124 protein-coding genes (1 of these 124 only partly in view) are annotated in these 114,497 nt (G+C 40.9%); 82 read left to right on the top strand and 42 right to left on the bottom strand.

The window, feature by feature from the left end:
* The 38 genes from D3P12_RS00925 to dnaK all read left to right on the top strand — a co-directional run.
* Positions 1-92, top strand: the 3' end of a protein-coding gene (locus tag D3P12_RS00925; RefSeq protein WP_118193228.1) for a Na+/H+ antiporter subunit C. Its footprint begins 262 nt before the window's first position; the window shows 92 of its 354 coding nt (coding positions 263-354); the start codon falls outside the window, past its left edge; the stop codon is at positions 90-92.
* Positions 93-127: 35 nt separating this feature from the next.
* Positions 128-1,621 carry a proton-conducting transporter transmembrane domain-containing protein gene (locus tag D3P12_RS00920; RefSeq protein WP_245977360.1) on the top strand — a complete coding sequence of 498 codons (1,494 nt, stop codon included), beginning with the start codon at positions 128-130 and terminating at the stop codon, positions 1,619-1,621.
* 5 nt (positions 1,622-1,626) lie between these two features.
* Entirely contained in the window at positions 1,627-2,103 is a 477-nt protein-coding gene (locus D3P12_RS00915; RefSeq protein WP_118193226.1) for a Na+/H+ antiporter subunit E, read from the top strand.
* Between the two features lie 29 nt (positions 2,104-2,132).
* A complete protein-coding gene (locus D3P12_RS00910) occupies positions 2,133-2,375 on the top strand; it encodes a monovalent cation/H+ antiporter complex subunit F (protein WP_245977359.1) in 243 nt (80 codons plus the stop codon).
* The gene (gene mnhG, locus D3P12_RS00905) at positions 2,368-2,742 is read left to right on the top strand and encodes a monovalent cation/H(+) antiporter subunit G (protein WP_118193224.1); all 375 of its coding nucleotides are present in this window, start codon (positions 2,368-2,370) and stop codon (positions 2,740-2,742) included. Before D3P12_RS00910 ends, mnhG begins: the two co-directional genes overlap by 8 nt.
* A 130-nt stretch (positions 2,743-2,872) precedes the next feature.
* Positions 2,873-3,670, top strand: a complete 798-nt coding sequence (locus D3P12_RS00900; RefSeq protein ID WP_245977358.1) for a glycerophosphodiester phosphodiesterase family protein — start codon at positions 2,873-2,875, stop codon at positions 3,668-3,670.
* An 84-nt stretch (positions 3,671-3,754) separates the two neighbouring features.
* Positions 3,755-4,879, top strand: a complete 1,125-nt coding sequence (gene dnaN, locus D3P12_RS00895) for a DNA polymerase III subunit beta (protein ID WP_118193222.1) — start codon at positions 3,755-3,757, stop codon at positions 4,877-4,879.
* Between the two features lie 25 nt (positions 4,880-4,904).
* Positions 4,905-5,552: a DedA family protein gene (locus tag D3P12_RS00890; RefSeq protein WP_118193221.1), complete on the top strand. Its 648-nt coding sequence runs from the start codon at positions 4,905-4,907 to the stop codon at positions 5,550-5,552.
* Between the two features lie 126 nt (positions 5,553-5,678).
* The gene (rplC, locus tag D3P12_RS00885) at positions 5,679-6,293 is read left to right on the top strand and encodes a 50S ribosomal protein L3 (protein ID WP_118193220.1); all 615 of its coding nucleotides are present in this window, start codon (positions 5,679-5,681) and stop codon (positions 6,291-6,293) included.
* 4 nt (positions 6,294-6,297) lie between these two features.
* Positions 6,298-6,927 carry a 50S ribosomal protein L4 gene (rplD, locus tag D3P12_RS00880; RefSeq protein WP_118193219.1) on the top strand — a complete coding sequence of 210 codons (630 nt, stop codon included), beginning with the start codon at positions 6,298-6,300 and terminating at the stop codon, positions 6,925-6,927.
* A gap of 1 nt (position 6,928) precedes the next feature.
* Positions 6,929-7,222, top strand: coding sequence for a 50S ribosomal protein L23 (gene rplW, locus D3P12_RS00875; protein ID WP_118193218.1), 294 nt, complete (start codon positions 6,929-6,931; stop codon positions 7,220-7,222).
* 3 nt (positions 7,223-7,225) lie between these two features.
* On the top strand, positions 7,226-8,050 hold the full coding sequence (gene rplB / locus D3P12_RS00870; RefSeq protein ID WP_118193217.1) for a 50S ribosomal protein L2: 825 nt from the start codon (positions 7,226-7,228) through the stop codon (positions 8,048-8,050).
* Entirely contained in the window at positions 8,050-8,316 is a 267-nt protein-coding gene (gene rpsS / locus D3P12_RS00865; protein ID WP_118193216.1) for a 30S ribosomal protein S19, read from the top strand. Before rplB ends, rpsS begins: the two co-directional genes overlap by 1 nt.
* Positions 8,317-8,319: 3 nt before the next feature.
* Positions 8,320-8,688 carry a 50S ribosomal protein L22 gene (gene rplV, locus D3P12_RS00860; RefSeq protein ID WP_118193215.1) on the top strand — a complete coding sequence of 123 codons (369 nt, stop codon included), beginning with the start codon at positions 8,320-8,322 and terminating at the stop codon, positions 8,686-8,688.
* A gap of 6 nt (positions 8,689-8,694) precedes the next feature.
* Positions 8,695-9,447 (top strand): 30S ribosomal protein S3, encoded by a 753-nt coding sequence (gene rpsC, locus D3P12_RS00855; protein WP_118193214.1) that lies wholly within the window; start codon positions 8,695-8,697, stop codon positions 9,445-9,447.
* 47 nt (positions 9,448-9,494) lie between these two features.
* Positions 9,495-9,917 (top strand): 50S ribosomal protein L16, encoded by a 423-nt coding sequence (gene rplP, locus D3P12_RS00850; RefSeq protein ID WP_118193213.1) that lies wholly within the window; start codon positions 9,495-9,497, stop codon positions 9,915-9,917.
* A gap of 90 nt (positions 9,918-10,007) precedes the next feature.
* Complete coding sequence (rpmC, locus tag D3P12_RS00845) at positions 10,008-10,238, top strand: 50S ribosomal protein L29 (RefSeq protein ID WP_118193212.1); 231 nt, start codon at positions 10,008-10,010, stop codon at positions 10,236-10,238.
* Between the two features lie 16 nt (positions 10,239-10,254).
* Positions 10,255-10,509 carry a 30S ribosomal protein S17 gene (gene rpsQ, locus D3P12_RS00840; RefSeq protein WP_118193211.1) on the top strand — a complete coding sequence of 85 codons (255 nt, stop codon included), beginning with the start codon at positions 10,255-10,257 and terminating at the stop codon, positions 10,507-10,509.
* A gap of 1 nt (position 10,510) precedes the next feature.
* Positions 10,511-10,879 (top strand): 50S ribosomal protein L14, encoded by a 369-nt coding sequence (rplN, locus tag D3P12_RS00835; RefSeq protein ID WP_118193210.1) that lies wholly within the window; start codon positions 10,511-10,513, stop codon positions 10,877-10,879.
* A 1-nt stretch (position 10,880) separates the two neighbouring features.
* A complete protein-coding gene (rplX, locus tag D3P12_RS00830) occupies positions 10,881-11,222 on the top strand; it encodes a 50S ribosomal protein L24 (protein ID WP_118193209.1) in 342 nt (113 codons plus the stop codon).
* Positions 11,222-11,791, top strand: a complete 570-nt coding sequence (gene rplE, locus D3P12_RS00825) for a 50S ribosomal protein L5 (protein WP_118193208.1) — start codon at positions 11,222-11,224, stop codon at positions 11,789-11,791. The genes rplX and rplE overlap by 1 nt, the downstream gene beginning before the upstream one ends.
* The gene (gene rpsN, locus D3P12_RS00820; protein ID WP_118193207.1) at positions 11,784-12,053 is read left to right on the top strand and encodes a 30S ribosomal protein S14; all 270 of its coding nucleotides are present in this window, start codon (positions 11,784-11,786) and stop codon (positions 12,051-12,053) included. Before rplE ends, rpsN begins: the two co-directional genes overlap by 8 nt.
* A 78-nt stretch (positions 12,054-12,131) precedes the next feature.
* Positions 12,132-12,530 carry a 30S ribosomal protein S8 gene (rpsH, locus tag D3P12_RS00815; RefSeq protein ID WP_118193206.1) on the top strand — a complete coding sequence of 133 codons (399 nt, stop codon included), beginning with the start codon at positions 12,132-12,134 and terminating at the stop codon, positions 12,528-12,530.
* A 15-nt stretch (positions 12,531-12,545) separates the two neighbouring features.
* On the top strand, positions 12,546-13,103 hold the full coding sequence (gene rplF, locus D3P12_RS00810; RefSeq protein WP_118193205.1) for a 50S ribosomal protein L6: 558 nt from the start codon (positions 12,546-12,548) through the stop codon (positions 13,101-13,103).
* 5 nt (positions 13,104-13,108) lie between these two features.
* Positions 13,109-13,462, top strand: a complete 354-nt coding sequence (gene rplR / locus D3P12_RS00805; RefSeq protein WP_118193204.1) for a 50S ribosomal protein L18 — start codon at positions 13,109-13,111, stop codon at positions 13,460-13,462.
* Between the two features lie 10 nt (positions 13,463-13,472).
* Positions 13,473-13,991: a 30S ribosomal protein S5 gene (gene rpsE / locus D3P12_RS00800; RefSeq protein ID WP_118193203.1), complete on the top strand. Its 519-nt coding sequence runs from the start codon at positions 13,473-13,475 to the stop codon at positions 13,989-13,991.
* A gap of 4 nt (positions 13,992-13,995) precedes the next feature.
* Entirely contained in the window at positions 13,996-14,175 is a 180-nt protein-coding gene (gene rpmD, locus D3P12_RS00795; RefSeq protein ID WP_118193202.1) for a 50S ribosomal protein L30, read from the top strand.
* Positions 14,176-14,256: 81 nt separating this feature from the next.
* Positions 14,257-14,703, top strand: coding sequence for a 50S ribosomal protein L15 (rplO, locus tag D3P12_RS00790; protein ID WP_118193201.1), 447 nt, complete (start codon positions 14,257-14,259; stop codon positions 14,701-14,703).
* A 3-nt stretch (positions 14,704-14,706) separates the two neighbouring features.
* Positions 14,707-16,041: a preprotein translocase subunit SecY gene (gene secY, locus D3P12_RS00785; RefSeq protein WP_118193200.1), complete on the top strand. Its 1,335-nt coding sequence runs from the start codon at positions 14,707-14,709 to the stop codon at positions 16,039-16,041.
* A 2-nt stretch (positions 16,042-16,043) separates the two neighbouring features.
* The gene (gene map / locus D3P12_RS00780; RefSeq protein ID WP_118193199.1) at positions 16,044-16,829 is read left to right on the top strand and encodes a type I methionyl aminopeptidase; all 786 of its coding nucleotides are present in this window, start codon (positions 16,044-16,046) and stop codon (positions 16,827-16,829) included.
* Between the two features lie 78 nt (positions 16,830-16,907).
* The gene (gene infA, locus D3P12_RS00775; protein ID WP_118193198.1) at positions 16,908-17,126 is read left to right on the top strand and encodes a translation initiation factor IF-1; all 219 of its coding nucleotides are present in this window, start codon (positions 16,908-16,910) and stop codon (positions 17,124-17,126) included.
* Between the two features lie 51 nt (positions 17,127-17,177).
* On the top strand, positions 17,178-17,294 hold the full coding sequence (gene rpmJ, locus D3P12_RS00770) for a 50S ribosomal protein L36 (RefSeq protein WP_082855993.1): 117 nt from the start codon (positions 17,178-17,180) through the stop codon (positions 17,292-17,294).
* Positions 17,295-17,311: 17 nt separating this feature from the next.
* Positions 17,312-17,689 (top strand): 30S ribosomal protein S13, encoded by a 378-nt coding sequence (rpsM, locus tag D3P12_RS00765; protein WP_118193197.1) that lies wholly within the window; start codon positions 17,312-17,314, stop codon positions 17,687-17,689.
* 19 nt (positions 17,690-17,708) lie between these two features.
* Positions 17,709-18,098, top strand: coding sequence for a 30S ribosomal protein S11 (gene rpsK, locus D3P12_RS00760; RefSeq protein ID WP_118193196.1), 390 nt, complete (start codon positions 17,709-17,711; stop codon positions 18,096-18,098).
* A 66-nt stretch (positions 18,099-18,164) separates the two neighbouring features.
* Positions 18,165-18,773 carry a 30S ribosomal protein S4 gene (rpsD, locus tag D3P12_RS00755; protein ID WP_118193195.1) on the top strand — a complete coding sequence of 203 codons (609 nt, stop codon included), beginning with the start codon at positions 18,165-18,167 and terminating at the stop codon, positions 18,771-18,773.
* Between the two features lie 75 nt (positions 18,774-18,848).
* Complete coding sequence (locus D3P12_RS00750) at positions 18,849-19,841, top strand: DNA-directed RNA polymerase subunit alpha (protein WP_118193194.1); 993 nt, start codon at positions 18,849-18,851, stop codon at positions 19,839-19,841.
* 82 nt (positions 19,842-19,923) lie between these two features.
* Positions 19,924-20,682 (top strand): 50S ribosomal protein L17, encoded by a 759-nt coding sequence (gene rplQ / locus D3P12_RS15705; protein WP_118193193.1) that lies wholly within the window; start codon positions 19,924-19,926, stop codon positions 20,680-20,682.
* Positions 20,683-20,898: 216 nt separating this feature from the next.
* Positions 20,899-22,815: a molecular chaperone DnaK gene (gene dnaK / locus D3P12_RS00740; protein ID WP_118193192.1), complete on the top strand. Its 1,917-nt coding sequence runs from the start codon at positions 20,899-20,901 to the stop codon at positions 22,813-22,815.
* A 118-nt stretch (positions 22,816-22,933) separates the two neighbouring features.
* On the opposite strand, the gene D3P12_RS00735 is transcribed toward dnaK, so the two are convergent.
* The 4 genes from D3P12_RS00735 to D3P12_RS00720 are packed head-to-tail and all read right to left on the bottom strand — an operon-like array spanning position 22,934 to position 28,117.
* Positions 22,934-23,848: a nucleotidyltransferase family protein gene (locus D3P12_RS00735; protein ID WP_118193191.1), complete on the bottom strand. Its 915-nt coding sequence runs from the start codon at positions 23,846-23,848 to the stop codon at positions 22,934-22,936.
* 32 nt (positions 23,849-23,880) lie between these two features.
* Positions 23,881-25,410, bottom strand: coding sequence for a helicase HerA-like domain-containing protein (locus D3P12_RS00730; protein WP_118193190.1), 1,530 nt, complete (start codon positions 25,408-25,410; stop codon positions 23,881-23,883).
* A gap of 40 nt (positions 25,411-25,450) precedes the next feature.
* Positions 25,451-26,560, bottom strand: coding sequence for a M42 family metallopeptidase (locus D3P12_RS00725; RefSeq protein ID WP_118193189.1), 1,110 nt, complete (start codon positions 26,558-26,560; stop codon positions 25,451-25,453).
* 15 nt (positions 26,561-26,575) lie between these two features.
* Entirely contained in the window at positions 26,576-28,117 is a 1,542-nt protein-coding gene (locus tag D3P12_RS00720; protein WP_118193188.1) for an acyl-CoA carboxylase subunit beta, read from the bottom strand.
* Between the two features lie 196 nt (positions 28,118-28,313).
* Here D3P12_RS00720 and D3P12_RS00715 point away from each other — a divergent pair, with 196 nt between their 5' ends.
* On the top strand, positions 28,314-28,982 hold the full coding sequence (locus D3P12_RS00715) for a carbonic anhydrase (protein ID WP_118193187.1): 669 nt from the start codon (positions 28,314-28,316) through the stop codon (positions 28,980-28,982).
* Positions 28,983-29,276: 294 nt separating this feature from the next.
* Here D3P12_RS00715 and pruA read toward each other — a convergent pair whose 3' ends face one another.
* Positions 29,277-30,911: an L-glutamate gamma-semialdehyde dehydrogenase gene (gene pruA, locus D3P12_RS00710; RefSeq protein WP_118193186.1), complete on the bottom strand. Its 1,635-nt coding sequence runs from the start codon at positions 30,909-30,911 to the stop codon at positions 29,277-29,279.
* A 73-nt stretch (positions 30,912-30,984) separates the two neighbouring features.
* On the opposite strand from pruA, the gene lpxK reads away from it, so the two are divergent.
* The 5 genes from lpxK to D3P12_RS00685 all read left to right on the top strand — a co-directional run bounded on the left by lpxK (position 30,985) and on the right by D3P12_RS00685 (position 35,942).
* Positions 30,985-32,043 (top strand): tetraacyldisaccharide 4'-kinase, encoded by a 1,059-nt coding sequence (gene lpxK, locus D3P12_RS00705; protein ID WP_157970233.1) that lies wholly within the window; start codon positions 30,985-30,987, stop codon positions 32,041-32,043.
* Positions 32,044-32,120: 77 nt separating this feature from the next.
* On the top strand, positions 32,121-32,933 hold the full coding sequence (locus D3P12_RS00700; RefSeq protein WP_118193184.1) for a purine-nucleoside phosphorylase: 813 nt from the start codon (positions 32,121-32,123) through the stop codon (positions 32,931-32,933).
* A 6-nt stretch (positions 32,934-32,939) separates the two neighbouring features.
* On the top strand, positions 32,940-34,949 hold the full coding sequence (locus tag D3P12_RS00695) for a putative porin (protein ID WP_394341511.1): 2,010 nt from the start codon (positions 32,940-32,942) through the stop codon (positions 34,947-34,949).
* A gap of 81 nt (positions 34,950-35,030) precedes the next feature.
* Positions 35,031-35,468: a peptidylprolyl isomerase gene (locus tag D3P12_RS00690; RefSeq protein WP_118193182.1), complete on the top strand. Its 438-nt coding sequence runs from the start codon at positions 35,031-35,033 to the stop codon at positions 35,466-35,468.
* Between the two features lie 48 nt (positions 35,469-35,516).
* A complete protein-coding gene (locus D3P12_RS00685) occupies positions 35,517-35,942 on the top strand; it encodes a DUF5606 family protein (protein WP_118193181.1) in 426 nt (141 codons plus the stop codon).
* A 246-nt stretch (positions 35,943-36,188) separates the two neighbouring features.
* Here D3P12_RS00685 and rlmH read toward each other — a convergent pair whose 3' ends face one another.
* On the bottom strand, positions 36,189-36,662 hold the full coding sequence (gene rlmH, locus D3P12_RS00680) for a 23S rRNA (pseudouridine(1915)-N(3))-methyltransferase RlmH (protein ID WP_118193180.1): 474 nt from the start codon (positions 36,660-36,662) through the stop codon (positions 36,189-36,191).
* 61 nt (positions 36,663-36,723) lie between these two features.
* Between rlmH and D3P12_RS00675 the strand changes: the two genes are divergently transcribed.
* Both D3P12_RS00675 and fabG read left to right on the top strand, forming a co-directional pair.
* Positions 36,724-38,532, top strand: a complete 1,809-nt coding sequence (locus tag D3P12_RS00675) for a MutS-related protein (protein WP_118193179.1) — start codon at positions 36,724-36,726, stop codon at positions 38,530-38,532.
* Between the two features lie 65 nt (positions 38,533-38,597).
* Positions 38,598-39,341: a 3-oxoacyl-[acyl-carrier-protein] reductase gene (fabG, locus tag D3P12_RS00670; RefSeq protein WP_118193178.1), complete on the top strand. Its 744-nt coding sequence runs from the start codon at positions 38,598-38,600 to the stop codon at positions 39,339-39,341.
* A 49-nt stretch (positions 39,342-39,390) separates the two neighbouring features.
* Here fabG and D3P12_RS00665 read toward each other — a convergent pair whose 3' ends face one another.
* From D3P12_RS00665 to rpoN, 4 genes are all read right to left on the bottom strand, one after another.
* On the bottom strand, positions 39,391-39,681 hold the full coding sequence (locus tag D3P12_RS00665; RefSeq protein WP_118193177.1) for an FtsB family cell division protein: 291 nt from the start codon (positions 39,679-39,681) through the stop codon (positions 39,391-39,393).
* Between the two features lie 108 nt (positions 39,682-39,789).
* Positions 39,790-41,079, bottom strand: coding sequence for a phosphopyruvate hydratase (gene eno / locus D3P12_RS00660; protein ID WP_118193176.1), 1,290 nt, complete (start codon positions 41,077-41,079; stop codon positions 39,790-39,792).
* Positions 41,080-41,166: 87 nt separating this feature from the next.
* Positions 41,167-42,276, bottom strand: coding sequence for a glutamine-hydrolyzing carbamoyl-phosphate synthase small subunit (gene carA / locus D3P12_RS00655; protein ID WP_118193175.1), 1,110 nt, complete (start codon positions 42,274-42,276; stop codon positions 41,167-41,169).
* Between the two features lie 165 nt (positions 42,277-42,441).
* Positions 42,442-43,911, bottom strand: a complete 1,470-nt coding sequence (gene rpoN / locus D3P12_RS00650) for an RNA polymerase factor sigma-54 (protein ID WP_118193174.1) — start codon at positions 43,909-43,911, stop codon at positions 42,442-42,444.
* Positions 43,912-44,112: 201 nt separating this feature from the next.
* On the opposite strand from rpoN, the gene mscL reads away from it, so the two are divergent.
* The 5 genes from mscL (at position 44,113) to tsaB (ending at position 46,217) form a co-directional block, all read left to right on the top strand.
* Positions 44,113-44,520 (top strand): large-conductance mechanosensitive channel protein MscL, encoded by a 408-nt coding sequence (mscL, locus tag D3P12_RS00645; RefSeq protein ID WP_118193173.1) that lies wholly within the window; start codon positions 44,113-44,115, stop codon positions 44,518-44,520.
* A gap of 81 nt (positions 44,521-44,601) precedes the next feature.
* Positions 44,602-44,760 carry a 50S ribosomal protein L34 gene (rpmH, locus tag D3P12_RS00640; protein WP_118193172.1) on the top strand — a complete coding sequence of 53 codons (159 nt, stop codon included), beginning with the start codon at positions 44,602-44,604 and terminating at the stop codon, positions 44,758-44,760.
* 70 nt (positions 44,761-44,830) lie between these two features.
* Positions 44,831-45,223 (top strand): ribonuclease P protein component, encoded by a 393-nt coding sequence (locus D3P12_RS00635; protein WP_118193171.1) that lies wholly within the window; start codon positions 44,831-44,833, stop codon positions 45,221-45,223.
* Entirely contained in the window at positions 45,195-45,449 is a 255-nt protein-coding gene (gene yidD, locus D3P12_RS00630; protein ID WP_118193170.1) for a membrane protein insertion efficiency factor YidD, read from the top strand. The genes D3P12_RS00635 and yidD overlap by 29 nt, the downstream gene beginning before the upstream one ends.
* A gap of 78 nt (positions 45,450-45,527) precedes the next feature.
* On the top strand, positions 45,528-46,217 hold the full coding sequence (gene tsaB / locus D3P12_RS00625; protein ID WP_118193169.1) for a tRNA (adenosine(37)-N6)-threonylcarbamoyltransferase complex dimerization subunit type 1 TsaB: 690 nt from the start codon (positions 45,528-45,530) through the stop codon (positions 46,215-46,217).
* 31 nt (positions 46,218-46,248) lie between these two features.
* Here tsaB and D3P12_RS00620 read toward each other — a convergent pair whose 3' ends face one another.
* Positions 46,249-47,025 carry an NYN domain-containing protein gene (locus D3P12_RS00620; RefSeq protein ID WP_118193168.1) on the bottom strand — a complete coding sequence of 259 codons (777 nt, stop codon included), beginning with the start codon at positions 47,023-47,025 and terminating at the stop codon, positions 46,249-46,251.
* 106 nt (positions 47,026-47,131) lie between these two features.
* On the opposite strand from D3P12_RS00620, the gene cls reads away from it, so the two are divergent.
* From cls to D3P12_RS00565, 11 genes are all read left to right on the top strand, one after another.
* Positions 47,132-48,598, top strand: coding sequence for a cardiolipin synthase (gene cls / locus D3P12_RS00615; RefSeq protein ID WP_118193167.1), 1,467 nt, complete (start codon positions 47,132-47,134; stop codon positions 48,596-48,598).
* 79 nt (positions 48,599-48,677) lie between these two features.
* Positions 48,678-49,388 (top strand): GDSL-type esterase/lipase family protein, encoded by a 711-nt coding sequence (locus D3P12_RS00610; protein WP_157970232.1) that lies wholly within the window; start codon positions 48,678-48,680, stop codon positions 49,386-49,388.
* Positions 49,389-49,421: 33 nt separating this feature from the next.
* A complete protein-coding gene (locus D3P12_RS00605; RefSeq protein ID WP_245977356.1) occupies positions 49,422-49,901 on the top strand; it encodes a DUF4920 domain-containing protein in 480 nt (159 codons plus the stop codon).
* A 144-nt stretch (positions 49,902-50,045) separates the two neighbouring features.
* Entirely contained in the window at positions 50,046-51,635 is a 1,590-nt protein-coding gene (locus D3P12_RS00600) for a calcineurin-like phosphoesterase C-terminal domain-containing protein (protein ID WP_118193164.1), read from the top strand.
* Positions 51,636-52,130: 495 nt separating this feature from the next.
* Entirely contained in the window at positions 52,131-53,423 is a 1,293-nt protein-coding gene (locus tag D3P12_RS00595) for a hemolysin family protein (RefSeq protein ID WP_118193163.1), read from the top strand.
* Positions 53,424-53,434: 11 nt separating this feature from the next.
* Positions 53,435-54,250 (top strand): serine O-acetyltransferase EpsC, encoded by an 816-nt coding sequence (epsC, locus tag D3P12_RS00590; protein WP_205941044.1) that lies wholly within the window; start codon positions 53,435-53,437, stop codon positions 54,248-54,250.
* A 2-nt stretch (positions 54,251-54,252) separates the two neighbouring features.
* Positions 54,253-55,125: a cysteine synthase CysM gene (gene cysM, locus D3P12_RS00585; RefSeq protein WP_118193161.1), complete on the top strand. Its 873-nt coding sequence runs from the start codon at positions 54,253-54,255 to the stop codon at positions 55,123-55,125.
* A gap of 76 nt (positions 55,126-55,201) precedes the next feature.
* Positions 55,202-55,639: a DoxX family protein gene (locus tag D3P12_RS00580; protein ID WP_118193160.1), complete on the top strand. Its 438-nt coding sequence runs from the start codon at positions 55,202-55,204 to the stop codon at positions 55,637-55,639.
* 238 nt (positions 55,640-55,877) lie between these two features.
* Positions 55,878-57,083 carry a serine palmitoyltransferase gene (gene spt, locus D3P12_RS00575; RefSeq protein ID WP_118193159.1) on the top strand — a complete coding sequence of 402 codons (1,206 nt, stop codon included), beginning with the start codon at positions 55,878-55,880 and terminating at the stop codon, positions 57,081-57,083.
* Entirely contained in the window at positions 57,080-58,201 is a 1,122-nt protein-coding gene (locus D3P12_RS00570; protein WP_118193158.1) for a hypothetical protein, read from the top strand. Before spt ends, D3P12_RS00570 begins: the two co-directional genes overlap by 4 nt.
* Positions 58,198-59,187, top strand: a complete 990-nt coding sequence (locus D3P12_RS00565) for an NAD-dependent epimerase/dehydratase family protein (RefSeq protein ID WP_118193157.1) — start codon at positions 58,198-58,200, stop codon at positions 59,185-59,187. The genes D3P12_RS00570 and D3P12_RS00565 overlap by 4 nt, the downstream gene beginning before the upstream one ends.
* 17 nt (positions 59,188-59,204) lie before the next feature.
* Here the strand turns inward: D3P12_RS00565 and D3P12_RS00560 are convergent, their stop codons facing one another.
* Positions 59,205-60,428: an MFS transporter gene (locus tag D3P12_RS00560; RefSeq protein WP_118193156.1), complete on the bottom strand. Its 1,224-nt coding sequence runs from the start codon at positions 60,426-60,428 to the stop codon at positions 59,205-59,207.
* 82 nt (positions 60,429-60,510) lie between these two features.
* Between D3P12_RS00560 and D3P12_RS00555 the strand changes: the two genes are divergently transcribed.
* Entirely contained in the window at positions 60,511-61,677 is a 1,167-nt protein-coding gene (locus D3P12_RS00555; RefSeq protein ID WP_118193155.1) for a BaiN/RdsA family NAD(P)/FAD-dependent oxidoreductase, read from the top strand.
* Here D3P12_RS00555 and D3P12_RS00550 read toward each other — a convergent pair.
* Entirely contained in the window at positions 61,661-62,152 is a 492-nt protein-coding gene (locus D3P12_RS00550; protein WP_118193154.1) for a YajQ family cyclic di-GMP-binding protein, read from the bottom strand. The two genes, D3P12_RS00555 and D3P12_RS00550, sit on opposite strands and share 17 nt — an antisense overlap.
* A 72-nt stretch (positions 62,153-62,224) precedes the next feature.
* Positions 62,225-63,010 (bottom strand): SDR family NAD(P)-dependent oxidoreductase, encoded by a 786-nt coding sequence (locus tag D3P12_RS00545; RefSeq protein WP_118193153.1) that lies wholly within the window; start codon positions 63,008-63,010, stop codon positions 62,225-62,227.
* A 98-nt stretch (positions 63,011-63,108) separates the two neighbouring features.
* On the opposite strand from D3P12_RS00545, the gene D3P12_RS00540 reads away from it, so the two are divergent.
* Positions 63,109-63,924, top strand: a complete 816-nt coding sequence (locus D3P12_RS00540; protein WP_118193152.1) for a patatin-like phospholipase family protein — start codon at positions 63,109-63,111, stop codon at positions 63,922-63,924.
* Here D3P12_RS00540 and D3P12_RS00535 read toward each other — a convergent pair.
* From D3P12_RS00535 to D3P12_RS00515, 5 genes are all read right to left on the bottom strand, one after another.
* Complete coding sequence (locus D3P12_RS00535) at positions 63,921-64,787, bottom strand: ROK family protein (RefSeq protein ID WP_118193151.1); 867 nt, start codon at positions 64,785-64,787, stop codon at positions 63,921-63,923. The genes D3P12_RS00540 and D3P12_RS00535 overlap by 4 nt on opposite strands.
* 62 nt (positions 64,788-64,849) lie before the next feature.
* A complete protein-coding gene (locus D3P12_RS00530) occupies positions 64,850-65,860 on the bottom strand; it encodes a LacI family DNA-binding transcriptional regulator (protein WP_118193150.1) in 1,011 nt (336 codons plus the stop codon).
* Between the two features lie 36 nt (positions 65,861-65,896).
* A complete protein-coding gene (locus tag D3P12_RS00525; protein ID WP_118196918.1) occupies positions 65,897-67,123 on the bottom strand; it encodes a sugar MFS transporter in 1,227 nt (408 codons plus the stop codon).
* A gap of 81 nt (positions 67,124-67,204) precedes the next feature.
* A complete protein-coding gene (locus D3P12_RS00520) occupies positions 67,205-68,545 on the bottom strand; it encodes a GH1 family beta-glucosidase (RefSeq protein ID WP_118193149.1) in 1,341 nt (446 codons plus the stop codon).
* Positions 68,546-68,563: 18 nt separating this feature from the next.
* Positions 68,564-69,568 (bottom strand): glycosyltransferase family protein, encoded by a 1,005-nt coding sequence (locus D3P12_RS00515; RefSeq protein ID WP_118193148.1) that lies wholly within the window; start codon positions 69,566-69,568, stop codon positions 68,564-68,566.
* A 394-nt stretch (positions 69,569-69,962) separates the two neighbouring features.
* Between D3P12_RS00515 and D3P12_RS00510 the strand changes: the two genes are divergently transcribed.
* The 5 genes from D3P12_RS00510 to D3P12_RS00490 all read left to right on the top strand — a co-directional run bounded on the left by D3P12_RS00510 (position 69,963) and on the right by D3P12_RS00490 (position 75,228).
* Positions 69,963-71,324: an ammonium transporter gene (locus D3P12_RS00510; RefSeq protein WP_118193147.1), complete on the top strand. Its 1,362-nt coding sequence runs from the start codon at positions 69,963-69,965 to the stop codon at positions 71,322-71,324.
* A 53-nt stretch (positions 71,325-71,377) separates the two neighbouring features.
* On the top strand, positions 71,378-71,941 hold the full coding sequence (locus D3P12_RS00505; RefSeq protein WP_118193146.1) for a helix-turn-helix domain-containing protein: 564 nt from the start codon (positions 71,378-71,380) through the stop codon (positions 71,939-71,941).
* A 122-nt stretch (positions 71,942-72,063) separates the two neighbouring features.
* Positions 72,064-74,307 carry a heavy metal translocating P-type ATPase gene (locus tag D3P12_RS00500; protein WP_245977473.1) on the top strand — a complete coding sequence of 748 codons (2,244 nt, stop codon included), beginning with the start codon at positions 72,064-72,066 and terminating at the stop codon, positions 74,305-74,307.
* Between the two features lie 83 nt (positions 74,308-74,390).
* Positions 74,391-74,615, top strand: coding sequence for a heavy-metal-associated domain-containing protein (locus D3P12_RS00495; protein ID WP_118193144.1), 225 nt, complete (start codon positions 74,391-74,393; stop codon positions 74,613-74,615).
* A 151-nt stretch (positions 74,616-74,766) separates the two neighbouring features.
* Entirely contained in the window at positions 74,767-75,228 is a 462-nt protein-coding gene (locus D3P12_RS00490) for an ABC transporter ATPase (RefSeq protein ID WP_118193143.1), read from the top strand.
* A gap of 14 nt (positions 75,229-75,242) precedes the next feature.
* Here D3P12_RS00490 and mtgA read toward each other — a convergent pair whose 3' ends face one another.
* From mtgA to D3P12_RS00465, 5 genes are all read right to left on the bottom strand, one after another.
* Complete coding sequence (gene mtgA, locus D3P12_RS00485) at positions 75,243-75,953, bottom strand: monofunctional biosynthetic peptidoglycan transglycosylase (protein ID WP_118193142.1); 711 nt, start codon at positions 75,951-75,953, stop codon at positions 75,243-75,245.
* Positions 75,954-76,024: 71 nt separating this feature from the next.
* Positions 76,025-76,468 carry a 50S ribosomal protein L9 gene (gene rplI, locus D3P12_RS00480; protein WP_118193141.1) on the bottom strand — a complete coding sequence of 148 codons (444 nt, stop codon included), beginning with the start codon at positions 76,466-76,468 and terminating at the stop codon, positions 76,025-76,027.
* A 16-nt stretch (positions 76,469-76,484) separates the two neighbouring features.
* Positions 76,485-76,751: a 30S ribosomal protein S18 gene (rpsR, locus tag D3P12_RS00475; RefSeq protein WP_118193140.1), complete on the bottom strand. Its 267-nt coding sequence runs from the start codon at positions 76,749-76,751 to the stop codon at positions 76,485-76,487.
* Positions 76,751-77,113, bottom strand: a complete 363-nt coding sequence (gene rpsF / locus D3P12_RS00470; RefSeq protein ID WP_118193139.1) for a 30S ribosomal protein S6 — start codon at positions 77,111-77,113, stop codon at positions 76,751-76,753. Before rpsF ends, rpsR begins: the two co-directional genes overlap by 1 nt.
* A gap of 87 nt (positions 77,114-77,200) precedes the next feature.
* A complete protein-coding gene (locus D3P12_RS00465) occupies positions 77,201-77,809 on the bottom strand; it encodes an OmpA family protein (protein WP_118193138.1) in 609 nt (202 codons plus the stop codon).
* Positions 77,810-77,920: 111 nt separating this feature from the next.
* Here D3P12_RS00465 and D3P12_RS00460 point away from each other — a divergent pair, with 111 nt between their 5' ends.
* Together D3P12_RS00460 and D3P12_RS00455 are read left to right on the top strand one after the other, a co-directional pair.
* On the top strand, positions 77,921-79,738 hold the full coding sequence (locus D3P12_RS00460) for a DNA polymerase III subunit gamma/tau (protein ID WP_118193137.1): 1,818 nt from the start codon (positions 77,921-77,923) through the stop codon (positions 79,736-79,738).
* Positions 79,739-79,816: 78 nt separating this feature from the next.
* Positions 79,817-80,713 (top strand): MBL fold metallo-hydrolase, encoded by an 897-nt coding sequence (locus tag D3P12_RS00455; protein WP_118193136.1) that lies wholly within the window; start codon positions 79,817-79,819, stop codon positions 80,711-80,713.
* Positions 80,714-80,753: 40 nt separating this feature from the next.
* Here the strand turns inward: D3P12_RS00455 and hutG are convergent, their stop codons facing one another.
* Genes hutG through D3P12_RS00435 form a run of 4 tightly spaced genes read right to left on the bottom strand, consistent with a single transcriptional unit; the run spans position 80,754 to position 85,106 of the window.
* Positions 80,754-81,746 carry a formimidoylglutamase gene (hutG, locus tag D3P12_RS00450; RefSeq protein ID WP_245977355.1) on the bottom strand — a complete coding sequence of 331 codons (993 nt, stop codon included), beginning with the start codon at positions 81,744-81,746 and terminating at the stop codon, positions 80,754-80,756.
* Positions 81,722-82,957, bottom strand: a complete 1,236-nt coding sequence (gene hutI / locus D3P12_RS00445; protein ID WP_245977354.1) for an imidazolonepropionase — start codon at positions 82,955-82,957, stop codon at positions 81,722-81,724. The genes hutG and hutI overlap by 25 nt, the downstream gene beginning before the upstream one ends.
* Before the next feature lie 2 nt (positions 82,958-82,959).
* Complete coding sequence (hutU, locus tag D3P12_RS00440; RefSeq protein ID WP_118193134.1) at positions 82,960-84,633, bottom strand: urocanate hydratase; 1,674 nt, start codon at positions 84,631-84,633, stop codon at positions 82,960-82,962.
* 59 nt (positions 84,634-84,692) lie between these two features.
* Positions 84,693-85,106: a hypothetical protein gene (locus D3P12_RS00435; RefSeq protein WP_118193133.1), complete on the bottom strand. Its 414-nt coding sequence runs from the start codon at positions 85,104-85,106 to the stop codon at positions 84,693-84,695.
* Between the two features lie 386 nt (positions 85,107-85,492).
* On the opposite strand from D3P12_RS00435, the gene D3P12_RS00430 reads away from it, so the two are divergent.
* Positions 85,493-86,725 carry an NADP-dependent isocitrate dehydrogenase gene (locus D3P12_RS00430; protein WP_205941043.1) on the top strand — a complete coding sequence of 411 codons (1,233 nt, stop codon included), beginning with the start codon at positions 85,493-85,495 and terminating at the stop codon, positions 86,723-86,725.
* A gap of 119 nt (positions 86,726-86,844) precedes the next feature.
* A complete protein-coding gene (locus D3P12_RS00425) occupies positions 86,845-87,348 on the top strand; it encodes an OmpA family protein (protein WP_118193132.1) in 504 nt (167 codons plus the stop codon).
* Between the two features lie 40 nt (positions 87,349-87,388).
* Here D3P12_RS00425 and D3P12_RS00420 read toward each other — a convergent pair whose 3' ends face one another.
* Together D3P12_RS00420 and D3P12_RS00415 are read right to left on the bottom strand one after the other, a co-directional pair.
* Positions 87,389-88,180, bottom strand: a complete 792-nt coding sequence (locus D3P12_RS00420) for a (Fe-S)-binding protein (protein WP_118193131.1) — start codon at positions 88,178-88,180, stop codon at positions 87,389-87,391.
* 32 nt (positions 88,181-88,212) lie between these two features.
* Positions 88,213-89,511, bottom strand: a complete 1,299-nt coding sequence (locus tag D3P12_RS00415; RefSeq protein WP_118193130.1) for a (Fe-S)-binding protein — start codon at positions 89,509-89,511, stop codon at positions 88,213-88,215.
* Positions 89,512-89,601: 90 nt separating this feature from the next.
* On the opposite strand from D3P12_RS00415, the gene D3P12_RS00410 reads away from it, so the two are divergent.
* Both D3P12_RS00410 and D3P12_RS00405 read left to right on the top strand, forming a co-directional pair.
* Positions 89,602-90,543, top strand: a complete 942-nt coding sequence (locus D3P12_RS00410; protein ID WP_118193129.1) for a hypothetical protein — start codon at positions 89,602-89,604, stop codon at positions 90,541-90,543.
* Positions 90,544-90,590: 47 nt separating this feature from the next.
* Entirely contained in the window at positions 90,591-91,415 is an 825-nt protein-coding gene (locus tag D3P12_RS00405) for an alpha/beta hydrolase (RefSeq protein ID WP_118193128.1), read from the top strand.
* Between the two features lie 54 nt (positions 91,416-91,469).
* Here the strand turns inward: D3P12_RS00405 and D3P12_RS00400 are convergent, their stop codons facing one another.
* The 5 genes from D3P12_RS00400 to tgt all read right to left on the bottom strand — a co-directional run bounded on the left by D3P12_RS00400 (position 91,470) and on the right by tgt (position 99,170).
* Positions 91,470-91,760, bottom strand: a complete 291-nt coding sequence (locus D3P12_RS00400; protein ID WP_157970231.1) for a LapA family protein — start codon at positions 91,758-91,760, stop codon at positions 91,470-91,472.
* Between the two features lie 65 nt (positions 91,761-91,825).
* A complete protein-coding gene (locus tag D3P12_RS00395; protein WP_118193126.1) occupies positions 91,826-94,678 on the bottom strand; it encodes a TolB family protein in 2,853 nt (950 codons plus the stop codon).
* Positions 94,679-96,016: 1,338 nt separating this feature from the next.
* Entirely contained in the window at positions 96,017-96,928 is a 912-nt protein-coding gene (locus D3P12_RS00390; RefSeq protein WP_118193125.1) for a DMT family transporter, read from the bottom strand.
* 8 nt (positions 96,929-96,936) lie between these two features.
* On the bottom strand, positions 96,937-98,019 hold the full coding sequence (locus D3P12_RS00385; protein WP_118193124.1) for an LptF/LptG family permease: 1,083 nt from the start codon (positions 98,017-98,019) through the stop codon (positions 96,937-96,939).
* A 20-nt stretch (positions 98,020-98,039) separates the two neighbouring features.
* On the bottom strand, positions 98,040-99,170 hold the full coding sequence (tgt, locus tag D3P12_RS00380) for a tRNA guanosine(34) transglycosylase Tgt (protein WP_118193123.1): 1,131 nt from the start codon (positions 99,168-99,170) through the stop codon (positions 98,040-98,042).
* Positions 99,171-99,252: 82 nt separating this feature from the next.
* On the opposite strand from tgt, the gene D3P12_RS00375 reads away from it, so the two are divergent.
* Genes D3P12_RS00375 through dprA form a run of 3 tightly spaced genes read left to right on the top strand, consistent with a single transcriptional unit; the run spans position 99,253 to position 102,190 of the window.
* Positions 99,253-100,389, top strand: a complete 1,137-nt coding sequence (locus tag D3P12_RS00375) for a glycosyltransferase (RefSeq protein ID WP_317124648.1) — start codon at positions 99,253-99,255, stop codon at positions 100,387-100,389.
* Between the two features lie 19 nt (positions 100,390-100,408).
* Positions 100,409-101,044 (top strand): 16S rRNA (guanine(527)-N(7))-methyltransferase RsmG, encoded by a 636-nt coding sequence (gene rsmG / locus D3P12_RS00370; RefSeq protein ID WP_118193122.1) that lies wholly within the window; start codon positions 100,409-100,411, stop codon positions 101,042-101,044.
* 18 nt (positions 101,045-101,062) lie between these two features.
* Positions 101,063-102,190 carry a DNA-processing protein DprA gene (gene dprA / locus D3P12_RS00365; RefSeq protein ID WP_118193121.1) on the top strand — a complete coding sequence of 376 codons (1,128 nt, stop codon included), beginning with the start codon at positions 101,063-101,065 and terminating at the stop codon, positions 102,188-102,190.
* A 19-nt stretch (positions 102,191-102,209) separates the two neighbouring features.
* Here the strand turns inward: dprA and D3P12_RS00360 are convergent, their stop codons facing one another.
* The 5 genes from D3P12_RS00360 to sppA are packed head-to-tail and all read right to left on the bottom strand — an operon-like array spanning position 102,210 to position 107,805.
* Positions 102,210-102,701, bottom strand: a complete 492-nt coding sequence (locus D3P12_RS00360; protein ID WP_118193120.1) for a SixA phosphatase family protein — start codon at positions 102,699-102,701, stop codon at positions 102,210-102,212.
* Positions 102,667-103,728, bottom strand: coding sequence for a glycosyltransferase family 9 protein (locus D3P12_RS00355; RefSeq protein WP_118193119.1), 1,062 nt, complete (start codon positions 103,726-103,728; stop codon positions 102,667-102,669). Before D3P12_RS00355 ends, D3P12_RS00360 begins: the two co-directional genes overlap by 35 nt.
* 6 nt (positions 103,729-103,734) lie before the next feature.
* Positions 103,735-104,337 carry a DUF4254 domain-containing protein gene (locus D3P12_RS00350; protein WP_118193118.1) on the bottom strand — a complete coding sequence of 201 codons (603 nt, stop codon included), beginning with the start codon at positions 104,335-104,337 and terminating at the stop codon, positions 103,735-103,737.
* Between the two features lie 8 nt (positions 104,338-104,345).
* The gene (locus tag D3P12_RS00345; protein WP_118193117.1) at positions 104,346-106,034 is read right to left on the bottom strand and encodes a helix-hairpin-helix domain-containing protein; all 1,689 of its coding nucleotides are present in this window, start codon (positions 106,032-106,034) and stop codon (positions 104,346-104,348) included.
* A 7-nt stretch (positions 106,035-106,041) separates the two neighbouring features.
* Positions 106,042-107,805, bottom strand: coding sequence for a signal peptide peptidase SppA (gene sppA, locus D3P12_RS00340; RefSeq protein ID WP_118196914.1), 1,764 nt, complete (start codon positions 107,803-107,805; stop codon positions 106,042-106,044).
* Between the two features lie 294 nt (positions 107,806-108,099).
* Between sppA and folK the strand changes: the two genes are divergently transcribed.
* Entirely contained in the window at positions 108,100-108,597 is a 498-nt protein-coding gene (gene folK, locus D3P12_RS00335; protein ID WP_118193116.1) for a 2-amino-4-hydroxy-6-hydroxymethyldihydropteridine diphosphokinase, read from the top strand.
* Here folK and pssA read toward each other — a convergent pair.
* Positions 108,594-109,289, bottom strand: coding sequence for a CDP-diacylglycerol--serine O-phosphatidyltransferase (gene pssA / locus D3P12_RS00330; protein ID WP_118193115.1), 696 nt, complete (start codon positions 109,287-109,289; stop codon positions 108,594-108,596). The two genes, folK and pssA, sit on opposite strands and share 4 nt — an antisense overlap.
* Before the next feature lie 13 nt (positions 109,290-109,302).
* A complete protein-coding gene (rho, locus tag D3P12_RS00325) occupies positions 109,303-110,925 on the bottom strand; it encodes a transcription termination factor Rho (protein ID WP_118193114.1) in 1,623 nt (540 codons plus the stop codon).
* Between the two features lie 243 nt (positions 110,926-111,168).
* On the opposite strand from rho, the gene pyrF reads away from it, so the two are divergent.
* The 3 genes from pyrF to sufC all read left to right on the top strand — a co-directional run bounded on the left by pyrF (position 111,169) and on the right by sufC (position 114,485).
* The gene (gene pyrF, locus D3P12_RS00320; protein WP_118193113.1) at positions 111,169-112,002 is read left to right on the top strand and encodes an orotidine-5'-phosphate decarboxylase; all 834 of its coding nucleotides are present in this window, start codon (positions 111,169-111,171) and stop codon (positions 112,000-112,002) included.
* Positions 112,003-112,210: 208 nt separating this feature from the next.
* Entirely contained in the window at positions 112,211-113,659 is a 1,449-nt protein-coding gene (gene sufB / locus D3P12_RS00315) for a Fe-S cluster assembly protein SufB (protein ID WP_118196913.1), read from the top strand.
* Between the two features lie 73 nt (positions 113,660-113,732).
* Positions 113,733-114,485, top strand: a complete 753-nt coding sequence (gene sufC / locus D3P12_RS00310; protein ID WP_118196912.1) for a Fe-S cluster assembly ATPase SufC — start codon at positions 113,733-113,735, stop codon at positions 114,483-114,485.
* Positions 114,486-114,497: the final 12 nt, after the last annotated feature.

Genomic DNA, 114,497 nt, shown 5'->3' with positions numbered 1-114,497 from the left:
AGTCTTTCGCGATTATCTTATTAAAGAAAGTTTACTTGGCTACCGGTTCAGAAAATTTAGATGACTTAAATACTCACGAAGAAGATATATGACAGACAATTTTATTGTTCTACCATTAATAATGCATATGGCAACAGCAATTTTGCTTTTGCTACTATGGAACAGGAGTATTGTACACCGGGTAGTAAGTGTCACTGCAAACTTGGCCATTTTGATAGTGAGTATCGCTTTGATGGTTCGAACCTGGAATGAGGGAATATTGATTATGCAGGCCGGAAATTGGCCGGCTCCTTTTGGAATTACCTTTGTATCGGATATGTTCAGCAGTACAATGGTATTGCTTACATCCATTTCAGCCTTATGTATCAGTATATATTCTACGGTTGGAGTGAACCAGGCGAGGATGAAATATGGTTATTTTCCGATTTCTCATTTCTTATTCATGGGGTTAAATGGCGCCTTCTTGACAGGAGATGTTTTTAATCTGTATGTATGGTTCGAAGTTGTCATTATTTCATCCTTTGTGTTGATGACCCTGGGCGGTAAAAAGCCTCAAATGGAAAGTGCTATTAAGTATGTGGCAATTAATATGTTAGCGTCTGTTGTGTTTTTAACGGCGATAGCTATTTTATATGGATTAACCGGAAGTTTAAATATGGCGGATCTATCTTTAAAAATAGCCGAGATAGACAACCGACCTCTGATAAACGTCACGGGACTTCTGTTTTTTATAGGTTTCGGTATTAAATCGGCCGTATTTCCGTTATATTTTTGGTTACCATCCTCTTATCATACTCCTCCATCTTCGATCGCTGCAATTTTCGGTGGTTTACTAACAAAAATGGGAATTTACGCCCTGCTGCGTTTTTTTACCCTAATTATTGTGCCGACGGAGTTCACAACTAATTTATTGACCTACATTGCAGTTGCTACGCTTATTACGGGTGCGTTGGGGATGCTCGTGAAAACAGATTTTAGAAGAATGTTTTCCTATCTGATAATTTGTCATATTGGATATATGATTGCAGGCTTGGGAATGTTTTCTGAGTTGGCGTTAGCGGGGGCTTTGTTCTATCTTTTTCACGATATTATTGCAAAAACAAATCTGTTTTTAATGGGAGGATTGATTTATCGAATTAAAGGAACAACAAGTATGCCCAAGCTAGGAGGCATGTATTCAAACTATCCTAAGTTGTCATTTGTCATGGCTCTTATCCTTTTCTCTATTGTAGGAGTTCCGCCTTTATCGGGGTTTTGGCCTAAAATTAACTTGTTCCAGGAAGCATTTCAGGAATACAATTATTTGCTTGTAATATCGCTTATATTGGCGAGTTTTATAACGCTCTTTGTGATAGCAAAGATGTGGTCCGAAGTTTTCTGGAAACCGCAACCTGTACTTTTACCCGGAGAGCGGACAGCGATCAATCGATTTGATTCGATGAGGACATTTGATAAAACATTGTTGGTGCTACCGGTGATTTTATTGGCTGTCGTCAGTCTTTATATTGGTTTTGGTGCCGAATATGTAATGGTTGTGTCCAAGCGGATTGCGGGTGAGATGATGGATACGTCGGCTTATATTCAGGCTGTTTTGGGAAATGGGTATTTGAACGTTAATTAAGTATTATGTTAAAACAATTTTTAATTAACCTGCTGTTAACCTTTGTTTGGGTTGCCTTAACAGGTAATTACCTCTTAGGAAATTATCTGTTCGGCTTTTTTTTAGGCTATTTTATCTTAAGAACCACAACCTTAAGGGAAGGAGGGGTTAGTTATTTTAATCGAATTCCTAAAATTATAGGCTTTGCTCTTTTCTTCATCTACGAAATGTTGAAAGCAAACCTCCAGGTGGCTTTTGATGTTATTACGCCGCGCTTTTTCATGAAGCCGGGGATTGTGATGTTTCCGATGCGAGCGAAAACAGACTTTGAGATAACGATGTTGGCTAACTGTGTGTCGCTAACCCCAGGTACCTTGATAATAGCTGTTAGCGATGATAAAAGTGCTATTTTTATACATGTGATGTATTTGAAAGATAGAAATAAGTTTGTAGAGGATTTGAGAAACGGTCTGGAACGAAGACTATTGGAGGTGCTGAGATGACGTTATATAGTTATTTAATCTATATCATCATGCCTATTTTAAGCATATCATTGCTGCTGGTATGTTATCGATTTATTAAAGGGCCTCATACGTTTGATCGGGTCGTGGCGTTGGAGTTATTTATTTCGATAGGTATTGCTGTGATTACGGTCTTTAGTGTACTGAGTGATAATTCGACATTTTTGGATGTCGCGATGATTTTGGCTCTGATCGCATTCTTAGGTACGGTAGCGTATTCATATTATATAGAAAGGAGACGTAGGAATGACTGATTATTTGGTAATGTTCTTTAGCGGACTAGGGTCGATCTTTATTTTAATCGCTTCAATCGGCATCGTCAGAATGCCGGATTTTTTTCTGCGTCTATCTGTTACCGTGAAGGCAACCACACTCGGCGTAGGTTTTATATTGGTGAGTATCGTTGTTTTTTTTGGAGAATTGCCCGTTGCGACGAAAGCGTTGGCTATTATCCTCTTCTTGTTCTTGACGTCACCGGTGGGGGCACAATTGATCGGGAGGGTATCTTATTTTTCTGGTACGAAGCTGTGGAAGAGTTCAGTCTTGGATGAATTGAAAGAAAGATTTGACAAAGAAAAAAATATAATAGGAAGTGAAAATAGCCCCGATGACGACAAGTAACAACATTCGAATTTACATCAGTTTTGTCTGTTTGTTTCTAAGTTTTTGCACATTAGCCGATTCATATAAAAGATTATCTCATGATAAAAAAGATATAAATCTGACTACAGTTGAAGATTTATATCGGTTCATGAATTATCAACAATCACGGATTCCATTAGTCAGTGCCCATAGAGGAGGGCCGCAACCAGGTTTCCCTGAAAATGCTATTGAAACCTTTGAAAAGACCGCTAAACAACAGCCTGTGATTATTGAGTGTGACATAGCTATAACGAAAGATTCTGTTTTAGTTCTGATGCATGATGATCGGCTAGAAAGAACAAGTACTGGAGTAGGCTTTGTAAGAGATTATACTTATGATGAACTTGCAAAGTTGCGGTTGAAAGACCCAGATGGAGTAATCACAGAATTCAGGGTACCCACCTTGGCGGATGCATTGGCATGGGGCAAAAACAAAGTGATTTTTACCTTAGATGTTAAACGTGGTGTCCCTTATGAGTATGTGATTGAAGAGGTTAGAGGGCAGCGGGCGGAAACTTATTCGATATTAATCACTTATTCTGCAGATCAGGCGAGCAAAGTTCATAAGCTGGCACCGGATCTAATGATCTCAGCATCTATTCGTACGAAGGAAGACTTGCTAAGACTTAATGACCGAGGTGTGCCTGATAACCGTTTAGTAGCATTTGTCGGTACTAGTGAAGCAGATTCAGAAGTCTATAACACACTACACGAGCATGGGATTATGTGTATTTTGGGAACGATGGGTAACTTGGATAAACAAGCTGCCGTACGTGGGGATGTTTTATATTACGATTTGATAGATCAGGGAGCGGATATTTTATCGACAGATAGGCCAATTGAGGCGGGATTGCAGCTCAAAAAATACCGTGAAGACTATGGATTGGTCTCTGATTTTATTCAATAAAGTAATTTTTTGTTCATTTTCAATTTTAAATTCATTCCGCGATTATCGCAACTTTTGTGTATAATTGCGGTATATATTTTCATTATGAGATTCATCGTATCGACATCAGTTTTACTAAAGCAATTGTTATCTGTTAATGGCGCATCTAGTAGCAGTACGGTGTTGCCGATTCTTGAAAACTTTCTTTTTGAAATCAATGACAATGTTTTGACTATCTCGGCCACGGATTTACAAACGAGTATGGTGACGTTTATGCAGGTTGAATCAAAAGAGGAAGGAAAGATCGCTGTGCCTGCAAAGATTTTATTGGACACACTGAAGACACTACCCGATCAGCCAATTGCTTTTACAGTTGATCCGGCGACGTTTGCTATTGAAATAAGTGCAGGTGATGGTAAATACAAATTAAGTGGGGAGAATGCTGAGGATTTTCCGAAAATCCCCGTGGTGGATAACGGTTCTTCGGTGACAATTCCTGCATCCGTTCTAGCCGAGTCAATAAATAAGACAATCTTCGCTGTAAGTAATGATGAACTGCGTCCGGCGATGACAGGGGTGTACTGCCATCTAACACCACAAAATACAACTTTCGTGGGGACGGACGCTCATAAATTAGTGAGATATAGAAGAAAGGATATAAAATCAGAGACCGAAACCTCGATGATTCTGCCAAAAAAAGCGCTGAGTTTACTTAAGTCTTCTCTGCCTTCCGAAGATGTTGATGTTTCAGTTGAGTATAATTCGACAAGTGCGTTTTTTAAGTTTGGGAACATCCATTTGGTGTGTCGGTTAATCGATGAGCGCTATCCCGATTATGAGGCTGTAATTCCCACAGTTAATCCAAATAAACTATCCATCGATCGTCTGTTGTTATTAAACTCGTTACGAAGAGTAGTCATTTATGCTAACAAAACAACCCATCAGGTTCGGTTACGGATTGTTGGTAGCGAACTCCACATCTCTTCTGAGGATCTTGATTTTTCAAATGAGGCACATGAACGTTTAAGTTGTCAGTTTGAAGGTGAAGATATGGAAATAGGTTTCAATGCTAAGTTTCTTATTGAGATGTTGAATAATTTAGATAGCGAGGAAGTACAGCTGGAGATGAGCACGTCGAATCGTGCTGGACTTTTAACGCCCGTCATCTCGGATGAAGATGAGGATGTGTTGATGTTGGTTATGCCAGTAATGTTGAACGTTCAGTCTTAAAGTTGTTTTTTTAAAGAAGAGAAAGGTGGAATTAATTCAAGCATTACTAGATTTTATACTAAACATTGATGAGCATTTAGTAGAAATCGTAAATTCATATCAAACTTGGACTTATCTGATTCTCTTCCTCATTATTTTCGCTGAAACTGGGTTAGTGGTTACCCCGTTCTTGCCCGGCGATTCGCTTCTTTTCGCTGCTGGTGCGATTATAGCTAAGCCGGAAACTGATTTGAACATTTTTTTTATGTGCTTTCTTCTTATAGCAGCCGGTTTTCTGGGAGATTTGGTGAATTACCATGTCGGCCAGTATGTTGGACCTAAAGCTTTTAGCGGAAGAATAAAATTTCTAAAAAAAGAATATCTCGATAAAACACAAGCTTTCTACGATAAACACGGGGGAAAAACTATTATTTATGCTCGATTTATTCCGATCGTTCGTACCTTCGCGCCCTTTATTGCGGGGATAGGTACCATGAGCTATAAGAGGTTTGGGTCATACAATATTATCGGAGCTGTTTTGTGGGTAAGTAGTTTCCTTTTTCTGGGGTATTTTTTTGGTGGATTACCTATTATAAAAGACAATTTTACAATTGTGATTTTTGCTATAATTATTTTGTCGATTGTCCCTCCATTGCTTGAAGTTCTACGAAGCAAAAAAAAAGTTAAAAATTAAAAGAAAAAACAACATAAGTATTTGATACTTATTGTAATTTTTCTATCTTTGCCGTCCCTTAGGGAATTACTATGTCTTGAACGAAGCCCTACTGCTTCGATGGACGTTAACAGAAATTAAATAGAAATGTCAGGAATTATTGGAAAAAAAGTAGGAATGACCAGCATTTTCGATGAACAGGGTAAGAATATCCCTTGTACAGTAATCGAGGCTGGACCGTGCGTGGTGACGCAGATACGTACGGAAGAAAAAGATGGCTATGCTGCTGTTCAACTTGGCTTTGATGACAAGAAAGAAAAGAACACGCCTGCATCTTTAAAGGGGCACTTTGCAAAAGCAAACACAACGCCCAAGCGTAAATTAGTTGAATTTGAAATGTTTTCGGAAGAAAAGAATTTGGGGGACATTGTTACAGTGTCTGTATTCCAAGAAGGGGATTATGTTGATGTAGCAGGAACCTCTAAAGGGAAAGGTTTTCAGGGCGTTGTAAAACGTCATGGATTTGCCGGTTCTGCACAGACGCATGGACAGAAAAGCCGCTTGCGTGCGCCGGGTTCAGTAGGAGCTGCATCTTGGCCGTCTCGTGTATTTAAAGGTATACGTATGGCTGGTCGTATGGGTGGTGACCGGGTAAAGGTTCAGAATCTACGGGTATTAAAGGTTTATGAAGATAAGAACCTTTTGGTGGTTAGTGGTTCGATACCCGGAGCGAAAGGTTCTTATGTAATTGTAGATAAATAAGAAGATGGAAGTTAAAGTTTTAAACATATCAGGTAAAGAAACAGGTGCCAAGGTGCAACTTCCTGAAGCTGTGTTCGGCGTTGAACCTAACGATCACGCTATTTATTTAGATGTTAAGCAATACCTTGCAAATCAACGACAAGGAACACACAAGTCAAAACAACGTAATGAAATTGCAGGGTCTACCCGCAAGTTACATAAACAAAAAGGTACAGGGGGGGCTCGTGCTGGTAGCATTAAGTCACCATTATTTAATGGTGGTGGACGTATATTTGGTCCTCAACCGCGTGATTACAGTTTTAAGCTCAATAAGAAGCTGAAAATGGTAGCGCGTAAATCAGCCTTGAGTTATAAAGCAAAAGACAGTAATATTTTGGTGTTAGACGAAGTGAACTTCGATTCTATCAAAACCAAGAATTACGCGAAGCTCTTAGTTGATCTAAATGTAGCAAGCGAAAAGACATTAATGGTATTGCCTGCTATTAATAATAATGTTTATTTATCTAGTAGAAATCTGAAAAAGGTAAAAGTTGTTACTGCTGATCAATTGAATACTTATGATGTATTGAACGCAGGAAAATTACTACTCACCGCAGATTCTGTTAAAATTTTGGAGGAGGCATTAGCTAAGTAAGATGGAAATACTAAAGAAACCTATATTAACTGAGAAGGCTTCTATTTTGACTGAAAAGTTAAATCGTTACGCGTTCCAAGTAGATCATAGAGCGAATAAATTGCAAATTAAGCAAGCAGTTGAGAAAATGTTTGACGTTCATGTAAAGTCAGTGAACACGTCTGTTGTTACTGGGAAAGTTAAAATGCGTCAGACAAAAACTGGAATTTCTTCTGGTCGAGCTCCAAAATACAAGAAGGCCATCATAACGTTACATGATGGTGAAGTAATTGACTTTTACAGTACTATACAATAAGACATGGCAGTTAAAAGATTCAAACCGGTAACACCTGGTACGCGTTTTAGAATTGGCGCGGATTATTCTGAAATCACAACAAATGTACCTGAAAAATCATTGGTTGTGAAGATTAAGAAATCGGGAGGAAGAAATAATTCCGGTAAAATGACTATGCGTTACATCGGTGGGGGACATAAGAAATCATACCGATTGATAGATTTTAAGCGCGATAAAAAAGATATCCCCGCAAAAGTAGCTACACTTGAATATGACCCGAATCGTTCGGCTCGTATAGCTTTACTCCATTATGCTGATGGCGAGAAACGTTACATTATTGCTCCAGACGGTTTAACCGTGGGTGACACGATCGTTTCTGGTGATAATGTTGCTCCTGAGGTAGGGAATACATTGCCTCTGAAAAATATACCATTGGGTTCTATTATTCACAATATAGAATTGAACCCTGGTCAAGGTGGAACGATTGCAAGGAGTGCGGGTACTTATGCTCAGTTATCTGCTCGTGACGGTAAATATGCTATTATCAAATTGCCTTCCGGAGAAACAAGAATGATTTTAGCTACTTGTTTAGCTACTCTAGGTTCTGTATCTAACTCTGAGAAAGCCAACCAGGTATTGGGGAAAGCAGGTAGAAAACGTTGGCTAGGCCGTCGTCCGAGAGTACGTGGTGTTGCAATGAACCCCGTTGATCACCCAATGGGTGGTGGTGAAGGAAGAACCTCTGGAGGTCATCCTCGTTCAAGAAACGGTGTGTTAGCTAAAGGCTTTAAAACCCGTTATAAGAAGAAAGTATCGAATCGTTATATCATCGAGAGAAGGAAAAAATAATGGCACGTTCAATTAAAAAAGGTCCTTATATAGACCATAACTTAGAGAGAAAAGTTCTTTCTATGAATGAAGCTAACAAAAAGTCAGTTGTGAAAACATGGTCAAGAAGATCAATGATCTCTCCTGATTTTGTTGGCCATACCTTCGCGGTACATAATGGTAATAAATTTATTCCGGTTTACGTAACAGAAAATATGGTTGGTCATAAACTTGGAGAATTTGCGCCAACCAGAACATTTAGAGGACACTCTGAAAAGAAAAGATAAACTATGGAAGCAGTAGCAAAGTTAAATAATTGCCCGACTTCACCACGAAAAATGCGCTTAGTGGTTGATTTGATTCGTGGTGAGCGTGTCGAAAAGGCACTACATATTTTAAAATATACTAATAAAGAAGCTGCTCAACGTGTTGAGAAGCTTTTGTTGTCAGCAATTAAAAACTGGGAGCAGAAAAATGAGGGTCAACTCCCCGAAGAGAGTGAGTTGTATATCAAAACAATTTCTGTTGACGGTGGACGCCAATTGAAAAGACTCAGACCCGCACCTCAAGGTCGTGGATACAGAATTCGTAAGCGTTCGAATCATGTGACAGTCGTTGTAGACAGTAGTAAAAATTTAGTAGAAGAACAAACTAATTAAGGAGAAATGGGACAAAAAGCACATCCAATAGGTAATAGATTAGGTATCATCAAAGGTTGGGATTCTAACTGGTTCGGTGGCAACGACTACTCCGATAAATTAGTTGAAGATGAAAAGATTAGAAAATACCTTTCTGTTCGTATCGCTAAGGGAGGAGTTTCAAAGATTGTTATCGAGCGTACATTAAAAAGAATCACTGTTACAGTTCATACAGCACGACCTGGGATTGTGATCGGGAAAGGTGGTCAAGAGGTTGATAAAATCAAAGAAGAGCTGAAGAAGTTGACGAAGAAAGACGTCCAAATCAATATTTTCGAGATTAAGCGTCCAGAGTTAGATGCACAATTGGTCGCGGAAGGTGTTGCGAAGCAATTAGAAGCTCGTATTTCTTTCCGAAGAGCAATGAAGACGTCTATCGCTTCGACGATGAGGATGGGCGCCGAAGGTATCAAGATTATGTGTTCAGGACGTCTTGGGGGAGCTGAGATGGCTCGTACGGAGCAATATAAAGAAGGACGAATCCCATTACATACTTTTCGTGCTGACATTGATTATGCTTTAGCAGAAGCTCATACAACATACGGAAAGATTGGTGTTAAAGTATGGATTTGTAAAGGTGAAGTTTACGGGAAACGTGATTTGTCGCCAAATATTGGGCAGTCAGGTGGACCTAAAGGACGACATGAAGGTACAGGTGATAGAAGAAGAGGTGGAGGTGATAGAAGATCACATGGAAGAGGTGCAAAGGGAAGAAATTAAATTAAATAATATAGTTTCCGTTTAATTCGGAATAAAAAAATACGAACATGTTACAGCCAAAAAGAACGAAGTTCAGAAAAATGCAAAAAGGACGCATGAAAGGTAACGCCGGCCGAGGTGCTGAGTTAGCTTTTGGTTCTTTCGGCATTAAGTCTTTAGAGCCGGCTTGGATTACGAGTCGCCAGATAGAGGCAGCACGTATTGCAGTTACGCGTTTCATGAAACGTGAAGGTCAGGTTTGGATTCGGATATTTCCAGATAAACCAGTAACCAAAAAACCTGCTGAGGTACGGATGGGTAAAGGTAAGGGTGCGCCAGAGTATTGGGTGGCTGTGGTTAGACCAGGTCGGGTTCTGTTTGAAGCCGAAGGGGTTCCACTAGAAGTCGCCAAAGAAGCTTTACGCCTCGCCGCACAAAAACTACCGGTTCAAACAAAATTTGTTATTCGTAGAGATTACGTAGAGGCATAAAATATTAGTGGGAATCTTTGATGGTTCAGTTGCCGTTACCAATTGAACCGTATCTAATTAGAGACTTTTACTAAGGAAAATGAAAATAAAATGAAAAATTCAGAAATTTTAAATCTGACAACTGAGGAGATCATTGCTCAAATTGCAGAAGAACGATCTACTCTCAGTAAATTAAAATTCGCTCATGCTGTTTCGGCGATCGAAAATCCAAATCGAATTAAGTTCGCTAGAAAAACTATAGCACGGTTGGAAACTGAGCTAAGTAGCAGAAAAGTAGCTGAAGCTACTACTGAGGCAAATGAAATAGCCACTGAGAAATAATAATTTAGAAATCCAAATGGAAAGAAAATTAAGAAAAACACGAATTGGATTAGTAGTAAGCGATAAAATGGATAAATCTATCGTTGTAGCTGTTGTACGTAAAGTAAAACACCCAATGTATGGTAAATTCGTTAAAACTACTACGAAATTCAAGGCTCATGATGAGTCTAATACCTGCGGTATCGGCGACAAGGTATTAATTATGGAAACACGTCCTTTGAGTAAGACAAAGAACTGGAGATTAGTAGAAATTTTAGAAAAGGCTAAGTAACATGGTACAACAAGAATCAAGATTAAATGTTGCTGACAATAGCGGTGCTAAAGAAGTTTTGGTAATCCGCGTATTGGGAGGCACCGGTAAGCGCTACGCGTCCATTGGTGATAAAATTGTTGTGAGCGTGAAGAGTGCTATCCCTTCCGGTAATGTTAAAAAGGGAACGGTTTCCAAAGCTGTAGTTGTGAGAACGAAAAAGGAAATTCGACGGAAAGACGGTTCTTATATTCGTTTTGATGATAACGCGGCAGTATTGTTAAACAATCAAAATGAGCCCCGCGGAACTCGTATCTTTGGCCCAGTAGCTAGGGAGTTAAGAGAGAAGCAGTTCATGAAAATTATTTCACTAGCACCGGAGGTTTTATAAAATGGCAAATATTCAAACAAAACAACCAAAGTTGAAAATACGCAAAGGTGATTTAGTTCAAGTTATTGCTGGCAATTCAAAGGGAGTTCAGGGTAAGGTACTTGAAGTTGATGTTAAATCGAGCCGCGTTGTGGTGGAAGGCGCTAATATAGTTTCTAAGCATACTAAGCCAAACGCTACCAACCCTAATGGAGGAATTATTAAAAAGGAAGCATCAATACACATTTCTAATGTGGCTTATGTAGATCCTAAATCCGGAAAACCTACGCGAATCGGTCGTAAATTAAATAGTGATAATAAGCTAACCCGTATAGCAAAAAAATCAGGGGAGGAAATTAAATAATGAGCTACGTACCACGGTTAAAAAATAAATATAACGAAGAGATTCGTACTACACTTAAAGAAAAATTTCAATACAAAAGTGTAATGCAGGTGCCCAAATTGGAAAAGATTTCAATTAATCAGGGAGTGGGCGGAGCTACAACAGACAAAAAATTGATCGAGAACGCCATCAATGAGATAACAACAATTACAGGGCAGCAAGCAGTTGCTGCAAAATCAAAAAAGGACGTTTCTAACTTTAAGTTAAGAAAAGGTATGCCTGTAGGGGTGCGCGTTACATTGCGTGATACAAAGATGTATGAGTTTTTAGATCGACTAGTATCTGTTGCATTGCCACGTATTCGTGATTTTAGAGGTATTAGTGATAAAGGTTTTGATGGTCATGGAAATTATACTCTAGGTATTAGTGAGCAAATCATCTTTCCTGAAATCAATATAGATAAAATTAACAAAATTACTGGTATGGATATTACTTTTGTAACTTCGGCTGAAAACGATGTTGAGGCATTGGAGCTATTGAAGCAATTCGGACTACCATTTAAAAATCAAAATACAGATACAAATGGCTAAAGAAGGAATTAAAGCTAGAGGTGTTAAGCGAGCTAAATTGGTTGCTAAATATGCTGAAAAGCGTGCAACATTGAAAGCTGCCGGTGATTATGAGGCTTTAGATAAGCTTCCGAAAAACGCTTCTCCTGTTCGCTTACATAATCGTTGTAAATTGACTGGACGCCCTAAAGGGTATATGCGTCAATTTGGTATTTCACGTGTAGCTTTTCGTGAGATGGCTTTAGCAGGTAAGATCCCTGGAGTAAAGAAAGCCAGCTGGTAGTATTATAAAGAATAAATTATATTTTAACCGATAACAGGTCTAATATTAAATAGAAACCGTTATCATAGACTAAGAAGAATGAATACAGATCCAATTGCGGATTACCTTACTAGAGTAAGGAATGCCATGAAGGCCAACCACAGGGTTGTTGAAATTCCTGCATCAAATCTTAAGAAGGAGATTACTAAGGTGCTATTTGATAAAGGATATATTACGAACTATAAGTTCGAAGATCAAACAGCACAGGGAACGATCAAGATAGCTTTGAAGTATCACCCAATTACTAAAGTCCCTGCGATCCGTACCCTAACACGTGTAAGTAAACCTGGTTTAAGAAAATATGCAGGGGTAGATGATATTCCACGCGTTCTGAATGGTTTGGGTATAGCTATTTTGTCGACATCAAAAGGTGTAATGACAGATAAAGAAGCTCGAGTGCAGAATATTGGTGGTGAGGTTTTATGTTACGTATATTAATCAGGAGGAAACAAGATGTCAAGAATAGGTAAGTCACCAATAGCCATCCCAAGTGGAGTAACAATCACTGTATCGGATAAAAATCTTGTTACAGTTAAAGGGCCAAAAGGAGAATTGAGTCAACAAGTCGATTCCGCTATAACTGTTTCACAAGAAGAAGGAGAGTTATTGGTAAAAAGATCGACTGAGCAGAAGCAACATAAGTCACTCCATGGATTATATCGTTCTCTAATTGCTAATATGGTGATTGGAGTTACAGAAGGGTTTAAAACAACACAGGAATTAGTAGGGGTAGGTTATCGTGCTACAAATCAAGGTAATACGCTTGATTTGGTATTAGGTTATTCCCATCACATTGTGTTTGTATTGCCGAAGGAGGTGAAAGTTACGACTGTTACTGAGAAAGGTAAAAATCCAATAATCACCTTGGAGTCAATTGATAAACAGCTTATAGGGCAAGTAGCAGCTAAAATAAGAGAGCTCCGAGCTCCAGAACCTTATAAGGGTAAAGGTATTAAGTTTGTTGGTGAAGAATTAAGAAGAAAAGCAGGAAAATCTGCAGCTAAAAAATAATCATCATGGCAGGAAAAAAACTATCTCGCAGAGAGCGAATCAAAAGAGGGATTAGAAAGCGCTTATCTGGCTCGACAGAGCGTCCTCGTCTGTCCGTGTTTAGAAGTAATAAAGGAATCTACGCACAAGTTATCGATGATAGCAGTGGTAGAACTATTGTTTCAGCATCCTCTTTATCTAAAGATTTCGACGGAACAGGCAATAAAGTAGAACAATCAAAAGTTGTCGGTAAAGTTATCGCAGAGAAGGCATTAGCGGCGGGAATTAACAACGTCGTTTTTGACCGGAACGGATACTTGTATCACGGTAGAGTTAAGTCTTTAGCAGACGGTGCTCGTGAGGGTGGCTTGAAATTTTAAAATTAAAGAGATGTCAACAAATAATATTAAAAGAGTTAAATCAAGCGATATTGAGTTAAAAGATCGTTTAGTAAGTATTCAACGTGTCGCCAAAGTAACTAAAGGTGGACGAACATTCAGTTTCTCTGCTATTGTTATTGTCGGTGACGAGAACGGTGTTGTTGGTTACGGTTTGGGAAAAGCTAAAGAAGTCACTGAAGCAATTGCAAAAGGTATCGATGATGCAAAGAAGAATTTGATTAGAGTTCCCATTATTCGGGGTACAGTACCACATAGTCAAAAAGGTAAATATTCAGGTGGGCGAGTTTTGATTAAGCCAGCTGTTAATGGTACAGGTGTACTCGCTGGAGGTGCAATGCGTGCCGTTTTGGAAAGTGCGGGAATTACAGATGTATTAGCTAAGTCGACTGGGTCTTCAAACCCTCATAACGTTGTTAAAGCTACGATTGATGCATTGGTTAAGATGCGGGATGCATATACCGTGGCTCAGCAACGCGGCGTCGAATTGAGTAAGGTATTTAACGGATAACACCATGGCGAAAATTAAAATTACACAGATTAAAAGCGTGATCGATAGAAGCGAGCGTCAGAAAAGAACCATGCAGGCGTTAGGTTTGAAAAGAATTAATCAGTCTGTTGAAGTTGAGGCGACACCATCGATTGTTGGGATGATAAGGAAGGTAAATCATCTTGTTGCGCTAGAGAGTTTATAGTATTATAGAGTAGTTCTATAATTTATGTTAATCTTATGCCTGTAAAGTGAAAGCGAAGGCATAATAATTGAAGTTATTACAATGAATTTAAGTAACTTGAAACCTGCAGCAGGTTCAACAAAGACAAAGAAACGAGTAGGACGAGGTACAGGATCCGGTCGTGGAGGGACGTCTACCCGTGGACACAAAGGTGCCCAATCTCGTTCTGGCTATAGTGTGAAAATCGGGTTTGAAGGTGGACAAATGCCATTACAACGCCGAGTGCCGAAATTTGGCTTTAAGAATATCAACCGAGTTGAGTATACTGCAGTCAATCTAGATATAATTCAGGCATTAGCTGAGAAATTCAATTTAGTTACGATTGATTTCGACGTTTTGAGAGAACATGGTCTGGTTTCTAAAAATGATTTAGTGAAGGTATTAGGTCGAGGAAGTGTTTCGTCAAAATTAGAAGTTAAAGCACACGCCTTTTCTGCTTCTGCTCAAAAAGCAATCGAATCAGCGGGAGGGTCAGCCGTTAAATTATAATAAATGAAGAAGCTGATTTCAACGTTAACAAATATTTGGAAAATTGAAGACTTAAGAACGCGTATTTTAAATACGCTTCTTTTTCTTTTGATTTATCGTATTGGGTCGCATATCGTATTGCCGGGCGTCAATCCGGCTGCGCTTGATCAAGAAGCGAAAGAGGGGCTGTTGGGTCTGTTGAATATGTTCGCAGGAGGATCTTTTTCTCGATCTGCTATTTTCGCGTTAGGTGTAATGCCGTACATTTCGGCTTCAATTGTTGTGCAGTTGTTGGGTATAGCTGTTCCTTACTTTCAGAAATTACAAAAGGAAGGCGAGAGCGGTACGAAGAAGATGACCCAAATTACGCGGTATCTGACACTTGTAATTACGCTTCTACAGTCAGTTGCTTATATAAGGTCGCAAATCAGTCCAGATGCAATTATGATGTCTGAGCCTCTATTCACGATTCTGTCTACGATTATCTTGACGTCGGGGACGATGTTTGTGATGTGGTTAGGAGAGAAGATTACGGATAAAGGTATTGGTAATGGTATTTCGCTGATTATTATGGTCGGTATTATTGCACAATTGCCGGGCGGATTAATTCAAGAGTGGGCGTCTAGAATGGGTGGAAACGGAGGGCCGATTCCTTTTATAGTTGAGATGGTCGCTTTATTTGCAGTTGTAGTATTCACGATTTTGATCGTTCAAGGTGTACGCAAAATTCCTGTCCAATATGCTAAGAGGATTGTTGGAAATAAGCAATATGGTGGTGTGAGGCAGTACATTCCATTAAAAGTTAATACTTCAGGGGTTATGCCGATTATCTTTGCACAAGCAATTATGTTCGTACCCATGACTCTACCACAGTTTTTTCCTGATATGCAGTCCTCACTTATTACCTCTTTAAGTGATTACACTTCTGTTGCCTATAATATTACCTTTGCGATTTTAATAATTGCGTTTACATTTTTCTATACAGCAATTATGGTTAACCCCCAACAGATGGCAGAAGATATGAAGAAAAACGGAGGCTTTATTCCTGGTGTAAAACCTGGTTTAGCGACGACTGGCTTTATTGATGGCGTTTTGTCGAAAATTACATTACCTGGGTCAATATTCTTAGCAATAATTGCGATCTTTCCTGCAATAGCATCGAAGTTAGGAGTTAACAGTCAGTTTGCACATTTTTATGGTGGGACCTCATTGTTGATCTTGGTCGGAGTTGTACTTGATACATTGCAGCAGATAGAAAGTCATTTATTGATGCGCCACTATGATGGTTTAATGAAAACGGGTAGAGTTAAAGGTCGTACCTCAATGTCAACAACTAGTACCGCAAACTCTCCGATTTAATTATGTCGAAGGTTATCTTAAAATCTAAGGAGCAGATAGAATTAATTCGTAAGAGTTGTGATTTGTTATCGAAGACATTAGGAGAGCTTGCGAAAAATATACAGCCAGGGATACGTACAATTAAACTTGATGATATAGCGAGGGAATTTATTTATGATCATGGAGCTAAGCCCGCTTTTCTGAATTATAACGGGTTTCCTTATTCCTTATGTATTTCGGTTAACGATCAAGTGGTTCACGGGTTTCCCGGTGAGTATGTTTTAAAGGAAGGTGATATTATTTCCGTAGACGGGGGGGTCGTATTAGAGGGGTATGTTAGTGATTCTGCTTATACCTTTGGCGTTGGTGAGATAAGTGAAGAAGTTGAATCTTTATTGAGAATTACAAAAGAGTCACTTTATATCGGGATAGATCAGGCAGTAGTAGGTAAACGTGTAGGAGATATATCATACAGTATCCAGAATCATATAGAAAAGTATGGTTATGGTATTGTAAAAGAGCTAGTAGGTCATGGAGTTGGAGTAAATCTCCATGAGAAACCAGAGATTCCCAATTATGGAAGAAGGGGAAATGGTATTAAATTAGTGGAGGGCATGGTTGTAGCGATAGAACCAATGGTTAATTTGAGGAAAGCTGGTGTTAAGTTTTGGGATGATGGCTGGACAGTAAGTACAATCGACGGCATGCCCTCCGCCCATTTCGAGCATACGGTAGCGATCTCCAAAGGAAGACCTGAAATTCTGACTACTTTTTCATATATCGAAGATATTTTGAGTAAAAAACATTGATAATATATTAATTTATTTGTATTTTTGCAACCCTGTTAGTATCGGGTGTTATATAGATAATAATTTAGATAATGATGTATGGCCAAACAAGCCTCAATTGAACAAGATGGAATAATTAGGGAAGCACTGTCTAATGCTATGTTCCGAGTTGAATTAGAGAATGGGCATGAGATAATTGCTCATATTTCTGGCAAAATGAGAATGCATTATATTAAAATTCTGCCGGGGGATCGTGTAAAATTAGAAATGTCTCCATATGATTTAACCAAAGGTAGAATTACGTATAGATACAAATAATAGAAATAAATACAGGCAATCTAGTAAATAGATTTAATAAAACACTTTAAGATGAAAGTTAGAGCGTCCATAAAAAAACGTAGTGTCGATTGTAAGATTATTCGTCGCAATGGCAAATTGTATGTAATCAATAAAAAGAATCCCAAGTTTAAACAAAGACAGGGATAGTAATATTAATTTAGTATATGGCAAGGATAGCAGGTATAGATTTACCCAAAAACAAAAGAGGAGAAATCGGTCTTACTTACATTTACGGTATCGGCCGTTCAACAGCGCAGCGCATCTTGAGCGAAGCAGGTATTAGTTATGATGTAAAGGTTCAAGAATGGACTGACGATCAGTTAGCGACGATACGTACGCTTATTAATGACGAAATAAAGGTTGAAGGTGCTTTGCGCTCTGAGGTTCAGCTGAATATTAAAAGATTGATGGATATAGGGTGTTATCGTGGTCTTCGTCACCGAAAGGGGCTGCCTGTTCGTGGTCAACGTACTAAAAACAACTCTCGTACGCGTAAAGGAAGACGTAAGACTGTTGCTAATAAGAAAAAAGCTACTAAATAATAATTGACAAGATATAATAATGGCTAAAAACAAAAAGGTAACAAAGAAACGTCTTGTTGTGGTTGAACCCGTGGGTCAAGCTCATATAAGTGCGACGTTTAATAACATTATTGTCACTTTAACAAATAATCAAGGACAGCCGATCTCTTGGTCATCATCAGGCAAGATGGGTTTTAGAGGTTCCAAAAAGAATACACCGTATGCAGCTGGTCAGGCTGCTGCTGACTGTGCAAAGGTTGCATATGATTTGGGTTTGAGAAAGGTTGATGTATTTGTTAAAGGACCTGGTTCAGGACGCGAATCTGCTATTCGAACTTTACAGACAGCTGGCATTGAGGTAACATCAATTCGTGATATTACTCCTCTACCGCATAACGGATGTCGTCCTCCAAAAAGAAGAAGAGTTTAATTAATTTTTATTTTAAAGCTAAGATTCCTCTGCTATAGGTGGAGAGATACTTTAAAGAACAAGAACATGGCTAGATATACCGGACCTAAGTCCAAAATTGCCCGTAGATTCAGAGAACCAATATTTGGTCCTGATAAAGTATTAGATAGAAAGAATTACCCGCCAGGTCAACATGGAAATGGACGACGTCGTGGTAAACAGTCTGAGTACGCTATTCAGTTGATGGAAAAGCAAAAGGCTAAATATACTTATGGTATATTAGAGCGGCAGTTTGCGAATCTTTTTTCAAAAGCCTCAGCTAAAGAAGGTATTACTGGTGAAGAGCTTTTTAAATTATTAGAAGCACGGTTAGATAATACAGTTTATCGTCTTGGTATTGCACCTACAAGGGCAGCCGCAAGGCAATTGGTAGGGCATAAACACATTGCCGTTAACGGAGAAATTGTTAATATACCTTCTTTTAGCCTTAGACCTGGTGATATTGTATCGGTACGAGAACGTTCAAAATCTCTTGAGGCTATTACAAACTCGGTCGCAGGTAAGCAGATTAATAAATTTTCTTGGTTAGAGTGGGATGGACAAGAATTACAAGGTAAATTCTTAAACTACCCAAATCGTGATGAGATTCCCGAAAATATTAAGGAAAACTTAATCGTTGAGTTATACTCTAAGTAATGTAACTAAAGATCATAATGAAAACTTGTGATCTTTGGGTTAATATATAAATTCAATAATATTAAATTGAGATAAATGGCAATTTTAGCATTTCAGAAACCGGACAAAGTTATTATGCAAAAAGCGACTGATTTTGATGGTCAGTTTGAATTTCGTCCGTTAGAACCGGGTTTTGGTGTCACCATTGGTAATGCTTTGCGTCGTATTTTACTCTCTTCTCTAGAGGGTTATGCAATTACTTCTACTCGATTTTCAGGCGTTTCTCATGAATTCTCGACTATAAAAGGTGTCGTAGAAGATGTTACTGAGATTATTCTTAATTTGAAGCAAGTACGTTTTAAGAAAACAGGAGAAATTGGTGATACTGAGAAAATATTCATTGTTATAAATGGCCAAGATCAGTTTAAAGCAGGAGAGATCACTAAATTTTCTTCTAACTTCACAGTTCTTAACCCAGATTTGGTTATTTGTAATTTAGATAGCAATATTCCGTTAGAGATTGAAATCACCGTAAGCAAAGGTAGAGGATATGTCAGTGCGGAGGAAAACAAAGTAGCAGACTCGGCTTTGGGGGTCATTGCTATCGATTCAATTTTCACGCCAATTATAAATGTAAAGTATACTATAGAGAACTTTCGGGTTGAGCAAAAAACGGATTATGAGAAACTTCTGTTAGATATTTCGACGGACGGGTCTATTCATCCGGAAGATGCTTTGAAAGAGGCAGCTAAAATATTAATTCATCATTTCATGCTGTTCTCGGATGAAAATATTCTTTTGGAATCTCAAACTAAAGAAGAAACTAAAGAAGTTGATGAAGAAATCTTGCATATGCGCAAGGTCCTTAAAACCGAGCTTGTTGATCTTGACTTGTCTGTGCGTGCTTTAAATTGTCTAAAAGCTGCAGACATTCGTACATTAGCGGAGTTGATTTCCTATGATGTTGCCGATATGTTAAAATTCCGAAACTTTGGTAAGAAATCATTGACTGAGATACAAGAGCTTGTGAAATCAAAAGGTTTATCATTCGGGATGAATCTTAGTAAGTATAAATTAGATGAAGAATAATAAGGTCGACGATTAAATAAATTGAAGACCTGTTGCATAATTCCCTCCACAATGGAGACGGTATGCACAAAAACTTAAACAAATGAGACACGGAAAAAAAATTAATCACTTAGGTCGTACTGACAGCCATCGTAAAGCAATGCTATCTAATATGGCTACATCGCTTGTTAGGCATAAGCGAATTACTACTACATTAGCGAAAGCAAAAGCTCTACGTACTTTTGTCGAACCGTTGATTACGAAATCAAAAACAGACTCAACTCATTCTCGCCGAACAGTTTTTTCTTATTTGAAAGATAAGGAAGCTGTAACCATTCTCTTTCGTGAAATTTCTGAAAAGGTTGCGAATCGTCCCGGTGGATATACTCGGATCATTAAGCTAGCGAATCGTATCGGCGATAATGCGGAAATGGCAATTATCGAGTTGGTTGATTATAACGAAGTTTACAATACGACAGATTCTGGTAAGACTGAGAGGAAGTCGACGAGACGTCGTGGCAGTGGTAGAAAAAAGAGTACGACTGCTAATGAGAAGTCGGGAGATGACAAAGAAGTAGTAGTTAAGTCAGAGACTGAAAGTGTATCTGATGATTTGACTAAGATCGAGGGAGTTGGTCCGAAGATCGCCGAGGTTTTTGTAAAAGCTGGGGTCTCTACATTCAAAGACCTGTCAGGTAAAACTTCTGAACAATTGAAAGAGATCTTAACTGAAGCCGGAGATCAGTTTAATACTGCTACTCCTGATACTTGGCCAGAGCAGGCGAAACTTGCTAGCGAAGGAAAGTTTGAAGAGCTTGAGAAGCTTCAAGACGATTTAAAAGGCGGTCGGGAAGAGGCTTAAATTACTTCATATGATATTATAAAGAGGCTGGACTACTTAACGTAGGCAGCCTCTTTTTTTGTTCCGTGTTATTGTAAGACCGAATGTATAATTTAAATATTTTCAGGGTGTCATTTTGTCACTTCCGATACCTAAAATTAATTGGATAGTTTCCTTGGTATAAGGTTTGATGAGTCATAACAAGTAATATCTAATTAAACTCAAAAAATTAAAAATATGTCAAAAATTATTGGAATCGACTTAGGAACGACTAATTCCTGTGTCGCTGTAATGGAGGGTAATGAACCAGTTGTAATCTCTAACAACGAGGGAAAACGTACTACGCCTTCTATTGTGGCATTTGTTGAAAATGGAGAAAGAAAGGTTGGGGATCCAGCTAAACGTCAAGCTATAACAAATCCGACAAAGACTATATCTTCAATAAAAAGGTTCATAGGTGAAACATTTGAGGAGGTTTCCCAAGAGGCCTCACGTGTACCATATGAAGTAGTAAAAGGAGATAACAACACACCACGAGTAGTAATAGACGATAGAAAATATACTCCGCAAGAAATTTCTGCGATGATTTTGCAGAAAATGAAAAAAACCGCAGAAGATTTCTTAGGTCAAGAGGTGTCAGAGGCCGTAATTACTGTGCCTGCTTATTTTAATGATTCGCAACGACAGGCCACTAAAGAGGCAGGCGAGATAGCTGGGTTGACAGTTAAAAGAATTATTAATGAGCCGACCGCTGCAGCATTAGCCTATGGGTTAGATAAGGCGGATCGCGATATGAAAATTGCTGTTTTTGATTGTGGGGGTGGTACACACGACGTTTCAATTCTTGAGCTAGGTGATGGAGTCTTCGAGGTGAAATCAACGGATGGAGATGTGCATTTAGGTGGTGACGATTTTGACCAGGTGATAATCGATTGGTTAGTTCAGGAATTCAAAAGTGAAAATAGTGGATTTGACTTGTCAAAGGATGCAATGGCTCTTCAACGTCTAAAAGAAGCCGCTGAGAAAGCTAAAGTGGAGCTTTCTAGTACGTCTACTACAGAAATCAATTTGCCGTATATTACCGCTGACCAGACCGGGCCAAAACATTTAGTCAGAAGCTTGACCCGTGCGAAGTTTGAACAATTAGCGGACAGTTTAATCAAGCGTACAATTGATCCGTGCCGTTCGGCTTTAAAGAATGCAGGTTTGGATAAATCAGAAATCGATGAGATTATTTTAGTTGGAGGATCGACCCGTATCCCTGCGATTCAAGAAGCGGTTAAAGACTTTTTTGGGAAAGAGCCTTCTAAGGGAGTAAATCCGGATGAGGTTGTTGCTCTCGGTGCCGCGATTCAAGGAGGAGTTTTGACGGGGGAAGTGAAGGATGTGTTATTACTCGATGTGACGCCACTTTCATTAGGTATTGAAACAATGGGTGGGGTAATGACCAAGTTAATTGAAGCTAATACCACTATTCCAAGTAAGAAGTCGGAGACCTTCTCAACTGCATCAGATAATCAACCATCGGTAGAGATTCATATTTTGCAGGGAGAGCGACCAATGGCCAGCCAAAACCGCACCATCGGACGTTTCCATTTAGACGGGATACCGCCTGCTCCGCGTGGCGTACCACAAATTGAAGTAACGTTTGATATCGATGCGAATGGTATATTGAATGTTTCTGCTAAAGATAAAGCCACTGGCAAAGAGCAGAAGATCCGAATCGAAGCATCTTCAGGATTAAGTGATGAAGAAATTAAGAAGATGAAGGAAGAAGCGGAGGCCAATGCAGATCAAGACCGTAAAGCAAAGGAAGAAGCCGATAAGGTGAATGCAGCTGATGCGCTTATTTTCTCTACTGAGAAGCAGTTGAAAGAGTATGGCGAAAAAATTCCAGATGATAAAAAAGCTACGATCGAAGAGGGTCTTACCAAACTGAAAGAGGCACATTCAGCGCGTGATTTTGCAGCTATGGAGTCAGCTCAAGAGACTTTGCAAAACGCATGGAACGCAGCTGCTGGTGATATGTACAACCAAGGACAGGGACCAGATGCTGCAGAAGGACAAGCTTCGGCAGCCGGTGATCAACAGTCAGCAGATGATGTCACTGACGTGGATTTTGAAGAAGTAAAAGATGAAGACGATAAAAAATAGTCCTACTGATTAAAGTAGAGATTAGTCAAACAATAAAAAAAGCTCCGAAAGTTATCAACTTTCGGAGCTTTTTTTATTGCGGATACTATTTTTTCCACAGACCGCTTTTTGAAATAATTTATGACCACAATCGATCAGGATATGTACCATTTTTGATCAACTCCGATATGTTTTTCTGAACTATCGGTTTATCCTCTTTATAAGTCACACCGAACCATTTCTCTGCAGTTGGTATAATTTTGAATGTTGCCCTACCGTTTTGTATTAAGTGATCAGCAACCAATGGAATAAAGAATTCTGATTTCGGATTGGTGTGGTTATTCTCAACAAAATCTTTGAATAGCTCAATAGATATGTCAAATACGGCAGGAGTGAATCCCCAAAAATTCATGGACACCCGAGCGTCAGACGGTAGAATCGTTTCTTCCCCATCTTCTTCGAATACGATCTTTCTCTCACCATCTATTTCCTTAAAATATACCTTTGTACGTTCGATAATCTCAGTCATGTTACCGTTTTCGTCCACTTTGCAGACCCCTCTCGACACCGACCCATGCTCAGATAATGTTTTGTCAATTTGGAATCCCATTAAAGCAAATTTGCTATCTGTCGCTTCATTGATTAAGAAGTCTGCCATTTTTTTGAACGAGTCATAGCCGTAAAAATCGTCTGCATTGATAACGCAAAACGGTTCGTTGATCGTGTCTTTAGCAGATAAAACAGCATGTGCAGTTCCCCATGGTTTTGCACGTTCTACCTCGCGGTCTATGCCATATTTTGTAAGATCAAAATCCTGAAAAACATATTCAGTCTCGATTTTTCCTTTCAGCTTTGGGTCGTAAATAGATTTGAAGTTATCTTCAAATTCTTTTTTTATAATAAATGTTACTTTGCCGAATCCTGCACGTATGGCATCGTAAATAGAGTAGTCAATGATTGTTTCCCCATTGGGCCCAAACGCGTCTATTTGTTTCATACTACCATAACGACTTGCCATTCCGGCGGCCAAGATTAAAAGAGTTGGTTTTTTCATTTTAAAATAATTATTGATTTCGTGTGTTTAGTTTATCGTTTCTTCCTGCCTTTCAAAAAGCTCATCAGACCCGTTAATATGATTTTTCCTGCTCCAGCAGCCAAGGTCCGTATCAATGTTTTTTTTGCAGCTTCTGCTGGTGTTTGTCGGTTGCTGCTGCGCTTTTTACTTGAATTCTTAACCTCAGCACTGGCTGCTTCATTTTCCAGTTCTTTTCTTCTTTCTTCGATTACCTCCGCGGCACTGTAACTGTCAATTGCAGTGCGATATTTTGGATATAGATCAGAAGATGAAATGATTTTCTCACAGGCGGTAGTGCCTAGCGGACCCATAACCGCCCTTGGTGGAATAAGGTGTGTAGCAACAACTTCGGTTGGTATTCCTTTGTCATTCAGTACGGTAATTAGAGCCTGACCCGTTCCCAACTTCGTTAACACCTGATCGATCTCATAAAAGTCAGATTTAGGATAAGTTTTGACCGTTTTCCTTAAGTTTTCCGCGTCGTTTGGAGTAAATGCCCGTAGCGCATGCTGAACCCTGTTTCCTAGCTGACCCAAAACACTTTCAGGAACATCTGTAGGCGCTTGTGTGCAGAAGAAGACCCCCACTCCCTTTGATCTGATAAGTCTGATAATTTGGTCTACCCGAGACAAGAACACTTTTGATGCATCTTTAAAAAGGAGATGTGCTTCGTCAAAAAAGAAAATCAGCTTTGGCTTATCAGGGTCGCCTACCTCCGGTAAATTTTTAAAGAGCTGATTAAGCAAACTCAACAAGAACGTAGAAAAAAGAATAGGTTGGTTCTGCACATCAGAAATGTTCAGTAGACTGATGACACCCTTTCCGTCAATCTTCTGGAAAAGATCATTGATTTCAAAAGCTGGTTCGCCAAAGATTTCGGAAAGCCCCTGTTGTTCAATAGAAACGATCTTTCTCAATATCGTTCCCGATGTGCTGCTACTGATTTTGCCGTAGTCATTTTCGATCTCCTTTGCTCCAGGACCTTGTGACAGAAAGTTTAATAAAGCCTTTAAATCATCAAAATTAATCAGGCCGATTTGGTGATCGTCTGCATATTTAAAAATAGCAGTCAATACACCAGTTTGCGTCTCACTCAGGGCCAGGACCCGTGCTAGCATGACCGGGCCAAAATCGCTTATTTTTATTCGAAGCGGAATCCCCTTTTTACCAGTCAATGAAAATAATTCGACCGGAAAACCTTGGGGAACAAAAGGTCGTTCAAGGATTTCCCCACGCTCAACTAAAGCCGGGTTGCTTTCTCCGGCTTCAGCCAGACCCGACAGATCCCCTTTTACATCAAGCATAAAAACAGGTACACCTGCATCTGACAGCTGCTCTGCGATCAGCTGCAACGTGCGCGTTTTCCCAGTACCTGTTGCTCCCGCAATCAAGCCATGCCTGTTCATCATTTTCAGTGCCAGATTGACCTGCGCCGGTGCAATGATCTGCTCATCCAGAATACCCGAACCCAAATAGATGAACTCACCTTTTGGGTTATAAGATTCTTTGATCTTTTCTATAAATTGAGTTTTGTTTTCCATGAGCTACATCATTTCATGAGTTACAACATCTGCGGTGATACTATTTTGCAAAAGACCGATAATCTTTATCTGCTTCCAGTGCAAGAACAGTTTCATAGAGCAATCGGATGGCGTTATCCACATCTTCGATATGTGCCATTTCCACCGTCGTATGCATATAACGCAAAGGCAAGGAAATTAATGCAGAAGCAACACCCTGATTTGAGTAAGCAAAAGCATCGGTGTCCGTTCCAGTTGTTCTGGACGAAGCTTGGCGCTGAAACGGAATATTTTTCTTCTGAGCTGTTTCCACGATCAACCGGTTCAGGTTAATCTGTACCGCGGGCGCGTATGAGACAACAGGCCCCTTCCCACAAGACAGGTCTCCCTGCACATTTTTCTCGATCATCGGTGTTTGTGTATCATGCGTCACATCTGTCACAATAGCTACATCCGGCTGAATCCGTTCAGCAATCATTTCCGCACCTTTCAACCCAATTTCCTCTTGCACTGAGTTAACAATATATAAGCCAAACGGTAGTGTTTTCTTATTTTCCTTCAATAATCTAGCTACTTCAGCGATCATAACACCACCAATTCGGTTATCCAGCGCACGACCAACATAATACCGGTCATTCAGCACCATAAACTCATCCTCATAAGTAATCACAGATCCTACGTGGATACCCAGCGCCTCCACTTCCTCTTTCGATGTACAACCACAATCCAGAAAAATATTCTTTTGCGTCGGATTATCCTCTTTCTCTTTTCCACTCCGTGTGTGAATTGCCGGCCAGCCAAATACCGCCTTTCGGATTCCCTGATCCGTATGGATATTTACCCGTTTTGAAGGTGCTATTTGATGATCCGAACCCCCATTCCGAATTACATAAATTAACCCATCTTTATTAATATAGTTCACAAACCAAGAAATTTCATCAGCATGTGCTTCCAATACCACCTTATAAGGCGCTTCCGGATTAATCACCCCCACTGCTGAACCATACGTGTCAGTAAAGCTGTCATCAACATATTCATTTAGATAATCCAGCCATAGTCGCTGCCCATCCCACTCGAAACCCGTTGGAGACGGATTATTTAAATAATTTTCTAAAAAGCTTAATGATTTTTCATTCACTATTTTCTTCGTCTGTTCTTTCTTTTTACTCATTTTATACAATTAAAATTATAAGGGAATATTCCCGTGTTTCTTCTTTGGTAATTTCACCGCTTTATTTTCAAGCATTCTGAAAGCAAATATAAGCTTTTCACGAGTCTCAGCCGGTTCGATTACCTCATCAATAAAACCTCTTTCAGCCGCCCGGTAAGGATTCGCAAACTTATCAGAATATTCTTTCTCCTTCTCTAACCATCTTTTCTCCGGATCCTCTGCCGATGATATTTGCCTTTTAAAGATAATTTCTGCAGCACCCTTTGCGCCCATCACAGCAATTTCCGCCGAAGGCCAGGCATAGTTTACATCGGCGCCAATATGTTTGCTATTCATGACGCAATAAGCCCCTCCGTAGGCTTTCCTCGTAATCACAGTAATTCTAGGCACAGTCGCCTCACTAAACGCGAATAAAAGCTTCGCACCATGCGTGATGATACCATTCCACTCTTGATCCGTTCCAGGCAAAAAACCGGGCACATCTTCCAATACCAGTAAGGGGATATTGAAGGCATCGCAAAACCGGACAAAGCGTGCTCCTTTTACTGAGGCATCAATATCAAGAACACCAGCCAAAGACGCTGGTTGGTTGGCGACAATTCCGATGCTTCTACCTGCCAGTCGTGCAAAACCAACAACAATATTTTCGGCGAAATCTTCATGTACTTCCAAAAATGATTCCGCATCCGTTAATTCCGCGATCACCAATCGCATATCATAAGGTTGGGATGCATTTTCAGGGATTAAAGAGTTCAGCCTCTCTCGGTACTCGTTCTTTATCTGATAATCTAAATGAGGTGCCGTATCTTCACAATTCTGCGGCATATAGCTTAACAGTTGTTTGATTCGTTCGATAGCTTCCACCTCACTATTGCAAGCAAAATGCGTTACTCCCGACTTAGAAGCATGCGTTTCTGCTCCTCCCAACTCTTCTGCGGTTACCGATTCATGAGTTACAGTCTTTACAACGTTCGGCCCCGTAACGAACATGTAAGAAGTATTTTTGACCATCAGGGTAAAATCAGTAATCGCGGGCGAATAGACTGCCCCGCCTGCGCTCGGCCCCATAATAGCAGAAATCTGCGGAACAACACCTGAAGCCAATGTATTTCTATAGAAAATATCCGCGTAGCCACCTAAAGAGACAACCCCTTCCTGAATGCGTGCGCCCCCCGAGTCGTTTAGTCCGATGATCGGTGCTCCATTTTGGAGTGCCAGATCCATTATCTTACAGATCTTTTCCGCATAGGTCTCCGAAAGGGAACCACCAAAAACGGTAAAATCTTGAGAAAAGACATACACCATCCTTCCATCGATCGTTCCATAGCCTGTCACCACACCATCTCCAGAATATTTTTCGTTCTCCAGCCCGAAATCCGTACTTCGGTGCGTAACGAACATGCCAATTTCCTGAAAAGAACCCTCATCAAGCAATAGCTGCAAACGTTCACGCGCGGTAAGCTTCCCTTTTTTATGTTGACTCTCAATACGGGCGCTTCCACCACCCATCAGTGCTTGTGCTTTTTTATCTTTCAGGAGTTGAATTTTATCTTTCAATTTTAAGTGGTTTGGTTAGGAGTAATTTAGCTATAATCCCTCAATAAAGGTAATAAAAATGTTCCTTTCTCCTTTTCGTAATTCGCTCAGTGATAATAAAAATGAAGTTAAATTAACTTTTTCTAAATATTGAGCTCGATAATTTCGTAATATTGCACGCTGCGGCTATTTTATTTTTAATCTAACAAACATTATCATGTGCGATAAGAAATTTGACAACGAAAGGTTATCGGAAAGTTTTAAGAAAATTATAGCTGGAAATGAAGCCTGGGCCAGAGAAGTACAAGAAGATGAAACAGGTCTTTTCCAAGAACTCTCGAAGGGGCAACATCCTGATTTATTATGGATAGGTTGTTCCGATAGCCGCGTCCCAGCCAATCAGATCACTGGTACCCGACCGGGCGATGTCTTTGTTCACCGGAACGTCGCCAATTTATGCGTTCATTCAGATATGAATATGCTGAGCGTGCTTGATTTTGCCGTTAATATCCTCAAAGTAAAACACATCATTGTTGCCGGCCATTATGCCTGTGGAGGCATCACTGCTGCTATGGGGCAGCAACAGTACGGTCTTCTGGATAACTGGCTCCGCCATCTAAAAGATGTATATCGTATCTACGCCGATGAGCTTAACGCTATCACTGATTTACAAAAGCGCGAGGATCGTTTTGTAGAATTGAACGTCATTGAACAGGTTTCTAACCTCTGCAAAACAACCATCGTCCAAAACGCCTGGAAAGAAAGGGACGATTTAGCTATTCACGGAATGATCATTCAGTTGGAAACCGGTAAGCTAATTGACTTAAACGTTACTGCTACCAATGTAGATCAGAACCTCGGAGAATACTACCAGCTTAATAAATGATGCCCGATAGCGGGAGCATCCAGTTTTTATTTTGATGGTTTTTTAAAAAAACGGGAATGAACTTGTTTAGGGTAATTATCAATTTATTGCCTATTGATTCCCTATTGTACCCGTACAAATCGTCAAAAATAGGGAGTTGTTTGGCAATCTGTAGGTAAAAAGTCGCTAATGAAGTAATACAAGTCTATCGGTGTTTAAAAAGCAAAATAGCGGCTAGTCGATCAGGTTTTAACAAAAAAAGAGGTCGTAACTGAATGCTACGACCTCTTTTTTATTTCACTACTCTTGTAACAGTTAGTCTTCTTGCATAAACGGATATCTGTAGTCTTTTGGTGAATCAAAAGCTTCCTTGATCGTACGCGGAGACACCCATCTTAGCAGGTTGATCATGGATCCTGCTTTATCGTTCGTTCCCGACCCTCGTGCACCTCCAAAAGGCTGTTGACCTACAACCGCGCCGGTACATTTATCGTTCACATAGAAATTTCCAGCTGAATTTTTCAAAGCCTTGCTTGCTTTGTCGATCGCATAGCGATCTTGAGCAATCACAGCACCTGTTAGCGCATAGATCGATGTTTCATCAATCGTTGTGAGAATCTCATCGAACTTCTCGTCATCATAAACGAATACAGTAAGAACCGGTCCAAACAACTCTTCACACATGGTCACATAGTCAGGCTTCGAAGCAAGAATAACCGTTGGTTCAATAAAGTAACCTTTGCTCTTATCATAGTTGCCGCCGGCGATAATCTCAACAGATTTGTCTCCCTTTGCATCGTCAATATATTTCGCAAGCTTATCAAATGATTTCTCATCGATAACAGCATTGATGAAATTAGTAAAATCTTCAACACCTCCCATTTTGAACGATTTGATATCACGGATCATCAGCTCTTTGAGCTGCGGCCACAGACTTTTTGGTATGTATACCCTAGATGCTGCTGAGCATTTTTGTCCTTGATATTCAAATGCGCCTCTTACAATAGCTGTGTTTGAAATTTCAACATCGGCAGACGGGTGTACCAGAATGAAGTCTTTCCCACCAGTTTCACCGACAATTCTTGGGTAGCTTTTATAACGGTGGATATTATTACCGATAGTTTTCCAGATATCTTGGAATACGGCCGTTGACCCCGTAAAGTGAATACCCGCGAAGTCGGGATGCTTAAAGATCACCTCTCCAGCATCCGGACCTGATACATAAACCAAATTAATAACACCATCTGGTAATCCGGCCTCTTTAAATATTTGCATGATAACATTAGCAGCATAAATCTGCGTATTGGCAGGCTTCCATACGACCACATTTCCCATCATAGCAGCCGAGCTAGGTAGATTTCCGGCTATCGCTGTAAAGTTAAAGGGCGTCAGCGCGAAAACAAAACCCTCTAGCGGTCTTTGTTCCAATTTGTTCCATACACCTTTCGGCGATACGGGTGGCTGCTGAGCATAGATCTCGGTCATGTATTGAACATTGAACCGTAAAAAGTCGGCAAATTCACAAGCTGAGTCGATTTCGGCCTGATAAGCATTTTTAGACTGTCCCAGCATGGTTGCTGCATTGATTTTGGCGCGATAAGGACCTGATACCAGATCCGCTGCCCTTAAGAATATAGAAGCTCTTTCGTACCAAGGTAAGTTTTCCCAGTCTGCTTTTGCTGCCAAAGCCGCATTGATCGCATCTTCGACATGGCTTTTCTCTCCTTCATGAAAATACCCCAATACGTGTTGGTGATCATGAGGTGGTTTTAACGCGACCTTTTTATCGGTTTTAACCGTTTTTCCACCAATATACATTGGGATCTCGATCTCAGTTTCCAGTGCATCTTTAAGTGCTTTCTTTAGTAATTTGCGTTCTGAAGTTCCGGGAGCGTATGATAAGACAGGTTCATTCACCGGAGTCGGTACTTTGAAAAATCCTTTAGACATAGTTAAAATTTTAAAAACAAAGATACGGTTTTCTGTCGGCACGCATAATTTTATGCGTAAATTTGACTTCTATATGCTTAGATTTCTGCGATTCATTTTGTGGCCATTTTCGATTATTTACGGGTTTATAATCTGTTTCCGTAATTTTTTATATGATCGAGGTATTTTTAAATCGACCAAATTTTCTTTCCCGGTAATCGTTATCGGAAACCTGGCTATCGGCGGCACCGGCAAGAGTCCGATGACCGAATTGTTGATCCGTATGCTCAAAGACAGCTATAAGCTTGCGATACTCAGTAGGGGCTATGGTCGAAAGACTTCAGGCTTTTTGTATGTCTCTCCGTCTGACAGTTCGCGGAAAGTAGGTGATGAACCCTTACAGTTTAAAAATAAATTTCCCGAAGTTACGGTAGCGGTCTGTGAAGATCGGGTTTTGGGAGTTGAAAAATTACAAAAAGAACATCAGTTAGTCATTCTGGACGACGCATATCAACACCGCGCACTTAAACCGGGCTTCAGTATCTTATTGGTAGAATACAAAAGTTTGTTTCAACCTAAATTTTTGCTGCCCACCGGTAATTTTCGTGATGGTTTCTCGCAAAAAAAGCGAGCGGACACGATTGTGATCAGTAAGTGCCCGATGAGCTTGAGCGAAGACGAGAAGACGAGGGCTTTAAGCAGGCTTGATGCTATATCGGATCAACCCGTGTTCTTTTCTTTTGTGACGTATGATCATCCCCAGCCTGTATTTATGGCTGATGCTGCTGAAATGCCTATTACGACAGAAGACGATATACTGTTAGTAACTGGCATCGCGAACCCAGAACCCCTATTGCAGCATTTGCAAGGGAAGTGCAGGTCGCTAAAGCTATTGCAGTATCCGGATCATCATCCTTTCTCCGAGAAAGATATTCGAACTATCTTGAAAGAGTACGAGTCTATCGCCTCACAACAAAAGTATATTCTCACTACAGAAAAGGACTATCAGCGTTTTAAGGAGTTTTCAAAACATTTTATGGACATACCAGCTAGGGAAATCCGCGTGATACGAATTGAAACCGACTTTTATGATAATGGAAAAGAAGCACTTTCTTCCTTGCTGCATCAGTACTGTGAAGAAAATCTCAGCTAAAGGCTGAGATCTGTCTTCGAATTAAAAGATTAGCGTATTTTAGTAAATCGAGTATTTAATAATTTAAACACCTGGCTATGCATTCAAAAATCGATCAGACTCTAAATTATATTTATAATCAAATTGGTGATTTCCGTCCGGATGTTGGTGTTATCCTTGGAACTGGTCTTGCCGGATTGGCTAATGAAATTGAGGTTGAAAAGCAGTTGTTATATGCGAATATCCCTAATTTTCCTGTTTCCACCGTTGAGTTCCATTCTGGGAAGTTGATCTTCGGAATCTTAAATGGGAAGAAGATCGTTGCTATGCAGGGTAGGCTACACTATTATGAAGGCTATTCCATGCAGCAGATTACCTTTCCTGTACGGGTTATGCAGCGTCTGGGAATTAAGAAGATGTTTGTCTCGAACGCGAGCGGATCCTTAAACCCCGATATTAAAAAAGGCTCTTTGGTTTTTATTAAGGATCATATCAATCTGCTTCCTGATAACCCCCTCCGAGGTCAGAATCTCAATGGGTTCGGACCGCGTTTCCCAGATATGTCACAGCCTTATTGTACTGATCTGTTTTCGAAAGCAGTCGCTATAGCAAAGAAGAAAGGTCATGATGTGCATGAAGGGGTGTACGTCGCGACGATGGGTCCTAATTTGGAGACCAAAGCTGAATATCGTTATATGCGATTGATCGGTGGCGACGTTGTTGGGATGAGTACGGTGCCTGAAGTGATCGTCGCCAATCATATGTCACTAAAAGTATTTGCGGTTTCCGTAGTCACAGACGAAGGGTTTCACGAAGATCTCCAACCGGTCTCCTTTGAAGAGATTGTTAGCGTTGCTGCACAAATAGAACCGACCATGACTGAGATTTTAAAAGAATTAATAGCTTTGTAAAAAATAATGAATGTGCGCTTTTTATTAATAGGAATCTTTCTTTGCCTGATGGGGCAGACGCTCCAAGCGCAGGTTCCCATTGGTTCAGGTGAAGAATGGGGAGCTGACCTCGATTCGTTGAGAGACGCAGAAGAGCTTAAAGAAGATTCTATTATTTATAATGCAAGCTACATTCGGTATACGACGCTCGATCGTATGCGGTCGGGTACCTCGACTGTGCAAATTGATACAAGTCATTTTGGATACCAGTATTATAATCCACAACACAACCCTTACAACCCAAGTATCCATCTGGGGAGTTATGGCCTTTCTACCCGTGACCTCTTGTTTAATCCTCCAAAAACCATTGGTTTTCAAACCGGCTTTCATAGCATGGACCGCTATGTTCGCTCGCCTGATTCCATAAAATATTACCGGGCGCGCTCCCCTTATTCAGAACTGGAGTTTGTGACTGGTGACCAAGTATTCAAAGCGACTGTTGCGCAGAATATCAACCCACAATGGAGTATCGGGACGGACCTCGATTTTGCGTTGTCAAAAGGTTTCTATCAAAATCAGCGTTATAATGATGTTAAGGCCGCGGTTTATTCCTGGTATGAATCAAAAAACCATCGTTATAACTTATTGACAAATGCTCTTTTCAATACCTTGGTTTCAACAGAAAACGGCTCGGTATTAAATGATACGCTGTTTCGCACACCGGACAGGCAAGCGAGCGATGCGGAGCTGGTGCGACTGAATGGGCAACGGGAAGAGAGACCGCAGCAGACCTGGCGTGACTTTAGCTTTTTCCTTAGGCAAAGCTACTTCATCGGTCGGATTGATTCACTAAATGGAGGAATGCCTGATATGGAGATTCTTCCTACCCAGCGCGTCTATCATTCATTACGTTTGAGTTCCAAGAAGTATAAATTCTATAAAAATGAGGATGATTCGGACGGCGCATTCCCGTTTATCGATGAGCAAGCTATTCTTACAAACGACTCCACGAGGTTAAAATCGATTATCAACGAATTTGGCTATAGCTTTGCACTCCGCGGAAAGGCCGATACCACCTCTAGGAATGAAGTAAAATTAGATGTAGGACTTCGGAATGAGATTTCATGGTTCGACGCAAAAGACAATAGTTTCAGTTTCCAAAATACCACGGCTCTCGCGGGCGTGGGTTATCGCTTTAGTGATCGGGTAAATATTACCGGTGATTTTAATCAGATTGTAGCAGGTCGTAATTTTGGGGATTTCCTATACGAAGCCAAAGCTGATATTTTGTTAAGTAACACGGTAGGTCGAGTTGTTCTAGGGGCTTACACACAAAATAAGTCGCCCGAATATCTATATGAATTCGTCAATTATCAGTATCATAAATGGCCGGAAGCTGACCAGACATTAGATTTTGAAAAGACGAAGATCAATAATCTTTCATTTCAATACGAAAACTCAAAGCTCGGTTTTTATGGAAAGGTAGAATACTTCCTAATGAATAATTACCTCTACTTCAAAGAAGTAGATAATCCGGAGTTTGACCAAACATTGTTCAGGAAAATAGAACCAGCACAATTTACCGGGAGCATTAATATGTTGAAAGTTACCGTAGGGGAAAAACTGAAGTTTGGCAACTTTCATTTTGACAATTTTGCGGTTTATCAGAAGTCTGATTATATGAATCTTCTTCAGACTCCTGAGCTTTATACTTGGCATAGTTTCTATTACAATAATACCTTGGTTAAAGTAGTTGATTTTAATATCGGGTTCGATGTCAGGTTTAATACACCTTTTTCAACACCTTCTTATGCAATTAATATAGGTCAGTTCTATAACGATAATGCTGATATCGAATTTTCTACCTACCCAATTGTCGACGTGTGGCTAACGGCAACTTTAAAGCGTACCAACTTTTTTTTACGGTATGACTATTTAAACCAAGGTCTTTTTTCAGACGGTTATTACACAGTCAGACGTTATCCGATGCCAGACTCACATCTACGTTTCGGTGTGGCCTGGAAGTTCTATGATTAGAGTTGGTTAACAACTATGCTACTTGGTTGTTTTGCATATAAAAAGCAATTTATCTAAGTTTGTGAAAATAAATTTATCGACATGAGTAAAGCAATAATAAAGACCGAAAAGGGAGATATGACCGTAGAGTTTTATGACAAAGATGCTCCTAATACTGTTGAAAACTTTCAAAAATTGGCTAAATCAGGATTCTATGATGGGGTGACCTTTCACCGTGTGATCCCTGATTTTGTGATTCAGGGTGGTGACCCGACGGGCACAGGTGCTGGCGGACCGGGTTATTCCATCAAATGTGAGCTTGACGGAGAAAATCAGTACCATGACCGCGGAGTTCTTTCCATGGCTCATGCTGGTCGTGATACCGGAGGTTCGCAGTTTTTTATCTGCCACAGTCGGAATAATACGGCACATTTGGACAGAAACCATACCTGCTTTGGAAAGGTGGTAGAAAACCTGGATGTAATCGATAGCATCCGTCAGGGAGATAAGATCACAGGTATTGAAGTTATCGAAGATTAAAATTATGTAACCATGTCTTGGTCTCAGCCGGGGCAGCAAAGAAATTAGATGAATTTACAAGGAATTGTATCCGTGTCAGGTAAGCCGGGTTTGTTCAAACTTATTGGACAAAATAAAGCGGGCTTTGTATTAGAGAGTTTAGACGATCAGAAGGTAAAATCGGTAGTCAACTTGTCAACGACTAAAATGGCTTCATTAGAAGACATCACAATCTTTGGAGAAAGTGAAGATATCCGTCTTCCCGATGTTTTGGAAAAAATTAAAGAAGGAAGTGATACACCGGAAGTAAAGAAAGCAAGTGCAGACGATTTACGTGAATTTTTTAGGAGCGTAGCACCTGACCATGATGAAGATAGGGTTTACACTTCAGATATTAAAAAGATTATCAGTTGGTACAATATCCTTAAAGAGCTACCCCTGTTTGAGGAAGAAGCACCGAAGCAGGATGAAGTAAACTCTTCAGATCCGGAATAAATACTGATTAGAAAATAGAATAAAAAGGGGAGCAGACGCTCCCCTTTTTATGTAAAATAAATAAGTAATGCAATGATTACAACACCAATGATAATCGATATTGTCATTACTTTTTGTTCGCTGGCTTGGTTTCCACTTTTATACCGATAGTTTCTTTTGTGTTTATTGAACATAGTACCTGTCCTTTCCTGTCTATTTTATTTATAATGAAGATGCACTGCTAAAGCGATTTCCATAAATTCATTATTATTCATGATGATAGGGCTCATTCCTTAAGATGCTAAGCGCCCGATATACTTGCTCTACAAAGAACAGACGAATCATCTGGTGAGAAAAGGTCATTTTCGATAAAGATAGCTTCCCGTTTGACCGCCCTTCGACGCTAGCATCAAACCCATAAGGTCCGCCAATCACAAATACTAAGTGTTGCGTGCTTGCCAGCATCTTTTTTTCCAAAAATGAGGAGAACTCAACCGATCTGTATTCCTTTCCCCGCTCATCCAACAAAATAACAACATCTCCAGCGCCAATCTGTTTTAATATCAACTCTCCTTCCTTTTCCTTTTGCTGCTGTGTGCTTAAGCTTTTACTGTTTTTTATGTCGGGAAGAATGATCATTCTGAAATTAATGTAGAATTTAAGGCGTTTCAGATAGTTTTCAATACCTTCTGTCAAATACTTTTCATCGGTTTTGCCAACGCAAATCAGTGTAACCTTCATATCCGTAAAGTTAATTTTTCAAAGCCATATAGAAAGGTTAAATTCGGAAATTATTAGTTCTATGGAATCTCAGAAAGAAGAATTTTATCAAGCCAACAGTCAAGATGCAGAGACGAAGATCAAGGAGTTAACGTCGAGAATCAACCGGCTGGCACTCTTACGCCTTGCTGTTATACTCATCGGAGCTTTTGCTCTGTTTCAGGTTATGCAAACACAGCAGATCGTATTGACGCTAGGTGTGTTCATTTTAATCATTATACTTTTCTCCTGGCTTGTATATCTTCAGAGCAAGGTCAGTAAAGTGAAAGGTCATTTTGAAAATTACCTCAAAGTCAATGAGAATGAACTGCAAGTATATCATCATCGTTCAGAGAATATTTACTCCAGTGGAAGTGAATACATCAATGATAAGCATCTCTACAGTTCTGATCTGGATATATTTGGTGAGTTGTCTCTTTACCAGATGGTCAATCGTACAGCTACGCAAGGGGGTAATAAAAAGCTTGCCGAATGGCTGGATGCGCCGGCAAGTAAAGTGGAGATCGAAGACCGGCAAGCATTTGTCAAGGAATTGGTAGATGATTTTGACCTTTGGCAACAGATACAGTCCAGATTAATCTTCAATCTAGAGAAGGCTATTGATTATAAAAAGCAACTTGAGCAGTTTTTTTCGCGACCCATTTCCGTAGTTCAAAATCGCGTGCTACAATCTTACGTCAAAATTGCATACTATCTTTTTATAGTTTTATTCATAGGGAGTTTTTTTTCCTCCAAAATACTTGCTGCATTGATTGTCGTCGGGTTATTTAATTTTTCCCTCTGTCTATTTTATGCACGTAAAGTTAACTTGGTTATTTCCAAGGTGGAACGTATTGGCCGCGCCATGTCCTCTTTTTCCGAGGTCTTTGAGATGGTCGAAAAGCGGCAATGGAGAAGTAGAATGGCAACGGATGCTTTGGAAAAAATAGAGAGTCTAAGCAATAAGCCGATTTCATCCTCCATCAAAAATTTGTCGGGTATACTCAATCGGCTGGATGCCCGACTGAATATGTTTGTGGGAGCGTTCCTTAACATTACCCAGTTGTGGGATTTAAAACATATGACAGCACTAGAAAAATGGCGGCAGACCGAGTCTGCTGGTATTCCCGAGGCTTTTGATTTTCTTTCAGAACTTGAGTCGATCGGAAGTTTCGCAACCTTAAGTTTTAATAATCCTCACTGGGCGTTTCCGACAATTAAAGATGACAGTTTGCATGTCATTGATGTTCGGGGAGTTGCCCACCCTTTTATTAATGATAAGGACGTTGTAGCAAATGATTATTCGCTTGAGGGTCATTCCTTAGCATTGATCACTGGGTCTAATATGGCAGGCAAAAGTACCTTTTTAAGAACGTTGGGGATCAATGCTGTTTTAGCTTTTGCCGGTGCTCCTGCCAAAGCGACATCGATGGACATATCTGTGATGCAGATCGTTACTTACATGCGCATTCGAGATTCGGTGAATGAAAGTACTTCCACGTTTAAAGCAGAGTTGAATCGCATTAAGCAAGTATTAGATGAAGTAGGGCAACAGAATAACGTGCTTTTTCTGCTAGATGAGTTGCTTCGTGGCACAAACTCGGTGGACAAGTACCTGGGATCAAAAGCAATCATAGAAAAACTGATCTCTTATGAGGGCGTAGGAATGGTAGCCACACACGATTTAAAACTCGCCGAATTAGCGGAAACCTATCCGGGCTACGTGCGTAACTTTCATTTCGATATTCAGGTAGTCGGAGAGGAGATGCTGTTTGATTACCTCTTGAAAGAAGGTGCTTGCACAATCTTCAATGCATCTATGCTCTTAAAGAAAATTGGTATAGCCATTTAGTGCCAATTAATTCTTATTTTTAGCGGCTGAATGCTTAATTGTTATAGACTATAACCATAAAATATATGAAATTACTCGAAGGAAAAACGGCTCTTATTACAGGTGCATCAAAAGGGATTGGACGTAAAATTGCTGAAAAATTTGCTGAACAAGGTGCGAACGTTGCTTTTACTTATTTGTCCTCAGTCGAAAAAGGGCAGCAACTAGAGCAGGAACTCCAGTCATTTGGGACGCAGGTAAAAGGCTATCGTTCAGATGCATCAAATTTTGCTGAAGCCGATAAGTTAATTCAGGATATTGTTGCTGATTTTGGTTCGCTCGATGTCGTTGTAAATAACGCGGGAATTACGAAAGATGGTCTTTTATTACGTATGACGGAAGAGAATTGGGACGATGTGTTAAACATTAACCTGAAATCTATTTTCAATGTGACCAAAGCGGCCTCCAAAGTTATGATGAAAAGCCGTAAGGGTTCTTTTATTAATATGAGCTCAGTGGTAGGTGTACAAGGGAACGCTGGTCAGGCGAATTATGCAGCTTCCAAAGCGGGTATTATTGGTTTTTCCAAATCGATCGCAAAAGAACTAGGTTCTCGGAATATTCGGGCTAACGTAGTAGCTCCTGGTTTTATCCGTACAGAGATGACAGATGTTTTGGATCCGAAGGTCGTTGCTGGTTGGGAAGAGAATATACCGTTGAAAAGAGCGGGCGAACCTGAAGATGTAGCCAATCTTTGTGTATTCTTAGCATCTGACCTGAGTACGTATATTACTGGGCAAGTTATTCCTGTTGACGGCGGAATGTTATAGCAGCAGCTGACGGGAATGTTAGATTGATTGGATAAGCGGGGTGTTTGCGTTATTGTTCGTGAATGATTACGTAAACATCTTCATTGTCTTTCTTCATAAAGTACTTTTCTCTGGCAAACTTTTGAAGTTGTTTGGGGTTGTTGTCAAAACCTTCTAAATCCTTTTGTACTTTTTGAATCTCCTCGGTGTAGAAGACCTTCTCCATTTCTAATTCTTTTAGTTGACTATGGTACTTGTATTGTGAGGAAAGGTCATTACGGTCAAAGAAGAGCATCCATGCAGCGAATGCAAGAGAAGCGATAATGTATTTATTTCTGATGACCCTTAATAGCCTGTGCATAAAACAAAGATAGAGTTTGCTAAGCACAAATTATAAAAAAAATTGATTAAAGCAAAAGGCCGGTATTTACCGGCCTTTTGCTTTAATTTTTAACAAACAACATGGGTTTTACTTTGCAAATTTAAAATCTTTGCCTAAAAACCTTGCGTTGCTTCCTAGCTCCTCTTCGATGCGAAGAAGCTGATTGTATTTAGCGATTCTGTCTGAACGCGAAGCAGAACCTGTTTTAATCTGTCCACAGTTCAATGCAACCGCCAGGTCAGCAATTGTATAATCTTCTGTTTCTCCGGAACGGTGACTCATCACAGAAGTAAATCCGTTGTTTTGAGCAAGTGAAACTGCGTTGATGGTTTCAGTTAAGCTACCGATTTGATTTACTTTAATTAAAATTGAGTTAGCAATTCCTTTGCTAATGCCGTCTTGTAGGCGGGTTACATTGGTTACGAACAAGTCATCACCAACCAATTGGGTCGTGTTGCCAATGGCTCTGGTTAGAGCTTCCCAGCCAGCCCAGTCGTCTTCATCTAATCCGTCTTCAATTGAAATAATCGGGTATTTTTTAGTCCACTCAACCCAGTAGTTCACCAATTCTTCTGATGACATTTCTCTGTTATCAGATTTGCTGAACGTATAGAGACCGGTTTCCTTATTGTAAAATTCAGATGAAGCTGCATCCATTGCGATGTAAACATCCTCACCAGGTTTGAACCCTGCAACTTCTATAGCTTGTAATACTGTCTCAATCGCTTCTTCGTTTGAGCCGATATTCGGTGCAAATCCTCCTTCATCACCCACGTTTGTAGAGTATCCTTTTTTCTTCAATACTGTTTTTAAGTGGTGGAAGATCTCCACACCCCAACGTAGCGATTCAGAGAACGTGCTGGCTCCAACTGGCATGACCATGAATTCCTGAAAGTCAATTTTATTATCGGCATGCGAACCTCCGTTTAGGATGTTCATCATCGGTATTGGCAATGTATTTGCGTTAACACCACCTACGTATCGATATAAAGGTTGTCTGCTTTCTTGTGCCGCAGCTTTAGCAACTGCTAAAGAAACTCCTAGAATAGCATTTGCTCCTAATTTTGCTTTGTTCGAGGTTCCATCGAGTTCGAGCATCAGGTTATCAATGGCGTTTTGTTCAAAAACGTCTGCTCCGTTTAGTTCAAGTGCGATCGTTTCATTTACATTTTTTACTGCTTGCAAAACGCCCTTTCCTAAATAGGTAGCCTTGTCGTTATCGCGTAACTCTACGGCCTCATAGCTTCCTGTTGATGCGCCCGAAGGCACTGCTGCGCGTCCTACAAATCCGTTTTGTGTTGTTACGTCAACTTCAATGGTTGGGTTTCCACGCGAATCTAGAATCTGTCGCGCATGTACGTCAATAATCAAACTCATTTGTTATTTTTTTTATGAATAAATTCTTAGTGTAAAAATTACCCTTTGCTGGATATGCTCAAATATAAGATAATTTGTTTATTTGTATTAGTTGCTGACCAGATTTAACGATTTGATAAAATCATCGAACAGGTAAACAGAGTCGTGAGGGCCGGGTGATGCCTCCGGGTGATATTGTACCGAGAATGCATTTTTTCCTTTCACTCGTATCCCTTCTACCGTTTGGTCATTTAAGTTACGATGCGTAACCTCAACTTTATCTGATTTTTCAACTTCTTCCGCAATCACTCCAAAGCCGTGGTTCTGGCTAGTTATTTCGCACTGGCCAGTAATGACATTTTTAACCGGGTGGTTTGTTCCTCGGTGACCATTGAACATTTTTTCAGTTCCGATACCGTTTGCCAGTGCAAGTAGCTGATGCCCTAAGCAGATACCGAACATCGGTTTATCTGAGGCTACGATAGCTTTCACTGTATCCAGCGCATAAGGCATAGCAGCAGGATCGCCAGGGCCATTTGATACGAAATAGCCGGCTGGTTCCCATTTTTCCATTTCCTCGAAAGTAGTTTTGGCTGGGAAAACTTTGATGAATACATCTCGGTTATCGAAGTTGCGCAGGATATTCTTTTTAATGCCCAAGTCTAGAACAGCAACACGGTGACTCGCATTTTCGTCCCCGTAGAAATACGGTTCTTTGGTAGAAACTTGCGATGATAGTTCCAGTCCATCCATTGATGGCACTTCTTTCAGGCGGTTTTTTAACTCTTCTACATCTAATATTTCAGAAGAAATAATTGCATTCATTGCACCTTTATCACGAATATGGCGCACTAGGGAACGTGTGTCAATGTCTGAAATTCCAACAAGGTTTTCTTCCTCAAAATAGTTTTGAATCGATTTGTCTGCCATCTTACGACTGTAGTGGATATTGTAATTCTTGCAAACAAGCCCTGAAATTTGAATATCAGTTGATTCATTTTCATTGTCACTGATTCCGTAATTCCCGATGTGAGCATTGGTGGTTACCATGATTTGTCCGAAGTAGGAGGGATCTGTGAAGATTTCTTGGTAACCGGTCATGCCTGTGTTGAAGCAGATTTCTCCGGTGGTAGTACCAATTTTACCTGCGGCTTTTCCGTAATAGGTTGTGCCGTCTTCTAATAGTAAAATTGCCGGAAGATTCGCGTAATTAGTCATGTATGTAAATATGTGATTTTATGATTGTTAGAGTGGAACTGTGAAAAAATAAAACTTTGTCCGGTTCGAGTAACTCGGTGCTGATTTGTACATTAGGGAAATCCTGTACTTCTTTTTTCACAAAGGACAAAGGTATGTATTTAAAAAACTCTTAACAAATAAAACTTAAAGCTCTTTCCTTAATCTTGCTACAGGGATGTTCATCGCTTCTCGGTATTTTGCCACTGTTCTTCTAGCAATGGGGTAGCCTTTTTCTTTGAGGACTTCCGTCAGCTTTTCATCAGCAAGAGGTTTGCGCTTATCTTCGTTTGCAATACATTCTGCGAGTATCTTTTTAACCTCTTTATTAGAAACCTCTTCACCACTTTCTGTTTGGATCGCTTCAGAGAAGAATGATTTTAGCAGGAAAGTTCCGAATTCGGTTTGTACGTATTTAGAATTTGCCACCCGCGAAACGGTCGAGATGTCCATGTCTACTCGATCTGCGATGTCTTTTAAAATCATCGGCTTGAGGTTACGTTCGTCGCCAGTCAAAAAATATTCATACTGATAATTCATGATGGCGTTCATGGTTTTTAGTAACGTGTGCTGTCTTTGTTTGATCGCGTCGATGAACCATTTGGCAGAGTCCAGCTTTTGTTTTACGAACTGCACTGCCTCCTTCATTTTTTTATCCTTCTGGTCCGATTTTTCGTAATGTTGAAACATTTCCTGATAAGAACGGCTTACTCGTAATTCCGGAGCATTTCGTGCGTTCAGCGTAAGAACTAATACTCCATCATTGTTTTCGATATGGAAATCAGGAATTACATGCATTTGTTTGCTTGTGGCAGCACCAGAGTCGCCCGGTTTCGGGTTTAGTTTTAATATTTCGTCGATAATTGCCTTAAGCTCTTCTGAATTGATGTTGAGTGTGCGTTCCAGTTTATCATAATGTTTTCGCGTAAACTCTTCCAGGTGGTTTTCAATCATCTGGATGGCATTTTTTATTGTGGGGGTTTCTCCGTCTTTTTTTCGTAATTGGATGAGTAGGCATTCCTGTAAATCGCGTGCAGCTACGCCTGCCGGGTCAAATTGCTGTATTTTTTCTAGAACAGAAAGTACTTCCTCTTCCTCGGCAATAATATTTTGCGAAAAAGCCAAGTCGTCGATCAATGATTCAACAGGTCTTCGGAGATACCCGTCGTCGTCGAGGCTGCCGATAATTTGCAGACCAATTAATCGATCTTTATCAGAAAGATCCAGCAAATCGAGCTGTTGAGTCAAGTTTTCAAAAAAAGAACTTTGAACGGCTATCGGTATCTCCTTGCGTTCATCATCGTCATCACCTCCTCGGCCTCTAGAGCTTCCATAATCACTGACGTTGTCATCTTGCAAATATTCTTCTACGTTGAAGTCTTCTACTTCTGTGTTTTGATCTTCTGATCCTGCTTCACTTGGATCTTGATCCGGATATTCTTCTTTTGGTTCGTTCATATTGGCAAGGCTCATATCCTCAAGCGCTGGATTGATTTCCAATTCTTCTTTGATACGCGCATCCAATGATACCGTTGGAACCTGCAACAGTTTTATGAATTGTATCTGTTGAGGGGATAACTTTTGAAGTAGCTTTTGTTGTAAACTTTGTTTAAGCATAGTAATTTATACAGACGCAAACTTACGGAAAAAGTGTAAATATCTATTGAAAGATAAAATACTTAAGAAAGATACGAATAAAAGCTCTTAATTTTTTGCTCACTTTTCTGCTAAATAAAATTGATTTTCTACGTAGATTTTATTTTATTATTTCTAATATTGTATTAAGAGTTTTTTATTGATCATTTTAAACTATCAATTATGAGTTTTATTAAAGAATTTAAGGAGTTCGCGATGCGCGGCAGTGTAGTTGATCTGGCTGTCGGTGTAGTTATCGGAGCTGCTTTCGGTAAGATCGTTACTTCACTGGTCGATGATATTATTATGCCGGTAGTTGGATATATTACTGGCGGAATCGACTTTAGTGACATGAAATATGTTATTGATGCGGGTGATCCAGCTAATGAAGTTCCAGAAACAGCAATCTTATATGGAAATTTTGTAAACGTGATTATCCAATTTTTGATTGTTGCCTTTGTTATATTCTTGGTTATAAAAGGAATTAACTCATTGAAACGTAAAGAAGAGGTGGTTGAAGAAGCGCCGGCCGGTCCCACTCAAGAGGAGTTATTGACTGATATTAGAGATTTGCTTAAAAAACAAGCATAAAATAAATGGTATTATTTGATAATATAATCATTTAGCCTTACATTTGCATTCTCATTTTTTTAGAGTTTATAATATAAAGTCATGAAAAGAACATTTCAGCCTTCACAGCGTAAAAGAAGAAATAAACACGGGTTTAGAGAGCGTATGAGCACGGCTAACGGAAGAAGAGTATTAGCTGCAAGAAGAGCTAAAGGAAGAAAAAGACTATCTGTATCTGACGAGCGTCGTCATAAAGCTTAATTCATTTTCTTCGTGCTTCTTCATGCTTCTATCCTTTAAAGGTTAGTGTTTTTGTGGACGCACTTGAATAATGAAACAATACAATTTTAAGAAAGAAGAACGACTTTGTAATAAAAGACTAATCAATGTCCTTTATGAAAGTGGTTCTTCTTTTATTTTATATCCATATAAAGTTACTTTTCTCCCTTGTGACGAGCTCAACGTCCCAGTTCAGGTTTTATTTTCAGTCCCCAAGCGTAGGTTTAAAAAAGCAGTAGACCGCAATCTCTTAAAGCGTCGTATGCGAGAGTCCTATCGTTTGCATAAAGGTGCCCAACTCTATCCCTTTTTTAAGGGGGAGTCTATTTTGCTATCCATTCAATACATTGGAAAGAACATAGAAAGCTATCATTTTATCACCGAGAAGATGAGTAAGCTTTTTCGTAAATTGCAAGATGAATTTTCTAATATTCATATGGAATAAAGTGATAAAGGCGTTTTTCGGATTTCTCTTTTTAATGATTATTCGAATATACCAGCTTTTTATCTCCCCGTTATTCGGTGCTTCCTGTCGTTTTACGCCTACTTGTTCTCAATATGGATATTTGGCAATCAAGAAATATGGACCCTTTAAAGGAGGTTGGCTCACAATAAAACGAATCGGCCGCTGTCACCCATGGGGCGGTCATGGTCATGATCCGGTACCTTAGTTTTATTTAATACCTTTTGTTTATTTGGAAAAAGATTTTTGCGTCGAAAAATAAGCTCGATTTAATATACCTTTGTCTATGCTTATTCTTCAAATAGAAACAGCCACAGCAGTTTGTTCCGTTGCCTTGTCAGACGCTGGGAAAACAATACACCATATTGATATTGACGAACCTAATGTCCATGCGTCTAAGTTGACCCGGTTAGTTGAAAAAGTTATGGCAGAAACGGAGTCTTCCTTAAGTAGTTTGGATGCAATTGCGGTAAGCAAGGGACCTGGGTCATATACTGGTTTACGCATTGGCGTATCCTCAGCTAAAGGTCTTTGCTACGGTCTGGAAATACCACTGATTGCGATAGACTCTCTTTATTCTTTAGCCCACGGCTACCAGAAATTTCACAGATCACTTTCTCCGGAAACTCTTCTGTATCCGATGATTGACGCAAGACGAAGGGAAGTGTACACTGCGGTATATGATAGCTCCTTGACATTAAAGGTTCCGACAAGGGCTGAAGTTATCGGTGATGATTTTTTTAACGATATTTCTGAAACCAACTCTGTTGTGCTTTTTGGCGATGGTGCTGATAAATTTTCCGATATCTTTTCATCTAAAGATCAAATCTCTGTAGTGAATGGTTTCAGGCAGTCTGCTGACTACCTAAGCGAGCCCGCTTTCCAAGCATTCGAGCAATCGGATTTTGAGGACGTAGCCTATTTCGAACCTTTTTACCTGAAAGACTTTGTTCCATTAAAGTCAAAAAAGAAATGACGCGGAAACCTGAATGGGAAGATAGATGCTATTAGTTCCCTTTTACCCGAACAAAAACATGTTTTATGTTCCTTTTTCCCGTTTCTCGTTCATCCACCTCAAACCGATTAATATCTTTAATCAGAGCCAACATCTTAGGGTAGCCATAGTTTCGCGGATCGAAATCAGGGTGTTTCTTCAAAACAAAATTTCCTAGATCACCCAGAAAAGTCCAACCATCCTCGTCACCCAGGTCAGAAATACTAGTGCTCAGCAGACGAATTAACGATTTGTCAATCTTTCTGAGCGTTTTTTTCTGGTTACTTTTCGTTGTTTTCGTTTTGTTTACGTTGTTTGTTTCATCTTCCGGCTGACTATCATTTTCATCTTGACCCAATATTTCGATGTAAATAAATTTGTCGCATGCTGTGATAAATGGAGTCAATGTCTTTTTTTCACCAATACCAATTACTTTCTTGCCAGCCTCGCGAAGGCGTGTAGCAAGTCGCGTGAAGTCGCTGTCACTAGAAACGATGCAAAAGCCATCCACCTTACCGGAATAAAGAATATCCATCGCATCAATAATCATGGCACTGTCGCTTGAGTTTTTCCCAACGGAATAGCTATACTGCTGAATCGGTGTTATCGCGTTTTCAAGCAACACGCTCTTCCAGCCGGATACCGTTGGTTTAGTCCAGTCTGCATAGATACGTTTAAAAGTAGGGGTGCCGTACTTGGCAATTTCTTCAAACATTAATGTTACCTTTCGGTAGGGAACATTGTCTGCGTCAATTAATACTGCTAGCCTAAGATCTTGAATGGATTCCATATATAAACATTTTCACTTTAATACAAAGGTATATTAATTATGGCTCGGGAAGTATTTTAATTCTATCTTTATAGAACCTGTCATTAATAGAAATAAATTTTATCTTATGAATGGGTCATTACTGCCTGTTTTGGAATTTTTAAGAGAATGGTATTGGTTGCCATTAGCTTTGATTTATTCGGGTATTATCATTACCATATTAGCTGAAAATCGTAACCCGACTAAAACCTTGGCTTGGATATTAGTTATTGTGTTTTTGCCAGGTGTCGGTTTGCTCTTTTATTTTTTCTTTGGGCGTCGCTTCAAAAAGAAACGAATCTTTAGAGAGAAGAATAAAGATGAACATCGCTTTTTCTACGATCGCTGGCAAAAGCATAGACCTATGCTGGAGAAAAACCTCGAGATATTAGACAAGGAATTGGGTGACCTTAGTGCTGTATATCGTTTTTTGTATAATGAGAACATCTCAGCTCCACTCATGAACAATTACGTAAAATTACTGATTAACGGCGAAACGAAATTTCCAGAGCTTTTTAGCGAAATCGAGAACGCCAAGCACCATATTCATCTTGAATATTACATCTACGAAGAAGGCGAAGTTGGGAGCAAACTAATTCAATTACTCCTCAAAAAAGTAGCAGAAGGCGTAAAGGTTCGTTTGATTGTCGATGATTTTGGTTCCTCTAAATTAAAAAGGGAACGGGTGCTCATGCAGGACGCAGGGGTCGAGTTTATTAGGTTTCTTCCGGTACGTTTTGCCTCAATTTCAGATAGTAACTATCGCAACCACCGCAAAATCGCTATTATTGATGGTGATATGGCTTTTGTTGGCGGCATCAATGTATCTGATCGATACATTAATAACAGGAAAAACAAGATTCATTGGCGAGATACAGCAGTGAAGATTGAAGGGCAATCCGTATTTCTATTGCAATTTCAATTTTGGCTTACCTGGCATTTCTCCAACGGCCATGTCTATGAACTTAGCGAGGATTATCTCGTAGAAAATCCTCAAAATACGGGGAATTCCACAGTGAGTTTCGCTTTAAGTGACCCTGGTTCGCCGGCGCCATACACAATGGAAACAATTTTGATTGCAATTTCCCATGCAAAAGAATCAATTCAAATATGTACGCCTTATTTCGTGCCGACCGACCAGATCAGTACTGCGTTGCAGGTAGCTGCTGCTAGTGGCATAAAAGTGGAGCTTCTGATGCCGCGGCGGTCGGATTCATTTATCGTCCATCATGCGTCGTTTTCTTTCTTAAAACCTCTGCTGAAAAGAGGGGTCAAGGTTTACCTATACGAAAAAGGTTTTATGCATGCGAAGACGATCTGCGTCGATGGTAAACTTGCGTTTATTGGGACGGTTAATATCGATATTCGGAGCTTTTATATAAATTTCGAGATTGCTTCTATTATTTATGACCTAAATATCTGCAAGGAGTTGAGCCATCAGTTTGAAGATGATAAAAAAGAAAGCCTGTTGGTCGATATTAAATACTGGACTAAGCGTTCGGTATGGGAGCGGGGCTTGGATTCAATATGCAGGTTATTGGCGCCTCTCCTTTAAAAAATATTATTTTGGGCTCAAATAGATTAAAGTTTTTAAATTAGGGTTTTGTTCTATTATGTATACTAACTTATATATTATGAGATTAATATCTACTTTTAAGTTTCTGGTACTTGCGTTGGTTGTTTTTGCAGCAGCTTGTAGTCCCAAAGTCCAACGTGCGCAATCCAAGTTTAACATTGTACAGAATATCCCTGAGAATATCGAAAAATGGGAAAAGGATATCGTTGTATTTGAAGAAGCCGATAAGATCCAGAGACCCGCGAACGGATCAATCGTCTTCGTGGGGAGTTCATCTATTGTCGGATGGAAAAGTCTGAGCGAAGATTTCCCAGACAAAGAGACAGTTAATCGTGGCTTCGGAGGGTCACAAACAGATGAAGTTCACTATTATGCCTATCGCATTTTATATCCTTATAAACCGAAGCAAGTTGTAATATATGTTGGGGATAATGACCTTTCGGCAGGGAAATCAACTGGTAAAGTATTTAATGATTTAACAGATTTTTTTGAAGACATACGCCATCAATTACCAAAGACGAAGATTACTTTTTTGGCTATAAAGCCAAGCCCAAGTCGTTGGAGCCTAATTGACAGTATTAAGAAAACAAATACTTTAGTCGAAGATTACCTTAATACAATGGAGAATGCCAGCTACGTTGATATTCTCGAACCAATGTTAATGGAGAATGGACGGCCAAACCCAGCATATTATTTAGCAGATAGCCTTCATATGACACCCGCCGGCTATGATGTATGGGTTGAAAAACTAAGGCCTCATTTGGAATAAAATCAATTCCTAATTGAAAATACTATATTTGTTATGATGAAAAAAATAACATTACTAGGAGCTGCTTTGCTGATTACAACATGCATCTTCGCACAAAAAGATATCCCCTCTGCGCAGCCAGGTGTAGAATATGGAGAAGGGGTTAATGCTAGTAAGCATCTAACTGTCACTAAATTGGAGAAAAAACTTAACAAAGACTCTGTTTACACCGGCTCAGTGACTGGCGACATAGTTGAAGTATGTACAAAGAAGGGGTGCTTTATGAAATTGACTGACGATAAAACGGGTGAGCTCATTACTGTCCGCTTTAAAGACTATGGTTTCTTTATGCCTCAAGACATCGTAGGCAAAACTGTTGCCGTTGAGGGAGATGCAAAGGTGACCGAGCACTCCGTTAAGCAATTACAACATTGGGCCGAAGATGCAGGCAAGAGCAGTGAAGAAATTGCTGCTATTCAGGAACCGAAGAGAACTATTGAGATCATCGCTACCGGTGTCAAAGTATTAAAGTAGTAAAGCTGTAGTTATCAAAAGATATAAAGCTTACACACTACGTGTAGGCTTTTTTTATGAGTTGTCCTGATTGTTTGGTAATTATTTCTTAACGTTCTGCTAATAGGATAAAAGTAGTTTTGTGCATTTAAAAATATAAAAATTATGAAAGCAATTTTATCAATTTTAGTCACACTTTTAATCTATTCCCATGCCGTCGGACAGACAGTCGCTAAGGGTTATGTCTATGAAGATAGCAATGGAAATAATAAAAAGGAGCGCAGGGAAAAAGGCATCGCGGGCGTGTCCGTTAGCAACGGAGTAGAAGTCGTCCAGACAGACAGTAAAGGTTATTACGAACTGCCCGTGGGTAACGACAATATCCTATTCGTTATTAAACCAAGCGGTTATAAAGTGCCGTTAAATGAAGCCAATCAACCACTGTATTATTATATCCATAAGCCCCTTGGCTCACCTGCCGATTTTAAATATAAAGGAACTGAGCCGACAGGGAAATTGCCTAAATCTGTTGACTTTGCTTTGGTAGCTTACGATGAGCCAACATCCTTTACCTCGTTGATTTTTGGTGACCCTCAAGCATATAATCTAGATGAAGTAGAATACTTTGCTAAAGGAATAGTCGCTGAATTGGAGGGTGTCGAGAATATAAGCTTTGGCTTAAGCCTTGGTGATCTTGTAGGAGATGATTTGGTTCTTCATAACCCTTATATCCAAGCGGTAAGTAGAGTAGGAATCCCTTGGTATAATCTAATGGGAAACCATGATATGAATTACGATGCTACCACAGATTCATTATCAGATGAAACCTATGAAGCTAATTTCGGCCCGGCGAACTATTCGTTTAACTACGGGAATGCACACTTCATTGTTTTAGATGATATCCTTTATCCTGATCCACGTGATAATCAGGGTTATTGGGGGGGATTCAGGAAGGATCAGCTTGATTTTGTTGAAAATAATTTAAAGTTTGTTGATAAGAACAAGTTGATTGTATTAGCCTTCCATATCCCTTTATTAAGCGAAGGGAACTTGCCAGACGGCCCATTCAGATTAGCAGATCGCCAGCGTTTATTCGATATCCTAAAAGATTACCCGAATACATTGTCCATGTCAGCACATACACACCTCCAACGTCATAACTTTTACGGCAAGGAAGATGGGTGGCAGCAAGAAGTACCCCATCATGAATACAATGCAGGGACGACTTCTGGCGATTGGTATTCAGGTGAATTTAACGAGCAAGGCGTTCCTTCTTCTACCATGCGAGATGGCACTCCAAAAGGATACGCTTTCTTAACGATCGATGGCAACCAATATAAGATTGACTATAAAGTTGCAGGTAAAGCGAAAGACTATCAAATGGAGATCTTTAGTCCGAAGGTGGTAGCGCAGGGAAGAAACACTTCTGCTGGTATCTACGTTAACTTCTTTATGGGAAGAAAAGGAGATAAAGTTGAATATCGTATTGGAGATGGTGCTTGGGCAGCCATGTCATACGTAGAAGATACGGATCCAAATTATGTGTCTCATCTATATAAGTGGGATTTGACTGACAAGTTGATGAAAGGTCGCCGTCCATCAAATGCTGTTGTAAGTACACATCTATGGCGTGGAAACATTCCTGCCAGAACATTGCCTGTAGGCTCGCATAAAATAGAGATAAGGGCAACGGATATGTTCGGAAACGTCTTCACAGAAGAAAAAACATTCAAAGTGGAGGAACCAGTTCAATAGCTGATAAAATAAACAACAAAATATCTAAAAAAGGTCTTTTAGGAAAAAAAGAGGGTGCCCTTTTTGGACACCCTCTTTTTTTTTAAAGATAACTGACCCTGGATTCGAAATACCTTGTTTTACTATAACACGTATTGATCGCGATCTTATATCGTAGTGAACTCGATCAAACAGGCTGTTATACGGGTTGGCAACGGGAGCACTACGGGTTCAGAACGGGAGCATCTAATACAAATTCTAACCGAGTATGAAATTATTTATCTTTGAAGGGTCTGTATTTTAGGTGAAATTGGTATTATAAAAACCATTAATGAGTAAGCCGACCTTTTACGCGAAAAAAATAGAGTATCGCTAAACTGGAGGTTTGGAAAAATCAACGAAGAACAAAAGCCGGTGGGAAAAGAAACTCTTAAATATGCAAAACAATCATTAACTTTACTTCTCTTGAACAGCATGGAGATAATACCTCGAAACGCAAAATTTGGCTTACCGTAGATGGAAATACTGATTATTTTAATCTTAATATTATTGAATGGTTTTTTTGCGTTGTCAGAAATTGCTTTAGTTTCAGTAAAAAAAGGAAAATTTGAACACCTTGCCGCGCAAGGTAACCGACGAGCCGCAATGGTATTGAAACTTCTAAAAAATCCAGAAAACTTCCTGTCGTCGGTTCAGGTGGGTATTACGCTTATCGGGATTATATCGGGTGCATATGGAGGGGCAGCTCTAACAGGCGATATGGCCGCATATCTTTCTCGTTTCTCCTTTTTAGGAGATTCGGTGAACACGGTTGCTATGGTGATTGTCATTGGTGGAATCACCTATGTCTCTATTGTAATCGGTGAGCTGGTCCCGAAAACAATCGCAATGAACAACGCGGAGCCAATCGCTTTATTTGCTGTACCGATCATACGGTACTTCACCTTTATTGCGTATCCTTTTGTCAAGCTTCTTTCTTTTTCTACTGCTTTAATTATCAAGTTGTTTGGTATAAAAGAAAAAAATGGAGAGAAAATCAGTGAGGATGAACTTAGATTTATGCTCAAAACTGCCCATAGTCAGGGGGTGTTAGAAAACGAAGAGACCCAGGTGCACCAAAACCTCTTTATGTTTACTGATCAGACTGCCAAGTCTATGCTGACGCACCGGTCTGAATTAGAATGGATCAATTCAGAGGATAGCGCTGATGATATTTTTGATCAGGTTAAAGAAAGTGTGCATTCAAAATTTATCGTTTCAGAGGGCTCGATAGACAACATAAAGGGGGTTGTCTATATCAAAGATTTTCTTGAAAATTTTAGAACAGAAAACTTCGATATACAATCTATTCTCCGTAAGCCAATCATTATTTCTCAGAATACAGCGTCGTTTAATATCTTAAATACATTTAAAGCGGAGAAGCAGTATATAGCTATTGTGGTCGACGAATATGGTGGTGTGGTTGGAATTGTAACGATACATGATTTATTTGAGGCTATTGTTGGAGATCTTCCGGATGAAGATGAGGAAACCAGTATCTTGGAAAGAAGTGACGGGACGTTCTTAGTTGATGGGAAGACATCGGTGTTGGCCATAAATCAGTTCTTCGGAAGAGAGCTGATCGAAGAGGATCATTCTAAATACACTACAATATCGGGTTTCATCCTCCATAAGCTTCGCGCTATTCCTACTACTGGCGAGAAAGTTGATATAGAAGGGTTGAAGATTGAGATTGTTGATATGGATGGCTTGCGAATAGACAAACTCCTCATTCTGGGGGCCATGATCGAACCGGAGTCAGATGAATAAATACAATGAACATGAGTACAGAAGAGTTTTATCTTCATATTTTTAAAAAGCAAAAGCTGCACGAAACAGTTTCGTCTAATGCTGTGATCGAGAAATGGATCAATGATGTGCTTAACTTTGCTTTTCCGGAGCGCTCAGAAGGGGCGTTCTCCACTCTGGAAGAAGTGAAGGATCACTTTACGAGACTAGAAAAGGAACTTGTCAGGATACTGGATGTTACGAAGGCGTGTGACGACTGTAACAATGAAGTGGTGGCCAAGGTGTTTTTTGATGATTTTCCGGAGATCTATCGGAAAATGAATACGGATATTACCGCTATACAGCAGGGGGATCCGGCAGCAAAGAATACCTTTGAGATCATTCGCGCTTATCCGGGTTTTATTGCGATAGCGTTTTATAGAATTGCAAATGCACTGTTTAAACTTGATGTACCTTTAATTCCGCGACTTTTAACGGAGCTGGCTCACTCCAAAACCGGAATAGACATTCATCCTGGCGCTACAATCGGTGATTATCTTTGTATAGATCATGGAACTGGAGTCGTTATCGGTGAGACAACTATTATCGGGAACCATGTTAAGATTTACCAAGGTGTGACCTTGGGTGCTCTTAGCGTTGATAAGTTAATGGTTGATGTAAAGCGCCATCCAACGATTGAGGACCACGTGGTGTTATACGCCGGTGCGACTATCTTAGGCGGAGAAACAATCATTGGTAAGCATTGTACAATTGGAGGTAACGTATGGCTTACGCGAAGTGTCCCTCCGTATGCTACGGTATATCATCAGCCAACAATCAAAGTAATAGAAGCAAAAAGCAAGACATAGTGATGAAAACTATAATTGATACCATAGGGAATACGCCGCTCGTAGAATTAAAACGACTGAATAGTAACTCTAATGTGCGTGTTTTGGTAAAATTAGAAGGATCAAATCCGGGTGGCAGTGTCAAAGACCGTGCTGCCCTAAATATGATTCGAAGTGCCATAGAGCGGGGTGATATTAAAAAAGGAACTCGCTTGATTGAAGCGACCAGCGGGAATACGGGAATCGCATTAGCGATGATGGCTGGCATCTACGGGTTGGAAATCGAATTGGTTATGCCAGAAAGTTCTACTAGAGAACGAACCTTGACCATGCAAGCTTTTGGGGCAAAGGTAACCTTGCTGGACTCGATTGAGGATTGTCGTGATTATGCTGAAGAGAAAGGTCAAACAGAGGATTATTTTTTGCTGAATCAATTTGCTAATAATGATAACTATTTAGCTCATTACCAAACAACCGGACCCGAAATTTGGCGGGATACGGATGGGGAGATCACCCACTTTGTAAGCTCAATGGGTACGACGGGAACTATTATGGGTTGTTCGAGGTTTTTTAAAGAACAAAAAAATGAAATTCAAATTATCGGTTGTCAACCAACTGAAGAGTCGTCCATACCCGGTATAAGACGATGGCCGGAAGAGTATTTGCCAAAAATATTTGATCCGTCCCGTGTTGATAGAACAATGGATGTTTCTGAGGTAGAAGCAGCTGAGACAGCAAGGAAATTAGCAAAACATGAGGGTATTTTCGTTGGAATGAGCAGTGGAGGGGCTTGTGCAGTTGCATTAAAAATAGCCTCTGAATTAAAAGAAGGTGTTGTTGTTTTTATAGCATGCGATCGGGGAGACCGTTATTTGAGTAGTGATCTCTTTACTTAGTTATTAAGAAAAATATTTTTCTTTTTTGGATTTTATATCGGTAACTTTAATATAACATCCTGAAAGGAGGTATATTATGAACTTAATTCAAAAGGTGGAATACTGGGGTGATACCCATCATCCACAATGGTTGGACGTTCTACGAATCGCTCTCGGAATATTTATTTTTGTAAAAGGTGTCCAGTTTATTGCTGATACCAATTCAGTTTTACGGGTTTTAGAGAATACCAGTTTTCAGCCGAACGCTTGGGCTATTGTTCACTATGTAGCTTTTGCTCATTTGGTCGGTGGTATTTTCATTGCATTTGGTCTGTTGACGCGAATCTTTATCATTTTTCAACTCCCGATACTAATTGGTGCCGTTTTCTTCGTTAACATTACCCAAGGTCTTTCATACCTTAATTCAGAATTGTGGATATCTGTTCTGGTATTGTTCCTGCTGATTCTTTTCTTGGTTATGGGCTCTGGATCGTACTCGACAGACGGATTAATAAAACGTCGCAGAAGTTTTTAGTACAGTTTTTGTTATACTGAACTGTTACAAGGTGGGATTATTGTATTAATTCTTTTTAATGTAATGGTAATGAGTGTTTTGTGTTTTTATGGGTTGGGGATTTCAAGAGAGATATACCCCTGTAAAACACCTAAATATTAAATTACTGTTAATAAAAATTTACACTTAGTCTAGTAATAATAAGGTATTCTCATCATAAAGGTAACAATATACATTAACAAGTATTAAGAAATTTAACATGGGTAAAAAGTTATACGAACGGATAGCAGCCTTTAAAGATGCAGACGTTATTAAGAAAAAAGGAATTTATCCTTATTTCCGGTCGATAGAATCTGCTCAAGATACAGAAGTTATAATCAACGGCAAAAAGGTGCTCATGTTTGGATCAAATTCCTATTTGGGCTTAACAAATCATCCGAAGATTAAGGAAGCATCGAAAGCAGCGATTGACAAATACGGCACAGGATGTGCGGGTTCAAGGTTTCTGAACGGAACTCTTGATATTCATTTGGAACTCGAAAACCGATTGGCAAAATATGTTAATAAGGAGGCAGCGGTACTCTTCAGCACGGGCTTTCAGGTCAACTTGGGGGTAATATCGTGTCTTCTAGATCGGAATGATTATTTAATTCTTGATGAGTCTAATCATGCTTCTATTATTGATGGCAGTAGGCTTTCTTTTTCAAAAACATTAAAATACGACCATAACAACATGGAGGACTTGCGGAGCAAACTTAGTCGCCTTCCGGTGGATGCTGCAAAGCTTATTGTCGTAGATGGTATTTTTAGTATGGAAGGTGACCTGGTGAAACTTCCTGAGATTGTCGAATTAAGTGATGAATTTGGTGTTAATATTATGATTGATGATGCTCATAGCTTGGGTGTTATTGGTCACCAAGGTGCCGGTACCGCATCTCATTATGGATTGGACGACGAGGTGGACCTTATTATGGGCACATTCAGTAAATCCCTCGCTTCCTTAGGCGGATTCGTGGCCGGAACCGAATCAGCTATTGAGTTCATAAAACATCGTGCCAGATCATTGATGTTTAGTGCCAGTATGCCGCCGGCATCGGTTGCTAGTGTTTTGGCGGCATTGGAGATAATTGAATCCGAACCAGAGCGTATAAAAAAATTATGGGATAACACGTATTATGCTACTCGCTTACTGAAAGAAGCTGGTCTGGATATTGGAAACTCAGAAAGCCCAATTCTCCCAATTTATATCCGAGATAACGATAAGACATTCCGGATGACGAATATTTTACACAATAACGGGGTTTTTGTTAACCCAGTTGTATCGCCGGCTGTCGCGTCAGAAGATTCGCTTATCCGCTTCTCGCTGATGGCGACTCATACCTTTAAGCAGATAGATGAAGCTGTAGAGAAAATCGCAGATGCCTATAAACTCGTTCAGGGAGACCCTGTTACTATCGCAATATGATCAGGACAGTGCCAGTCGACGGTAAAGGGGCGTTAAAGTCTTTTATCGATTTTCCGCATGAACTATATAAAGATGATCCCTATTATGTCCCCGAGCTGTTCATAGCTCAACGGGATATGTTGACACCGGGCAAACATCCATTTCATGAACATTCAGACGTAAAGCTCTTCCTGGCATATGATGGAGAAGTTATTGTTGGTCGGATTGCCGCAATTAACAACAATAACTATAATCGAGTTTATCAACTAAAGGAAGGTTTTTTTGGCTTTTTTGATTGTATCAATGATCAAGAAGTGGCTAATGCACTGCTGGATACAGCCATGATGTGGCTGCGCGAGGCAGGCATGGAATCAATGACGGGACCAACAAATTTCTCTACCAATGAAACTTGTGGACTTCTGGTTAAGGGCTTTGATGGTATGCCGAGGGTAATGATGCCCTATAACTTCCCTTATTACTTAGATTTACTTGAACAATATGGCTTTCAAAAAAAGGTTGATTTGAGAGCCTATTATTATGATGGTAATGATTATGATGACAGGTCAGTCAGCCTCCTTACAGGACTTAAAAATCGCTTAGCTCGAAATGGCGTTCATGTACGTAAAATCGATATGAAAAACTTCAAAGAAGAAGCACGTGCTTTGAAGGATGTATACAATCAGGCATGGGATCATAACTTGGGTTTCGTACCCATGACAGATAGCGAGTTTGATCATATGGCCAAAGACCTAAAATTAATTTTAGATCCAGACTTTTGCTTAGTTGCCGAAAAGAATGGCAAATTAGTCGCTTTTGCCCTAGCAGTACCGGATATTAATCCAATCTTAAAAACTATAAAGCGCGGACGGCTCTTTCCTTTTGGATTTTTAAAGCTTCTATCGATAAAGAAAAAAGTTAAAGGGATTCGAATTATGGTATTAGGGGTAATCGATGGTTATCGAAAAATGGGAATTGAAGTGAGCCTATATGGAATGATCATTAAGGCCTTTCAAGAGAAGGGGCTAGAGTATGCGGAGGCTTCATGGACCTTAGAGGACAATGACCTGATCAACAAAGCGATCGAGCGTATTAAAGGTGTTCCTTACCGCACTTATCGAATTTTGACCAAGCCGATATGAAAGAAAAGATACTCATAACTGGTGCGAGTGGGTTTGTCGGTTATCACCTTGTCACTGAAGCAATATCACAAGGTTATGAGGTTTATGCGGGGGTCAGGAAAAGCAGTGCAGTTGATCATTTAAAAGACTTGGCTCTTCGTTACGTGTATTTAGATTATACTTCGGAGTATTCCTTGACGAAAGAGCTAGAAAGAATCGCCCCCGACTACATCATCCACGCGGCAGGCGTTACAAAAGCAAAGAGTCAGACCGTTTATAATCTCATTAATGCGGAAGCCAGTAGGAATTTAGCCTTAGCTACATTGAAGATCCAGAGGACATTAAAAAAGTTTGTATTGGTGAGCAGCCTCGCTGCTCTAGGTCCTTTGAAGAATCTTGACGGTTTAATTTATAACGATTCAGAGCCCAGGCCTGTTACTGCTTATGGCGCCAGCAAGTTGTTAGCGGAACAGTATCTTTCAGATATTCCTGATCTGCCTCTGATTGGTTTTCGACCAACTGCCGTCTATGGTCCTCGCGAACGAGACTTGTTTGTTCTGATTAAAAGTATCAATCGTGGTTTAGACCCCTATATTGGGAAGCTTGATCAGCAATTGAGTTTTATCTATGTTAAAGACCTGGTAAGCGTAATTTTCAGTTCATTAAAGAAACGGGGACTTCAGCCTTTTTATAATATCTCTGACGGGGAGGTTTACGATCGTTATGCGTTGGCTGATACCGTTAAGCAATTACTGAAGAAAAAAGCCATCCGCCTCCATCTACCATTTAAAGGTGTCAGTCTATTTGCCTCTTTATTGGAGCGGATATATATTAACCGAGATGCGACACCCGTGCTAAATAAGGAAAAGATCAATGAATTGACTGCGGTCAATTGGGCATGTGATATCAGCGCTTTGCAAAGAGATTTTGGCTTCACACCCCGGTACAATCTCGGTTTGGGTTTAGAGGAAACAATCGACTGGTATCAACGCAATCATTGGTTATAATATTCTATGCATTCTCTTTAGCCCAACTGCTCTTTTATATTTTTAAATCTATTTCTGCGGTACAAAATAAAGCTCGTCATGATGAGGATACCTGCAAGCCCCTCCATAGCAACGACTGTAATCGTCCCGATCTGATGGGCCAGGTAACCCATTATAAGTGTTCCAATAGGCAGAACACCTTGAAACGCCATGATATAATAGCTCATGGTTCTTCCTCGCATATTATCAGGTGTGTGGGTTTGTAGGTATGTGTTAATTGAAGAGTTTTGAGACATCAGGCCCAATGCAGCTGTTCCTGTAAAGATAAGTGCCATAATCAGCGTAGGGGCGAGCGCCAAACCGAGAACTGATAGTGACAGCATAAAACTTGAGCGGATAATAATTTTGATAAAGTTTCTTGCTGACTTAAGGGTTGCCATATAAATAGCTCCAATCAGCGCACCTAATCCACCGGCACTCTCAAACCAACTAAAGGTGGTCGCGTCGCCATGAAAAATATCTTTAGCGAAAACCGGTAGAAAAGTTGTGAATGGTATGATGATTAAACTTGATGCAGCCATTAGTAGGATGAGTGAAAATATATTGGGAGATCGTTTGAGGTAGTTAAAACCCTCTTTTAAGTCAAACCAAATATTTTCTTTCGATTTCTTAGTTGGATTTAGCTTGATCTTCATAAGTGATAAGCAAACCAATACGGCTATATATGTCAAGAAATTAAGAAAAAAGCAAATATTCTCTCCAAATGCACTTAGGATCATGCCCGCTAAAGCCGGGCCGATCAATCGGGCACCGTTGAACATGGATGAGTTTAATGCGATGGCATTGGGCAGGTCTTCTTTCTTTTCAACAAAGTTGACAACGAGCGACTGCCGAGCGGTAACATCCAATGAGTTGACGAGACCCTGAACGAGACTTAACACACCGATCCATACAATATTGTAATAGTCTAACCAAACCATGAGAGCCAAGGTTCCGGCTTGCAGCATCAAGACAATTTGGGTAGAAATAAAAATATGAAACTTATTATAGCGATCTACTAAGCTACCGGCGAAAGGAGCAAGGACTAGTGAGGGTATTAAGCTGGCAAAAGTAATTAGACCTAAAATAAAAGGTGATCCGGTCAAACGGTAAACCAACCAACTGATAGCAACTCGTTGCATCCAGGTCCCGATCAATGAGATCGATTGTCCGGTAAAGAAAAGTCTGTAATTGTGATATTTAAGGGATCGGAAGATTTGCATCTATAGGTGCAAAAATACGAAAATTAAAAGCATTGGGTTCAATTATAACGGGAAAGATATAAAATGATCGTATTTTCGTTTCATGGGAGTTATCCATATTATTGGTGCCGGTCCGGCTGGTCTAATGGCTGCACAGCAATATGCTTTGCAAGGTAAGAGTGTTGTTGTTTATGATCATAAGCCAGCCGCTGCACGAAAGTTTCTCGTAGCCGGTCACGGCGGTTTTAATCTGAGTCATTCAGAGCCAACTACTGATTTTATAAGTCGGTACGATGCAAAAAGAATTAAAGAAATTGTAAAAATTTTTACCAATCAAGACACGGTGGATTGGCTGCAGTCAATTGGTGTGCCGACTTACATAGGCTCTTCAGGGAAGATATTTCCCAGGAAAGGAATCAAGCCAATTGAAGTTTTACAACGATGGTTGCATATGTTGAGTGGTTTAGGAGTTGAATTCAGGTTCGGTTATCGCTTAATTGACTTTGATTCTCAAAAATTAATTTTCACAACCGATGTGAGAACAGAAGAAATTACTTACAATCATGCGGTACTAGCGCTTGGAGGTAAAAGTTGGCCGAAAACTGGCTCAGATGGCGAGTGGCTTAGTCTATTCCAGAGAAAAGATATATCTGTGACCGCGATTGGCCCCTCGAATTCAGGATTTGAATTGTCTGTAAAATACCCGCAGCTGGCTGGACAACCTCTCAAAAATATACGAGTTTTTAATGTACAGGCAGAAAAGTCTGGTGAACTCGTTTTTACTGATTATGGTATTGAGGGGGCTGCGATATATTATATGAATCGTTTCGTTCGTACAGAGGCGTTCCCACAAACACTATATGTCGATTTGAAACCTTCTTTTACCGAAGCGCACATAAGATCAAAGTTTGAAGGCGATAAGATAGCAGATGTTTTAAAGCGAAAGCTTCGGTTGGAGCCAACAAAAAGGGAGTTGTTAAGGACACTTGACAAAAGTGTCTACACCAACCCTGGGAAGCTTGCCCTAGCCATCAAAAATTTTCCTCTTGAGCTAAAAGGTTTTCGGCCAATCGAAGAAGTGATTTCAACCTACGGTGGTGTTTCTTGGAATGAACTAAACGACGATCTCTCGCTGAAAAAATTCCCTAGTATACAATGTTGTGGGGAAATGCTCGACTGGGACGCGCCTACAGGCGGATATTTGCTGCAGGCATGTTTCGCCACTGGTCATTTTGCCGCAAGGAAGGGGACGTCTAATTCCTCATATTGATATATTGCAGAGGCTGTCCGAAGTCTTCTGCCCGACATAAGGCAATTACTTTTTGCAAGTCATCAATGTTCTTGCTCTGCACCCTTACTTGATCTTCCATAATTGAAGCTTGAGCTTTGATCTTACTCTCTTTAATCTTCGCGACGATTTTTTTAGCGGTTTCCTTATCTATCCCTTCTTGAACTTTAACTTCTTTTCTGATCATATTGCCCGAAGCGATGGTCTCTTTTCCGAAGTCTAAACTTTTAGGATCAAGCTTTTGTTTAAGCATTCTTGATATGATCGAGTCTGTGATGGCCTTCAAACGCATATCATCTTCAGTCACAATTGTGATTATATTGCTTTTCTTATCAAGATCGATGGTACTTTTTGAAGTTTGAAAGTCATATCTGTTTAAAATCTCTTTTTTGGCATTATTAACAGCGTTGTCAAGTGTTTGTCCGTCAATTTTACTGACAATATCGAAAGATGGCATATTTCTTTTGTTAAATATTAGAATTGATATCAAGATAGTGATTTTCGATGAATTCTGAATCAAGTCGAGTCATTATTCGATGACATTTCCTATGATGCGACCTGCTATGTGTTCTACGATAGTTTTCGGGAATAGCCAAGTCATAAAAGATGCTACTTTGTTGGTTAAGCCGGGAATTACTTCAGCTTTTCTCGCAAGCATAGCCCGCACAGCGCTCTTAGCCACCGCCGCAGGTTGCATATGTACTTTTTTCATCCGCTCTAACCCTTTTTCAGTTAACTGTGCTCGTTCAACAAAAGCAGTATTTGTTGGGCCTGGTGAGACACAGGTAACCGAAATGCCGGTACCCCGGTATTCATGATTCAATGCTCTACTGAAGGATAATACAAAGGCCTTGCTAGCAGCATAAGCCGCTAAGTTCGGTGTAGGCTGATACGCTGAAGTGCTGGCCACATTGAGAATGTAGCTTGCTGGGTTTTGTTTTAATTCAGGTAGAATAAGATACGTTAAAGTAACCAAGTTAATCATGTTAAGCTGCATCATATTCTGTATAGCAGCGACCTCCTGCGTCTCAAAGCGGCCACTCAATCCATAACCGGCATTGTTCACCAAGACGGAAACTTTGACTTGCAGGGAATGTAGCCAGGAATAGACTTCGTTTGGAGCATCGGGCAATGACAAATCAATTGACAGGTACACTACTTCAACGTCAGCTTTGCTTTTAATATCCTTGCTGGCTTTTAACAAGTCTTTCTCGCTCCTGGCGACTAATAATATGTCATAGCCTCTTGACGCTAGCTCAATTGCGATCGCTTTTCCGATTCCTTTGCTTGCGCCTGTAATAAGTGCGTGTGCCATATAATCCGGTTTTATTTCTTGAATTTAATAGATAAATTTAAAATCTGTTAGCAAGACTTGAAAAATAAAATCTGTTGACTATAAATACACGATACTAGATGAAAAAAGCATTTGTTTTATCAGGAGGTGGAGCTCGTGGTTTTGCGCACTTAGGTGCTGCAAAGGCATTGTATGAGCGGGGTGTTTATCCTTCTGCAATATCGGGGACAAGTGCCGGGGCCATTGCTGGAACATTTCTGGCGAGTGGATTTACTCCGGAAGAGATTATCGAAATGCTCGATGGTAAATTGACCCGAAAAATGCTCACTTGGCATTCCATCAGGCATGGACTTGTCTCTTTTAAAAAAGTTAGGACTTATCTCGAAGAGAATATGCGCTATAAAACTTTCGAAGAGTTACCTATGCCGCTCTATATTACAGCCACTTCTTATACCGACGGGCGTCAAAAAATTTTCAACACAGGTAATATTATGGATGCTGTTGAGGCTTCTTGTGCTATACCAACTATTTTTCCGTCAGTAGAAATTGACTCAATGATGTACGTCGATGGTGGTCTATCAAATAACCTTCCGGTAGAACCCTTTATTGATCAAAAGGATAATGTCATTGCAATACATGTGAACCCGATCCGGGACCCGAGTCCAAAAAGAGGACTTTGGGAAACGATTGACAGGTCTTTCCATTTGAGTTTCGCTAACACTGTATATTCTTCAGCGCAGAATTGTTTTATGTACATCGAGCCAAAAGAGTTAGTGAACTATCTTCTGTTCGACCTTCATAAATCACATGAGATTATAGAGGTAGGGTATGATTACACCACGCAATACCTAGCCGAAAGAACCAATCTGATCAAAGACAATAATAAGTTTATCGACCGGGTAAAAGAAGGGTTCAAAAGCTTTCTAAAAGGTTAGCATTTCCATAAGCCGGCTGCTCCGTAAATAGCTGAAAGCTCGCCTAGTTCTGCAATTTTTATCGGGATATTGATGTTGCACTTGTTTAAGTGGGCGTGTGTAGCATCTAAAAATAGGTGATTGCTCTTGGCGATGTTTCCACCTAATATGATCACTTGCGGCTCGCGGTCAATCTTTTTGATGGCAACCTCAATAAATTGTCCCAAGCTGTCTCCAAATTCAATAAAAAGCCCTTTTGCCAGATGATCTGTTTGAGACCGCTGCGCCAGTTCCTTGACTCCTGGAAGTTTTTGACCGGATTGTTCGAAATAACTATTTAGAAACCACCGATTCGAAATGTATTCTTCCGCAATACTATCCTTGAAAGGGGTATTCCATAAATTAGCATCTTCTATAAGCGAGCCAGTAGCAAATGCAGAACCCAGACCGGTACCCAGGGTAACACCTAATGCCTGATGAAAGCCTTTCCCTGCGCCCACGATCATTTCTCCGAGCATAAAACAGCTTGCATCGTTCTGCATGGCAATCTCGTTACGGTCAATTTTTAACTGTTCAGCCAATAGGTCTTTAATATTTTTATTGTAAAGCAAATCAAACTTATCCTGATCTTTGATAAGACAGATCCCTTTCTCGTAATCAAATGGAGCAGGTATCGCGATGCCTAGTCGGGAGTGCGAAATATTACCTTTTTTCTGGCTTGTTTGTATACATTGACTCCACTGTTCAATGACTTCCTCGGCAGGAGCTTTCGAATCAACGAGCTTCCGACATAAGGTATCTGGTACGATTTTGTTCTTTGTTAAGTTGACCAACGCACTACTTATATGCGAACCACCAATGTCCACACCCGTAACAATATCCATATATTATCTACACTTTAGATTAATAATTGCCAAATATAATAAATCGTTTTAGCTTGGTCGTCTTATTGGTATTTTTTTGATGATGTCCGAATTTTCATATTCGTCGACAATACGGTCTCTTGTGGTGGGTTTTTTGTCGCACCGCCCAGTCGCTTTAATAAAAGTTGAATTGCTTTATTGGCGATCTCATCAATCGGTTGATCAATCGAGGTGATAGTTGGTGAATGTAGTTCGAATAAATCATGATGATCGAAAGCAACAACTCCGATATCTTGAGGGATCTTTAGATCTAGTATTTGTAAAGCTTTTAGTCCGTTTACTACCAGGTAATTCGTCGAAAATAAAATTGCATCAAGCGTTTTGGTCGTCTCGACAAATTTTGCAATCTCCGTTGTTATTTCTTCTTCATTCTGAGAATAGGCCACTTTCTTTATATACTCCGGACGGCCTGCCTCTTGGACTGCCCTTTGATAGCCTGCGAGCCGACTTGTCATTTGTGTTTGATTGGAGTCTAAGGTTACAAATCCAATATTTTGAAAGTTTTCCAATAGGTGTTTCGTGCCTAAATAAGTACTTTCTTCATTGTTTATAATAACCTGGTCTGTTTTTACACCGACCTCCCTGTCGAAGATTACAACCGGTATATTTGAGTTGATGAGGCTTTCTATTTCTTTTTCAACGCCTGCCGGAGGGCTAATGATATATCCGTCTACTTTTCGTTCTTTGAAAACATGGAGAAGGTCTTTTGTTTTTTCTAAGTTGTTATCTGTACTGCAATATAGAATTCGATACCCATGCGTATAGGCCGCTTCCTCTATTTTCCTAGCAACGGTTCCGAAGAACGGATTAGCGATATTTTCTACCATAAGACCAATCGTGTTCGTTTTACCTGTACGAAGGCTTCTGGCTATTGAGCTAGGCTTATATCCGACTTTTTCTACGTAGTCTTTTACCGTCTTGGTGAGTTTTTTACTAATTCTTTTTTCTTCAGCTTTGTCATTTAGAATAAAAGAAACTGTTGTCGGAGAGATATTTAGCTCCTTCGCTATGTCTATAATTGATTTTTTTTTCATTATATATTCATTACGAACATTTCGTTCGGATATTGTTTATCCTTTTACTTTGTAAAATCTACTACCAAAAAGAAAGATAATAAAATAGCAGATAATTGGTAAGTAATAGGCTTTTGAAATTCCATATTGGTCGGCCAACGTGCCCATAAAATACGGAAAAAAGGCCGCACCAACAACACCCATCACGATGAAAGAGGATGCCTGTTGCGTGTGTGTACCAAGATCTTTTAAGCCGAGGCTGAAAATAGTCGGAAACATAATGCTGAAAAAGAAATTGAGCATTAATAATGCAACAAAAGATGGCCAGCCCCATGCCCCTCCGATAATGATGCACATAACAATGTTGGCAAAAGCAAATATTGCTAAAAGCTTGTTGGCGGCAATATACTTCATTAAGAATGTTCCGGCAAAGCGTCCGATAGTCATAAAGACCATGCTAAGTGCAAAGTAGTAACCAGCCAGCTCATCTGAGAACCCCATGATTTCATGACCGTAGTTGATAAAGAATGCCCAAGTTCCCCCTTGTGCAGCAGCATTGAAAAATTGAGCAGCAATAGCCCATTTAAAATGGCGATGCTGAAATAGTTTCTTTTTGACGTTAGTTGGTTTAACCGTGTCGTCTGAATGGGTTAACTGAGTAGAATCTGTCTCTAGTGCTGGGATTTTCAGTGTTGAAAATACGATTGCAAAAACAGCAATTACACAGCCTATTACAATGTAAAGTGTTTTAACAGAATCAAGAGAACCATCCACACCACTTCCTCGCAGGATAAAATAGCTTCCGATAACCGGGCCTATAATCGTACCCAATCCATTGAATGATTGCGCGAAATTAATTCGCTGATCGCTAGTTTGCTGCTTGCCTAATGCAGCAACAAAGGGGTGGGCTACCGTTTCCAGCGTTGCTAATCCACACGCCAAGATAAAAAGCGCGATCCTAAAATAGTTGAAAGACTCAGCATTGGCGGCGGGTACAAAAAGAAATGCTCCTATCGCATAGAGCGATAAACCAAGCAGAACACCGTTTTTATAACCAAATCTTTTCATGAAGAGGCCAGCAGGTATTCCCATGATCGCATACGCTCCAAAAATGGAAAACTGGACAAGACCAGATTCTGATTTGCTTACGCCAAGAACATTCTGGAAATGTTTATTCAGGACATCACCCATTGTAATTGCAACTCCCCATAGCATAAATAGTGTTGTAACACAAAGAAGCGTGACGAGGTATTTTTTTTCCGTGAATTTAGGTTTAGTAGTCATGTCGACTTTCATTTTGTCTTCAAATAAAGTAAAAACAAAACGATTTAGCAATAAATAAATAACTCTATTGCTTATTATTTTCTAGTAGGGGGAGTTTTTTAAGAAATTTTTAAACCATTTTCCGGAGTACTTGATTGTGCGCTTTTGTGTAAGATAGTCGATGTGCACCAAACCGAATCTTGGCCGATATCCTTCGGCCCATTCAAAATTATCGATAAAGCTCCATACAAAATATCCCCCAACATTTACGCCTTCTTTTTTTGCCCTGAGGACCTGATTCATGTGTTTCTCCAAGTAGGCTTTCCTGGTCTCGTCACGGATTTCACCATTAACTTCCAAATCCGAATAGGATGCGCCATTTTCAGTAATAATCAAGCGCGCTATATTTGGATACTGCGACATTCGTTTTAGACAATGGTAAATAGACTCCGGATATACCTCCCAATTCATATTTGTGTGTTCAACATTGCGTTGACTGGCAGTAACGAGCTTGGCTTTTAATATGGGTGTAATGTAGGAGTGTTTGATAATTTCCCTTGTATAGCTCTGTAGCCCAATAAAGTCCATGTCAAATTGGAGTTTTTTATCATCTCCTTCTTTCATGTATTTTTCGATCGGGCTTAGACTTTTAAAGTCTTTAGTAGGATACCCAAGTCCAAGTAAAGGTTCAATAAATGTCCGGTTGACCAAGGTGTCTATTCTGGCTGCTGAACTAATGTCTTTCAGGCGCTTGCTATAGGGTTCGATATGCGTGTAAGAAAACGTCGTTCCTACATTCATGCCATTCCGCTCAGAGCGAATAACTCGGCCGCCTTCCGCTTGACAAAGTGCGGCATGGTGTGCGGCCGGAAAGAAGTTAGACAACCTTTTTCTACCCGGTGCATGTACTCCTAAAAAATACCCAGCTCCAGTAAACACCATAGGTTCGTTTAACACCATCCAATTCCGAACACGGTCACCAAAATTCCGAATACAAAAGCTTACATATTCCTCAAACCATAAAATAATAGCGCGATTCGTCCAACCTCCTTGTTTTTCCAAAGCCAAGGGTAGGTCCCAATGATAAAGTGTTATCCAAGGTTGGATATTATATTCAAGGCAGGTATCAATAAGGCGATTATAAAAATCTACGCCTCTCGAGTTTATTTTTCCCGTCCCTTCAGGGAATATTCGGCTCCAAGATATAGAAAACCGGAAGTTAGGGATTCCCATGGCTTTCATTAAAGCCAAATCTCCTTCAAAGCGATTGTAAAAGTCAGCGCTGATATTGGCGTTCTCGTTGTTAAGGATTTTGCCCTTTTTACGAACAAATTGATCCCAAATCGACAAACCTTTGCCGTCATCCATGTAGGCTCCTTCTATTTGATAAGCGGCTGTAGAAACGCCCCAATTGAAATTCTCACCGAAATCACGTTTTGTCATAGGTCTTACAACGATGTTCTAATTAATATGTTTGGAAAGAAGTAAATCGATGATCTTGGACGTGTCATCGGGGTAATCGACGGGGATTGATATAGCATGGTCAATCCAGTCTTTTAATTTAGGGATATGTTTCTTTTTTAGGGTTTTTAAAATCGGCACACCCATGGTTTTGAGAGCGGCAGCATTGCAATGCTGTTCGAATTGATTTTTCATGGGTATGACAATTAATTTTTTCCCCATATACAATGCTTCTGCCGGGGTTTCGAAGCCCGCGCCACAAAGAACACCAGTTGCGCTCGCCATGCTTTTTATAAATTGCTCGTTATTGATCTTGTAAATAGAAATATTCTCATGCTCATAGGTTTTGGTGCTATGTTTTGAGAAAACATGCCATTTGGTGTCTGGTAGTTCAGAAAGAATGCTGATGATTTTCTTGTCTTCATATGAGGGTAGATATACCGTATAATGACCATTGTTCGTTAATTTTTGCGCTCGTATTTCTTTTCTGATAACCGGCGTAAAGGTGTGTTCGTCGTATCGGTCAAAATGAAAGCCATACTGAACGCTTGTTGGTGCATAATTCCTTAGTGTAATTTTGCCAATTAAGTCTTGTTTTTTTGGTTGAGGTGCTTTTTTGCTAAGGACCGCCGCCTGATGACTTAGCGATATACAAGGTTTATTTTTTAAATAACATGCCCAGGCAGAAACGGGTTCAAAGTCGTTAATTACAATGTCATATTCGTCTAGTTTCAATTGCCTGATTTCAGTCAACAGCCGCCGTATATTACCTCGTTTATAGGTTTCAACAATATCCACACCGCCCTTTTTTCCAAAAATAAAACTCAACCCGTTAAAATTATATTTGACATCATAGGGTAAATCAACGTCTGCCTGCGTTCCGCTGACGAGAAGGTCTAAGTTTCCTTTCGACTGTAATATGGGGATAATGTCCCGTGCTCGACTTAAATGGCCATTTCCCGTGCCTTGAATAGCATATAAGATATTTAGTTTCTTCTTGTCCATGTGTACCACAATCAAACAGAGAGGAGATAAGGGTTTACTTTTCAGCCATAAAGTTAGAGACTGCGTATTACGTCTGTGAAAGCCTTATGTTATCGTTGTGTTAAAAAATGCATCGGTTTTATTTTCTTAACATTATTTTGTTCTTTTTGTGTTTTTCTGATTTTTACTATAAAAAATAATTAAAATGCTCTATTTTTTATGTGATTTTAATATAATGATTGATAATATATCAAATTATTTAAAAAAATGGTATTAATATTTTGAAATAAATAAAAAACAACTACTTTTGCTGTTGTATAATAAGGTATTTTTCTTTTTGTATTGAATATTTGTCCTTATTGTTGTTTTTTTTAGCGTGTTTTTTCCTTTTTATATAAAAAAATAAAGTATTTCAATGAAAAATGTATCAATTAGACGGTCGGTTCCATTTTTTCTTTTATTGGCGATTGCTAGTGCCTCTATTTTTATGAGTCCTGAAAATAGTTTTTCGGATCAGCGTAGATATAATAGCGCTGACATAACATGGGTATTAATTTCAGCTGCATTGGTTTTTCTGATGACTCCCGGACTAGCTTTCTTTTATGGAGGAATGGTGAATAATAAAAATGTTATCTCTACGATGATCAAGAGCTTCGTTTCAGCTGGAATAGTTAGTGTGCTCTGGCTTATCGTCGGGTTTAGTCTCTGTTTTGGTGAATCGCTCGGTGGGCTGATTGGAAACCCGGCTTCCTTTTTGTTTTTCCAGAACGTAGTTTCTGGGGAACCTTGGGCAGGGGCACCTACAATCCCTTTTATTCTGTTCGCTTTCTTTCACTTAATGTTTGCGATCATTACTCCGGGAATTGTTGTCGGAGCAGTCGCTGAGCGAATCAAGTTTACTTCTTACATTCTTTTTATTGTACTTTTTTCATTGTTCGTTTACGCTCCATTAGCTCATTGGAGTTGGCACCCTGATGGTTTCCTCGCACGTCTTGGCGTGTTGGATTTCGCAGGGGGTACCGTAGTTCATATTTCAGCAGGTTGTGCCGCGCTTGCAGGCGCACTGGTTCTTAAACAGCGTAAATCACATGCGGATCATATTAAAACCCAGCCAGCTAATATAGCGTATGTGTTGATTGGTACCGGCCTTCTTTGGTTTGGGTGGTTTGGGTTCAATGGAGGTTCTGCCTTAGCGGCTAATTCATTGGCTGTTTCCGCTTTTGCTACAACAAATATTGCCGCTGCCGCTGCCGGATTGGCTTGGATGTTTTTTGATGTGTTTCGTGGCAAGAAGCCGTCGGTTGTTGGTTTCTGTATTGGCGCTGTTGTGGGCTTGGTTGCGATCACGCCCTCTGCAGGCTTTGTGGCGATTCCTCAAAGCGTGTTCATCGGAGTTGTAGCGGCACTTATATCTAACATAGCCGTAGAGTGGCGTTCCAAGTCTTCATTGGACGATACGCTGGATGTTGTGCCCTGTCACGGTGTCGGAGGCGTGGTTGGTATGTTCTTTACCGGTGTTTTTGCAAACACGGTTACTAACCCCGATGCAGCAAATGGGATCTTATTTGGTGAAAATAGCTTCTTTCTGGCTCAGGTAACTGGAATTTTAATTGTCACTACCTATAGCTTTGTGGTATCATACGGTATTTTCAAACTCGTTAATCTTATTGACCCAATTCGTGTTACTGAAGCGGAGGAGGAACAAGGGCTCGATATTACGCAGCATGACGAAGAGCTATATACTTATCATGCCGGAGATAAAGTAATCCAACTTTAATTGTAACTTTGGTATCATGCCCAATGGGTATTGTTGATTTAACTTATCAATAAATGAGTAAATTGTTTGTAAAAAATATGGTTTGCGATCGCTGTATTTTGGTTGTTCGAGCAGAACTGGATAAGCTGGGAATCGAAGCCAAGCAGGTTGGATTAGGTGAAATAACCTTAGATAGCGAACTTGCACCTGAGAAAAAGAGACAACTGGACTCATCTCTCGAAGCGCTCGGTTTTCAGGTCATTGATGATAAGAAGAGCAGGGTTATTGAAAAAATAAAAAATGTTATTATTGGCTGGGTGCATTATCAGAATAATGATGCTAGAACAAACCTCTCAGATGTGCTGAGTCGGGAACTTCATCTTGATTATAACTACCTGTCGAATCTCTTCTCGGAAGTAGAAGGTACAACGATAGAAAAATATTTTATAGCGCAGAAAATCGAAAAGGTCAAAGAACTATTAGTTTATGATGAGTTGTCATTAAGTGAGATCGCCTTTCGGCTGAACTACTCCAGTGTAGCTTATCTGAGCAACCAGTTTAAAAAAGTAACGGGCTTAACCCCAAGCCATTTTAAACAAATCGGAAAGGATAAGCGAAAGCCGTTGGACAAGGTCTGAGATAATAGCGTGAAACAGGCTAATTTCATAGATAATTACAAATCAATTCCATAATTCTGTAACGATTCCCTGGAGTTTTCTCGCCAACTTTGTATTGTAATTTAAGCAGTATCAAAATGGCGATGATAAATAATCAACAAAAAAATAACGAAACAACTATTAACGAGACAATTAAGGACTCGTTCCCGGTATTGGGAATGACCTGTGCTTCCTGTGCAAGTAGTGCAGAAAGTATCGTTAAGCACGCTCCGGGGGTTGTTGAGGCTTCGGTCAACTTTGCCACAGGAAACCTAGCCGTGGAATATCAACCCGGTATCACAGATCCTGAAGCACTTCGGCAGGCTGTTCAGTCTGTTGGTTACGATTTGCTGTTGAAAGACGAATCAAAACAGCAAGAAACGTTAGAAAATATTCACGAGAAAACATATAAGGATCTAAGGAAACGGACGGTTTGGGCTGTTGTACTCTCTCTCCCGGTGGCAGTGATCGGAATGTTCTTTATGAATATCCCATATGCCAATGAAATCATGTGGATATTGTCAACTCCGGTGGTACTCTGGTTGGGTCGGAGCTTTTTCGTAAATGCTTGGAAACAAGCAAAGCACAGATCGGCAAATATGGATACACTGGTAGCTTTAAGTACCGGTATTGCCTATGTCTTTAGTGTTTTCAACCTGTTCTTTCCCGAGTTTTGGCTGGAAAGAGGATTGGAAGCTCATGTTTACTTCGAAGCAGCAGCTGTTATTGTTGCGTTTATTCTCCTCGGTAGATTATTGGAAGAAAAAGCGAAGGGGAATACCTCGACTGCTATCAAGAAATTAATGGGTTTGCAGCCAAAAACTGTGATCGTTATGCAGAAAGATGGTTCAGAACAGAGCGTAGCGATTGAAGATGTAAAACCCGGCGATGTTATTTTAGTAAAACCTGGAGAGAAGATCGCGGTAGACGGAATGCTTGTGTCTGGTAGTTCTTATGTCGACGAGAGTATGCTGAGTGGTGAGCCTGTACCAGTTCTGAAAACTCAAAATGAAAAGGTATTCGCTGGTACGATTAACCAAAAAGGAAGCTTTAGTTTTGAGGCGACCAAGGTTGGTAAAGAAACAATGCTTGCTCAGATTATCAAAATGGTACAGGATGCGCAAGGCAGCAAGGCTCCCGTCCAAAAGTTGGTTGATAAGATCGCCGGTGTGTTCGTTCCCGTAGTGATTGGTATTGCTTTATTGACTTTTATACTTTGGTTAATCCTTGGAGGTGAAAGTGGCGTAGTGCACGGATTGTTAGCTGCGGTTACCGTTTTGGTTATTGCGTGCCCTTGTGCGCTTGGGCTGGCTACTCCAACGGCAATTATGGTCGGTGTAGGTAAAGGAGCCGAAAACGGAATCCTTATTAAAGACGCTGAAAGCCTCGAATCAGCAAAAAAAGTAGATGCTATTGTACTGGATAAGACGGGGACAATCACGGAAGGTAAACCTGAAGTAACTGATGTATACTGGTTGAACGAGGATAGTACCACAAAGGATATCCTTTTTACTCTTGAAAAGCAATCGGAACACCCTTTAGCAGATGCTGTGGTTAATTATTTGACCGATGCATCAGCCAAGTCACTGAGAGGTTTTGAGAGTATTACCGGTAAGGGCGCAAAAGCTATTTTTGCTGATACCCCCTATTACGTAGGTAATAGAAAGCTAATGTCCGAAAATAGCATTGATATCGATGCTGGCTTGAAGAAAAAAGCAGATGAATGGAGTAAAAGCTCGAAAACAGTTATTTGGTTCTCAAATGATAAAACGGCATTGGCTGTGCTGGCTATATCTGACCAAATCAAAAAGACTTCCGTAGCAGCGATTGAGCAAATGCAAAATATGGGAATTGACTTGTACATGCTTACGGGCGACAATGAAGCAACAGCCAATGCAATTGCCAAAGAGACTGGTATAGATCATTACAAGGCAGAGGTGTTGCCACAACATAAAGCCGATTTTATTAAAGATTTGCAAAATAAAGGGAAGGTCGTAGCAATGGTTGGTGACGGTATAAATGATAGTACCGCGTTAGCAACAGCGGATGTGAGCATTGCCATGGGAAAAGGGAGTGACATCGCTATGGACGTAGCGAAGATGACGATTATTTCTTCCGATCTGAATAAAATACCACAAGCCATTTTGCTGTCCAGGCAAACCGTTGCTACCATCAAACAGAACTTATTCTGGGCTTTTATATACAATTTGATTGGTATTCCAATTGCTGCCGGTATCCTTTATCCGATTAACGGCTTCTTATTAAACCCGATGATTGCCGGGGCGGCAATGGCTTTGAGTAGCGTTAGTGTGGTAAGCAATAGCTTGCGACTAAAGTGGAAAAAGTAACAATTGACTAGAGTGATCAGGAGATCAGAAAGTAAAAGATCAAAGAATAATAAATAAATTAAATAACGTAATAATATAATAACATGGAAAATCAAACTCTTCAATTTAAAACAAACCTCAATTGTGGCGGATGTGTCTCAAAGGTACAGTCTGATTTGGATCAGACCGTAGGCGAGGGGAAATGGGATGTTGATATCGATAATAGTGATAAGGTGCTTACAGTGAAGTCAGATGGTGTAACTGAAAGCGAAGTAATTGCTATTGTGGAAAGCAAAGGCTTCAAAGCCGAGCCGCTTGCCGCAGAGTAGATTTAAACAGATACTCAACTAGATTGTTAGCCTTGTGTTGGAGATATCCAGACGAGCCGAAATTTTGACACAAAGATAACAGGTTCTCTCAACGCTTTTTTTAGCTTTGAGAGAACTACTAGGCTCATAAATATTTAATAAAATTGCTGAAATGGAGCGTATTTGGATCTATCAGTCAGACAGAGAACTTTCAGAAACAGAAGTAGGTCTGGCAAATAATAAACTACAAGAATTTGCGGCACAGTGGAAAGCCCACGGTAAGGAACTCGCCGCGCGCGCTGAAATTCGTTATAACCGCTTTATCATTTTGTTTTTGAATGAATCCGTGGAAGCCGCTTCAGGTTGTTCTATAGACTCGTCCGTTCGTTTTCTAAAAGCCATCGAGAATGAGTTGGGGGTCAATTTATTTGATCGGATGCAGACCGCTTATTTCGATGGAGATCAGGTGAAAGCGGCCTCACGCACCGAACTAGAAGCATTGTTGTCGGCTGGTGAAATAAACCAAGATACACTGGTTTTTGATAATACCGTACAGAGTAGTGAGGAGCTAGCCAAACGCTGGATCGTTCCTATCAAAGATAGTTGGCAAGGCCGGATGTTCAATATCAGCTGAATAAGATAGGCGCGCTATTCAGGGATGGCACTATGAGGCATATAGCGTACAATGCGATATGCACGATTGCTAATGTACTTTGTGGGCTTTGCTGGTGACCACCTTAGCGGGTTAGGAAGCACTGCTGCGATCAGCGCTGCTTGTCGCTTTGTTAGACTTTTGGCTGATTTATTAAAATAATATTGAGTTGCCGACTCAGCACCGTACAGGTTCGGCCCCATTTCAATAACATTCAAATAGACCTCGAGAATACGTTTTTTACCCCACAGGGCTTCAATTAGAATAGTAAACCAAGCTTCCAGACCTTTTCTTACCCAGGAGCGTTGTGGCCAAAGGAAAACATTTTTAGCAGTTTGCTGACTGATTGTACTGCCGCCGCGGAGCGATCCACCTGCCTGATTTTTTTTGAAAGCTTCCCGAATGGCTTTTTTGTCAAAACCTGCATGTTGTATAAAGCGGGCGTCTTCGCTAGCTATCACAGCTCGTTTTAAGTTTTCAGAAAGATCTTCGTATTTTATCCATTTTCGTGCAACCGGAGGCTTTGTGTTTTCTATCGACTGAAGATTTCTTTGAACCATCAGCCATGTTATAGGCGGATTAACAAAACGATAGAGCATTACCCATACTACGCTGATTACAACGAAATAAATAATGCTTTTTAGCAAGATTTTAAGAATTCGCTTCTTCGTGCTCTTTTTCTTTTTTCTTGATTTTCGTTTTGCCATGGTCACTAAATATAATGACAAAAAAAGGCTATCCGATGATGGATAGCCTTTTTTTGTTTTGGTATTGTAATTTATTCAGCAACTACTTCAAAAGGAACCTGAACCTTTACTTCTTTGTGTAAGTTTAAGTTAGCGATGTACTCACCGATAACTTTAGGCTCTTCTTCGAAAGTAATGCGACGACGGTCAACTTCATAGCCTTCTTTCTTAAGGGCATCAGCAATTTGAATTGTATTAACCGACCCGAATATCTTGCCGCTTTCGCCGGCTTTTGCCCCGATAGTTAATTTTACAGATTCAAGTTTGCCAGCTAAAGCTTCTGCGTCTTGTTTAATTTTATCTTGTTTGAATTGTGCTTGTCTGATGTTCTCAGCTAAAACTTTCTTTGCAGACGGAGTAGCTAATTCAGCAAAACCTTGAGGAATCAGATAGTTGCGTCCGTATCCGGGCTTAACTACAACGATATCATCCTTTTCGCCAAGTTTTTTAATATCTTGTTTTAAAATAATTTCCATGTTTCTCTACCTCCGTTTATTTTAATGAATCTGCAACATAAGGTAATAGACCGATGTGGCGAGCACGTTTAACAGCCTGTGCTACTTTACGTTGAAATTTCAACGAAGTTCCAGTCAAGCGTCTTGGTAAAAGTTTACCCTGATCGTTAACGAACTTCAATAAAAAGTTTGCGTCTTTATAATCGATATATTTAATGCCATTCTTTTTGAAACGACAATATTTTTTACGGTTATCATCCACCTTGGGAGCAGTAACATACTGAATTTTTTGTTCTCTTGCCATTATTTTGCAGCCTCCTCAGTTTTTGGTTTCTTGTTAAAAGCACCGCTACGTTTTTTCTCGTTGTAAGCGATCGCATGTTTATCTAAAGCAATGGTTAGGAAACGCATAATGCGCTCATCACGCTTATACTGAAGTTCCAGTTTGCTAATTAAATCACCTGGAGCCTTAAATTCAGTTAGGTGGAAGAATCCGGTTGATTTTTTCTCAATCGGATACGCTAATTTTTTCAAACCCCAATTATCTTCTTGGATAATTTCGGCTCCGTTCTCAGTTAAGAAAGTGCTAAACTTTGTAATAGTTTCTTTAGCCACTTCTTCTGACAACAACGGGGTAAGAATGATTACGGTTTCGTACTGTTGCATTTTAAGAATAAAATTAATAATTTATGTTTCCGCTAAAGCGGGATGCAAAAGTACAATGAAATATTTAAAATTACAATAGCTAACTGATTATTGTGATGCAAGTTGTGACTTCCGGAAGGTTATTTCTGTCCGGTTGTTCAAACCATCGGCTTGTGGGTTAGGTGAGCCGTCTTTCAATTCATAAGCAATCATCGGATATTGTGACCCAACACCCTGTGAGGTAACACTAACCTCTTTTTTAAGACCTTTGTCCTTCAGCCATTTGGTCACTTTGATAGCCCGTTCAGAGGATAGCGATTTGTTGGCTGCCTCATCGCCACCACGTCCTGTGTTCCCTGATACCAGAACCTTTCCGAATCCTCGGTCATTGATGACATTTAAAGTCTCCTGGAGCGTGGCTTCATAGCCTTCCTTAAATTCGGCACTACCTTCTTCAAATACATCAGCATTGGGAAGAACCAGCTTCATCTGTGTATTGGTTTCCGTATAGGTAAGCGCACTTTGTGACAAGTCTACTTCTGGCTGAGCCGATAAGTCCCTTGATGCAGGAGGATTGTCCGTATTTACAATGGAATCATTCATTGAAGGCCCTATATCAGTAGAGTCTGCGCTATTATTTGTTTGACTGCTGTTTTGGTTACATGCTACCATGCAAAAACTGGCCAAAGCAAGAAGTGAAATCGTTAAGGTTTTCATATTCGTTTTTTTAATATCGTTTGTTTTGTTATAAACCCGAAAAGGGTGTTTTTGTTTACAAAATCAATAATAGCTATTTAATTTAAATTTTTATGCTGTATCTTCGTGCTAATGGATAGTTTTATTGTTTCAGCGCGGAAATACCGTCCGGCAACCTTTGAAACCGTTGTTGGGCAACAACACATAACCGGAACCTTAAAGAACGCGATCAAGAATAATCAGTTGGCACAAGCCTTCCTGTTTTGTGGTCCGAGAGGTGTAGGAAAGACCACTTGTGCTCGTATCCTGGCTAAAACAATAAATTGTGAAAATCTAACCTCCGAGGTCGAAGCTTGTGGTACCTGTGATAGTTGCAAAGCTTTTCAAAATGGTTCCTCTTTTAATGTTCATGAGTTAGATGCCGCATCGAACAATTCTGTGGAAGATATCAGGAGCTTGATTGAACAGGTGCGGATTCCTCCTCAGACCGGAAGATATAAGATTTATATCATTGATGAGGTTCATATGCTATCTGCTCAGGCTTTCAATGCATTTTTAAAGACATTGGAAGAACCTCCTGCGTATGCGAAGTTTATTTTAGCTACCACCGAAAAACATAAAATTCTCCCTACTATTCTTTCTCGTTGTCAGATATTCGATTTTAATCGAATCCGCGTTGAGGATATTGCTGGTCATCTCGAAAGTATTGCGCAAAAAGAGGCTGTGAGTTATGATCAGGATGGCCTTCATCTAATTGCACAAAAAGCCGATGGCGGTTTACGTGACGCATTGTCCATGTTTGATCAACTGGTAAGCTTTTCTAATAAGAATTTAAGCTATCAGGCTGTTATTGACAATCTGAACGTATTAGATTATGATTACTATTTTAAATTGACACAGGCGATTGTTGATGAGGATAGCTCAAGGTGCCTGTTATTGTTCAATGAAGTTCTTTCAAAAGGGTTTGACGGTAGTCACTTTATAGCTGGGTTGGCCAGTCATTTCCGGAATCTCTTGGTCGCGAAAGATATGGAAACTGTGAAACTTCTAGAGGTAAGTAAGACCATCAAAGATCGGTACCTTAGCCAGGCTGAAAAAACTAGTCAGGGCCTACTGTTGTCGGCATTGAACATTGCTAATCAATGTGAAATAAATTATAAAACCAGCAGAAATCAACGATTGCAGGTAGAGCTGGCTCTATTGAAGATGTGTCATATCAGTTCGGCTGTCCAGCTTAGCAGGCAATCAATCATGAACGAAGAAAGCGGCGAGTCCGCTAAAAAAAAAACTTCCATAACGAAGTCGCCTGATCAAACTGAAACTTCTAATCCGGTTACCACGGCAAAGCAGAGCCCAGTCGCACCTCCATCAAGCGTTGCGTCATCATCAGAAAACAAAGATTCATCAGTGTCTCCTTCACCACAGAGTGAGGTGGTGCCTCCAACGAGACCCAAGCTTGTTATCCCTAAATTGACCGATATCAACTTAGGTTCCAAAATTCCAAACCTCAATACCGTTTTTGACGAAAAGAGAGATAGCGGCTCGAAGAACAAAGACCCCGAATACGTTCAAGGGACGGCAGAAGAGCCTTTTGGTCAAGAAGAATTTTTAAAACTCTGGACTGAGTTTTCCCGAACAATCAAGGATCAAGGCAAAATAAGCCTTTTCACACTGATGACTGCTAATAAGCCGGTACTAAAGGAAAACTATATGGTAGACGTTATCGTAGAGAACCAGATCCAGCAGCAGCTTTTAGTCGAGTCGAAAATAGAAATTTTGAATTATATCCGCCAAAATCTGAATAACTTTAAGGTCGACCTTATTCCTGTCCTCCAAAAGTCGCCAACTGTAAGAAAGCCTGTGACCGACGCGGAGAAATACCAGGCAATGGTGGCAAAAAATCCGATGCTCGATCAGTTAAGAAAGGAATTTAATTTAGGTTTTGATTAAATGAGATTAAAAAGAGGGGCAGATTGAAACAAATGAAAATTATTTTTGTTTTTCCCTAAACCGATCGTAGCAATCAAGATGAAAAGACGTGATTTTATTCAGAATGCGAGTCTGACAGCAGCGTTGTTGTCTTTCAGTACAAAAAGTGCGTGGGCTGCTCTCATGCGACCTCAAGATTATAACTTCATGACCTTGCGAGATAGCATAGGCATCTTTACAGAAGCAGGAGGTACCATAGGTTGGTTAGACGCCGATGAGGGGTACCTTGTCATAGACGCTCAGTTCCCTCACTCAGCCGCCCACCTCATAGCAGAACTGAAGAAATTAGGATCCAAGCCCTTTAGCTATTTAATTAACACGCATCATCACGGTGATCATACCGCCGGTAACATCGCGTTCAAAGGTTTGGTAGGCAAAGTAGTGGCTCATAACAACTCGTTAATTAATCAGAAGGCTGTAGCGAAAAAATCGGGCAAGGAAAGTGAACAACTCTATCCCGATACCGTTTTTACAGAAAGCTGGGAGTTGAAAACCGGAAAAGAATTTATCAAAGCTCATTATTTTGGTGCAGGACACACCAATGGAGATGCGATTGTTCATTTTCAAAATGCGAACATCGTGCATATGGGCGATTTAGTTTTCAACCGCCGCTATCCTTTTATCGATAAGTCGGCAGGGGCGGATATTGCCAGTTGGATTCAAGTTTTACAAAAGGCGATGGACACTTTTGACCGTGATACACTTTTTATCTTTGGACATAGCCTTGATCCCGAGAAGGTTGTTGGAGGCCAGGCCGACCTCAAAGCATTTCAGGACTATTTAAGCTCTTTGCTTGAGGTGGTAAGCAGTAAAATTAAGGCGGGGGAAAGCCGCGAAGAAATAATGAAAATAGCAAGCATACCCGGCGCGTCTGAATGGCAGGGCGATGGGATTGAACGAAGCTTGGATGCCGCGTATCAGGAATTAACTCAATAAGATATGAGCATTCGCTTAAAGCAGGGACATATTTAAATGTTTACCCTGAAAGAAGATTAAGCATATCAGATATTAAACGTGCAGCAAGTTTGGACGTACGGTTGTCTAGATCAAAATTTGGGTTTACCTCAGCTACATCAATCGATACCACCTTCCCGGTTGAGAAAATACCCCTCAGGCAATCATCAAAAACGAAGTCGGGTGTGAGCCCTTTTGGATTTGAAGCGCTTACTCCCGGAGCGTAAGCAGAGGAAAAGGCATCCATATCAATCGTGAGGTATACTTTATCAACCTTGTCACAAAAGCTAGCAATCTTTTTCCTGAGATAGTCAATTTGTGTCGGATTAAATTCGCTATCAAAAATGTAGGAAGCCTGCAGCTTGTCTGCCTCTTCGAAAAGCTCTCTTGTATTGCTGGCTTTTTGAATCCCGATCGCTAAATAGTCTAACGGAGCATGATTCGAAGCTTCTGCAATTTGCCAAAATCCAGTACCCGAGTTCACGCCTTTACTGTCCGGTTTCCTGAGATCGAAGTGTGCATCGAAACTGATTATGCCGACTTTCTCAGAAGAGAAACTTTGCTTAACCCCCTTATAATGTCCATACACAATTTCATGACCACCACCCAGCAAGAGCGGCGTATAACCATGACTTAGAAGCTTCCCAACAGCCACGGCCAGCTGTTGCTGTGCTTTTTCCAGCTGCTCTTCATAACAGGAAACATCCCCCGCATCGTAGATCTTCACCCCCTCGATCATGGGTAGGCTGCTGCAGAGCCGACGAATTCGCTCGGGGGCTTTTGCAGCGCCAACACGTCCTTTATTCCTCTGTACACCTTCATCACTGGCAAAGCCCAAAATGGCGATATTATTTTGTCCTTCAGCTCGCTTTAGCTTCCTGATGTCGATCGCCTCCACGCTCTGATGCCAGCGCAGCTGGTTTTCATCAAAACCATCAATGCGAGCAAACCACGATCCTTCGTTTGCTGTTGAATAAAAATTTGAATCTATCATATTCGTGTTCCTGTTTTCCATATAATTTGGGGTTTCAATTGTCCTTGGTGATAGAGAATCTCTCGATAATCCTCGCAAGGAAAGGCTTGCATATCAGCTAAATAGCCTTTCTTAATTTTTCCTCTGTCTTTTAGGTTCAGCGCATGTGCCGCACGATAGGTTAAGCCTGCCAGCGTTTCGGTCATAGACAGCTTCTCAAATGCCCCTAAAATACTGGCCTGGACTAACAATGACCCCATCGGTGCGGAACCTGGGTTCCAGTCGCTGGCGATAGCCATGCACGCACCGGCGTCCAATAATTTTCTCGCAGGGGCGAAATTCATACCCAAGCCCACTGAGGCTCCCGGCAATACAACTGCTACCGTATCTGATGAAACGAACGGTTCGATCTCTTTTTCGGTTGAAGCTTCTAAATGATCGGCTGATCGTGCTTTATGTTTTAATGCGAGCGCTGACCCTCCCGTGCTGAATTGATCAGCATGAACCGCTATATCAAAACCTAGCTGAGCTACCTTAGACAGAAAATAGTCTGCATGTACCGTATCGAATGCAGAGTCTTCTACAAAAATATCAATCCGTTCGCTGAGTTTCTGTTCTTTTACAAGCGGGAGCAGCTCGTCCAATAAATAATTGAGGTACTCCTTTTGCCCGCCATCAAAATCCTTTGGTTTCATATGGGCCGCAAGACAGGTGCTTATCAGGTCAGCTTTGGTCAGTTGGTTGGCAGAGTGAATAGCATTTAATATTTTTATTTCATCGTCGACATTCAGACCATAACCACTTTTAACTTCGATGGTGGTCACGCCCTCACGTAAATGTTTGGCCGCCCTCGATACCGTATTCTTTATTAACTCTTCTTCTGTTGCAGATCGGGTTTGAGTAACGGTGTCCCAAATACCACCACCAGCTTTAGCTATTTCCAAATAGGTTTTTCCGGCGACACGCATCGCATAATCCCTGGCCCGACTGCCTCCGAAAGCAATGTGTGTATGGCAGTCGATAAAGCCCGGCATAAGAACCATGGGTTCCTCTATTTCTTCCAGTTTAGCAGTTGGGTAGGAGGTTCTCAGCGTCTCAAATTCGCCTACCGCTTCAATCAGACCATCTGAGTTCACCACAACAGCGCCCTTTGCAATAACCTCCAATTGCTCATCAGCAATAGCTCCTCGAAGAGGCAGATCTGCCAAAGCAGTTAGTTGCTTAAAGGGACCAATGATTTTCATTTCGTCCATAGCTACCAAACTTTCAAGTCAAACTTATCTGCCCAGCGACTAGCTTGATCATACCCAGCATCGGTATGGCGGAACACGCCCATTGCGGGATCATTATACAAAACCCTTTCCAAACATTTTTCCGCACGATCCGTTCCGTCAGCAAGCACGACCATCCCAGCGTGCTGAGAATAACCAATGCCGACACCTCCGCCGTGATGAAAGGAAATCCAGGTTGCTCCGCCAACTGCATTACTCATTAAATTTAATAGAGGCCAGTCGGACACCGCATCGGAACCATCCAGCATGCCTTCTGTTTCCCGGTTAGGTGAAGCGACGGAACCACAATCTAGGTGATCACGACCGATCACAATGGGTGCTTTTACTTTGCCGGATCTTACTAAATTGTTAAATATCTTTCCTGCCTTCTCACGCTCGCCCATTCCTAGCCAGCAGATACGACAGGGGAGACCCTGAAAAGCTACTTTTTCCTGCGCCATTTCCAGCCATTTAATTAGCGGTTTATTCTCTGGAAATGCTTCCATAAGGGCCCGGTCGGTTACATAAATGTCTTCTGGGTCTCCGGACAAAGCCGCCCATCGGAACGGTCCTTTGCCCTCACAAAATAGCGGTCGCAAATATGCGGGTGTAAAACCGGGGAAGTCAAAAGCATCCTTTACGCCCCCTTGGAGAGCAAACTCCCTCAAATTATTTCCATAATCAAACGTAACTGCACCTCTTTGCTGTAAGTCCAACATCAAGTTAACATGCCGGGCCATGCTCTGTATGCTTTTTTCTTGATAAGATTTCGGGTCTTGTTCCCTAAGTTGCTCGGCTTCTTTCAGACTCATCCCATGAGGCACATAACCATTGAGCGGATCATGAGCAGAAGTTTGATCGGTTAAGATATCCGGGATAAGATTATCGGCCAATAATTTTTCAAGTAGATCGCCCGCATCGCTAACCAAGCCAACTGACAATGGCTTTTGTTCCGATACGGCTTCTTTAACCCATTGGATCGCTTCATCGTAAGAATCGGTCATGCGGTCGATATACTTGGTTGCCAAGCGCTTTTTGATACGTTCAGGGTCGACATCGGCGCCAAGAAAAACAGCCCCCGCCATGGTAGCAGCCAAAGGCTGAGCACCGCCCATTCCGCCTAATCCGGCTGTGACGATCAGCTTTCCAGTCAAATCACCGTTAAATTCTTTTTGTGCACAAGCCATAAAGGTCTCATAGGTGCCCTGTAAAATTCCCTGCGTACCAATGTAAATCCAACTTCCGGCAGTCATTTGCCCATACATCATCAAGCCTTTGCTCCGCAGCTCATTGAAATGATCCCAAGTAGCCCAATGAGGCACCAGGTTACTATTTGCAATCAACACACGCGGAGCTGCTGGATGGGAGCGAACAATGCCGACCGGTTTTCCCGATTGAACCAATAGTGAATGATCATTATCCAGCTCCAATAATATTTCTATAATTTTTTGAAGGGATTCCCGGTTTCGGGCTGCCTGACCGATTCCGCCATAGACTACCAATTCATCCGGGTTCTCTGCAACCTCAGCATCCAGATTATTTAACAACATCCTTAGCGGAGCCTCTGTCTGCCAGCTCTTAGCATGTAGTTTTGTTCCAGTTGGTGATTTATAATGCGGATGGTTGGCATATTGATTTAGGAAATCGGAAACCTTCATAAGATTGTTCTGCTTGGTTTGTCGGAAATTTATAGAAATTAACCAATATACCCAAACTTTTATTCACCTTCTTCGTCCGCATCCCGTTTTGGATAACCCTCTTCATCCAAGTCCGTACGCTTATCTTCAGGTGTTTCAGCCAGCTTCTCATCCATCGCATCCAATTCGACAATTTTTCCTTTGTCAATGCGCATGCCCAATTCTTTTACTTCTTCCTCTTCGTTGAAATCCTCATATTCATCACCAACAGATAAATTTGCTTCGTCCCAATCCGAATCCATATCTTCCCCATCTTCCGCAGCAGTATCATAGGGTGATTCATGGATATAGTCATCTTCATCGTCGCCCTGAACATCCAGCTCAAAGCTATCTTCTTCTGCATTGTATTTCAAGTCTTGCGAAGCTTCCTCTTTCCCTTCATTAAACTTGTTTTCCTCTGGTAGGTTATCGTATTGTTTTTTTTGCTTTGACATAATTCCTCCTTTTAAGAAGCAACATTGGATAAAGAAAAATTGTTTCAGTTGATATGCGCAATATGCGCTCTCCGCTAACATCGACTACTGAAATTACGCAGATGATTTTTGAGCGTTTTGTGTTCATATTCGTTAGGCTTTGTTTTACATGAACCCGTTGTGAACCCGTAGTGCTCCCGTTGCCAACCCGTACAAATCACTGTTTATACGGGTTAGTAACGGGTCAATAACAAGTGCACTACCTGTAAAGACAAAACAAGTGTAAACGCAGGTTTTAAAAAATTAAGTTCATCTGAATGTTAATAAATGAATTAGGTTAAAATAAGTACGATCAAAATTGTATATTTGGGACTTTTGAAAATAAGTCAATAATTTTTTTTAATAATATGTCAATACAGAAAATTAAAGTAGCAAACCCAGTAGTTGAATTGGATGGTGATGAGATGACTCGCATCATCTGGAAATTTATTAAAGATAAACTGATTTTATCCTATTTGGATCTTGATATCAAGTATTTTGATTTGGGTATGGAACATCGTGACGCTACCGATGATCAGGTAACGATCGATGCAGCCAATGCAATTAAAGAATACGGTGTAGGTATCAAATGTGCAACCATCACTCCTGATGAGGCACGCGTTGAAGAATTTGGTTTAAAGCAGATGTGGCGTTCTCCGAACGGAACAATCCGTAATATTTTGGATGGTACCGTTTTCCGCGAACCGATCGTTATCAAAAACATTCCTCGCTTGGTGCCTAACTGGACTGCGCCGATCTGTATTGGTCGTCATGCATTCGGAGACCAGTACCGTGCTACTGATTTTCTTACCAAAGGGAAAGGTAAATTAACCATCAAGTTTGAAGGTGAAGACGGAAATACACAAGAATTTGAAGTGTTCAACTTTAAAGGTGATGGCGTTGCTTTGGCGATGTACAACACAGACGAAAGTATTTACGGTTTCGCACGTGCTTGCTTTAATCAAGCGTTAAGCAAAAAATGGCCTCTTTACCTTTCAACTAAAAATACCATCTTAAAGAAATACGATGGTCGTTTCAAAGATATTTTCGAGGAAGTATATCAAAACGAGTTCAAAGCTCAGTTTGACGAAGCAGGAATTACATACGAGCACCGCTTAATCGATGATATGGTTGCTGCTGCGTTGAAGTGGAACGGCAACTTCGTTTGGGCATGTAAGAACTATGACGGTGATGTACAGTCTGATACGGTAGCCCAAGGCTTTGGATCATTGGGTCTGATGACATCTACCTTGATTACTCCGGACGGTAAAACAATGGAAGCTGAAGCGGCTCATGGTACCGTTACACGTCACTACCGTGAACATCAAAAAGGTAATCCAACGTCTACAAACCCGATTGCTTCTATTTTTGCGTGGACACGTGGCTTAGCCTTCCGCGGTAAATTAGATAACAACCAAGAACTGATCGACTTTGCCAATACGCTTGAGGCGGTATGTATTGAAACTGTCGAAAGTGGTAAGATGACGAAAGACCTTGCGGTGTGTATACACGGTAGTAAAGTTGAGAAAGAACATTATTTAAATACTGAGGATTTCTTGGCTGCAATTGATGAAAATCTGAAGAAAAGATTGAGTAATTAATTAGGTTTTACTTCAAAAAAGAAAAGCTTCGATGTTTTGTCGAAGCTTTTCTTTTTTATTCTGTTTTTCGTCTAAAAATTGCTTAATTTCGAATCGGATATTATAAACAAGTATAGCAGATGAAAAAAAATACCCTAAGCGTGATCTGTATTGCTGTTTCATTGGTGTTGTTCTCTTGTTCCAGTAAGCAGATGCAAATTAAAGACGGAGCAGTGGTAACATACAATGGTAAGACAGTAGAAGGCTCTCGATCGGATAACCTAACCCAAACAGACCGTGGTTTGATGATGACTTTTGAGTCGGATGTATTATTCCCTACAAACTCTTCTTATTTGACAGAACAAGCTAAGCAAGACTTACTGCGCTTTGTTGAAACCGTTGCGGATTATCCGAATGCCAACATCCAGGTAGATGGGCATACTGACGCTACCGGAACCGCAGAGTATAATAAATGGCTCTCAGACAAACGTGCTACCTCTGTAAAAGATTTTTTAGCTAACTCTGGTATTTCAGCCAGCCGTATCTCGACAGCAGGATATGGGTTGGAGAAACCAGTAGCTACCAATAAAACCAAGGAAGGCCGTCAACAAAACCGCCGCGTTGAGATAACCATCTTGGATTAGATTTTAATTTTTGAACGTGTGAGATCTGCACGTGCTGGGTTTACAAACCATTAGCACGTGCAGTAATTTCAGCTATATCGAGCACGTCGATTTCTTTTTCCTTCTCAAAATGCTTCACTCCATCGCGAAGCATGGTCATACAGAACGGACAAGAAGAGGCTACTACCTGTGCCTTTGTTTCAAGTATTTCTTCGGTACGCTCAACATTGATGTCTTTTTTCCCTTTCTCAGGCTCTTTAAACATTTGAGCTCCGCCAGCCCCACAACATAATCCATTGCTCTTACAGCGGCGCATTTCAATCAGATCGGCATCCAGTGTTTCCAGTGCTTTCCTCGGTGCTTCATAAACTCCGTTAGCCCGACCTAAATAACAAGGATCGTGATAAGTGATGCGTTTGCCCTTAAACGATTCTCCTCCTTCGGCTTTCAGCTTTCCGCTATCGATCAGCTCCTGGATCAGCTGGGTATGATGGATTGTTTCATAATGTCCGCCCAAAGCCGGATACTCGTTTTTAATGGTATTGAAACAATGTGGGCAGGCGGTTACGATTTTCTTGATCTGGTAGCCATCAAGTACCTGGATGTTCATCATGGCCTGCATCTGGAATAGAAATTCATTTCCGGCCCGCTTGGCGGGGTCGCCTGTGCAGCTTTCCTCTTCGCCTAGGATGGCGTATTTTAACCCTACATGCTGCAGGATTTTGCATATGTCTTTTGTTATGCGTTGTGCTCGTTCATCGTAGCTTCCCATGCACCCCACCCAGAATAGAATGTCGGGGATTTCGCCTTTCGCACTTAGTTCGGCCACGGTTGGTATATGTAGGTCTGTCATGTCTTCTTTCGTTAAACTCAAATTAATATTAATTATGCTTTCGCCCAGTTAGCCCGGTCGGAAGGTGAATACTTCCACGGAGCACCGTTGTTCTCAACATTTCCGAACATGGCATTGATAGGTGCAGGCGCTTGTGATTCCTCCATTACAGCATATTGCCGTAGCTCCATAATGATCTTCAGCGGATCAATGTTAACCGGGCATGCCTCTACGCAGGCATTGCAGGTGGTACAGGCCCAAAGTTCCTCTTGGGTGATATAGTTGTCCAGAAGGCTCTTTTCATCAGGCTGAAAGGACCCGTTCTTATCGATGTTCTTACCTACCTCTGTTAGCCGGTCGCGTGTATCCATCATGATCTTTCGCGGTGAAAGAAGTTTGCCGGTGATGTTGGCAGGGCAAACCGATGTGCAGCGTCCGCACTCGGTGCAGGTATAGGCGTCGAGAAGACTTTTCCAGCTTAGGTCGCTAACGTCTTTTGACCCAAATCGCATGGGTTCTTCTGAAGGGGGCGGAGGCGTAAAACTCGGGTCAAGCATCGCTTTTACTTCGGTCGTCACACTTTCCATCAACGGGAATTTCCCTTTCGGTTCTAATCTCGAAAAGTAAGTATTCGGGAAAGCCAATATGATATGCAGGTGTTTTGAAACCACCAGGTAGTTCAGAAAAATAAGAACCCCAATAATATGGAACCACCAGGCGGCGCGTTCGATTAGGACAAGGTTGCTGATATTTTCAGGGAGCATATTGACAAGGAAGCTGCTTACCGGAAAGCTGCCAGCCGCTGTATAGTGTTCTGCGCCCAACTGCTGCAGCTTGTAATCTGCAGCATTCATGATGAGAAAAGCAGACATCAACAAGATTTCCATAATCAGGATCAGGTTGGCGTCTGTTTTTGGCCAGGATGTCATTTCCGTTCCGAAGAAGCGTTTTACGCGTACAATATTGCGGCGGAGCAAAAAGATAACACAACCGAGGAGCACAGCTAAGGCCAGCCACTCGAAACTGGCGATCAGAAAATTATAAAAAGTACCCATCCCACTGAAAACACGGTGCGTACCTGCCAGACCGTCAATAACGATCTCCAGCATTTCGATGTTGATAATTACAAAACCCAGGTATACAAAAAGATGGAGGAGTGCCGGAATCGGGCGTTTAAACATTTTTTTCTGACCAAAGGCCACCAAAAGCATCGTTCTCAGTCGCTCGGCAGGCCGATCGCTTCGGTCTTCGCTTCTCCCTAATTTAATATTACGTATTATTTTACGAACATTGATGGTGAACAAAGCGATTGCCCCCAAAAGCAAAATCGTAAAAATGATTTGACTTAGCATGTTTATGTGGTTATAGTTTGATGTTCAAATATATGGATTAATGCTATATTAGCTACCAAATAACTGATGAATTGAATATATTTGCTTCGTATGCAAACAAAAAGCCCTTCAGTCTTATCCTGCGTTTTTTCTTCGATTCTATTTATTATTGTTCTTTTTTCGGCTTGTAGCGTCCCGTCAAAAGGGAATAGGGATGGTAAACGACCGCCTTTCGCACCGATTGCGGGAACGGATTTCTTTGAGGCCAGACGGGCGTTTGATAACGGTCTTTCTTTTGACACCATCGGCTTTCAGCAGGAACCTATTTGGCATATACGATTCGTAAATAATGATACGGTACTGATTTATAGTACGGATGTAGACTCCATGATTCGATTCCCGATCTATTATGACCATGATTCGATTTTCCATTTTGGAACGGAGTGGTTTCGGGTAAAAAGTTTGGACACGGATAGTCTGTTGTTTCAGCGTTTGGCTGTACAAGGCTTGCGTGTGAAAGAACCACGTTCGAATGTTTATATGAAATTTTATTCAGAGCGCTTTATCAAAGACTCACTGAAGACAACGATCGATGAGCTAAGGAAACCTAGCAAAGCAGATACCGCATTTATCCGTGAGCGGGTAGAGCGCGCCAATCGCAACCCGGAGTCGATCGACAGTGCTTTTTCAGCCAGGCACGGTGTGGAGCTGACGAGTATCGACGGGAATCTGACGGTAGAACGTTATGAATATGACGAGGGTGAAGAACTTGGAAAGACGGCCGCTTACCGGTACTTGTATCCGGAGTTTGATATTGAGATTAAAGATGTTTATAAAGAGTTTTATTATTCCTTTTCGGTGCTTGTTGATGAGTATGGAAAAATGCGTGTAGGTAAATTTGTTACAAGTCCCGAATTTGAAGAGTCCCGTAAGCGGGTGCTTCAGGGAATCATTGACGTGTATCTGCACAACCTGATGGAAATAAAGCCTGGAACGACTTTAGGGATGCCGCATAGCACGTTAATTATGCTCCACGTGAAAGGGGTTCCTTAATTTTGTTAATTTGATACCATTATAACTATTTAACCACTTATCTGATTATGAAAAAGATTTATCTGATACTCTCATTTGTCTTGTTGTCCGGTGTCGTGTTCTCTGCGGAAGTTGACACCGTGGAGGTCTATAGTAAGGCGATGAATAAAAACATCAAGACAGTTACGATTTTGCCAGAAAGCTATGAGGAGGAAGCCGATTTTCCGGTTTTATACCTTCTTCATGGTTATGGTGGTAATTATGCAGACTGGGTTAATCGGGCACCGGAACTAAAGGCTTTGGCGGATCGGTATTCGATGATCGTCGTTTGTCCGGATGGAGGCGTTGGTAGCTGGTATTGGGATAGTGAGGAGGATTCTTCCTTTCAGTATGAAACTTTTGTTGCGAAAGAGCTGATCGCCTGGGTAGACGGCGAATTGAAAACCCGGAAGGATCGGACAGCGCGTGGTATAACAGGTTTAAGTATGGGAGGACACGGCGCTCTTTACCTAGCGATGAGGCATCAAGATGTTTTTGGAGCAGGTGGCAGTATGTCTGGCGGGGTTGATATCCGTCCGTTTCCTCTGCGCTGGGATATGGCAAAACGACTGGGAAGTTATGCAGAAAACCCCGATCGTTGGGAGAAGCATACAGTTGTTAATCAGGTTCACCTGTTAACGCCTGGATCGTTGGAGCTGCTGATTGATTGTGGTACAGAAGATTTTTTCTATCAGGTTAATGAAAGTTTGCACGACAAGCTATTGGCTCGCAATATCCCGCATAGTTACATTGTAAGACCTGGTGCGCATAATTGGGATTATTGGACAGAAGCGATCCATTACCAAGCGCTGTTTATGCATCGTTATTTCGAAAAGGCCACGTCGGCAGATTAAATACGGTTAGGCTATTGGGGTGATGAACTGGTTTGCCGGTGGGCGACTGGCAGGCTAGCGGATGTAATTTTGATCAGCGAAATCGTCATCTGAAGACGTGTCATCGCCGTAACCTATAGCCGGTTCCGTACTCTTCTGGATGGTGAATTCCTGCTCTACTCGCTTTCTTTTTCCCCTGGCCAGAAAACCTAACAAGAAGCCAAGCGCAAACAGGACGCCTAAGATTGCTAGTTTGGGAATTTGTACATCCCCAAAGATCCAAAATGTGACGGTGTCCGTATTGTTCATTAAGATGATGGTTACCAATACGGTCATGATAATGATGAAAATGGTTTTTGCTCTCATGGCAGGGTTCGGTTTGGTTCTTTATACTAAAGATAAATCGTTATCGATAGATAAAGATAAATAATCTAATAAGAATAACTCAGACTGTACTGTAAAATAAATTTCTTCGGGTTGTTTTCGTTTACAGCGATGCCTTTCAGCCCTAATTCAAACTCCGGTAAAACGAAACGGAAGAAATTGACGTCGGCGAGCAGTTGCACGCCGTAAGTTCGCGGTTTTGGCTGGTTGCCGACTCCAATATCTTCAAAATCGGCAAAAAGGTTGGCTTTGAAGCTTTTAACATAAGCCAGCGGGCCGATGTCAAAATCAGGATAAGCAATCGGGAGCTTATAGTTGAGAAATAAGGTATTGGAAGGTTGCGTCGGCGTGAGTTGATCGAAACCGCTGACCATGGGGATGATGTTCTCGTATGCAAATACGCCGCTCCTTTCCTGCATGTTGAAACGTAGCTGAGTTGAGTGGTTCGTTGCCAGGCCTGGAAAGTAGAATGTCGACTGCAAAGCTAGTCGCGTCCCTGTAAGGTGGGAAAAGGGCAGGTGCCGATAGTTTAAAGAGATGTTCTGTCCCCAACGAGGGGCCAGATCAAGCTGTGCCCGCCGGGCATTTCTGCCAAGCGAGACCTGGTAATGAAGTGGAAACTCGATATGCTTGATTAGAACATTCTGAAAATCGGGTCTGTTGATACCGTACCGATGGGTGTAGGAGCTTGCAATTCCGAGGTTGATGTTGTAGTTGTAGTTCAGGCGGTTGATGGAAAAAGGGAATTGAACTTGGAACTGACTGTAATGTTCACGCCACCGTGCCGGGTATATTTCTTTGCTTTGGGGGTGTCGTACATTGGCCAGCTGTTCTCTGTTGTGGTAAGCTGCTGAAAATTTAGGGTAATACCGGTTATAGGCAAATTCGGTTTGAAAGTTCAACGCATGGATATCAGGATCAAAGGTACCTCCAACTTTTACCGCCAGGGTATTCATGATGTTGTTTGACAAGAAAAATAAACCCGGTTTGTACTCGGTGAGATTATCATATTCCCCATCGTTAATGGAGATGCTGTGAAAGTTAAAGAGATGTGCGATCTCTTTATAGGCTTTGTGTTGAAATTTGCGCGTGCTATCGAGACTATGCGCGCGTGGTAAGTTGATCGTGTCTGAGAGGGGCTTAAAATAGCTGATAAAGGAATTCTCGATATCTCTAATATCACGACTGTGCAGCGTGTCTAAATAGAGACTTTGAATCTCATAGTTCCTACCTGTATAGTTGCTAAAAAATATTTTGTTGTCCTCGGCTTGGTACGAAGGGTTGAAAGCGCCGTATCGAACCGATGTTAGCTGGCGGATTTCACCGGTCTCTGGGTTTAATAAATAGAGATTATCAATCCCGTTATAATGGGCTTTGAAGAGAATCCCATCGCCAGTATATGAGGGGTCAGCTATCTCCTGAATCTGATGGTCTAATAATATCCTGCTACTTTTATTAGCAAGTGAAAATTCGATGATGGATGAGCCTTCGCTGTTCCTGCCTACGACTAAAATATGACTGCCGTCTGGTTGGAAAGAAGGATGGGAAAGATTACGGTCGCCCGGTGAGGGAATGCGGTTTATTTCATTGCCGGTTTCGGTGTCGATTACGACGAGGTAGTTTTCATTTTTTAGGTCGATTTCAATCGCGGCAATCTTGGTTGCGTCCTTGCTTAAGGAAGGGGAGAAAAGCCTGCTCTTTTTTGTGATTTTCCACCGACGTTTAGTCGATAAATCGTAATAGTGAATAACCGAGTAACTCCTTAATTTGAAGCGTGGGTCTTCGCGGATTTCATTCCATACAAATTGTTCAGCAGCATACGAGAAGTAAGGGCTGTTCTGCCTGCCTGTTTTAACGACTTCGACAGTCTCCTTACCGTCTTTTAATTGTATGATAGAATTTACACGAAGTGGGGATTCCTTGATAGCGTAAATGACCCCATTGTCGGAGGCTTGTGGGTAGTAGTAGCTGGTCGGGAACTTCGATGAGGGAACAGCTTGCTTCGTGTATTCTTTGATTGATAGGGATGAAGATTGAGCCTGCCATAAATCCCTCAGTTCATCGACTGTTTGTTGGTGCCATTGTTTGGTATTGTAGCCGGTTATTTTCTTTAAGGACCGGGAGAAATTATAGGGCCTGATGGGGTTTTTGGCAATGCGGCTGAGCAGCCTGTTGGTGATGCTGTCTCCATAGTCTCTATGAAGCTTGGTAGTCATAAAGTACCCCAGTTGATAGTAGCCGGGGGTGATGTCTTTATAGGACCCCAAGTAGTCTTTCTGATAGCTGTAGTTTTTGTCCTCAAGAAGGTTTGCGCGAAAGTTCATCTCCCACGAGGGGATGACGCCTCTTCCACCTTTGGTGAAACGTGTTTCAGTAAGAACTGCATCGCCCTCATAGAACCACGAGGGTAGGGCAACGCCAAAGAAAGCTAGACCTAATTCTTCGAAGGGGAATTTAATGCTACCTGTCAGTTTGTCAAACTGAACTACATGTCGGTACTCATGTACTGCTAGCGTGGTGATCCAATCTACTGGGTCGCCTCCCTGTGGGGGAGTGGTGTAGAATTCCGACTTGCGCGGGGCGAGCTGTACATAGCCATTGGCTTCTAAAGTTCGGTTCTGAAGGATGATGTTTATTTTTCTTGGTTTAATACCAAGGGTGTGACTTATCGATCTGATGTTGGTTTTTAGGACGATTGCTGTTTGTTCTGCGAGATCGCGGAGCTCAGTAGGGTAGATGAGGTTGAAGCTGGGCTCATTTATTTGTTCCCACTTTACACTAGGTGGAGCTTGGTCGGAGCTGATGAGCTGTGCCGAGACAGGTGAAAAAGAAATACTTAACAGTAATGTGTATAATAGTTTGATTAATAATTGTTTATGTGTATTTGTATATATCTTCATTGCTGTATGCTAAAATATTTAGCGTAAAAATGAATATTGAGGTCGATGTAATGTTAATTTATAGTTTATGTTGTTTATATTTTTGTCTGATTTATAGTAGTTTATAGTTTTATAACGAATTGTAACAATCGATGTTTTATGAGTTTCTGTCTATTGGTTTAATTAACAAAATTTACATCAAGTATGTGTTTTTGTCGATTCAATTATTTTCCTTCGAAAGTACACTATGTTTTTTGAATAATCATCATGAATAAAAAAATAGTTTTTTAGTTTCCGACAGCTTAGTTTTTATAAGCTGATTTTTAAAACTGAGAGTCTTTTCCTGGGAAAGACGGGAATCTTCAAAAAGTACAAATTTTAATTTTCCTGTTTTTCTTGGTTGGAAGTCTCTGGCTGGTTTGAAAAATTATGAGCTTGTCGCGGAATGATATGTGAAGTGGAATGATATGATCTGGTTGAGATCGGAGCAAACCTTGGGAACTAAGTAAAATCTTAGCTGTCATAATGGCTGATTTTTATTTCGGTAGTCTTTGTGAGCTGCTTTTCACTTGTGCAATCTTTATGTTGATTGTAGCTGCTGTTTCTAGAAATATCCGATGAAAATTGTGATATCTTGGGAGCGCTTTCTTCCGGACATGTTGAGGAGTAATGGTATTCTTTCTGTTAGGAATTCTGAACCCGTGCACTTCTGTAGCATTGGGGCGTTTTGAGTTAGCCTGTTTTGTGATCTTTATTTTTGGGCCTGATTTATGTTCAAAGTGCCTGAGATTGGCCTTGGTTTTTTGATGTGTAAATGTCTATCGGCGGACTTGAAATTGACTCGGAGTTGGACGATATAAGACGCTAGTTGGCGTCTTGTAAGTTGATTTTTTTACGAATCTACATGAGTATTTTTCCGTCATGATCGGAGTGGAGGAGCGGGATATTGGATTGCTAATATTTCGGGTGATCCCTTTAAACTTCCGGGTGCTTCGTGTAAAAAAGAACGTTGATCTTAAAGTTGTTTGCATGATATTTTTGTTGCTTTAAGGATGGTTTTCTGGTAGTTGGGTGTTGTGCGGAATCTGTTTGATTTTCGGTAAGAAAACCAATGTCTGCGCATCTTGATTTATACACTAAGGGAGGTTTTTAGTTCGGTATATGTTGTGTGGGAACTCAATGTTTAGTCGGTACTTTTGGAGGGAATAACTCCTGAAATTTGTCTCTTTTTAGAAAAAACGGCTTATTTTAAAGCCATTTAAAGGCGATATTTTGAAGAGAACGGTAGTTTCTATGTAAAACCTCATCGTTGGCTCATATCGAGTTAAATGGGCAAAAAAGGATAAGTATCGGTTTTTATCAGGATTTTAACTCTTCTATTTTACGGGAATATTTTCGGGTTTGATACCATTTTTTCACATAAGGATAAGAGAAAACGGTACCTAAAACGATGACAGCTCCAGCATAAAATCCGATGCTCATTTTCTCTTGTGTGCCAAAGAAAATCCACGCTAATATGATACCGTAAACAGGTTCCAGATTGGTGGTAAGAGCCACCGTAAAAGCGCTTAATTCCTTCATGACAACGACTGCTAAAACATAGGCTGTAGCGGTGCAGACTGTTCCTAAAAGCAGGAGGTATTTCAGGTCGGAAGGAGCAAGGTTCATACGCGAATCGTACATGTTCGTGATGGCCATGTAGATCGATATCCAGAAAAATGCACCGGTCATTTCGTAAAAACTGATGGTTGTCGCGCTGCCTTTGCTAACTAATTTAGAGTTGATAATTGAAAAACAACTCGCCAAAAAAGCGGCAATTATACCGTAAATAATGCCTTGAATATAGTTGGCTTCAAAGGTAAATATAAGGTAGATTCCGATAATGATAACAAGCCCGACAAGAATGTCTACAGGTGATATTTTCTGCCGTTTGAAAATGGGTTCGAGTACCGCCGTAAATAGGGTCACTGACGACAGGCAGACGAGTGTTATCGATACGGTCGAGGTCTTGATGGATTCGAAAAACAGGATCCAATGTGCCCCTACAATTGCACCGGTAAGCACATATTGGAGCAGTTGTTTGCGCGTAACAAAGAGGCTTTTACGCCGAATAAGAAAGTAGACCAGTAGAGAAAGCGAAGCGATGAGTACACGATACCATACGAGGTAGATCGACGATACCTGAATGAGCACCCCGAGTATCCCTGTAAATCCCCATATCAACACCGTTAAATGGAGGACCCATATATTCTTATTTCGTATTTTAAGCATTTTTAGACCTACTTAGGCGCTTTGATCAGCAAGATAATAGAAAGTGTTCCGAAGATTACATTGGGGATCAGCACAGCAATTAATGGAGATAATCCTCCCTTTAAGGAGAACATCGTGGCAAACTGGATAAATAAGATGTAGGTAAAGCTCAGTGCAATACCGACCCCAAGACTAAGCCCTATTCCGCCTCGTACCTTTCTTGAAGACAGGGCAACTCCCATCAAAGTTAAGATAAAGGCAGAGAACGGATAAATATAGCGTTTGTATTTTTCAAGTAAGAGTTGGGTCATATAGCCGGTACCTCTTAGTTTTTCCTTTGCTATCCGATCATTCAGCTCATCCAGATCCATCGCGATAAAGATATTATCGTACACTTCGAAATCCTTTGGAGTCATGTCAAGCGTCGTGTCCTTCGAAGTGCCTTTGATCATTTCCTCTTTGAGACTGTCGATGGTCCGGATAGAATAATTTTGGATATTCCATTTTGTATTGACAGAATCCCAGGAAATACGGTCTGCGATGAGTTTGCTTTTTAGCTCCTGACCATCAAAAACCTCGAGTATAAAGTCATATCCGATTTTCCGGTCATTATCGAAACTTTTGATGTAGACAAATGTATTCGGGTCAATCTGCATGTGGGTTGATGTCTTCGTATTGCTGTCCATAGGTTTGACATACACATTCTCGAAGCCAATTTTGAGCTTATTGGTTTTCGGAATAACATATAGATTAAAGACGAAAGTCACCAGAAAGATGATGGATGCAGATATAATATAGGGTTTTAAAAAGCGGTTAAAGCTCATTCCCCCGCTTAAAATAGGGACAATTTCTGTCTGATCAGCCATTTTTGCCGTAAAGAAAATTACGGCTATAAAATTGATAAGCGGAGAAAGAAAGTTTAGGTAAAATGGGATAAAACCAGCATAGTATTCAAAAGCGATCTTCGAGAGGGGAGCCTTGTGTTCAAGAAAGTCATCCAAGCGCTCCGATATATCGAAAATAACCATCACAACCGTAAAGATTGCCATCGTAAACACGAAGGTCCCCAGGTATTTTTTTATGATGTATTTATCGATAATTGTTAATTTCATTACGCTTTGACGTTCTTCTGTTATAGTTTTTGATCGAGTTTAACAACCATTTCTTTTTTCCAATCGTAAAAGGTGTCATTAACAATGTGTTTGCGAGCTTCACCCATCAACCAAAGGTAAAAATGCAAATTATGTAAGCTAGCAATTTGCGCTCCGAGAATTTCTTTTGAACGGATCAGGTGACGTAGATAGGCTTTCGTATAGATCTGGTCTGCAAAGAGATCACTTGTTGCATCAATCGGAGAGAAGTCGCTCTCCCATTTTTTGTTTTTGATGTTGATAATACCTTCTTTCGTGAAGAGCATCCCATTTCGTCCATTACGTGTAGGCATGACGCAATCAAACATATCAATCCCCAGAGCTATATTCTCGAGCAGGTTTACCGGAGTGCCGACACCCATTAAGTAACGAGGCTTGTCGGCGGGCAGGATATTGCAAACCACTTCGGTCATGGCGTACATCTCTTCTGCAGGTTCACCGACAGATAGTCCGCCAATGGCATTGCCATCGCGTTCGTAGGAAGCAATGGTTTCCGCCGATTTTTCTCTCAGATCTTTATAAACCGAACCTTGTACGATAGGAAAAAGTGTTTGCTTATACCCGTATAGAGGCTCCGTTTGATCAAAGCGATCGCAACAGCGCTTTAACCAACGGTGAGTCATATCGACCGACTTTCGCGCATAGGTGTAATCACAAGGATAGGGCGTACATTCGTCAAATGCCATGATGATATCTGCGCCGATCACCCGTTGAATATCCATGACGTTTTCAGGGGTAAACAAGTGTTTGGAGCCGTCGATATGGGAGCGGAAGGTAACGCCTTCTTCTTTTATTTTTCGGACTTCCGTTAAGGAATAAACCTGGTAACCACCACTATCGGTTAATATAGGCTTATTCCAGCCATTGAATTTGTGGAGCCCTCCGGCAGCTTGAATCACATCCAGTCCCGGCCTCAGGTATAAATGATAGGTATTTCCTAAGATAATTTGAGCTTGGATATCGTTGATTAGCTCGCTTTGGTGTACTGCCTTAACGGAACCCGCAGTTCCCACCGGCATGAAAATAGGCGTTTTGATATTGCCATGAGCTGTTTCAATTTCTCCGGCTCGTGCTTTGCTTTGACTGTCTTTTGCTTCCAGCGTAAATTTCATGGACTTTAATTATCTTGTCGGCTTGCAAAAATAACAAAAATACATGGTTATATTTGAGGTGTTTATTGCTAAATGACTGGTTTTGGATATAACGATTGATAATTACCTTCCTTTTTGGCCTCTGGCGGTGTTGGCGTTTGCTCTTTTGGTTCAACTTTATTTTCTTTTGTTCGTTTATCGAAAATTAGCGACAAGAAAAGTGCAGGGGCTTCCCGATGGAGCTCAGACACCTCCGCTTTCCGTCGTAATTTGCGCAAGAAATGAGGAGGAGAACCTAAAAGAAAATCTTGAATTGGTACTTACACAGGATTATCCAGATTATGAGGTTGTCGTGGTCAATGATTGTTCATATGACGATAGCGAATGGGTGCTGAAGGAGTTTTCACAAAAATACGCCCATTTAAATGTAGTGACCCTGAAAGAAGACGTACGCTTTAAACATGGTAAAAAATTCGCAGTAACAATGGGCATTAAGGCTGCCAAGAATAATCTAATGGTATTTACCGATGCGGACTGTCGCCCGCAATCTGCTCACTGGCTTCGGTATATGGGTAACTCTTTTGAGGGGGACAAGGAGATTGTGCTCGGTTATTCCCCGTATATAAAGCATCCGGGTTTTCTGAACCGCTTTATCCGCTTTGAAACTTTTCATACCGCAATTAGCTATCTTTCACATGCGTTAAAACGTAATCCTTATATGGGGGTAGGGCGTAACCTTGCTTATACCAAAAGTCTGTTTTTTAAGGGGAAAGGTTTTGCTTCACATATGCATATTTTGTCTGGAGACGATGATTTATTTGTCAACCAAAATGCAAATCGGCACAATACCACGATTTGCATTGATTCGGATGCGCATGTTTGGAGTGAGCCGAAACGGACTTACTCCTCTTACGCATTGCAGAAAACTCGTCATCACGGGGCATCAGAAGCATATAAAACAGGCCATAAATGGATGCTGAGCATGCAAGTGGGCTCAGCTGTTACTTTTTACCTGTTTCTGATACTTTGTTTATTTTTATACCCTGAGTGGTGGTATTATTTGGCGGGTGCTTATGTATTACGTCTGCTGATCCAGCTTGTAATTTATCGGCCCTGCATGAAAAAGCTCCAGGTAGGTGATTTGCTTCCTCTTTTACCGATAATGGATATATTTTTCTATTTTTATACCACTTTCAACGGGTTTTTCTCGCTCTTTAAAAAAGAGACACGTTGGAAATAAGCATTTAATTTTTTTGATTTTGAATACGAATTCTGAGGTTGTTTATAAGTATTTTCCGAATCTGACGGAGGTGCAGAAAAAGCAATTTGATATGTTGGAAGATTGCTATCGCGATTGGAATGCAAAGATTAATGTCATATCCAGAAAAGACGTTGATAGTCTCTATGTGCGACACGTTTTGCATTCGTTAGCCATTGCGAAGTACGTGGAATTTAAGCCAGGTGAAAAAATATTGGATGTCGGAACGGGTGGAGGTTTCCCCGGATTGCCACTAGCGATTCTGTTTCCGGAAACTGAATTCTTACTGGTAGATTCGATAGGCAAAAAAATTAAAGTTGTCAATGAAGTAGCTTCATCTATCGGTTTAAAAAACCTAAAAGGCCTACATGCAAGGGCAGAGGCTGTCGAAGGAAGATTTGATTTTATTGTATCTCGTGCGGTAACCCGATTGAAAGATTTTTATCCTTGGGTAAAAGATAAAGTCACAAAACAGTCGAAAAATGCCATTCCAAATGGTATCTTATACCTTAAGGGCGGAGATCTTCGGGAAGAGATTCGTGAGTCAAACTTGGAGGCGAGCTTAGTTCCGATCGCTGATTATTTCAACGAAGACTTTTTTGAAACTAAATATATCGTATACATCCCTTTCTACTGATTTTATTTCTCGGTTATCATGCATGTTAATTCTTCTGAGCTTGATGCACTGGCACTCGATTTTATAGCCGGTGTTGGTTCGATCACACAACGGAATTTAATTGATTATTTTGGGTCGCCTAAGGCGGTTATTGAGGCTTCAGCCGATGAGCTTCAACAAATAAGTGGTGTGGGGAAAGTCTTATCAGCTAAGATAATAGCTGGTAAATCTGAAGCTTATAAGAGAGCGGAAAAAGAGCTCTTGTTTGTAGAAAAGCATCAAATTAAGATCTATTCTTATACGGATAAGTCTTATCCGAAGCGCTTACGCGAATGCCCCGATGCACCCATGGTGTTTTATTATCGCGGAAATGCAGATCTAGATTCAGCGCGTATTGTAAGTGTGGTTGGAAGCAGGAAGGCCACACCTTATGGGCGGATGCTTTGTGAAGAGCTGATTGAAAAATTAAGCGATTACAACGTGTTGGTTGTCAGTGGTCTGGCTTACGGTATCGATGTCTGTGCTCACAAAACAAGTCTTGATCACCGGATCCCGACTGTCGGTGTTCTTGGTCATGGTCTGCATACAATATACCCTTCCGTTCACCGTAATATTGCTGTGAAAATGTTGGATAACGGAGGATTACTTTCTGAGTTTCCTTCAGATACGCCAGCTGATCCGAAGCATTTTCCGCAAAGAAACCGAATTGTAGCGGGTTTAGCCGACGTGACAGTAGTAGTTGAAGCTGCTAAACGTGGTGGGGCTTTGATCACAGCTGAACTGGCCAATAGTTATGACCGCGATGTATGTGCTTTTCCTGGAAACATTGGCAATGAATATTCTGCCGGGTGCAATCTTTTGATAAAAAGTCATCGTGCTCACTTGATAACAAGTGCAGAGGACTTAGGTTACTTGATGGATTGGCAGCCAGTGAACCGTGCGGAGAAAGAGGAAGAAAAAGTAGCCCATATACGATTGAGTGACGTCGAACAAACTGTTTACAATATCGTGAAGGAAGGGGGAATGATAAGTATTGACGGTATCCTAAATCAATCCAAGGTCCAACCGAATAAACTGCCTATCGTTCTCTTGGAGTTGGAAATGAAAGGTTTAATCATTATAACGCCGGGTAAAATGTACCGTGTGACCATTCAAGGTAGTGTATAAACCGAGTTTTTTATTTCGCCTAATGCGATTTTGGAGTCGTCTTCCAAGTCAGGGTGCCGCTCGAAATACTAACGTGATCCCAGTGGTCTTCGTTAAATGCGATGTGAACAATGCCCGCCGTCGGAATATTACCTAAGTAATTGTCTGTAAGGTATTCTGCAAACTCCGTAATCCCGGGGTTATGACCAAATAAAGCAATGTGGTTGTATTCGTCTGGCAGATGATTGACGATTGTAAGTAAGGTTTCAGTTGATGCTCCGTAAATCATGTTTTCCGGCTGAATTTGGGTAGCCGGTACATGAAAGGTTTCAGCGAAGATCATCGCTGTACTAAGTGCACGTTTTGCCGGGCTACTGATAAAAAGTTCAGGCTGGATGTCATAATAACGAAGTTGCATGCTCATCTTGTTTGCTTCTTCGTAACCCACTTCATTTAGTGGCCTATCGAAATCCCGCACCCCGGAAGGGTGACTGGACTCAGCGTGTCGAATCAGAAAAAGATGTTTTCCCATTATTGATTTTTTCAATAATATGTTCAACTATCATGCCTGAATCGATTCCATTCATACATGCAAAATCACCCCGATAACATACTTTATTCCCAAAAACAGAGCATGGCCTACAATAAAGGTCGATTTGTATGCAATCTTTTTCGCTTTGTCCATAGCCTAAGAAACCGGCGTAGGGGTGAGTAGCGCCCCAAATAGAAACGCATGGTGTACCCATTAAGGAAGCCATATGCATTCCAGAAGAGTCCATGCTAAGCATCAAATCAAGTCCGGCGATCAATTGCAATTCTTCCTCTAACTGAACTTTGCCAATTAAACTGACTGTGTTTTTAAATTTCTCTTCCCATGAATCGGCGATTGCTTTTTCTTCGGCACCACCTCCGAAAACCAGGAGACGGTAGCCTTGCTTATCGAGTGCACTCACAACTTCCTCCATCTTTTCGCGTGGGTAGACCTTCTCACGATGTTTTGCAAAGGGTGAAATGCCAATGATAGCTTCATGATGATCTAAATACTGCTTTAGAGGTTCGTTAGCGGAAGTGCCTGCAATTGGTAGGCGATGATCCAGCATGAAAGGGAAACCCAGTTTTCTGAACACATCTGCATAGCGTTCTGTTGTCGGCCGCAGCCTTTTGAACAGCTTGTTTTCCTTTTGGGTCAGCTGTTTTTTTTCCGTTCGTCCTTTATCAATACGGATGCTTTTTACCTGACTAAAAGTTTTAAAAAAGAAAGAAAGGATATTACTTCGAAGGTTGTTGTGCAGGTCTGCGATAGCAATAGGTTTGTACTGCCTGAGTTCCTTATATAAAGAGTAGAGGCCGGGTATACCTTGGTGTTTTCCGTCTGATTGTAGCGTATGAAAGGTGACTTGAGGAATATGAGCAAAGAAGGGTTTGAAGAAACTTCTGCTCACCATGATGATCTGAACATCCGGGTTCTGCTCGCAGAATTCCCGTATAATAGATGCGCTCATGGCTACGTCCCCAATGGCTGAGAACCGGAAAACGAGCAGGTTCTTGTCAGCGTTCATACGCTCTTATTTTGATGAATACAGAACAGGGTTAAGACTCGGGTCATTGTACATTTTCATCTGTTTGTACACTTTCATAATCTTTTTCCCTTCAATAATGTCATTGAGCAGTTCGTCGATACTCGTTGAAAGATCTTTTTGTTGTTCCATTAAAACCGCTAATTTGGTTTTGCAAGCATCCAGATGAGCTTGGTCAGCGTCTTCACGCAGGGTTTCCAATTTCATATGATAGATCTTTAAAGCCAAAATAGATAGACGGTCGATTGCCCATGCCAGACTTTCAGTATTGATGGTAGCATCTGGTTTAGGTATGATATTATCGTATTTATTCAAAAAATAACTGTCAATGTATTCGACCGTATCGGTGCGCTCTTGGTTTGACTTATCGATCCTGCGCTTCCATTGCAGCGCCATCTCAGGAGCGATGTTCGGGTCACGAACCTCATCCTCCATATGCCACTGAACGGTATCGATCCAGCATTTTAGATACAACAGGTGTTCTATTCGCTCTGGCGGATAGGGGTTCTGGATAGGGAAGTCTATTTCATCATGAACATGGTAATCCTTGATGGCTGCTTCGAAAATAAGATTTGCTGAGTCACTGATCATGCCCAAATTTACGGATTAATATTCGCTTTTCGAGCAGCGAAATAATCTGCGACGGCTTTTGTATCGAGGCAGTTAAAACAGTGTTCTGCTTGCAAACCTCCCTTTCGAGCCATGTGGATGCCGTATTTCATATATTCCAGTTCTTCTGTATGATGCGCATCGGGGTTGATGGACAGCATGACACCTTTTTCCAGGCAATATGACAACCACCGCCAATCGATATCAAGACGCAAAGGATTTGCGTTGATTTCAATAATCACCTGATTGGCGGCACATGCATCAATTACTTTCTTGTGGTCAATCGGATACCCCCGTCTAACCAGTAGCTGCCGGCCGGTAGGGTGACCAAGAAAGGTGGTATAGGGGTTTTCGATCGCTTTGATCAATCGGGCAGTAGCCTTCTTTTCGTCCATAGAAAGCTGGGAATGAATGGACGCGACTACAAAATCGAAGCCAGCTAAGATCTCGTCCGGGTAATCCAACGAGCCGTTCGATAAGATGTCTGATTCAATTCCCTTGAAAACGTGAAAGGGTGCCAGCTTCTTGTTCAGGGCATCGATCTCTTCCCATTGTCCCTTCACCTGGTCGATCGTTAACCCACTTGCGTAAACGGCAGTTTTCGAGTGATCCGATATTCCAAAGTATTCCAGATTCAACTGGTCACGGCAAAAGAGAGCCATCTCCTCAACCGAAAATACACCATCACTCCAAAGACTGTGATTGTGCAGTGCGCCTTTGATGTCTGAAAATTTTACCAGATCTGGGAGCGCATCCGTTAAAGCGAGCTCTATCTCTAAGTTTCCTTCGCGCATTTCTGGAGCGATAAAACTCATCTTTGCTTGCTTATAGATACCTTCCTCTGATTCTAAGGCAGGGATTGCTGTTTCTGGCAATTGATCTTTGAGAAGGTTAACATGCGACTGCGAACCCGTTGTTTCGATTAAACGAGCTGAAAATGATGTAGGGTCGCAATAGTGAAAAATAACGTCAATCCCGGAACGGTGCTGACAGGATATATGTTGGTCTTTTTGTTCGATCCCTTCCAGTTCATCGATATTCTGAAGGACAGCGTATAAGGGATCTGCTGGCAGCGCGACCAAAATATCGATACTGCTGACAAGCTCCATCAGCCGGCGCATGTCACTAGTTAAGGCAAATTTTGTATCTGTATCGAGTTGGTTACGAAGCTTTTCTAGTATTTTGTCGGCAGTTTTTTCCGCATCGGCAAACCGAAATTTACCTTGGTTTTCCATCGCATATTCCAGAACGTTTTGTAGTTTAGCCTGCGTTTTGGCACCGAAACCCTTGAGCTTCGATATTTTATCTTCCTTACAAGCATACCATAGCTCGGCTTCATTATCGATACCGAGGTCGTTCCAAATAACCGACATTTTCTTCGGACTGATCCCTTTGATCTTCAATAGGGGGACTATTCCGGGAGGCGTTTGCTGAATCAGGTCGTTCAGTTCGCTCATGTGGCCTTTTTCGAGAATTTCGGTGATCTTGTTGGCTGTGCTTTTCCCAATTCCAGGTATTTCACTCAGTTCTTGTGTGCTTTTTGAGGCAACAGCAAAGGGTAGTTTTGCTATCGTTGAAGCTGCATTGCTTATCGCTTTAACCTTAAAAGAGTTTTCGCCATGAAACTCCAATAGCTTAGCTAATAGTTTGAATTCACGCGTAACCGCCTTATTATTCATGGTCTCGTTATTTTATCGTAATCGTATAAGGCAATCGGGCTTGTATCCCGGTTTGTTCTAATGTTCCCTTGGCTTGTTGATATACCGGATATGCAGAACCTAGCTCTTGCTTTAAAAACCACTGACTAATCCTATCCTTACTATTACCCAATAGGGATTCGAACGGATCAGAAATAGCCGGATAGGTCACGATCTTGTATTCATCGAGTTCCGCTTTGCTTGCAGCAGCTACGATTGCATCATCAATTCCACCAAGCTTGTCAACCAGACCTAATTCAAGCGCTTGTGACCCCGACCACACCCTGCCTTGTCCGATACTGTCGATGTAGCTTTGTTTCTTGTTCCGGCCGTCAGCTACCTTTTGGGTGAAAGTATCGTAAATTTGATTTACACTTCGCTGGATGATTGCTTCTTCTTGTGCTGTTAATGGTCTATTGATCGATCCCAGATCAGAGAATTCGCCGGTCTTTACCACATCGAACGTAACACCCAGTTTGTCATTAAAGAAGCCCTGCATGTTTGGAATAATACCGAATACTCCGATAGATCCGGTGATGGTATTGGGTTGTGCAAAAATCGAATCGGCAGCGGTAGAGATATAATAGCCACCTGAAGCAGCCAAATCCCCCATAGACACGATAATCGGTTTAGTCGCCTTCGTAAGTTCCACTTCACGCCATATTACGTCAGAGGCCAGCGCACTTCCTCCTGGCGAATTAACGCGCAAAACGACTGCTTTTACTTTGTCGTCTTCACGGGCCGTCCGGATAGCTCTTGATATCTTTTCTGAACCGATCTGCTTGTCGCTACCTTCACCTGAAACAATATCGCCTACTGCGTAAACCACAGCAATCCGATCTCTGCTGGTACCCGATTGGCTTGGGTCTTTTACAACGTACTTTTCAATGCTTACAGATTTTATTTTGTCTTTTTCCTCAAGGTTCAGTAATGATTTCAGTTCAGCAAGCACTTCGTCTTTGTATTTTGTAGCATCAACCAAGCCGTAAGTAACCGCATCGTCAGCGGTTTCAATTTTTAACTCATTTGCAATTTGAAAAAGTGAATCTGCTGAAATATCACGACTTGCTGCTATCTCATCCAGGTAATTCGTATAGATAGAACCTAAGAAAGAAGTTACCTGTTCTCTGTTCGCCGGACTCATTTTGTCGAGTATAAAAGGTTCCACTGCACTTTTATAGGTTCCCACTTTTATAACCTGAGCTTCAATACCGAGCTTTTCAAGAGTATGCTTAAAGAAAACGGACTGGCTAGACAAGCCGCTGAAGTCTATAATTCCTTCAGGATTTAGATAAACGTTATCAGCCGTTGACGCCAGATAATAGGTTCCCTGCGAATAATATTCACTATAAGAGAGGATAAACTTCCCGGAGGATTTAAAATCAATCAGTGCATCCCTGATTTCTTGGAGTGTCGCGAAGCTGGCACCCATCATGCTCATATCTAGGTAGATGCCTTTTATTTTGTCATCGGTTTTAGCATACTTTATTCGCGTCAAAATATCATTCAACCCGATATTTTCCGAGAACATATCAGCGAACCTATAAGCTTGGAAATTGTTCTTATTTGTTCTTTCCTCGATTGGATAATTCAAGGAGATATGAAGTACCGTATTATCGGATATCTCAACTGTCTTGTCAGACACGCTACTGACCCAGGCACCCATGATGCCAAAAGTGATAATGATGATCAAAAAGAAGGCTATGATAATGCCGACCAGCGTGGCCAATACTGATTTAAAAAATGATTTCATTCGGTTCTCTTTCTTAATTCGTTCAAATGCAAATTTAAGCATTAGATGTTTCCCCCGACATTATGTTACACTTTTTTAAATTTAACGGTTGTGATAACTGTTAGCTGATATCTTACGACCATGTATGAGAATTGTTTAGATCCATAATGGAATGACAATGGAATCCATCCGCATTTCATCCGCATTTTTGTTGTAAAAAAGTGGAGGTGGTATGTATTCGGTACATCTGAATTTTATCCGCGTGTTAAACAAGTTTAAAACAATTCTAGAAGTAAAATTTAATAGTTTTGCCGTATGAATGTCGTTTATCTGTTATTGGGCGCTAACTTGGGTGATCGGCGTAGGCAGCTGTCCCACGCGATACGTGAAATTGAACAGCATATAGGTGTTGTTGTCAAATGCTCTTCTGTATATGAGACAGAGGCCTGGGGTGTAGACGACCAGCCTTCTTATTTCAATCAGGTTCTCATGGTTGAGACTGCGTTGAAACCACGTGAACTCTTGGCGTCAACTCAGGGGATTGAAAACCGATTGGGGAGGACGCGGACGAAAAAGTGGGAATCACGTGTGATTGATATCGATATCCTGTTTTACAATGAACAGATAATCGAAGAGGAATCCCTGACGATACCGCATCCTTTATTGCATAGGCGCAAGTTTACGTTGTTGCCGCTCACTGAGTTGACAAAGGAGCTCATGCATCCGGTTCTAAGAAAAACAGTAGGGCAATTGCTACTGGAATTGGAGGACCCATTGGAGGTAAAGCGACTTGATGATGTCGAAGGGGATTAACGTTTTGTGCTCAGTTTCAATACAGATAGTAGGATGTAGGTTACGATAATGAGACCGATAGCAGCAAATTTGAATAAAGCGAAGAAAATGATGGAAAGGATAATGAGCGTATATTGATAAGCATTCTTTTGTATATCCAGGCTTTTAAATTTCAGTGCAATCAATGGCAATTCTGAAATCATTAAGAGGCTTAAAACCCCTATGAGAACCAAAAGGCCAGCAGTAGACTGGAAAATATCCCCAATAAAACCGGGTTGCTCGATCAGGTAGGGGATTGATAAGACAACAAGTGCTGACGAAGGAACGGGGAGGCCGATAAAACTATCACTTTGGCGTGTGTCGATATTGAATTTGGCTAAACGTAACGCAGAAAATATGGTTAAGATGAATGCTGTGTATGGAAGCCAAGAAGCTTGTTGCTCTGATCCGGTGGAAGTTCCAATAAGCTGAAAAATAATTACGGAAGGTAAGAACCCGAAGCTGACTACGTCGGCCAGGGAGTCGAGCTCTTTTCCTAAAGCAGAATTGATTTTCAGAGCGCGCGCTGCCAGACCATCGAAAAAGTCAAAGAACGCGGCTAATAAAATAGCATAACCGGCGCTCTTCAAATCTCCATTAAATGCAAAGACTATCCCGACGCACCCGCTAAAAAGATTTAGACAAGTAATGACATTCGGAAGAGAAAGCAGCATTTTATTCTAAATTTTAACGGTTCATGCTGATAAGAAACTCGTCATTATCGCGTGTCCCTCTCAACTGTTGCAAGAGGAATTCCATGGATTCATTCGAATTCATATCAGCCAGATGATTTCTTAATACCCAAATTCGTTGGATTGTTTCTTTATCGTGAAGAAGGTCGTCCCTTCTTGTGCTTGAAGCGGTTAAGTCGATCGCTGGGAATACACGTTTATTCGACAGCTTTCTGTCTAATTGTAATTCCATGTTCCCGGTACCTTTAAATTCTTCAAAGATCACTTCATCCATTTTTGAGCCGGTATCAATCAGCGCTGTGGCAAGAATGGTTAGAGAGCCACCGTGTTCGATGTTACGCGCCGCACCGAAAAAGCGTTTTGGTTTGTGCAAGGCATTTGCGTCAACACCACCGGAAAGAATTTTTCCGGATGCCGGAGCTACCGTATTATATGCACGTGCCAATCTTGTGATCGAATCTAATAAGATAACGACATCGTGTCCGCATTCCACCATTCTTTTTGCCTTTTCGAGTACGATGTTTGCAATTTTAACGTGACGTTCAGCTGGTTCATCAAACGTTGAAGCTACAACTTCGGCACGAACACTTCTTGCCATATCGGTTACTTCTTCCGGTCGCTCATCGATCAGGAGGATAATTAGGTATGCTTCTGGATGATTCTTAGCGATTGCATTCGCAACATCCTTTAAAAGCATTGTTTTACCCGTTTTTGGTTGAGCGACGATCAGTCCGCGTTGACCTTTACCGATAGGGGTGAACAGGTCGATAATCCGGGTTGAATAATTATTGGCGCCGTTATATAGTTTAAACCGTTCGGTAGGGAATAGCGGTGTCAAGTAATCAAAAGGTACACGATCCCGAACTTCTGCTGGATTTTGCCCGTTGATAGATTCAACCCGAACCAATGGAAAGTACTTCTCTCCTTCTTTCGGCGGGCGGATGCTTCCGCGGACAGTATCACCCGTTTTAAGTCCGAATAACTTGATTTGTGACTGCGACACATAGATGTCGTCAGGCGAAGTCAGGTAATTATAATCGGATGATCTTAAGAAACCATAACCGTCAGGCATGATTTCGAGTACCCCTTCGTTGGCAATAACGTTATCAAAATCTAATGCAGAGATGGAACTGCCGCTGTTTGAAGCTTGGTCACCTTTGTTGTTAGAAGTTTTTCGGTCTTGTTTTTCTGTTTGTGGATGCTGCTTTTCCTCTGTGCTGCGTGGGGTAGGTTCAGGTGTTCGGCTGTCAGCATGCGGTGCTGATGATCTTTCTGTTTTGTGATCCTCTGTCGATCGAATTGGTTTTACCAATCTCGTTCGTTTCCGAGGCTTTTCCTGTGAGTGTTCCTCTGTTTTCTCTTCGTTTGTAGCCGGAAAGGCAGAGATTTGTTGTGAAGTTGAGCTTGACTCATTGCTGCTTTTCCGTGAACGTGGTCTTGCCTTTTCAGGTTCGGCACTCGTTGGTACCTGCTCCTGGTTTGTGTCATCCCCTCCATTTTCGACAATTCTTTTAATGAGCTCTTGTTTTCTCAGTTTGTCGGCTTCCTTTATCCCAATTGTTTTGGCGATTTCGCGTAGCTCAGACACAAGCTTCGCGTTCAATTCATTAATATCCATCAAATAATTATTATAAATAAATCGGATTATTGCTGTTTAAAGCAGTTTCTATCTTTTCCAAATAGATCTGTTATGAAATATTTTTTTTCTAAGCGCTAAGATAATTTGATTTTCTCAACCTGAGTAATTTTGAGATTACGGCACAATTCTATGCATAAGATTTGGAAAATCAAAAAAAAAATGAAAATAATCGCCTTAACACTTCTATTTTAATAGTTTTGCATCAAATTTTATACAAAAAATATGACTAGAGCTGAGTTAATTCAGGAGATAAAAACGAAGCGTTCTTTTCTGTGTGTGGGTCTTGATACGGATGTCGCTAAGATCCCGGAATTTTTATTGGATTATGAAGATCCGGTATTTGAATTTAACAAGAGAATTGTTGAAGCTACTGCCGACTTGTGCGTGGCTTACAAGCCCAATATCGCATTTTATGAATATAGAGGGGCAGAGGGTTGGAAGAGCTTGCAGAAAACCTGGTCTATCTTGCCGGACAACTGTTTTACGATAGCTGATGCAAAAAGAGGGGACATCGGAAATACAGCTACGATGTACGCACGTGCATTTTTCGACGAAGGACAGGGAGGTCTGGGTTTTGATTCGATTACGGTAGCGCCTTATATGGGTGAAGATTCTGTGAAGCCTTTTTTGAAATTCGAGGGGAAGTGGGCGATCGTGCTTGCCTTGACCTCCAATGAAGGAAGTGCAGATTTTCAAAATACGATTGATCAGAATGGTTTGAGTTTATATGAAAGGGTAATTACTCGAACCAATCAATGGGGCAGTGAAGAAAGTTTGATGTATGTTGTAGGGGCCACACGTGGTGAGGCATTTAAAAAGATACGGAAACACGCTCCAAATCATTTCTTATTGGTGCCGGGCGTCGGCGCGCAAGGGGGAAGTCTGGATGATGTTTGCCGTTATGGGATGAATGGTGATTGTGGTTTGCTTGTGAATGCTACACGGTCCATTATCTATGCATCTAGTGGTAGGGATTTTGCAGAAAAGGCCCGTGAGGAAGCACTTGCTCTTCAAAAGCAAATGGAAAGTGAATTGGTGAAAGCGAATGTCATTTAATAAGCGTATATTTGTTGGTACAAATTAACACGATGGGTGACCTGTGAATTTATCACAATTCCGTAAAAAACCATGGTCTGGTTTATTTATTCACTATCAAATTGTACCTTTGTAACAGAGAAAAAACTAATTGGCGATTGAGCACAGTGCTTTTCTAAGAACGCCGATAAACGAGAGGATGCAGACAGCCCTCTCAAAATTCTATAATATGAGTTCAGAAAAAGAATTATTAGAAGAATTAACTACCGAAGAATACAAGTACGGGTTTACCACGGATATCGAAATGGAAGTGGCGCCCAAAGGCTTGACCGAGGATACGATTCGTTTTATTTCCGCGAAGAAGAATGAGCCGGAATGGTTACTCGAGTGGAGACTCAAAGCCTTCCATTATTTTATGGGAATGGGTATACCGACCTGGCAAAACTTTAAGCATCCTGACGTTGATTTTCAGGATATGTCCTATTATGCTGCACCGAAGGCTAAGCCTAAGTTGAACAGTATGGATGAAGTTGATCCGGAATTATTGGATACTTTCAATAAGCTGGGTATTCCATTGGATGAACAGAAGGTGTTGGCAGGAGTGGTAGCGGTGGACGCCGTATTCGACTCTGTGTCGGTGAAAACGACCTTTCAGAAGAAGCTGAAGGAGCAGGGTGTTATATTTTGTTCTTTTGGAGAAGCTGTACAGGAACATCCTGATCTTGTGAAGAAATATCTGGGAACGGTTGTTCCGTCGACCGATAATGTTTATGCAGCATTGAATGCGGCTGTTTTTTCTGATGGATCGTTTGTATATATACCAAAGGGAGTAAGGTGCCCAATGGAACTGTCTACCTATTTTAGGATAAACGCGGCGAATACAGGTCAATTTGAAAGGACATTGATCATTGCCGACGATAAATCTTATGTGAGCTATCTGGAAGGCTGTACGGCTCCTATGCGTGACGAAAATCAGATGCACGCGGCGGTTGTTGAGTTGATTGCAATGGAGGATGCTGAGATTAAGTATTCCACGGTGCAGAACTGGTTCCCGGGAGATAAGGACGGGAAAGGTGGTATTTATAACTTTGTGACAAAACGTGGTATTTGCAAAGGGGATCGGAGCAAGATTTCCTGGACTCAGGTGGAAACTGGCTCGGCGATCACATGGAAGTACCCCGGAGTGATATTAAAAGGGGATAACTCGGTCGGTGAGTTCTATTCTGTCGCTTTGACCAGAAACCACCAAGTTGCTGATACTGGTACTAAAATGATCCATTTGGGAAAAAATACCCGTAGCCGGATCATTTCTAAAGGTATTTCGGCAGGGGTTAGTCAGAATAGCTATCGTGGTTTGGTTAAAATTGCCAAAGGAGCCGATAATGCAAGGAACTTTACACAGTGTGATTCCATGTTGATCGGTGATAAGTGTGGCGCACATACCTTCCCTTATATCGAGACCAAAAATAGTACGGCGATGTTGGAGCATGAGGCTACGACATCAAAAATTGGAGAAGATCAGGTGTTTTATTTGAACCAACGAGGAATTGATTCAGAACAGGCAGTAGGTCTTATCATTAACGGCTATGCCAAAGAGGTCCTCAATCAGTTGCCGATGGAGTTCGCCGTGGAAGCACAGAAATTATTGGCGATCTCTTTGGAGGGCAGTGTCGGATAATCTTTGCGCGATACAACAAGAGAATAGTACAAGTATTTTAATTGATAAAAACAGCAAAAATAAAAATAAAGAAATGCTAAATATAAATAACCTTCAAGCGTCGATTGAAGATAAGCAAATATTAAACGGGTTGAACCTTCAGGTAAATCCAGGAGAGGTGCACGCAATTATGGGACCGAACGGGTCTGGTAAAAGTACATTAGCCTCTGTGCTGGCTGGTCGACCAGAATATGAGGTAACGGCAGGTGAGGTAACATTCGATGGGAAGGATCTATTGGAATTAGCTCCGGAAGAGCGCGCTGGTGAAGGACTTTTTCTTGCTTTTCAATATCCGGTAGAAATACCAGGGGTTTCTAACATAAACTTTCTTAAGACTGCAATCTCTGAAATTAGAAAATATAAAGGGCTTCCACCATTGAGCGCTAAAGAGTTTCTTGCTCTCGTTAGGGAGAAGCAGAAATTGGTTGAATTTGATGCTAAGTTAACTAATCGTTCGTTGAATGAAGGGTTTTCAGGAGGGGAAAAGAAACGAAATGAAATTTTCCAACTTGCGATGTTGCAGCCGAAGTTGGCTATTTTGGATGAAACGGATTCGGGATTAGATATCGATGCGTTAAAAATCGTAGCAAACGGAGTTAATCAATTGAGGTCACCTGATAACGCTTTCGTATTGATTACGCACTATCAAAGACTCTTAGAATACATTGTGCCCGATTTTGTTCATGTGTTGTATAATGGCAAGATTGTTCGTTCTGGTACCAAAGAGTTGGCTTTGGAATTAGAAGAAAAAGGCTATGATTGGATTAAAGAGAATGTTAGTGCCTAAAATGCAATTTAT

The organism is Pedobacter indicus (genome assembly GCF_003449035.1).
Classification (GTDB): domain Bacteria; phylum Bacteroidota; class Bacteroidia; order Sphingobacteriales; family Sphingobacteriaceae; genus Albibacterium; species Albibacterium indicum.
This window is presented reverse-complemented; position numbering and strand designations above follow the sequence as displayed.

Bases quoted from the DNA above. Each gene is read 5' to 3' on its own strand.
- D3P12_RS00460 (WP_118193137.1), top strand. From the start codon at position 77,921: ATGGATAGTTTTATTGTTTCAGCGCGGAAATACCGTCCGGCAACCTTT.
- D3P12_RS00360 (WP_118193120.1), bottom strand. From the start codon at position 102,701: ATGGGAAAACATCTTTTTCTGATTCGACACGCTGAGTCCAGTCACCCT.
- rplV (WP_118193215.1), top strand. From the start codon at position 8,320: ATGGAAGCAGTAGCAAAGTTAAATAATTGCCCGACTTCACCACGAAAA.
- rplI (WP_118193141.1), bottom strand. From the start codon at position 76,468: ATGGAAATTATTTTAAAACAAGATATTAAAAAACTTGGCGAAAAGGAT.
- D3P12_RS00920 (WP_245977360.1), top strand. From the start codon at position 128: ATGGCAACAGCAATTTTGCTTTTGCTACTATGGAACAGGAGTATTGTA.
- D3P12_RS00385 (WP_118193124.1), bottom strand. From the start codon at position 98,019: ATGAAATTAACAATTATCGATAAATACATCATAAAAAAATACCTGGGG.
- rpsH (WP_118193206.1), top strand. From the start codon at position 12,132: ATGAATACAGATCCAATTGCGGATTACCTTACTAGAGTAAGGAATGCC.
- D3P12_RS00415 (WP_118193130.1), bottom strand. From the start codon at position 89,511: ATGCTAAGTCAAATCATTTTTACGATTTTGCTTTTGGGGGCAATCGCT.
- rplR (WP_118193204.1), top strand. From the start codon at position 13,109: ATGGCAGGAAAAAAACTATCTCGCAGAGAGCGAATCAAAAGAGGGATT.
- rplC (WP_118193220.1), top strand. From the start codon at position 5,679: ATGTCAGGAATTATTGGAAAAAAAGTAGGAATGACCAGCATTTTCGAT.
- rpsD (WP_118193195.1), top strand. From the start codon at position 18,165: ATGGCTAGATATACCGGACCTAAGTCCAAAATTGCCCGTAGATTCAGA.
- rpsS (WP_118193216.1), top strand. From the start codon at position 8,050: ATGGCACGTTCAATTAAAAAAGGTCCTTATATAGACCATAACTTAGAG.
- D3P12_RS00565 (WP_118193157.1), top strand. From the start codon at position 58,198: ATGAAAGAAAAGATACTCATAACTGGTGCGAGTGGGTTTGTCGGTTAT.
- rpsN (WP_118193207.1), top strand. From the start codon at position 11,784: ATGGCTAAAGAAGGAATTAAAGCTAGAGGTGTTAAGCGAGCTAAATTG.
- rpmC (WP_118193212.1), top strand. From the start codon at position 10,008: ATGAAAAATTCAGAAATTTTAAATCTGACAACTGAGGAGATCATTGCT.
- rplO (WP_118193201.1), top strand. From the start codon at position 14,257: ATGAATTTAAGTAACTTGAAACCTGCAGCAGGTTCAACAAAGACAAAG.
- rplF (WP_118193205.1), top strand. From the start codon at position 12,546: ATGTCAAGAATAGGTAAGTCACCAATAGCCATCCCAAGTGGAGTAACA.
- D3P12_RS00405 (WP_118193128.1), top strand. From the start codon at position 90,591: ATGAAAAAGATTTATCTGATACTCTCATTTGTCTTGTTGTCCGGTGTC.
- hutI (WP_245977354.1), bottom strand. From the start codon at position 82,957: ATGGACGAAATGAAAATCATTGGTCCCTTTAAGCAACTAACTGCTTTG.
- D3P12_RS00915 (WP_118193226.1), top strand. From the start codon at position 1,627: ATGTTAAAACAATTTTTAATTAACCTGCTGTTAACCTTTGTTTGGGTT.
- D3P12_RS00410 (WP_118193129.1), top strand. From the start codon at position 89,602: ATGCAAACAAAAAGCCCTTCAGTCTTATCCTGCGTTTTTTCTTCGATT.
- D3P12_RS00495 (WP_118193144.1), top strand. From the start codon at position 74,391: ATGGAAAATCAAACTCTTCAATTTAAAACAAACCTCAATTGTGGCGGA.
- dnaK (WP_118193192.1), top strand. From the start codon at position 20,899: ATGTCAAAAATTATTGGAATCGACTTAGGAACGACTAATTCCTGTGTC.
- rpsF (WP_118193139.1), bottom strand. From the start codon at position 77,113: ATGCAACAGTACGAAACCGTAATCATTCTTACCCCGTTGTTGTCAGAA.
- spt (WP_118193159.1), top strand. From the start codon at position 55,878: ATGGGTAAAAAGTTATACGAACGGATAGCAGCCTTTAAAGATGCAGAC.
- D3P12_RS00730 (WP_118193190.1), bottom strand. From the start codon at position 25,410: ATGGAAAACAAAACTCAATTTATAGAAAAGATCAAAGAATCTTATAAC.
- rplW (WP_118193218.1), top strand. From the start codon at position 6,929: ATGGAAATACTAAAGAAACCTATATTAACTGAGAAGGCTTCTATTTTG.
- D3P12_RS00535 (WP_118193151.1), bottom strand. From the start codon at position 64,787: ATGGATATTGTTACGGGTGTGGACATTGGTGGTTCGCATATAAGTAGT.
- D3P12_RS00395 (WP_118193126.1), bottom strand. From the start codon at position 94,678: ATGAAGATATATACAAATACACATAAACAATTATTAATCAAACTATTA.
- D3P12_RS00690 (WP_118193182.1), top strand. From the start codon at position 35,031: ATGAGTAAAGCAATAATAAAGACCGAAAAGGGAGATATGACCGTAGAG.
- D3P12_RS00560 (WP_118193156.1), bottom strand. From the start codon at position 60,428: ATGCAAATCTTCCGATCCCTTAAATATCACAATTACAGACTTTTCTTT.
- infA (WP_118193198.1), top strand. From the start codon at position 16,908: ATGGCCAAACAAGCCTCAATTGAACAAGATGGAATAATTAGGGAAGCA.
- D3P12_RS00910 (WP_245977359.1), top strand. From the start codon at position 2,133: ATGCCTATTTTAAGCATATCATTGCTGCTGGTATGTTATCGATTTATT.
- D3P12_RS00605 (WP_245977356.1), top strand. From the start codon at position 49,422: ATGATGAAAAAAATAACATTACTAGGAGCTGCTTTGCTGATTACAACA.
- secY (WP_118193200.1), top strand. From the start codon at position 14,707: ATGAAGAAGCTGATTTCAACGTTAACAAATATTTGGAAAATTGAAGAC.
- D3P12_RS00500 (WP_245977473.1), top strand. From the start codon at position 72,064: ATGATAAATAATCAACAAAAAAATAACGAAACAACTATTAACGAGACA.
- D3P12_RS00390 (WP_118193125.1), bottom strand. From the start codon at position 96,928: ATGCTTAAAATACGAAATAAGAATATATGGGTCCTCCATTTAACGGTG.
- lpxK (WP_157970233.1), top strand. From the start codon at position 30,985: ATGCTTAGATTTCTGCGATTCATTTTGTGGCCATTTTCGATTATTTAC.
- D3P12_RS00455 (WP_118193136.1), top strand. From the start codon at position 79,817: ATGAAAAGACGTGATTTTATTCAGAATGCGAGTCTGACAGCAGCGTTG.
- D3P12_RS00665 (WP_118193177.1), bottom strand. From the start codon at position 39,681: ATGCACAGGCTATTAAGGGTCATCAGAAATAAATACATTATCGCTTCT.
- D3P12_RS00695 (WP_394341511.1), top strand. From the start codon at position 32,940: ATGAATGTGCGCTTTTTATTAATAGGAATCTTTCTTTGCCTGATGGGG.
- D3P12_RS00350 (WP_118193118.1), bottom strand. From the start codon at position 104,337: ATGATCAGTGACTCAGCAAATCTTATTTTCGAAGCAGCCATCAAGGAT.
- folK (WP_118193116.1), top strand. From the start codon at position 108,100: ATGAATGTCGTTTATCTGTTATTGGGCGCTAACTTGGGTGATCGGCGT.
- D3P12_RS00725 (WP_118193189.1), bottom strand. From the start codon at position 26,560: ATGAGTAAAAAGAAAGAACAGACGAAGAAAATAGTGAATGAAAAATCA.
- epsC (WP_205941044.1), top strand. From the start codon at position 53,435: ATGAGTACAGAAGAGTTTTATCTTCATATTTTTAAAAAGCAAAAGCTG.
- D3P12_RS00400 (WP_157970231.1), bottom strand. From the start codon at position 91,760: ATGAGAGCAAAAACCATTTTCATCATTATCATGACCGTATTGGTAACC.
- D3P12_RS00675 (WP_118193179.1), top strand. From the start codon at position 36,724: ATGGAATCTCAGAAAGAAGAATTTTATCAAGCCAACAGTCAAGATGCA.
- pruA (WP_118193186.1), bottom strand. From the start codon at position 30,911: ATGTCTAAAGGATTTTTCAAAGTACCGACTCCGGTGAATGAACCTGTC.
- cysM (WP_118193161.1), top strand. From the start codon at position 54,253: ATGAAAACTATAATTGATACCATAGGGAATACGCCGCTCGTAGAATTA.
- mscL (WP_118193173.1), top strand. From the start codon at position 44,113: ATGAGTTTTATTAAAGAATTTAAGGAGTTCGCGATGCGCGGCAGTGTA.
- D3P12_RS00555 (WP_118193155.1), top strand. From the start codon at position 60,511: ATGGGAGTTATCCATATTATTGGTGCCGGTCCGGCTGGTCTAATGGCT.
- rplQ (WP_118193193.1), top strand. From the start codon at position 19,924: ATGAGACACGGAAAAAAAATTAATCACTTAGGTCGTACTGACAGCCAT.
- sufC (WP_118196912.1), top strand. From the start codon at position 113,733: ATGCTAAATATAAATAACCTTCAAGCGTCGATTGAAGATAAGCAAATA.
- rplD (WP_118193219.1), top strand. From the start codon at position 6,298: ATGGAAGTTAAAGTTTTAAACATATCAGGTAAAGAAACAGGTGCCAAG.
- rplX (WP_118193209.1), top strand. From the start codon at position 10,881: ATGGCAAATATTCAAACAAAACAACCAAAGTTGAAAATACGCAAAGGT.
- D3P12_RS00510 (WP_118193147.1), top strand. From the start codon at position 69,963: ATGAAAAATGTATCAATTAGACGGTCGGTTCCATTTTTTCTTTTATTG.
- rplE (WP_118193208.1), top strand. From the start codon at position 11,222: ATGAGCTACGTACCACGGTTAAAAAATAAATATAACGAAGAGATTCGT.
- D3P12_RS00540 (WP_118193152.1), top strand. From the start codon at position 63,109: ATGAAAAAAGCATTTGTTTTATCAGGAGGTGGAGCTCGTGGTTTTGCG.
- D3P12_RS00635 (WP_118193171.1), top strand. From the start codon at position 44,831: ATGAAACAATACAATTTTAAGAAAGAAGAACGACTTTGTAATAAAAGA.
- rpmD (WP_118193202.1), top strand. From the start codon at position 13,996: ATGGCGAAAATTAAAATTACACAGATTAAAAGCGTGATCGATAGAAGC.
- rpsR (WP_118193140.1), bottom strand. From the start codon at position 76,751: ATGGCAAGAGAACAAAAAATTCAGTATGTTACTGCTCCCAAGGTGGAT.
- rpsE (WP_118193203.1), top strand. From the start codon at position 13,473: ATGTCAACAAATAATATTAAAAGAGTTAAATCAAGCGATATTGAGTTA.
- D3P12_RS00685 (WP_118193181.1), top strand. From the start codon at position 35,517: ATGAATTTACAAGGAATTGTATCCGTGTCAGGTAAGCCGGGTTTGTTC.
- rpsK (WP_118193196.1), top strand. From the start codon at position 17,709: ATGGCTAAAAACAAAAAGGTAACAAAGAAACGTCTTGTTGTGGTTGAA.
- D3P12_RS00610 (WP_157970232.1), top strand. From the start codon at position 48,678: ATGAGATTAATATCTACTTTTAAGTTTCTGGTACTTGCGTTGGTTGTT.
- cls (WP_118193167.1), top strand. From the start codon at position 47,132: ATGAATGGGTCATTACTGCCTGTTTTGGAATTTTTAAGAGAATGGTAT.
- rpsQ (WP_118193211.1), top strand. From the start codon at position 10,255: ATGGAAAGAAAATTAAGAAAAACACGAATTGGATTAGTAGTAAGCGAT.
- D3P12_RS00505 (WP_118193146.1), top strand. From the start codon at position 71,378: ATGAGTAAATTGTTTGTAAAAAATATGGTTTGCGATCGCTGTATTTTG.
- rpsC (WP_118193214.1), top strand. From the start codon at position 8,695: ATGGGACAAAAAGCACATCCAATAGGTAATAGATTAGGTATCATCAAA.
- D3P12_RS00520 (WP_118193149.1), bottom strand. From the start codon at position 68,545: ATGACAAAACGTGATTTCGGTGAGAATTTCAATTGGGGCGTTTCTACA.
- D3P12_RS00345 (WP_118193117.1), bottom strand. From the start codon at position 106,034: ATGAATAATAAGGCGGTTACGCGTGAATTCAAACTATTAGCTAAGCTA.
- D3P12_RS00465 (WP_118193138.1), bottom strand. From the start codon at position 77,809: ATGAAAACCTTAACGATTTCACTTCTTGCTTTGGCCAGTTTTTGCATG.
- dprA (WP_118193121.1), top strand. From the start codon at position 101,063: ATGCATGTTAATTCTTCTGAGCTTGATGCACTGGCACTCGATTTTATA.
- D3P12_RS00735 (WP_118193191.1), bottom strand. From the start codon at position 23,848: ATGAAAAAACCAACTCTTTTAATCTTGGCCGCCGGAATGGCAAGTCGT.
- rlmH (WP_118193180.1), bottom strand. From the start codon at position 36,662: ATGAAGGTTACACTGATTTGCGTTGGCAAAACCGATGAAAAGTATTTG.
- D3P12_RS00715 (WP_118193187.1), top strand. From the start codon at position 28,314: ATGTGCGATAAGAAATTTGACAACGAAAGGTTATCGGAAAGTTTTAAG.
- tsaB (WP_118193169.1), top strand. From the start codon at position 45,528: ATGCTTATTCTTCAAATAGAAACAGCCACAGCAGTTTGTTCCGTTGCC.
- sppA (WP_118196914.1), bottom strand. From the start codon at position 107,805: ATGAAATCATTTTTTAAATCAGTATTGGCCACGCTGGTCGGCATTATC.
- fabG (WP_118193178.1), top strand. From the start codon at position 38,598: ATGAAATTACTCGAAGGAAAAACGGCTCTTATTACAGGTGCATCAAAA.
- D3P12_RS00355 (WP_118193119.1), bottom strand. From the start codon at position 103,728: ATGAACGCTGACAAGAACCTGCTCGTTTTCCGGTTCTCAGCCATTGGG.
- pssA (WP_118193115.1), bottom strand. From the start codon at position 109,289: ATGCTGCTTTCTCTTCCGAATGTCATTACTTGTCTAAATCTTTTTAGC.
- D3P12_RS00700 (WP_118193184.1), top strand. From the start codon at position 32,121: ATGCATTCAAAAATCGATCAGACTCTAAATTATATTTATAATCAAATT.
- dnaN (WP_118193222.1), top strand. From the start codon at position 3,755: ATGAGATTCATCGTATCGACATCAGTTTTACTAAAGCAATTGTTATCT.
- tgt (WP_118193123.1), bottom strand. From the start codon at position 99,170: ATGAAATTTACGCTGGAAGCAAAAGACAGTCAAAGCAAAGCACGAGCC.
- sufB (WP_118196913.1), top strand. From the start codon at position 112,211: ATGAGTTCAGAAAAAGAATTATTAGAAGAATTAACTACCGAAGAATAC.
- D3P12_RS00490 (WP_118193143.1), top strand. From the start codon at position 74,767: ATGGAGCGTATTTGGATCTATCAGTCAGACAGAGAACTTTCAGAAACA.
- yidD (WP_118193170.1), top strand. From the start codon at position 45,195: ATGAATTTTCTAATATTCATATGGAATAAAGTGATAAAGGCGTTTTTC.
- D3P12_RS00750 (WP_118193194.1), top strand. From the start codon at position 18,849: ATGGCAATTTTAGCATTTCAGAAACCGGACAAAGTTATTATGCAAAAA.
- D3P12_RS00425 (WP_118193132.1), top strand. From the start codon at position 86,845: ATGAAAAAAAATACCCTAAGCGTGATCTGTATTGCTGTTTCATTGGTG.
- D3P12_RS00550 (WP_118193154.1), bottom strand. From the start codon at position 62,152: ATGCCATCTTTCGATATTGTCAGTAAAATTGACGGACAAACACTTGAC.
- D3P12_RS00435 (WP_118193133.1), bottom strand. From the start codon at position 85,106: ATGTCAAAGCAAAAAAAACAATACGATAACCTACCAGAGGAAAACAAG.
- D3P12_RS00545 (WP_118193153.1), bottom strand. From the start codon at position 63,010: ATGGCACACGCACTTATTACAGGCGCAAGCAAAGGAATCGGAAAAGCG.
- D3P12_RS00570 (WP_118193158.1), top strand. From the start codon at position 57,080: ATGATCAGGACAGTGCCAGTCGACGGTAAAGGGGCGTTAAAGTCTTTT.
- D3P12_RS00580 (WP_118193160.1), top strand. From the start codon at position 55,202: ATGAACTTAATTCAAAAGGTGGAATACTGGGGTGATACCCATCATCCA.
- rplN (WP_118193210.1), top strand. From the start codon at position 10,511: ATGGTACAACAAGAATCAAGATTAAATGTTGCTGACAATAGCGGTGCT.
- D3P12_RS00515 (WP_118193148.1), bottom strand. From the start codon at position 69,568: ATGGACAAGAAGAAACTAAATATCTTATATGCTATTCAAGGCACGGGA.
- rpoN (WP_118193174.1), bottom strand. From the start codon at position 43,911: ATGCTTAAACAAAGTTTACAACAAAAGCTACTTCAAAAGTTATCCCCT.
- pyrF (WP_118193113.1), top strand. From the start codon at position 111,169: ATGACTAGAGCTGAGTTAATTCAGGAGATAAAAACGAAGCGTTCTTTT.
- mtgA (WP_118193142.1), bottom strand. From the start codon at position 75,953: ATGGCAAAACGAAAATCAAGAAAAAAGAAAAAGAGCACGAAGAAGCGA.
- D3P12_RS00600 (WP_118193164.1), top strand. From the start codon at position 50,046: ATGAAAGCAATTTTATCAATTTTAGTCACACTTTTAATCTATTCCCAT.
- mnhG (WP_118193224.1), top strand. From the start codon at position 2,368: ATGACTGATTATTTGGTAATGTTCTTTAGCGGACTAGGGTCGATCTTT.
- hutG (WP_245977355.1), bottom strand. From the start codon at position 81,746: ATGGAAAACAGGAACACGAATATGATAGATTCAAATTTTTATTCAACA.
- rho (WP_118193114.1), bottom strand. From the start codon at position 110,925: ATGGATATTAATGAATTGAACGCGAAGCTTGTGTCTGAGCTACGCGAA.
- map (WP_118193199.1), top strand. From the start codon at position 16,044: ATGTCGAAGGTTATCTTAAAATCTAAGGAGCAGATAGAATTAATTCGT.
- D3P12_RS00620 (WP_118193168.1), bottom strand. From the start codon at position 47,025: ATGGAATCCATTCAAGATCTTAGGCTAGCAGTATTAATTGACGCAGAC.
- D3P12_RS00525 (WP_118196918.1), bottom strand. From the start codon at position 67,123: ATGACTACTAAACCTAAATTCACGGAAAAAAAATACCTCGTCACGCTT.
- hutU (WP_118193134.1), bottom strand. From the start codon at position 84,633: ATGAAGGTTTCCGATTTCCTAAATCAATATGCCAACCATCCGCATTAT.
- D3P12_RS00595 (WP_118193163.1), top strand. From the start codon at position 52,131: ATGGAAATACTGATTATTTTAATCTTAATATTATTGAATGGTTTTTTT.
- rpmJ (WP_082855993.1), top strand. From the start codon at position 17,178: ATGAAAGTTAGAGCGTCCATAAAAAAACGTAGTGTCGATTGTAAGATT.
- D3P12_RS00420 (WP_118193131.1), bottom strand. From the start codon at position 88,180: ATGACAGACCTACATATACCAACCGTGGCCGAACTAAGTGCGAAAGGC.
- rpsM (WP_118193197.1), top strand. From the start codon at position 17,312: ATGGCAAGGATAGCAGGTATAGATTTACCCAAAAACAAAAGAGGAGAA.
- carA (WP_118193175.1), bottom strand. From the start codon at position 42,276: ATGACTAATTACGCGAATCTTCCGGCAATTTTACTATTAGAAGACGGC.
- rplP (WP_118193213.1), top strand. From the start codon at position 9,495: ATGTTACAGCCAAAAAGAACGAAGTTCAGAAAAATGCAAAAAGGACGC.
- D3P12_RS00530 (WP_118193150.1), bottom strand. From the start codon at position 65,860: ATGAAAAAAAAATCAATTATAGACATAGCGAAGGAGCTAAATATCTCT.
- rplB (WP_118193217.1), top strand. From the start codon at position 7,226: ATGGCAGTTAAAAGATTCAAACCGGTAACACCTGGTACGCGTTTTAGA.
- eno (WP_118193176.1), bottom strand. From the start codon at position 41,079: ATGAGTTTGATTATTGACGTACATGCGCGACAGATTCTAGATTCGCGT.
- D3P12_RS00900 (WP_245977358.1), top strand. From the start codon at position 2,873: ATGAATTATCAACAATCACGGATTCCATTAGTCAGTGCCCATAGAGGA.
- D3P12_RS00430 (WP_205941043.1), top strand. From the start codon at position 85,493: ATGTCAATACAGAAAATTAAAGTAGCAAACCCAGTAGTTGAATTGGAT.
- rpmH (WP_118193172.1), top strand. From the start codon at position 44,602: ATGAAAAGAACATTTCAGCCTTCACAGCGTAAAAGAAGAAATAAACAC.